Source organism: Quadrisphaera setariae, from assembly GCF_008041935.1.
Taxonomy (GTDB): domain Bacteria; phylum Actinomycetota; class Actinomycetes; order Actinomycetales; family Quadrisphaeraceae; genus Quadrisphaera; species Quadrisphaera setariae.
Genome location: NZ_VKAC01000002.1, coordinates 282,371 through 397,713, shown reverse-complemented (window position 1 = coordinate 397,713; position 115,343 = coordinate 282,371). Strand labels below are relative to the sequence as shown.

Annotated in this window: 102 protein-coding genes, 4 pseudogenes, 1 riboswitch and 1 other annotated feature (2 of these 108 running past the window's edge); of the genes and pseudogenes, 50 read left to right on the top strand and 56 right to left on the bottom strand. The window is 74.1% G+C overall.

Annotation, left to right across the window (positions count from 1 at the left end; genetic code table 11):
* From FMM08_RS05080 to FMM08_RS05070, 3 genes are all read right to left on the bottom strand, one after another.
* A protein-coding gene (locus FMM08_RS05080; RefSeq protein ID WP_222710414.1) for a PEP/pyruvate-binding domain-containing protein crosses the window boundary here: on the bottom strand, nt 1-984 show its start. It extends 1,746 nt beyond the left edge of the window; the window shows 984 of its 2,730 coding nt (coding positions 1-984); the start codon lies at nt 982-984; the stop codon falls past the left edge of the window.
* A gap of 10 nt (nt 985-994) precedes the next feature.
* Nucleotides 995-2,353 (bottom strand): MFS transporter, encoded by a 1,359-nt coding sequence (locus FMM08_RS05075; protein ID WP_187279546.1) that lies wholly within the window; start codon nt 2,351-2,353, stop codon nt 995-997.
* A 137-nt stretch (nt 2,354-2,490) separates the two neighbouring features.
* Entirely contained in the window at nt 2,491-2,961 is a 471-nt protein-coding gene (locus FMM08_RS05070) for a hypothetical protein (protein WP_147925230.1), read from the bottom strand.
* 779 nt (nt 2,962-3,740) lie between these two features.
* Here FMM08_RS05070 and FMM08_RS05065 point away from each other — a divergent pair.
* Complete coding sequence (locus tag FMM08_RS05065) at nt 3,741-4,058, top strand: chorismate mutase (protein WP_147925229.1); 318 nt, start codon at nt 3,741-3,743, stop codon at nt 4,056-4,058.
* On the opposite strand, the gene FMM08_RS05060 is transcribed toward FMM08_RS05065, so the two are convergent.
* Genes FMM08_RS05060 through FMM08_RS05050 form a run of 3 tightly spaced genes read right to left on the bottom strand, consistent with a single transcriptional unit; the run spans nt 4,021 to nt 6,612 of the window.
* Nucleotides 4,021-4,983: a PDR/VanB family oxidoreductase gene (locus FMM08_RS05060; protein WP_147925228.1), complete on the bottom strand. Its 963-nt coding sequence runs from the start codon at nt 4,981-4,983 to the stop codon at nt 4,021-4,023. The genes FMM08_RS05065 and FMM08_RS05060 overlap by 38 nt on opposite strands.
* Nucleotides 4,967-5,767, bottom strand: a complete 801-nt coding sequence (locus FMM08_RS05055) for an MOSC domain-containing protein (RefSeq protein WP_187279545.1) — start codon at nt 5,765-5,767, stop codon at nt 4,967-4,969. Before FMM08_RS05055 ends, FMM08_RS05060 begins: the two co-directional genes overlap by 17 nt.
* Nucleotides 5,764-6,612: a phosphatase PAP2 family protein gene (locus FMM08_RS05050; protein WP_147925226.1), complete on the bottom strand. Its 849-nt coding sequence runs from the start codon at nt 6,610-6,612 to the stop codon at nt 5,764-5,766. Before FMM08_RS05050 ends, FMM08_RS05055 begins: the two co-directional genes overlap by 4 nt.
* A 149-nt stretch (nt 6,613-6,761) precedes the next feature.
* Between FMM08_RS05050 and FMM08_RS05045 the strand changes: the two genes are divergently transcribed.
* From FMM08_RS05045 to FMM08_RS05035, 3 genes are all read left to right on the top strand, one after another.
* Nucleotides 6,762-7,109: a PadR family transcriptional regulator gene (locus tag FMM08_RS05045; protein WP_222710413.1), complete on the top strand. Its 348-nt coding sequence runs from the start codon at nt 6,762-6,764 to the stop codon at nt 7,107-7,109.
* Entirely contained in the window at nt 7,106-8,581 is a 1,476-nt protein-coding gene (locus tag FMM08_RS05040) for a hypothetical protein (protein WP_147925225.1), read from the top strand. The genes FMM08_RS05045 and FMM08_RS05040 overlap by 4 nt, the downstream gene beginning before the upstream one ends.
* A gap of 67 nt (nt 8,582-8,648) precedes the next feature.
* Nucleotides 8,649-9,104 (top strand): hypothetical protein, encoded by a 456-nt coding sequence (locus tag FMM08_RS05035; RefSeq protein WP_147925224.1) that lies wholly within the window; start codon nt 8,649-8,651, stop codon nt 9,102-9,104.
* A 24-nt stretch (nt 9,105-9,128) separates the two neighbouring features.
* Here FMM08_RS05035 and FMM08_RS05030 read toward each other — a convergent pair whose 3' ends face one another.
* On the bottom strand, nt 9,129-10,607 hold the full coding sequence (locus FMM08_RS05030) for an MFS transporter (RefSeq protein ID WP_147925223.1): 1,479 nt from the start codon (nt 10,605-10,607) through the stop codon (nt 9,129-9,131).
* Between the two features lie 232 nt (nt 10,608-10,839).
* On the opposite strand from FMM08_RS05030, the gene FMM08_RS05025 reads away from it, so the two are divergent.
* The 7 genes from FMM08_RS05025 to FMM08_RS04995 all read left to right on the top strand — a co-directional run bounded on the left by FMM08_RS05025 (nt 10,840) and on the right by FMM08_RS04995 (nt 17,423).
* Nucleotides 10,840-11,751, top strand: coding sequence for an NAD-dependent epimerase/dehydratase family protein (locus FMM08_RS05025; protein ID WP_147925222.1), 912 nt, complete (start codon nt 10,840-10,842; stop codon nt 11,749-11,751).
* Nucleotides 11,748-12,890 (top strand): adenosine deaminase, encoded by a 1,143-nt coding sequence (locus tag FMM08_RS05020; RefSeq protein ID WP_147925221.1) that lies wholly within the window; start codon nt 11,748-11,750, stop codon nt 12,888-12,890. Before FMM08_RS05025 ends, FMM08_RS05020 begins: the two co-directional genes overlap by 4 nt.
* A gap of 121 nt (nt 12,891-13,011) precedes the next feature.
* Complete coding sequence (locus FMM08_RS05015; RefSeq protein WP_147925220.1) at nt 13,012-13,839, top strand: TrmH family RNA methyltransferase; 828 nt, start codon at nt 13,012-13,014, stop codon at nt 13,837-13,839.
* A 482-nt stretch (nt 13,840-14,321) separates the two neighbouring features.
* A complete protein-coding gene (locus tag FMM08_RS05010; protein WP_147925219.1) occupies nt 14,322-14,612 on the top strand; it encodes a hypothetical protein in 291 nt (96 codons plus the stop codon).
* A protein-coding gene (locus FMM08_RS05005; RefSeq protein ID WP_147925218.1) for an IS3 family transposase occupies nt 14,584-15,842 on the top strand; the annotation gives its coding sequence in 2 pieces (ribosomal slippage) (nt 14,584-14,875 and nt 14,875-15,842; 1,260 coding nt in all). The genes FMM08_RS05010 and FMM08_RS05005 overlap by 29 nt, the downstream gene beginning before the upstream one ends.
* Nucleotides 14,862-14,993 (top strand) — a sequence feature (AL1L pseudoknot). (Overlaps the previous gene by 132 nt.)
* A gap of 137 nt (nt 15,843-15,979) precedes the next feature.
* Nucleotides 15,980-16,189 carry a hypothetical protein gene (locus tag FMM08_RS05000; RefSeq protein WP_147925217.1) on the top strand — a complete coding sequence of 70 codons (210 nt, stop codon included), beginning with the start codon at nt 15,980-15,982 and terminating at the stop codon, nt 16,187-16,189.
* A 553-nt stretch (nt 16,190-16,742) separates the two neighbouring features.
* On the top strand, nt 16,743-17,423 hold the full coding sequence (locus tag FMM08_RS04995) for a hypothetical protein (RefSeq protein WP_147925216.1): 681 nt from the start codon (nt 16,743-16,745) through the stop codon (nt 17,421-17,423).
* 375 nt (nt 17,424-17,798) lie between these two features.
* Here the strand turns inward: FMM08_RS04995 and FMM08_RS04990 are convergent, their stop codons facing one another.
* Nucleotides 17,799-18,239, bottom strand: a complete 441-nt coding sequence (locus FMM08_RS04990; protein WP_147925215.1) for a hypothetical protein — start codon at nt 18,237-18,239, stop codon at nt 17,799-17,801.
* Nucleotides 18,240-18,301: 62 nt separating this feature from the next.
* Nucleotides 18,302-19,576, bottom strand: coding sequence for a hypothetical protein (locus tag FMM08_RS04985; RefSeq protein WP_147925214.1), 1,275 nt, complete (start codon nt 19,574-19,576; stop codon nt 18,302-18,304).
* A 468-nt stretch (nt 19,577-20,044) separates the two neighbouring features.
* Between FMM08_RS04985 and FMM08_RS04980 the strand changes: the two are divergent.
* The 4 genes and pseudogenes from FMM08_RS04980 to FMM08_RS04965 form a co-directional block, all read left to right on the top strand.
* Nucleotides 20,045-20,269 (top strand): annotated as a pseudogene (locus tag FMM08_RS04980) (ISL3 family transposase); the annotation flags it as partial.
* A gap of 122 nt (nt 20,270-20,391) precedes the next feature.
* Nucleotides 20,392-21,200, top strand: a pseudogene (locus FMM08_RS04975) (IS5 family transposase); the annotation flags it as partial.
* A 435-nt stretch (nt 21,201-21,635) separates the two neighbouring features.
* The gene (locus FMM08_RS04970) at nt 21,636-23,675 is read left to right on the top strand and encodes a putative bifunctional diguanylate cyclase/phosphodiesterase (RefSeq protein ID WP_147925213.1); all 2,040 of its coding nucleotides are present in this window, start codon (nt 21,636-21,638) and stop codon (nt 23,673-23,675) included.
* A 324-nt stretch (nt 23,676-23,999) separates the two neighbouring features.
* Nucleotides 24,000-25,283: pseudogene (locus FMM08_RS04965) on the top strand (IS256 family transposase).
* Between the two features lie 106 nt (nt 25,284-25,389).
* Here FMM08_RS04965 and FMM08_RS04960 read toward each other — a convergent pair.
* Entirely contained in the window at nt 25,390-25,653 is a 264-nt protein-coding gene (locus FMM08_RS04960; protein ID WP_147925212.1) for a hypothetical protein, read from the bottom strand.
* A 341-nt stretch (nt 25,654-25,994) separates the two neighbouring features.
* A complete protein-coding gene (locus FMM08_RS04955; RefSeq protein ID WP_147925211.1) occupies nt 25,995-26,636 on the bottom strand; it encodes a DUF1345 domain-containing protein in 642 nt (213 codons plus the stop codon).
* Between the two features lie 181 nt (nt 26,637-26,817).
* Here FMM08_RS04955 and FMM08_RS04950 point away from each other — a divergent pair, with 181 nt between their 5' ends.
* The 5 genes from FMM08_RS04950 to FMM08_RS04930 all read left to right on the top strand — a co-directional run bounded on the left by FMM08_RS04950 (nt 26,818) and on the right by FMM08_RS04930 (nt 33,474).
* Nucleotides 26,818-27,966 carry a glutathione-independent formaldehyde dehydrogenase gene (locus FMM08_RS04950; RefSeq protein WP_147925210.1) on the top strand — a complete coding sequence of 383 codons (1,149 nt, stop codon included), beginning with the start codon at nt 26,818-26,820 and terminating at the stop codon, nt 27,964-27,966.
* Nucleotides 27,967-28,087: 121 nt separating this feature from the next.
* Nucleotides 28,088-28,435, top strand: coding sequence for a hypothetical protein (locus FMM08_RS04945; protein WP_222710412.1), 348 nt, complete (start codon nt 28,088-28,090; stop codon nt 28,433-28,435).
* Nucleotides 28,432-29,607, top strand: coding sequence for a zinc-dependent alcohol dehydrogenase (locus FMM08_RS04940; protein ID WP_147925208.1), 1,176 nt, complete (start codon nt 28,432-28,434; stop codon nt 29,605-29,607). The genes FMM08_RS04945 and FMM08_RS04940 overlap by 4 nt, the downstream gene beginning before the upstream one ends.
* 187 nt (nt 29,608-29,794) lie before the next feature.
* Nucleotides 29,795-30,799, top strand: a complete 1,005-nt coding sequence (locus tag FMM08_RS04935; RefSeq protein WP_147925207.1) for a helix-turn-helix transcriptional regulator — start codon at nt 29,795-29,797, stop codon at nt 30,797-30,799.
* Nucleotides 30,800-30,960: 161 nt separating this feature from the next.
* Complete coding sequence (locus tag FMM08_RS04930) at nt 30,961-33,474, top strand: SpoIIE family protein phosphatase (protein WP_147925206.1); 2,514 nt, start codon at nt 30,961-30,963, stop codon at nt 33,472-33,474.
* Nucleotides 33,475-33,616: 142 nt separating this feature from the next.
* Here the strand turns inward: FMM08_RS04930 and FMM08_RS04925 are convergent, their stop codons facing one another.
* The 3 genes from FMM08_RS04925 to FMM08_RS04915 form a co-directional block, all read right to left on the bottom strand.
* Nucleotides 33,617-34,900, bottom strand: a complete 1,284-nt coding sequence (locus FMM08_RS04925) for a cation:proton antiporter (protein WP_147925205.1) — start codon at nt 34,898-34,900, stop codon at nt 33,617-33,619.
* 244 nt (nt 34,901-35,144) lie between these two features.
* Nucleotides 35,145-35,573, bottom strand: coding sequence for a GNAT family N-acetyltransferase (locus FMM08_RS04920; RefSeq protein ID WP_147925204.1), 429 nt, complete (start codon nt 35,571-35,573; stop codon nt 35,145-35,147).
* Between the two features lie 64 nt (nt 35,574-35,637).
* Entirely contained in the window at nt 35,638-36,465 is an 828-nt protein-coding gene (locus FMM08_RS04915; RefSeq protein ID WP_147925203.1) for a sulfite exporter TauE/SafE family protein, read from the bottom strand.
* Between the two features lie 64 nt (nt 36,466-36,529).
* Here FMM08_RS04915 and FMM08_RS04910 point away from each other — a divergent pair, with 64 nt between their 5' ends.
* Entirely contained in the window at nt 36,530-38,257 is a 1,728-nt protein-coding gene (locus tag FMM08_RS04910; protein ID WP_187279544.1) for a SpoIIE family protein phosphatase, read from the top strand.
* Between the two features lie 9 nt (nt 38,258-38,266).
* Here FMM08_RS04910 and map read toward each other — a convergent pair whose 3' ends face one another.
* Complete coding sequence (gene map / locus FMM08_RS04905; protein WP_439653549.1) at nt 38,267-39,028, bottom strand: type I methionyl aminopeptidase; 762 nt, start codon at nt 39,026-39,028, stop codon at nt 38,267-38,269.
* A gap of 63 nt (nt 39,029-39,091) precedes the next feature.
* On the opposite strand from map, the gene FMM08_RS04900 reads away from it, so the two are divergent.
* Nucleotides 39,092-39,391, top strand: a complete 300-nt coding sequence (locus tag FMM08_RS04900; RefSeq protein WP_147925200.1) for a helix-turn-helix domain-containing protein — start codon at nt 39,092-39,094, stop codon at nt 39,389-39,391.
* Between the two features lie 10 nt (nt 39,392-39,401).
* Here the strand turns inward: FMM08_RS04900 and FMM08_RS04895 are convergent, their stop codons facing one another.
* The 5 genes from FMM08_RS04895 to FMM08_RS04875 all read right to left on the bottom strand — a co-directional run bounded on the left by FMM08_RS04895 (nt 39,402) and on the right by FMM08_RS04875 (nt 43,931).
* The gene (locus FMM08_RS04895) at nt 39,402-41,000 is read right to left on the bottom strand and encodes a cryptochrome/photolyase family protein (protein WP_147925199.1); all 1,599 of its coding nucleotides are present in this window, start codon (nt 40,998-41,000) and stop codon (nt 39,402-39,404) included.
* Between the two features lie 12 nt (nt 41,001-41,012).
* Entirely contained in the window at nt 41,013-41,228 is a 216-nt protein-coding gene (locus FMM08_RS04890; protein ID WP_187279543.1) for a hypothetical protein, read from the bottom strand.
* 150 nt (nt 41,229-41,378) lie between these two features.
* On the bottom strand, nt 41,379-42,539 hold the full coding sequence (locus FMM08_RS04885) for an SPFH domain-containing protein (protein WP_147925197.1): 1,161 nt from the start codon (nt 42,537-42,539) through the stop codon (nt 41,379-41,381).
* 3 nt (nt 42,540-42,542) lie between these two features.
* The gene (locus tag FMM08_RS04880; RefSeq protein WP_147925196.1) at nt 42,543-43,040 is read right to left on the bottom strand and encodes an NfeD family protein; all 498 of its coding nucleotides are present in this window, start codon (nt 43,038-43,040) and stop codon (nt 42,543-42,545) included.
* 105 nt (nt 43,041-43,145) lie between these two features.
* A complete protein-coding gene (locus FMM08_RS04875) occupies nt 43,146-43,931 on the bottom strand; it encodes an ABC transporter ATP-binding protein (RefSeq protein ID WP_147925195.1) in 786 nt (261 codons plus the stop codon).
* Between the two features lie 34 nt (nt 43,932-43,965).
* Between FMM08_RS04875 and FMM08_RS04870 the strand changes: the two genes are divergently transcribed.
* Nucleotides 43,966-44,829 (top strand): Rv1486c family protein, encoded by an 864-nt coding sequence (locus FMM08_RS04870; RefSeq protein WP_147925194.1) that lies wholly within the window; start codon nt 43,966-43,968, stop codon nt 44,827-44,829.
* Between the two features lie 53 nt (nt 44,830-44,882).
* Here the strand turns inward: FMM08_RS04870 and glgA are convergent, their stop codons facing one another.
* The gene (gene glgA, locus FMM08_RS04865; protein WP_147925193.1) at nt 44,883-46,142 is read right to left on the bottom strand and encodes a glycogen synthase; all 1,260 of its coding nucleotides are present in this window, start codon (nt 46,140-46,142) and stop codon (nt 44,883-44,885) included.
* Between glgA and glgC the strand changes: the two genes are divergently transcribed.
* From glgC to FMM08_RS04850, 3 genes are all read left to right on the top strand, one after another.
* On the top strand, nt 46,044-47,546 hold the full coding sequence (glgC, locus tag FMM08_RS04860) for a glucose-1-phosphate adenylyltransferase (protein ID WP_439653545.1): 1,503 nt from the start codon (nt 46,044-46,046) through the stop codon (nt 47,544-47,546). The two genes, glgA and glgC, sit on opposite strands and share 99 nt — an antisense overlap.
* A 107-nt stretch (nt 47,547-47,653) precedes the next feature.
* Entirely contained in the window at nt 47,654-48,838 is a 1,185-nt protein-coding gene (locus FMM08_RS04855) for an NAD(P)/FAD-dependent oxidoreductase (RefSeq protein ID WP_222710410.1), read from the top strand.
* Nucleotides 48,828-49,499: a pentapeptide repeat-containing protein gene (locus FMM08_RS04850; RefSeq protein ID WP_187279542.1), complete on the top strand. Its 672-nt coding sequence runs from the start codon at nt 48,828-48,830 to the stop codon at nt 49,497-49,499. The genes FMM08_RS04855 and FMM08_RS04850 overlap by 11 nt, the downstream gene beginning before the upstream one ends.
* A 139-nt stretch (nt 49,500-49,638) precedes the next feature.
* Here the strand turns inward: FMM08_RS04850 and FMM08_RS04845 are convergent, their stop codons facing one another.
* The gene (locus FMM08_RS04845; RefSeq protein ID WP_255472075.1) at nt 49,639-50,382 is read right to left on the bottom strand and encodes a maleylpyruvate isomerase N-terminal domain-containing protein; all 744 of its coding nucleotides are present in this window, start codon (nt 50,380-50,382) and stop codon (nt 49,639-49,641) included.
* A gap of 135 nt (nt 50,383-50,517) precedes the next feature.
* A riboswitch (SAM riboswitch) is annotated at nt 50,518-50,629 on the top strand.
* A 306-nt stretch (nt 50,630-50,935) separates the two neighbouring features.
* Here FMM08_RS04845 and FMM08_RS04840 point away from each other — a divergent pair.
* From FMM08_RS04840 to FMM08_RS23560, 8 genes and pseudogenes are all read left to right on the top strand, one after another.
* On the top strand, nt 50,936-51,979 hold the full coding sequence (locus FMM08_RS04840) for a methionine ABC transporter ATP-binding protein (RefSeq protein ID WP_147925189.1): 1,044 nt from the start codon (nt 50,936-50,938) through the stop codon (nt 51,977-51,979).
* Complete coding sequence (locus FMM08_RS04835; protein ID WP_147925188.1) at nt 51,976-52,803, top strand: methionine ABC transporter permease; 828 nt, start codon at nt 51,976-51,978, stop codon at nt 52,801-52,803. The genes FMM08_RS04840 and FMM08_RS04835 overlap by 4 nt, the downstream gene beginning before the upstream one ends.
* The gene (locus tag FMM08_RS04830) at nt 52,790-53,707 is read left to right on the top strand and encodes a MetQ/NlpA family ABC transporter substrate-binding protein (RefSeq protein WP_147925187.1); all 918 of its coding nucleotides are present in this window, start codon (nt 52,790-52,792) and stop codon (nt 53,705-53,707) included. The genes FMM08_RS04835 and FMM08_RS04830 overlap by 14 nt, the downstream gene beginning before the upstream one ends.
* Before the next feature lie 190 nt (nt 53,708-53,897).
* Nucleotides 53,898-54,698, top strand: coding sequence for an LLM class F420-dependent oxidoreductase (locus FMM08_RS04825; RefSeq protein WP_147925331.1), 801 nt, complete (start codon nt 53,898-53,900; stop codon nt 54,696-54,698).
* Between the two features lie 90 nt (nt 54,699-54,788).
* Nucleotides 54,789-56,672: a phosphoserine phosphatase SerB gene (gene serB, locus FMM08_RS04820; protein ID WP_147925186.1), complete on the top strand. Its 1,884-nt coding sequence runs from the start codon at nt 54,789-54,791 to the stop codon at nt 56,670-56,672.
* Nucleotides 56,669-57,274: a sulfite oxidase-like oxidoreductase gene (locus tag FMM08_RS04815; protein ID WP_147925185.1), complete on the top strand. Its 606-nt coding sequence runs from the start codon at nt 56,669-56,671 to the stop codon at nt 57,272-57,274. The genes serB and FMM08_RS04815 overlap by 4 nt, the downstream gene beginning before the upstream one ends.
* Entirely contained in the window at nt 57,267-58,076 is an 810-nt protein-coding gene (locus FMM08_RS04810; RefSeq protein WP_222710409.1) for an FAD-binding oxidoreductase, read from the top strand. Before FMM08_RS04815 ends, FMM08_RS04810 begins: the two co-directional genes overlap by 8 nt.
* Nucleotides 58,077-58,110: 34 nt before the next feature.
* A pseudogene (locus FMM08_RS23560) lies at nt 58,111-59,205 on the top strand (MFS transporter); the annotation flags it as partial.
* Nucleotides 59,206-59,219: 14 nt separating this feature from the next.
* Here FMM08_RS23560 and FMM08_RS04800 read toward each other — a convergent pair.
* The 5 genes from FMM08_RS04800 to FMM08_RS04780 form a co-directional block, all read right to left on the bottom strand.
* Nucleotides 59,220-61,169, bottom strand: coding sequence for an ABC transporter permease subunit (locus FMM08_RS04800; RefSeq protein WP_222710408.1), 1,950 nt, complete (start codon nt 61,167-61,169; stop codon nt 59,220-59,222).
* A complete protein-coding gene (locus tag FMM08_RS04795; protein WP_369431669.1) occupies nt 61,166-62,518 on the bottom strand; it encodes an ABC transporter substrate-binding protein in 1,353 nt (450 codons plus the stop codon). Before FMM08_RS04795 ends, FMM08_RS04800 begins: the two co-directional genes overlap by 4 nt.
* Before the next feature lie 330 nt (nt 62,519-62,848).
* Nucleotides 62,849-63,742 (bottom strand): ABC transporter ATP-binding protein, encoded by an 894-nt coding sequence (locus FMM08_RS04790; protein ID WP_187279541.1) that lies wholly within the window; start codon nt 63,740-63,742, stop codon nt 62,849-62,851.
* A gap of 44 nt (nt 63,743-63,786) precedes the next feature.
* Nucleotides 63,787-64,599, bottom strand: a complete 813-nt coding sequence (locus FMM08_RS04785; protein WP_147925182.1) for an ATP-binding cassette domain-containing protein — start codon at nt 64,597-64,599, stop codon at nt 63,787-63,789.
* An 85-nt stretch (nt 64,600-64,684) separates the two neighbouring features.
* The gene (locus FMM08_RS04780) at nt 64,685-65,443 is read right to left on the bottom strand and encodes a hypothetical protein (protein WP_147925181.1); all 759 of its coding nucleotides are present in this window, start codon (nt 65,441-65,443) and stop codon (nt 64,685-64,687) included.
* A gap of 132 nt (nt 65,444-65,575) precedes the next feature.
* Between FMM08_RS04780 and FMM08_RS04775 the strand changes: the two genes are divergently transcribed.
* Complete coding sequence (locus tag FMM08_RS04775) at nt 65,576-66,691, top strand: glutathione S-transferase family protein (protein ID WP_439653548.1); 1,116 nt, start codon at nt 65,576-65,578, stop codon at nt 66,689-66,691.
* A gap of 1 nt (nt 66,692) precedes the next feature.
* Nucleotides 66,693-67,064, top strand: coding sequence for an ATP-binding protein (locus FMM08_RS04770; RefSeq protein WP_147925179.1), 372 nt, complete (start codon nt 66,693-66,695; stop codon nt 67,062-67,064).
* Between the two features lie 35 nt (nt 67,065-67,099).
* Here FMM08_RS04770 and FMM08_RS04765 read toward each other — a convergent pair whose 3' ends face one another.
* From FMM08_RS04765 to fabG, 3 genes are read right to left on the bottom strand one after another with little or no spacing between them, the layout of a single operon-like run.
* The gene (locus FMM08_RS04765; RefSeq protein WP_147925178.1) at nt 67,100-67,645 is read right to left on the bottom strand and encodes a SixA phosphatase family protein; all 546 of its coding nucleotides are present in this window, start codon (nt 67,643-67,645) and stop codon (nt 67,100-67,102) included.
* A 19-nt stretch (nt 67,646-67,664) separates the two neighbouring features.
* A complete protein-coding gene (fabI, locus tag FMM08_RS04760; RefSeq protein WP_147925177.1) occupies nt 67,665-68,444 on the bottom strand; it encodes an enoyl-ACP reductase FabI in 780 nt (259 codons plus the stop codon).
* Nucleotides 68,444-69,163: a 3-oxoacyl-ACP reductase FabG gene (gene fabG / locus FMM08_RS04755; protein ID WP_147925176.1), complete on the bottom strand. Its 720-nt coding sequence runs from the start codon at nt 69,161-69,163 to the stop codon at nt 68,444-68,446. The genes fabI and fabG overlap by 1 nt, the downstream gene beginning before the upstream one ends.
* Before the next feature lie 137 nt (nt 69,164-69,300).
* On the opposite strand from fabG, the gene FMM08_RS04750 reads away from it, so the two are divergent.
* The 3 genes from FMM08_RS04750 to FMM08_RS04740 all read left to right on the top strand — a co-directional run bounded on the left by FMM08_RS04750 (nt 69,301) and on the right by FMM08_RS04740 (nt 71,439).
* Nucleotides 69,301-69,807, top strand: a complete 507-nt coding sequence (locus FMM08_RS04750; protein ID WP_222710406.1) for a DUF3099 domain-containing protein — start codon at nt 69,301-69,303, stop codon at nt 69,805-69,807.
* Between the two features lie 364 nt (nt 69,808-70,171).
* Nucleotides 70,172-70,417 (top strand): acetone carboxylase, encoded by a 246-nt coding sequence (locus FMM08_RS04745; protein WP_147925175.1) that lies wholly within the window; start codon nt 70,172-70,174, stop codon nt 70,415-70,417.
* 62 nt (nt 70,418-70,479) lie between these two features.
* Nucleotides 70,480-71,439, top strand: coding sequence for an SURF1 family cytochrome oxidase biogenesis protein (locus FMM08_RS04740; protein ID WP_187279540.1), 960 nt, complete (start codon nt 70,480-70,482; stop codon nt 71,437-71,439).
* On the opposite strand, the gene FMM08_RS04735 is transcribed toward FMM08_RS04740, so the two are convergent.
* The 3 genes from FMM08_RS04735 to FMM08_RS04725 form a co-directional block, all read right to left on the bottom strand.
* Complete coding sequence (locus tag FMM08_RS04735) at nt 71,414-73,342, bottom strand: ABC transporter ATP-binding protein (protein WP_147925173.1); 1,929 nt, start codon at nt 73,340-73,342, stop codon at nt 71,414-71,416. The two genes, FMM08_RS04740 and FMM08_RS04735, sit on opposite strands and share 26 nt — an antisense overlap.
* A 106-nt stretch (nt 73,343-73,448) precedes the next feature.
* On the bottom strand, nt 73,449-73,673 hold the full coding sequence (locus FMM08_RS04730) for a helix-turn-helix domain-containing protein (protein WP_222710405.1): 225 nt from the start codon (nt 73,671-73,673) through the stop codon (nt 73,449-73,451).
* A 272-nt stretch (nt 73,674-73,945) separates the two neighbouring features.
* The gene (locus FMM08_RS04725; RefSeq protein ID WP_147925172.1) at nt 73,946-75,544 is read right to left on the bottom strand and encodes an ABC-F family ATP-binding cassette domain-containing protein; all 1,599 of its coding nucleotides are present in this window, start codon (nt 75,542-75,544) and stop codon (nt 73,946-73,948) included.
* Between the two features lie 76 nt (nt 75,545-75,620).
* Between FMM08_RS04725 and FMM08_RS04720 the strand changes: the two genes are divergently transcribed.
* The gene (locus tag FMM08_RS04720) at nt 75,621-76,229 is read left to right on the top strand and encodes a biotin transporter BioY (RefSeq protein WP_439653547.1); all 609 of its coding nucleotides are present in this window, start codon (nt 75,621-75,623) and stop codon (nt 76,227-76,229) included.
* 109 nt (nt 76,230-76,338) lie between these two features.
* Here FMM08_RS04720 and FMM08_RS04715 read toward each other — a convergent pair whose 3' ends face one another.
* The 8 genes from FMM08_RS04715 to FMM08_RS04680 form a co-directional block, all read right to left on the bottom strand.
* Nucleotides 76,339-76,710, bottom strand: a complete 372-nt coding sequence (locus tag FMM08_RS04715; RefSeq protein ID WP_147925171.1) for a hypothetical protein — start codon at nt 76,708-76,710, stop codon at nt 76,339-76,341.
* 4 nt (nt 76,711-76,714) lie between these two features.
* Nucleotides 76,715-77,476: an acVLRF1 family peptidyl-tRNA hydrolase gene (locus tag FMM08_RS22850; protein WP_222710403.1), complete on the bottom strand. Its 762-nt coding sequence runs from the start codon at nt 77,474-77,476 to the stop codon at nt 76,715-76,717.
* Nucleotides 77,477-77,572: 96 nt separating this feature from the next.
* Complete coding sequence (locus tag FMM08_RS04705) at nt 77,573-77,887, bottom strand: metal-sulfur cluster assembly factor (RefSeq protein WP_109775562.1); 315 nt, start codon at nt 77,885-77,887, stop codon at nt 77,573-77,575.
* A complete protein-coding gene (sufC, locus tag FMM08_RS04700) occupies nt 77,887-78,660 on the bottom strand; it encodes a Fe-S cluster assembly ATPase SufC (protein WP_147925170.1) in 774 nt (257 codons plus the stop codon). The genes FMM08_RS04705 and sufC overlap by 1 nt, the downstream gene beginning before the upstream one ends.
* Nucleotides 78,661-78,690: 30 nt before the next feature.
* Entirely contained in the window at nt 78,691-79,062 is a 372-nt protein-coding gene (locus FMM08_RS04695; RefSeq protein WP_147925169.1) for a non-heme iron oxygenase ferredoxin subunit, read from the bottom strand.
* A gap of 19 nt (nt 79,063-79,081) precedes the next feature.
* Complete coding sequence (gene sufD, locus FMM08_RS04690) at nt 79,082-80,536, bottom strand: Fe-S cluster assembly protein SufD (protein ID WP_147925168.1); 1,455 nt, start codon at nt 80,534-80,536, stop codon at nt 79,082-79,084.
* Between the two features lie 2 nt (nt 80,537-80,538).
* Complete coding sequence (gene sufB / locus FMM08_RS04685) at nt 80,539-81,981, bottom strand: Fe-S cluster assembly protein SufB (RefSeq protein WP_147925167.1); 1,443 nt, start codon at nt 81,979-81,981, stop codon at nt 80,539-80,541.
* The gene (locus FMM08_RS04680; RefSeq protein WP_147925166.1) at nt 81,978-82,802 is read right to left on the bottom strand and encodes a helix-turn-helix transcriptional regulator; all 825 of its coding nucleotides are present in this window, start codon (nt 82,800-82,802) and stop codon (nt 81,978-81,980) included. The genes sufB and FMM08_RS04680 overlap by 4 nt, the downstream gene beginning before the upstream one ends.
* 135 nt (nt 82,803-82,937) lie before the next feature.
* Between FMM08_RS04680 and FMM08_RS04675 the strand changes: the two genes are divergently transcribed.
* From FMM08_RS04675 to FMM08_RS04665, 3 genes are all read left to right on the top strand, one after another.
* A complete protein-coding gene (locus FMM08_RS04675; protein WP_147925165.1) occupies nt 82,938-83,894 on the top strand; it encodes an ABC transporter ATP-binding protein in 957 nt (318 codons plus the stop codon).
* Nucleotides 83,882-84,703 carry an ABC-2 transporter permease gene (locus tag FMM08_RS04670; protein WP_255472053.1) on the top strand — a complete coding sequence of 274 codons (822 nt, stop codon included), beginning with the start codon at nt 83,882-83,884 and terminating at the stop codon, nt 84,701-84,703. Before FMM08_RS04675 ends, FMM08_RS04670 begins: the two co-directional genes overlap by 13 nt.
* Nucleotides 84,704-84,806: 103 nt before the next feature.
* The gene (locus tag FMM08_RS04665; RefSeq protein WP_147925164.1) at nt 84,807-85,787 is read left to right on the top strand and encodes a COX15/CtaA family protein; all 981 of its coding nucleotides are present in this window, start codon (nt 84,807-84,809) and stop codon (nt 85,785-85,787) included.
* 392 nt (nt 85,788-86,179) lie between these two features.
* Here the strand turns inward: FMM08_RS04665 and FMM08_RS04660 are convergent, their stop codons facing one another.
* A complete protein-coding gene (locus FMM08_RS04660; RefSeq protein ID WP_147925163.1) occupies nt 86,180-87,124 on the bottom strand; it encodes a heme o synthase in 945 nt (314 codons plus the stop codon).
* 220 nt (nt 87,125-87,344) lie between these two features.
* Here FMM08_RS04660 and tkt point away from each other — a divergent pair, with 220 nt between their 5' ends.
* The 6 genes from tkt (at nt 87,345) to pgi (ending at nt 96,150) form a co-directional block, all read left to right on the top strand.
* The gene (gene tkt / locus FMM08_RS04655) at nt 87,345-89,573 is read left to right on the top strand and encodes a transketolase (RefSeq protein WP_147925162.1); all 2,229 of its coding nucleotides are present in this window, start codon (nt 87,345-87,347) and stop codon (nt 89,571-89,573) included.
* Between the two features lie 174 nt (nt 89,574-89,747).
* A complete protein-coding gene (tal, locus tag FMM08_RS04650) occupies nt 89,748-90,884 on the top strand; it encodes a transaldolase (RefSeq protein ID WP_147925161.1) in 1,137 nt (378 codons plus the stop codon).
* Between the two features lie 55 nt (nt 90,885-90,939).
* Nucleotides 90,940-92,493 (top strand): glucose-6-phosphate dehydrogenase, encoded by a 1,554-nt coding sequence (gene zwf / locus FMM08_RS04645; RefSeq protein WP_147925160.1) that lies wholly within the window; start codon nt 90,940-90,942, stop codon nt 92,491-92,493.
* Nucleotides 92,490-93,581 carry a glucose-6-phosphate dehydrogenase assembly protein OpcA gene (locus FMM08_RS04640; RefSeq protein WP_147925159.1) on the top strand — a complete coding sequence of 364 codons (1,092 nt, stop codon included), beginning with the start codon at nt 92,490-92,492 and terminating at the stop codon, nt 93,579-93,581. The genes zwf and FMM08_RS04640 overlap by 4 nt, the downstream gene beginning before the upstream one ends.
* On the top strand, nt 93,578-94,363 hold the full coding sequence (gene pgl, locus FMM08_RS04635; protein ID WP_147925158.1) for a 6-phosphogluconolactonase: 786 nt from the start codon (nt 93,578-93,580) through the stop codon (nt 94,361-94,363). Before FMM08_RS04640 ends, pgl begins: the two co-directional genes overlap by 4 nt.
* Nucleotides 94,364-94,464: 101 nt before the next feature.
* A complete protein-coding gene (pgi, locus tag FMM08_RS04630; RefSeq protein WP_147925157.1) occupies nt 94,465-96,150 on the top strand; it encodes a glucose-6-phosphate isomerase in 1,686 nt (561 codons plus the stop codon).
* An 81-nt stretch (nt 96,151-96,231) separates the two neighbouring features.
* Here the strand turns inward: pgi and FMM08_RS04625 are convergent, their stop codons facing one another.
* From FMM08_RS04625 to FMM08_RS04560, 14 genes are all read right to left on the bottom strand, one after another.
* Nucleotides 96,232-96,579 carry an RNA polymerase-binding protein RbpA gene (locus tag FMM08_RS04625; protein ID WP_147925156.1) on the bottom strand — a complete coding sequence of 116 codons (348 nt, stop codon included), beginning with the start codon at nt 96,577-96,579 and terminating at the stop codon, nt 96,232-96,234.
* Between the two features lie 29 nt (nt 96,580-96,608).
* Entirely contained in the window at nt 96,609-96,863 is a 255-nt protein-coding gene (gene secG / locus FMM08_RS04620) for a preprotein translocase subunit SecG (protein ID WP_139712889.1), read from the bottom strand.
* A 97-nt stretch (nt 96,864-96,960) separates the two neighbouring features.
* Nucleotides 96,961-97,725 carry a triose-phosphate isomerase gene (gene tpiA / locus FMM08_RS04615; protein WP_147925323.1) on the bottom strand — a complete coding sequence of 255 codons (765 nt, stop codon included), beginning with the start codon at nt 97,723-97,725 and terminating at the stop codon, nt 96,961-96,963.
* Between the two features lie 150 nt (nt 97,726-97,875).
* A complete protein-coding gene (locus FMM08_RS04610) occupies nt 97,876-99,108 on the bottom strand; it encodes a phosphoglycerate kinase (RefSeq protein WP_147925155.1) in 1,233 nt (410 codons plus the stop codon).
* A 3-nt stretch (nt 99,109-99,111) separates the two neighbouring features.
* On the bottom strand, nt 99,112-100,107 hold the full coding sequence (gene gap / locus FMM08_RS04605; RefSeq protein WP_147925154.1) for a type I glyceraldehyde-3-phosphate dehydrogenase: 996 nt from the start codon (nt 100,105-100,107) through the stop codon (nt 99,112-99,114).
* 51 nt (nt 100,108-100,158) lie between these two features.
* Nucleotides 100,159-101,139: a DNA-binding protein WhiA gene (whiA, locus tag FMM08_RS04600; protein WP_147925153.1), complete on the bottom strand. Its 981-nt coding sequence runs from the start codon at nt 101,137-101,139 to the stop codon at nt 100,159-100,161.
* A 187-nt stretch (nt 101,140-101,326) separates the two neighbouring features.
* The gene (locus FMM08_RS04595) at nt 101,327-102,337 is read right to left on the bottom strand and encodes a gluconeogenesis factor YvcK family protein (RefSeq protein WP_255472049.1); all 1,011 of its coding nucleotides are present in this window, start codon (nt 102,335-102,337) and stop codon (nt 101,327-101,329) included.
* Nucleotides 102,338-102,344: 7 nt separating this feature from the next.
* Entirely contained in the window at nt 102,345-103,313 is a 969-nt protein-coding gene (gene rapZ / locus FMM08_RS04590; protein WP_255472048.1) for an RNase adapter RapZ, read from the bottom strand.
* Between the two features lie 22 nt (nt 103,314-103,335).
* Nucleotides 103,336-105,363 (bottom strand): excinuclease ABC subunit UvrC, encoded by a 2,028-nt coding sequence (gene uvrC, locus FMM08_RS04585; protein ID WP_147925151.1) that lies wholly within the window; start codon nt 105,361-105,363, stop codon nt 103,336-103,338.
* Nucleotides 105,364-105,404: 41 nt separating this feature from the next.
* Nucleotides 105,405-105,842 (bottom strand): hypothetical protein, encoded by a 438-nt coding sequence (locus FMM08_RS04580; RefSeq protein ID WP_147925150.1) that lies wholly within the window; start codon nt 105,840-105,842, stop codon nt 105,405-105,407.
* 51 nt (nt 105,843-105,893) lie between these two features.
* The gene (locus tag FMM08_RS04575; RefSeq protein ID WP_147925321.1) at nt 105,894-108,575 is read right to left on the bottom strand and encodes an MGH1-like glycoside hydrolase domain-containing protein; all 2,682 of its coding nucleotides are present in this window, start codon (nt 108,573-108,575) and stop codon (nt 105,894-105,896) included.
* Between the two features lie 731 nt (nt 108,576-109,306).
* Nucleotides 109,307-109,864 carry a Rieske (2Fe-2S) protein gene (locus FMM08_RS04570; protein ID WP_147925149.1) on the bottom strand — a complete coding sequence of 186 codons (558 nt, stop codon included), beginning with the start codon at nt 109,862-109,864 and terminating at the stop codon, nt 109,307-109,309.
* Nucleotides 109,861-112,821 carry an excinuclease ABC subunit UvrA gene (uvrA, locus tag FMM08_RS04565; protein WP_255472045.1) on the bottom strand — a complete coding sequence of 987 codons (2,961 nt, stop codon included), beginning with the start codon at nt 112,819-112,821 and terminating at the stop codon, nt 109,861-109,863. Before uvrA ends, FMM08_RS04570 begins: the two co-directional genes overlap by 4 nt.
* A gap of 88 nt (nt 112,822-112,909) precedes the next feature.
* Complete coding sequence (locus FMM08_RS04560) at nt 112,910-114,454, bottom strand: glucose-6-phosphate dehydrogenase (RefSeq protein WP_147925148.1); 1,545 nt, start codon at nt 114,452-114,454, stop codon at nt 112,910-112,912.
* A gap of 129 nt (nt 114,455-114,583) precedes the next feature.
* Here FMM08_RS04560 and FMM08_RS04555 point away from each other — a divergent pair, with 129 nt between their 5' ends.
* A protein-coding gene (locus FMM08_RS04555) for a glycoside hydrolase family 15 protein (RefSeq protein ID WP_222710441.1) crosses the window boundary here: on the top strand, nt 114,584-115,343 show its 5' end (the start). The gene runs 1,091 nt beyond the window's last position; 760 of the gene's 1,851 nt are visible here — the first part of the coding sequence; the start codon lies at nt 114,584-114,586; the stop codon falls past the right edge of the window.

Sequence of the window (115,343 nt, the reverse complement as noted above, 5' to 3'; positions counted from 1 at the left end):
CGCGGGCAGCGCCGTGATCGGGCGGGCCTGCAGCAGCACGAGCGCCCCAGCGGTGTCGCGCGCCCACTCGACGTCGACCGGGACGCCGACGTGCTCCTGCACCCGCCGGCCCAGCTCGGCCAGGGCCAGCGCCTCGGCGTCGGTCAGCACGGCGCGGTGGCGCAGGTGGTCGGGCACGGGGTCCTCGGTCGTCCCGCCGTCCCCGGAGCCGCGGGCGCGCGTGAGGACCTGCTTGTCCGCCGTCGTCCTGCTCACCACCGCTCTGCGGGCGGTGTCGACGACGACGACGTCAGTGCTCACCGTCCCCGACACCACGGCCTCGCCCAGCCCCCACGCCGCGCTGATGACCGCGCGGTGGCGCTGGCCGGTGCTCGGGTCCGCGGTGAAGAGGACGCCGGCGGCGTCGGCGCCGACCATGTGCTGCACCAGCACCGCGAGCGCGAGACGCCCGCTCTGCTGGTGGTGGGCGCGGTAGTCGATGGCGCGGGAGGTCCACAGCGACGCCCAGCAGTCGCGGACGGCCGCGAGCAGCGCCTCCTCCGTGCGGACGTCGAGGTAGGTGTCCTGCTGACCCGCGGAGCTGGCAGCGGCGAGGTCCTCCGAGGTCGCCGAGGAGCGCACGGCGACCGGTGGCGAGCCCAGGTCGCGCCAGGCGCCCACGACGGCGTAGGCCAGGTCGGCGGGAACGGGCGCGGTGGTGAAGAGGGCGCGGACGTCGTCGGAGGCTGCTGGACCGCGCGCTGCGACGAGCCGGCTGATCTGCGCCTCGATGCCCGCTCCGGCCACGAGCTCCTCGTAGGCGTCGGTCAGCACCACGAAGCCGGGCGGCACGGGGAAGCCCGCCGCGAGCAGGTCGCCGAGCGTGGCCGCCTTGCCACCAGCAGCGGCGGTGTCGACGCCCGTGCGACGCAGGTCGCGCAGCGGCACCACCCGGGCCGCCGCCGCTGCTGCTGCCGAGCGCGCCGACGAGGAGGACCCGTTCACGGGAACCGGTCTACTCCTGCGGTGGCGCCTCGACGAGTCCCCCCGGACGGACCGCGTGCTGCGGCAGCCGGCGCCCCACGAGCGGGATGACCGCGGCGCCCAGCGCTGCGGCCGCACCGACCACCAGCCACGGCAGCCACAGGCCGACCGCCATCGCCGAGACCAGCAGCGGCGCGAGCAGCCCCGCCGCCGTGAAGGCGTACTGGAACGCCGCCAGGTGCCGCCCGCGGGAGGCCTGCGGGGCCGCGGCCTCCGCGAGCGCGTTGACGCGCGAGCCGAACAGCAGGCTCCCGCCGGCCAGCAGCACCATCGACGCCAGCACCCACGGGCCCACCCAGCTGGCGGGCAGCCAGATCGACACTGCGGAGAGAGCCGCCCAGGCCGTCAGGCAGGAGCCGCCGAGGGCCATGGAGGTGGTGCGCGGCCAGTGCCCGGTGAGGCGGACCACCGTGACCGTGAGCAGCGACGTGGCGGTGAGCGCGGTGATGCCGGCGCCGGCCGCCCACTCCGAGCCGGGGGCGAGCTCGCGCAGGTACACGGCCATGCCCACCAGCAGGAAGTCGCTGGGCAGTGCCAGCAGGGCGGTCACCGCGATGAGCGCGAGGTAGGGCCGGTTGGTCAGCACCGAGGGCGGTGTCCGCGAGACCGGAGCGCTGTCGGACAGGGCTCCGGTCTCCGGCCCCGCTCCCGGCTGGGCGTCGTCGGTGGCGGCGGTCGTGGCGGCGGTCGTGGCGGCGGCCGTGGCGGCAGCGTGGTGACGGACCGGGTGCACGAACGCCAGCAGGAGCCCCGCGCAGAGCACGAACGAGGCGGCGTCCAGCGCGAGCGCCCCGCGCAGCACGGGCGCGTCGGCCCCGTCGAACCGCGAGAGGAGCACCGCGGCGACGAGCGCCCCGACCCCGAACGCCGTCGACCTCACCACCTCCACCCCCGCGAAGGTCCGGTCCTTGGGCCCCTCGGGCGCGACGTCGGCGATGAGGGCGAAGACCGAGGAGTAGAAGGTCTGCGTCCCTGCGGCCACGAGCGCGGCGGCCAGCAGCACGGCGCCGGGGCCGTCGGCCAGCAGGTACACCAGCACGCCCGCGGCCTGCAGGGCCTGGCTGGCGACGACGACGACCTTCGGCCCGACGCGGTCCACGAGGCCTCCGGCCAGAGGTGGCGCGAGCAGCCCCACCACCGTGCCGGCGGTGACGAGCAGGCCGGCTGTGCCCAGCGGCACACCGACGACGGTGGTGGTGTAGACGAGCACCAGTGGCAGCACCAGCCCCGAGCCGAGGTTGTCGACCCCGAGCGCCACGAGCAGCGCCCGCCGGCTCCGCGCCGCGCGTCGGGCGGCTGCGGTGGTCGAGGGTGCGGCGGCGTCGCTCACCTCAGCGACGCTACGGACCACCCCAGCCGGTCAAGCGCCCTTCGAGCAGACCTCCACAACTCCCGCACGATCATGCACGTCCGCGCCTCGTCCCGGCGCGGTGTCGCGACGCCGCGGGGGACGTGGGACGAGGGGTGTCAGGCAGCGGCGGCAGGACGAGCCGCGAGGGTGGCGAAGAGCTGGTCCGTCTTCGAGGCGACCAGCGCCATCTCGAGGCCGGCCCCCGTCGTCGTCGTCAGCGGCACCAGGCGCGTGCCCGGCTTCACCCCGAGCACGTCCTTGAAACCGGCCTCCCGCTCACCGGCGAGGTCGACGTCGGCGATGGTCACCGTCACCGGTCGCCCCGGCAGGAACCGCAGTCCGACGAGGCAGGGGCGCAGCGTGAGCTGGCCGGGCTCGACCACGAGGCGGCCGAAGCGCCACCGTCGCGTGACACCGGGCGCCTCGCCCGACACCAGGCGCAGCCCGCCGTCGAGGGCCCACCGCTCCGCGCCAGCCGTGCCTCGGCGCCGACCCGCCTGGTTCATGCGGTAGCGGAAGACCCAGACGGAGATGCAGAAGGCCGGCAGTCCGACCAGGACCAGCACGAAGAAGAGGGAATCGCTCACGCCGACCTCCGAAGACAGCGGCGCAGGAGATCCACACCGAGGCCCCCGGATCGTGGAGGGTGCGCCCGTGGCTCGACAAGGCTGGACGGCTGGAGTGCTCGCCCGTCCCGGCGCCGGGTGGTCCAGGCGGGTGAAGCGCGGCCGGTCGCGTCACCAGGCGACACCGTCGCAGGCAGGCGATCTGCTGGGCCCGGACCCCGTCACGGTGGCCCAGCTGGTGTCCGTGCCCGCCGCGTCGCGAGGTGTGAGCCACCCGTGGGAACTGCTGGCACGGTCACGCGCGGACGTCGAGGCCGTCGTCGTCAGCGCCCGAGGACCGGCTGCGCGCCGCCGCACCGACGTCGAAGCGCGTGACCGCCTCTCGCGAGTGGCGCCCGGCGGCGGTGCCGTCCACCGCCTGCTGGCCACCGGCGTCCGCCAGCTCCTGGCCAGCTGGTAGGCGGCGTACGCGTCGTGGAGAGCCAGAGAGGCGGGAGCTGCGACCTCGCGCCGAGCGCGCCCGTCGCGGTCGGCATCCGCAGGTTGGCCCTCCTCCGCTGGCACAGCGGAGACCGCCGCGCCCTGGCCGGGCACACCCGGGACGTCCGTCGGGCCCGGCCCGTCCCTCTTCCCGCCGCCGTGGTCGCCTGCGGGGTGGAGCGGGCGTCCGGGCCCGCCGGTCGCTGACACGGACGTGGTCGCCTCCGAGGGAGAGGGCGCGGAGGCAGGTGCGGCAGGATGCCGTGCCGAGGCCCCGCTCCCCCGCCCTCCGCCGACCCACCCGTGATCGAGGCAGCCCCATGACCAGCTCCCCCGTGCCGCCCGAGCTGGCGGACCTGCGCCGCAGCATCGACAACCTCGACGCGGCGCTCGTGCACACCCTCGCTGAGAGGTTCCGGTGCACCAAGGCCGTCGGTGAGCTCAAGGCGCGCCTGGAGCTGCCCGCGGCCGACCCCGCCCGCGAGAAGCGGCAGGTCGCCAGGCTGCGCGAGCTCGCCACCGAGTCGGGGCTCGACGCCGACTTCGCGGAGAAGTTCCTCACCCTGGTCATCGAGGAGGTCATCCACCACCACGAGCGGATCAGCCAGTCGGAGGGGCGAGCACCAGCTCCTCGCTGACCGCCCGCGACACGCAGGGCATGAACCCACCGGCGCACTCGTCGTCGTCGAGCACGAGGTCGCGGTGGTGGGCCCGTCCGGCCACGAGCCGCAGCCTGCACGTGCCGCAGGTCCCGGCCTCGCAGTCGCCGTCGACGGGCAGGCCAGCCCGTCGCAGCGCCGTCAGCGCCGACGTGCCCGCCGGCACCTCGACGCGCTCGCCCGTCGGCTGCCACACCGCGGTGAACGGGGCACCGCCGACGTCGTCGGCGGAGACCCCGGCGAAGTCCTCGGTGTGCACGCGGCTCGGGCGCCAGTGCACCGTGAGCGCGCGGACCTCCTCCAGCAGGGAGGTGGGGCCGCAGCAGTAGACGCGGGCGTCGTCGTCGGGCTCGGCCAGCCACGGCCAGAGGTCGAGCCGTCCGCGCTCGGCGCTGTGGTGCACCACCGCCCCCTGCTCGCGCAGCTCCTCCAGCCACGGCGTCAGCTCGGGGCTCCGCGTCAGGAACAGCACGGTCACCTCGGCGTCCCCGCGAGCGCGCAGCTCGGCCGCCATGGCCCGCACCGGGGTGATGCCGATGCCGCCGGCGATGAGCACGTAGCGGCGTGCGGGCAGCAGCGGGAAGGCGTTGCGGGGCGGTGCGACGTCCAGCTCGTCGCCCACGCGCACGTCGTCGTGCAGGCTCACCGACCCGCCGCGTCCACCCTCCTCGCGCAGCACCCCGATGACGTACCGCGTCGGCGCGGGACCTCCTGCCTCGGCGAGGCTGTAGCTGCGACGGTGCCCGTTCGGCGCGGTGACGGTGACGTGCGCCCCCGCCGCGTAGCCCGGCAGGGCCGAGCCGTCCGGTGCCACGAGGGTGAGCAGGACGACGACGGGGGTCAGCTCCTCGCGGGCTGCCACCCGCAGGCGCAGCGGGGCGCGGACGTCAGGCAGCGATCTCACCCACCTCGAGCGCGTCGCCGGGCTGCAGGTGCCCGCCGTCGAGGACCTCGGCGTAGACGCCCATGAAGGTGTGGCCGTAGTGGGTGGCGAGCAGCCTCGGCACCGGGAGGTCCCGGGCGCCCGTGCCGGGCCGCACCTCGGTGGCGGCGCACCTGTCGGTGACGGACGTGCCGCGCAGCCGCACGCCGCCCAGGGTGAACTCGCGCCCGACCAGGACCAGCTCCTCCCAGGGCGACAGGCCCGCGAGGTGGACGTTGCCGCGGAAGCGCAGCGGGTCGACGTCGGTCCCGGCGCGGCGGGCCAGGTCCCCGACGGAGGCCAGGTTGATGAGGGAGACGAACTCCATGGCCCGGTCGGAGTCGGGCGCCATGTCGGTGAAGCGGCGACCCTCCTCGCGGGCGACCACGGGGGCGACTCCGTCGGGCAGGTCGAGCACGCGGGCGAAGAAGGCGGCGGCGTCACCGCGGCCGGCGTCGGTGGTGAGGTCCGCACTGAGCACCCGGCGGCCGCGCACGGACGCGGCGAGCACGCCGCTCTCGCCGTCGAGGTGGGTCTCCAACCCGGCGAGGCGTGCCTGGTCGACCAGCACGTAGTAGTTCGTCTTGGCGATGCCGTGGCCCAGGCCGGGCTCGTAGGCGCCGTCGGGCCGGGCGAGCGCGAACAGCCTGTCGAAGGGGAACGCCCGCCGCGGCTTCAGCTCCACGCCGCTCAGCGGCTGCGGGCTGAGCCCCTTCACCGGGTAGACGAACAACCCGTCGACCCGTCCACCGCTGCCTCCGCTCACCCGGCCATCCTCTCCCTCCCCCCAGGCTGGCGACGCAGGGTCAGGTACAACCGGTGGCCGGTCACCACCACCGCCACCCACAGCGCTCCGAGCAGGTACGCGACGAGCACGTCGGTGAGCCAGTGGTGGCCCAGGTAGACCCGGCTGGCACCCACCACCAGAGCGATCGCCACCGCGGCCACCACCACGAGCACCCGTGCCCACCGCGCGGCGAGCTGGCGGAGCAGCACGTAGGCGACCACGCCCGCGAAGGCCGTCGCGTTGAGGGTGTGTCCGCTCGGGAAGGAGGGGCTGTGCTCGTACGGGGGCACGGCGTCCACCAGGGGCGGACGGCTCCGGCCCACCACCAGCTTCCCGACCACGGTGAGCGCCAACGACCCGAGCATCGCGGACACCACCAGGCCCAGCGGCGTCCAGCGGCGCCTCACGAGTGCGAAGACCACCGCCGTGACGGCGGCCACGACCGTCATGCCCACCACGCCGGCGACGTCGCTGACCACCTGGGCGGTGGTGGTGAGGTCGGCGGTGCGGTGCTCGACGGTGAGCTGCAGCACGGGGTGGTCGACCGCGTCGACGCCGTCCCCGTCCACCACCGCCCGGTAGAGCCCGGCGCCGAGGACGACGACGAGCCCGTCGAGCAGCAGCCCGACCCCCAGCACGAGCGCCCACAGCTGGTGCGGCGCCAGCCGGTGAGCGGCGTGCTGAGCGATCCCGAGGAGGAGCCGCCCGCCGGCGCTGGGCCAGAGCGTGAGGTCACGTCCACCGATGCTGTCGGTGGGACGGCCCTCGTCGAGCAGCGCGGCGGCGGCGCGGTCGGTGGGGGGTGGCGCGTCAGGGGTGCTCATGGTCCTCTTCCGGCGCCCCCGGTCCGAGGGACGCGGGTGTCAGCGGGGCGGGTCCGCGCGCCACCGTGTCACGGACCGCCACGGCTCGCAGGGCGACCACCGGCGCGCCGATCTTGCCTGAATATTCCCACCACGGGAATACTCCGACTGTGCCGTCACTGACCGAACCCGCGTTCTGGGTCCTCACCGCGCTCGCCGAGGGACCCCACCACGGCTACGCCGTGCTCAAGCGGGTCGGAGACCTCTCCGGCGGCGAGACCAGCCTCCGCGTGACCACGCTGTACGCCACCCTCGAACGCCTCGAGCAGCAGCAGCTCATCGGGGTCGTGTCCGAGGAGGTGGTCGACGGGCGCGCCCGTCGCACCTACGAGATCACCCCCGAGGGGCGCGGCCTGCTCACCGCCGAGGCCGAGCGCCTCCTCGCGAGGGCCCGCGCAGCCCAGCGCCAGCTGCAGCCGGGGCCGCAGCTCGGACGCGCCCTGGGCACCACCTCGTGACCTCGTCCCGCCGCCCGTACGAGCGGCTGCTGCGCTGGTACCCGCGCGACTGGCGCGAGACCCACGGCGAGGTCTTCCTCGCCCTGCTGCAGGACGACGACGACGCCGCCGGTCGCACCCGACCCTCTCGGGCCGACGCGTGGTCGGCCCGTGTGCACGGCACCGCCGAGCACCTCACGCCCACCGCCGGGTGGGTGCTGGCCACCGCCGGTGCCGCCGCCTCACTGGTCTCCCTGGTCCTCGTCTTCGCCCAGCTCGGCGGTGATGGCGGCGGTGAGCCGCCGTCGACGGGGTGGGAGGTGCTGACCACGCCCACCGCACTGGCCCAGCTGCTCGCGACCGCGGCAGCGCCGGCCCTCATCAGCCTCGCCGCCGTGGCCCTCCTGCGGAGCGTGCACCTCCTGGGAGACCACAGCGCCGTGCTCGCAGGCGCCAGCGCCGTTGCGGCCTGGTGCCTCGCGGCACTGACCTCGGCGTCGTGGGGCGTGGGCTTCGAACGGGCCGACGCGGGACTGGCCCAGACCGCCTTCGGGGACGCCACGTGGCCGCTGTTCCTGGCCGCCACCGCGGTGGGGACCGTCACGGCCGCTGCGGTGTGGGACGGCGTGCTGTCGGTGGTCCCGACCCTGCGCGACGCCCGGAGGCGCCGCGGCCCTCGCGTGCTGGCGCGGCGCGCGCTCGCCGTCGTGCTCGCCGCGCCGACCGCCCTGTTCCTGGGGCTCGGGGCGGTCGCGCCCGGGTCCGCGTTCGTGGCGGGCGCCGCCCTCGCCGCTGCCTGCCTGGTGCGACGGCGAGACCCAGCACCTCGTTCGGTGCAACCGGCGCCACCTCAGCCGCCGCTCCCCCGCCGTCGTCGTCCACCTCTCGTGGCCGACGGACGCCGAGCCGCCGCGGCCGGCCAGCTCGCGGTGGCGGCGCTGGTGGTCGGGTCGGCGGCCACCGCTCACGCCCTGGGGGGCTTCGTCTGGCAGGACGCCCTGCTCGACGCGGGGCTCCCGCTCGCCGGGATGCGGCCCATGAACCTCGGCCTGGCGGTGGGCAGCGGCGCGACGGCGCTCGTGGTGGTCGCGGTGGCGCTGCTGCTCGCCCGTCAGCGCAGCCGTGCGGCGCGGTGGGTGACCGCGGGCGTCGTCGTCGCCGTCCTGCTGAGAGGCGTCGACGCGCTCCGAGGGCCGGAGTCGGGGGCCGAGCTCCTGTTCGCCGGCGGGGCGCTGCTCGGGCTGGTGGGCGCTGTGGTGCTGGCGCGCGTGCTGCCGGGGCGACCGGCGCTGCGGTGGACGACCGCAGGTGCGCTCGGGGTGGGGGTCGGTGTGGGCGCCGGCACGGGTGCGCTGGCCGTGGGCCCGCTGCTGGCACCGCTCGGGGCGGCCGTCGTGCTCGGGGCTCTGTTCGTGTCGGCGGCCCGCGCGCGCCGGTCGGTCCAGAGTGCCGACACCGGGCCGGCGCCCTCCAGGAGGTCCGCTTCCGCCTGAGCTCGCCGGTCCCCTGAGCCACCCCGTGCCCCTGGTCGCGGGGGCCGCTCCCGTGCTGTGATCAGCCGTGCCTCGTGCCGCAGTCCGTCGCGGGCCCGTCCGCGCCGTCGTCGTCCTCGTGGCCCTCGCCGCCGTCACCGGGCTGGCGGGCTGCCGTTCCGGCGGCACGGTGGTGGACCGGGTGGTGGTGTGCGCCGGGCCGACCGAGCAGCACCCCTCAGGCTCGCCGGTGGTCATCAGCCTTCGCCAGGGCGGGCGCGAGGTGGCGAGCGCCAGCACCTCCTACGGCGCGCTGGTGGCCGTGCTCGTGCCGTCAGCACCGACCGCCGTGTTCGTGGACGAGGTGCCGAGCGGGCAGGTCTCCTTCGGGGGGCCGGACGCGTCGGCGGACCCCGCCGCGCTGCCGCCGCCCGGCGACGCAGCGGTAGCCGCGGCGCGGGCGACGGACCCCGCGACGGTCCACGGGTACATCGGCATCACCGGTGTCGGCTGCCCGCCGGCGTCTGACCTCGGGCTCGGCTGACACCACGAGCCCCGGGCTCCCCTGTCAGACGTGGACGACGGGCGCGTCAGCGCCGGAGACCCTCGTGCCCTTCGGCACGGCGACCGCTGCGGCGACCGCCGCCAGCACGAGCAGGCCCGCCCCGCCCCAGAACACCACGGCGTAGCCGTCCACGAGGCGCTCCGGGGCCCCGGTGGTCCCGGCGACCGCTACGTAGACGGTGGTGAGCACAGCCAGCCCCACCGAACCCCCGAGCTGGTTGGCCGCCGTGACCGCCGCTGAGGCGGCGCCGGAGTCGCGGGCGTCCACACCGAGCAGGGCCACGTTCTGCAGCGGCACGAGCGTGAGGCCCATGCCCACGCCGAAGACGAGCAGGCCGGGCAGAACCTGCGTCCAGTAGCTGCCGCCGACGCTGACCTGGGTGAGCAGCCCGACGCCGAGCGCGCCGACGAGGGGACCCACGACGAGCTGCCGGCGGGGGCCGAGCCGGTCGAGCATGCGGGCGGCCTGCGGGACGGTCGCGGAGATGGCGATGGTGATGGGCAGGGTGCCCAGGCCCGCCAGCAGCGGGCTGAGCTGGAGCACCACCTGCAGGTGGAAGGTGAGGTACAGCAGCGCGCCGACCATCACGGCCCCCACGAGCGCCTGGACGGTGAGGGCTCCTGCGCGCACCCGGTCGGTGACCACGCGCAGCGGCAGCAGCGGGTTGGTGCTGCGGTGCTCGACCAGGACGAACAGCGCCAGGAGCGCCGTCCCCGCGACCACCAGGACCACGGCGAGCGCGGTCCGGGAGGAGTCCTCGAACGCCGTCAGCCCGTAGACGAGCAGCCCGAAGCCGGCGGTGACGGTCACCGCGCCGGGGACGTCGTAGCGGCGCTCCCCCGCGGCGCGGCTCTCCTGCAGCAGCAGCGCTCCGGCCACGACCCCGGCGATGACGAACGGCACGTTGACCAGCAGGCACCACCGCCAGGACAGCAGGTCGGTGAGCACACCGCCGCCGACCAGGCCCACCGCGGCACCCGCTCCCGAGACGGCGCCGAAGACGGCGAAGGCGCGGGTGCGCTCGGGGCCGCTGGGGAAGGTGACGGTGAGGATGGCCAGCGCCGCGGGCGCCATGAGCGCGGCGAAGACGCCCTGCCCGGCGCGGGCGAGGACCAGCTCGACGCCGGTGCCGGCGAGGCCGCCCCACACCGAGGCCGCACCGAACCCGACGAGCCCCGCGAGGAAGGTGCGCTTGCGCCCGGCGTAGTCCGCGATGCGGCCGCCGAGCAGCAGCAGCGCGCCGAACGCGAGGGCGTACGCCGTCACCACCCACTGGCGCGCGGAGTCCGACAGGCCCAGGTCGGCCTGGGCGTGCGGCAGCGCCACCCCGACGATCGTGCCGTCGAGGACCACGAGCAGCTGGGTGACGGAGGTGATGACGAGCACCCACGTCGCGTGGCCGCGGGCGGGGCCCCGACGGCCGCCCGCGGGCGGCGCGGGGTGAGCGGGAGGTTCGACCCGAGGGTCGGCGGAGGTGGGCACAGCGGCGCTCCTTCGAAGATCGAGGGTGCCGTCGGCGGGGTTTCCAGCCCGGACCGCCCCGGAGGGCGACCACTCCGGCACGACGCGGCCGGACGATCAACGGAGGGGGTGCGGCCCGCCAGCTCTCCGCGAGCCGGGTCCGCACGCCGGTGCCCATGCTAACGGTCGATCTCCGCCGAGAGCGGCAGCCGCTCGCGAGGCGCTGGCGGGGGCGCGGTGGTTGGCTCGACGGATGCGCATCTTCTTCACCGGCGGCAGCGGCAAGGCCGGGCACCACGTGGCGCCCTACCTGGCCTCGCAGGGCCACCGGGTCACCAACGCCGACCTCGCCCCCCTGCGCCACGCGGACGTCCAGGACCTGCGGGTCGACCTCACCGACGCCGGCCAGGTCTACTCGGCGATGGCGGGCACCCCCACCGGCGCTGACCTCGACGGTCCTCGCCGCGACGCCGGGACCGCATCGGCCTACGACGCCGTCGTCCACTACGCCGCCATCCCCAGCGAGTTCCTCGCCCCGGACGCGACGACCTTCTCCACCAACATCGTCAGCACCTACAACGTGCTCGAGGCGGCGACGCGGCTCGGCATCCGCAAGGTGGTCTTCGCCTCCTCGGAGACCACCTACGGCATCTGCTTCGCCCAGGGCGAGCGCAAGCCGTTGTACGTGCCGGTGGACGAGGAGCACCCGGTGGTCCCGGAGGACTCCTACGCGATGTCCAAGGTGGCCGGCGAGGTGACGGCCCGGTCCTTCCAGGCCCGCTCCGGCGCCGACGTGTACGGCCTGCGGATCAACAACGTCATCGAGCCGCACGAGTACGAGGAGGAGTTCCCCGCGTTCCTGGCCGACCCGTCGCTGCGGCGGCGCAACGTCTTCGCCTACATCGACACCCGCGACCTGGGCCAGCTGACGCTGCGGGCGCTGCAGACCGACGGCCTGGGCTTCCAGGTGTTCAACGTCGCCAACGCCGACACCTCCGTGGCCGTCACCACGCAGGAGCTCGTCGAGCGCTTCTACGACGGCGTCGAGGTGCGCCGCGAGCTGGGCGCTCACGAGACGCTCTACAGCATCGACAAGGCCCGCGAGCTGCTCGGGTACTCCCCGGAGCACTCCTGGCGCGACGTGCTGGCGGACCCCCGCCGATGAGGACGACGACGCCGGCCGCGGCTGGTGCTGCGGCCCCGGCGGTGGCCGCGCCCCCGAGCCTCGACGTGCTGCGCGCCCTGCCGAAGGTCAGCCTCCACGACCACCTGGACGGCGCCCTGAGGCCCCAGACGATCATCGACCTCGCGCCGGGCGCGGGCCTGGACCTGCCGACCACCGACGCGGACGATCTCGCCGCCTGGTTCCTCGCGCAGTCCACCACCGGCTCCCTGGTGGACTACCTGCGCTCCTTCGACGTCAGCACCGCGGTGCTGCACACCGCGGAGAACCTCGAGCGGGTCGCCCGCGAGTACGTCCTCGACGTGGCAGCGGACGGCGTCGTCCACGGCGAGGTCCGCTGGGCGCCGGAGCTCATGGCGACCGCCGACCTCAGCCTCGACGAGGCGGTCGAGGCCGTCCACGCCGGGCTGCGGGCGGGTGCCGAGGAAGTGCGTCGCGCTGGCGGGCGCACCACGGTGACCCAGCTGCTGTGCGCGATGCGCCAGAACACCCGCTCGGTGGAGATCGCGCAGCTGGCGCTGCGCCACCGCGACCACGGGGTGGTCGGGTTCGACATCGCCGGTCCGGAGGCGGGCTTCCCGCCGAGCGACCACCGCGAGGCCTTCGAGCTGCTCGCGGCCCACCACCTGCCGGTGACCGTGCACGCCGGAGAGGCCGACGACCTGGCCAGCATCGACTCGGCGCTGCTGGACGGCCGGGCGCTGCGGCTGGGCCACGGCGTGCGCCTCGCGCTGGACGTCACGGACTCCCCCGATGGTCCGGTGCTCGGACCGACGGCGGCGTGGGTGCGCGACCGCGGGATCGCCCTGGAGACCAGCCCCACCTCGAACCTGCACACCGGAGCCGTGGCCGGGTGGGGCACCGAGATGGCCCACCACCCCTTCGACCTGCTCCGGCGCGCCGGCCTGGCCGTGACGGTCAACACCGACAACCGGCTCATGAGCGCCACCACGCTCACGGCGGACCTGGCCGCGCTGGTGGACGCCTTCGGCTACGACCTGTCCGACCTCGAGGCGTTCCAGGTCACGGCGGCTCGTGCGGTGTTCGCGCCCCAGGCGGAGCGGGAGGCGCTCGTCGGCGCCGTCCGAGACGGGTTCGCGGCGCTGCGGGAGGCGGCCTGACAGTGGCGGCCTGAGGGCGGCGGGGTGGGTCAGCAGCACGGGCTGGGTAGCGTCGCGGTGACCGCCCGCCCCGGCGAGCCCCACCCCGTCGCACCGCGTCCAGCGGCCAGGAGCCCCTCCCGTGATCCACCTCGACAGCCCCGACGACCCGCGCCTGGTCGACTACACCGGACTCACCGACGTCGCCCTCCGCCGCGTCCGCGAGCCCGCCGAGGGCCTGTTCATCGCCGAGTCGAGCCAGGTCATCCGCCGCGCTCTGCGCGCCGGGCACCGCCCGCGCTCCCTGCTCACGGCCCCGCGCTGGCTGCCCGACCTCACCGACGTCCTCACCGCCTGCGAGGAGGCCGGCGCTCAGGTGTTCGTGGCGGAGGAGCCCGTCCTGGAGGCCATCACCGGCTTCCACGTGCACCGCGGCGCCATCGCCTCCATGCACCGCCCGGCACTCGTGGCCGTGGCTGACCTCCTGCGCGACGCGCGAACCGTCGTCGTCCTGGAGGACATCGTCGACCACACGAACACCGGAGCGATCTTCAGGTCAGCGGCCGGTCTCGGCGTGGACGCTGTCCTCGTGACACCGCGGTGCGCCGACCCCCTCTACCGCCGCAGCGTCAGGGTGAGCATGGGCACCGTCTTCCAGGTGCCCTGGACCCGCATCGAGCCGTGGCCAGCCGGCATCGACCAGCTCAAGGACGCCGGCTTCTACGTGGCGGCCCTCGCCCTGTCCGACGACTCCGTGCCCCTGCAGGACTTCGCCGCGCGTCGCCCGGACAAGCTGGCGCTGATGCTCGGCACCGAGGGAGACGGGCTGACCCCTGCCAGCGTCGCCGCCGCCGACACCGTGGTGCGCATCCCCATGCACGGCGGTGTCGACTCCCTCAACGTCGCCGCCGCCAGCGCCGTCGCCTTCTGGGCCCTCGGCACTGACGCCACCACTCCCCCACCGGCATAGGCCGGCACCGCCGGGCTCGACCGGGCGCGAGGACGGGTCGAGCCACGCCCACGAGCCGGTGACCTCGAGTCGCGGCAGCACGGCGACGACCTGCCGCGGCGACGGCAGTGGACGCGACGGCTGGCCGACCTGCACGAGCCGTCGCCACGCTGGCCAGACCCAGCTGAGGATCCAGCTGTTCGGGGCCGAGTCGCCTCGCACTGGACCGCGCGCCGAAGCCATGGCCCATCGGGAGCCAGCATCGGATCTTCGTAGGGCGCCCGCTGGGTGAGACGGACCACCGGGCGGGGTATCCGTGCACCCGCAGGTCGGAGGTCCGAGTCTCGTGACGCACCGTCACAGGGTGCCCGGTGGACGGTCGTCAGCGAGACGCTGACCGCAAAGCGGTCCTCCAAGGCGCATCCATTGTTCTCAGGCTTTCAACAGCATCGAGTAGCCCCGGCTGCGCTGACGATGTGCCAAGACAACGACACACTTCCCACGTGGATCCCACCACCGTCGCCGACACCTTCGGGACGTACCGCCCCACCCAACAGACCACCCCCACCCAGCGACGCGTCCTGCGCTGGTGGAACAGGACCGTGCTGGCAGCTGCGACCATCTGGCTACTCGTACTCGTGCTGCGCAACGACCTCGGTGCCGCACTCCCAATCTTGGTTTGGATCGTGGTCGCCGCAGCAGTCAGCACCACCTGTCTCGCCCCGACTCTGACGGAGGCTCTCAACCCACTGGAGGATGAGAGTCATGGCGGCACCGAGGAAGTACCCCGATGAGCTGCGCGAGCGAGCGATCCGGATGGCGGTCGAAGCCCGCCGTGACCCAGCCACCCGCCCAGGCGCCCTGGCTCGCATCGGTGGACAGCTGGGCATCAACGCCGAGACGCTGAGGAACTGGGTCTCCCAGGCCGAGGTCGACGAGGGCCTGCGTTCGGGCACCACCACCGACGAAGCCCGCCGGATCGCTGAGCTGGAGCGGGAGAACCGCGAGCTGCGCCGGGCCAACGAGATCCTCAAGACCGCCTCAGCGTTTTTCGCCGCGGCGGAGCTCGACCGCCGACTGAAGTGATCGTCGCCTACATCGACGCCCACAAGGACCGCTTCGGGGTCGAGCCGATCTGCACGGTGCTCAGCGCTGCTGGCACGCAGGTCGCCCCGAGCACCTACTACGCCGCCCGTTCCCGGCGCCCCTCGATGAGGTCGGTCATCGATGCCGCTCGCACCGCGGCGATCCGCGCGGTGCACGAGGAGAACTACGGCGTGTACGGCTCCCGCAAGGTTCACGCCGAACTCCTCCGGCGCGGGCAGCCGATGGCCCGCTGCAGCGTGGAACGCTTGATGCGCGCCGCGGGGCTTCGGGGTGTGAGCAGGGCCAAGGGCCCCCGCACCACGATCCCGGGCACGGGGCCTGAGACCCGCGCGGACCTGGTGGAGCGGAAGTTCACAGCGCCGGCCCCGGACCGGCTGTGGGTCGCTGACATCACCTACTGCCGGACGTTCACCGGGTGGGTGTACGCGGCGTTCGTCATCGACGTCTTCAGCCGGCGAGTCGTCGGGTGGCAGGTGTCCACGAGCCTGCGCACCGACCTGGCCCTGGACGCCCTGGAGATGGGTCTGTGGACCCGCCAGCACGCCGGCCGCGACGTCGCCGGCGTCGTGGCGCACTCGGACAAGGGCGTGCAGTACGTCGCGATTCGCTACACCCAGCGTCTGGCCGAGGCCGGCGCTGTCGCGTCGGTGGGGAGCACCGGCGACTCGTATGACAACGCTCTGGCCGAGGCGTTCAACTCCCTGTTCAAGGCCGAGCTGGTCCGTCACCGGGGCCTGTGGAAGGGCATCGAGGATCTGGAGATCGCGGTGGCGGAGTACGTGGACTGGTTCAACCACCGGCGCCTGCACGGCGAGCTGGGCCTGGTCCCGCCGGTGGAGTTCGAGGCCGGCTACTACGCCAGCACCGCTGGCATCAGCGTCCCAGCTACCGTCGAGGCGTTAGTTCCGAGTCTCTGACAGACACGGGGCGAGACAGACTGTTGCCTCGTCCGGCTGACCATCCTGAGTGAGTCATGGCGCTAGCCGGCGACCGGATCGCGAAGCAGCAGCGCGTCTCCGCCAAGCCAACATCAACAAGCGCATACGGTCGTGGGATGCCGAGCATCAGCGCCGATGGATGGGTCCTGCTCATCCGCGAGGCGGTCGCTTTCCTCGTACCGCTCGCCATCGTCCTCCTCGGCCTCTACGCCGCGGTGCGGTTCGGAGTCAAGCACGGGATGCGAGACAGTCGGCGCGAAAGCAGGACGGGCAACGCTGGTCGGACCGCTGCTGAAGCGCTTGAGTTGCCCGATCCACGTATGTGAGCCGCCCATTCCCAAACTCCCGACGGCCACGGCGTTCGCTGAGCGATCCCTTCTGCGACGGACGGCGGCCCGAGCATCGGGGCGTCGTGACGTGCTTCGAGGCGGACGGTCAGCGGTCCTCGTCCGACATGAATCCTGCTCCAGCGTCTGGGCGACATGACGACAGGCTCGTCGCCGCCACGGGCCTCGCACGCCACGATGAGCCGTGCGCCAGCCGTCCGAGCGCACCATCTGCGCGCCGGCTCGCCAGGCCAGGCCCGAGCCATCCGCGGACGGATCGGCGCGGGTCCTGATCGCCGAGGAGCATGGCGTGGCGTGGACGCAGCAACGGTGATGACCGCTGGCGTGCGCGGAGGCGACCACGACGGCTGGGAAGCCAGCTTCTGAGACGTCACGAAGCAGTTGCCACCAGTTCGCACAGCACCGGCTCACCGCATCACGTGATCGGCCCAGCGGTACCTACCCGGACGACCTCCTCCACGGGCATGGTCATCCCCTGATCGACGCCCACGAGACGGAACGGCAGACTGCTTCCGAAGAACAGGAACCGCTGGTGAGACTCGAAGTCGGATACCGGTACGAGCTGCACACCGTAGATGAACCCATCCACGGACGAGTCCAGGAGTACTGCGGCCGAATTCTCAGCTCCTGGGGGGCTGTGGCGTGGTACTTGGATTCCCCTATCAAGAAGATCAACGTGTCTCTGTGGCGGACGCAGCACACGACGTTCGACCACGTGAGCATGCGGCGGGTGACTGAGTGCGACGGCTTCGTGCACGTGCGGCTGTTCACCGACCGGGAGGACTTCCCGCTGGCCTCCGATGATGAGCTGATCCAGTTCCTGGGGGACCAGTTCATCGACGCCCATGAGATGGCGGAGCAGCACCTGTCACTGGAGCCAGGTACGTGGACATCGCTCCTGAGAGATCTGCAGAGCGCCGGGTGGCCCGCTACCTACGCTCTTGCGCCGAAGCAGTCCCGCAACCGGCGGTGGATCGCCGAAGCCGGCGGCACGGTGGAATGGCGTGGAAGCACCGTGTGGCTCCAGGTGAAGGATGCAAAGTCCGGGGAGGTGGCAGCAGAAAAGCGCTACAAGATCGGGGGCGACTGGCACTACCTTCGCGCTGCCGTGCGGAAACTCCAGTGGGTTGACGGCGTCGCGCGCCTTGAGCCCTTGCGGCGGCTGGGTCTGATGATGGGTCGAGTCCTGGAGATCGACATGCGCTCCAAGTGACCGAAGGACACCCCCGCAGGAGAAGTGGGACCAGCTGTGCGGCGTCGTGTTCGCTGCCATGACGATGTCATGGGCTGGCTCATCGCGTTTCAGGGAGCGGGAGCGGCCTGAACCTGCCCACCTCCTGCAGGGAGTGGGCGATGGAGTTCTCCAGGTTTCGAAATCCGTATGCTGAGTTCCACGGAAGTCCAGCCAGCCGTCGACCGCCTCGATCGGCCCGCTGCTCGTGCCAGGCCGGTAGAGAGTCTCCTTCGCCGTCGGGCCAGACAAGACGCCGCCTTGTCGACGGCCATCTGGGACGAGCGGCATCTCTAGGAGCTCGCACCGTTGCGACCTTGGCTGCCTCTGCCTTGACCCGGGCGTGCCACAATTTCGTCACGGTCGACTGGAGGCGTCCTGAATTTTAGGTCGATCAATACTCGACCGATACACAGCCATCAGGCCACCAGATTGACTCAAGAAGGCAATCAGTGCTGACAGCGTTACCCAAAGCGGCGACGGCACAAAGCGGCTCACGACGAAAAGGGTTTCTAGGGCGGCTAAAGCTCCGGGCAGCAGAACGAACCACACAAGTCTCCGACGTCCCTGAAACAATCTGGCAGATCCTCGAGTTATCAGTAAGCACGCGACAATGTTGACCAAGCCACCGACAGCGCCAAGACCAGCGGCAAAGAATAGAATCCAGCCGGTATACGCTTGATTAGTCGGAGAACCCGAAACCAGGACACCAGCGAGCATGAGGCCACCCAAGCATCCAATGGCAGGGCCCGCAGCGAGGAGCCGGGCGATGGCGCGGAAATCGACGATTCGCTGCATGTTTCCATCCTATCGGAGGTGGCCTGGCTCACTCGCATTGAGTGAGCCAGCCCTCACGCCGGTCAGTACTTTCCGTAAATCCCGGTCATGTTGGCGCTTTCACAGGCCGAGGCAACCAAGCAAGCGAGGGAAGCATAACGCCGCTGGTAGACTGTCGCCCACGAAGATCCCCTTGAGATGTACACCTCATGATCGGGCATCTGACGGTGACTTCCGGTCTGGATCGACCAGGTCCCAGAATTAGTCACATGAATGACGAAAGAAGAATTGATCCCGTTCGGGATCCCCGTGCAAAACGGATCGGTGGCGCGCGCGATGAAGCGGATGTCCACTGCACTCGCGGTACTCGCCGTCAGCCTCTCAACCGACATGCCACTCGCAGAGGCGGTCTTCTCAGCGAGCAGCTTCCCTGCCGAGTCGTAGACGTGCGTCGTTCCCATGCTGATGTTCTTTGAGACAGATCCGCCCGAGTTCCAGTTAATCACCGCCCCCTCTCGAGTCCGATACGGGTAAGCGCTGGGACCAAAACCACGATTGTCTCCACCGAAGTAGTACTTGGCGGGCCCGGTCAGAGGAACGGGATTATTGTACTGGCCGCACCCTGCGGGCGGACCAGGAATCTTATCTTGTTCAATGAAGGTCTGATACTGGATATTGGTCGTTGAGATTGCGGCGAGTGCCGATGCCCGTGCACTAGCATCCGCCTGCAAGCTTGACGTGGAGGTGCCGCTCTTGCCGGGCACAGCAACGGACGCGCCCCAAGTGCGCGCATCGATGGTGCTGTCCGCAGAGGGTAGAATGGATTCGACCCGGTACTCGTGCACCTCCCCCGGCTTGACGGCGACGTCTTTGTAGCTCGTGGAAGAGGTAATTCCAATCTGCTTGTCATCCCGAACAACTCGATATTGCGTAATGCCGACTACGGAAGCCCAAGACAGATTCACCGCGGTCGGAGTGGCAGCAGTCAAGAACTGCGAGCTGGCATCGCCTCCTGTTGCGGTCAAGTCAGCGACCGCCTTCTGTCCAGCTGAATTTTCAATCAGTCTCACATCAACTTTCGGCGCCGAAGTGCGGGCCGAAGTATCTAGCGTTGAAGCATTCGGGGCCGGCTGTGCGTATTTGCCGGCCGCGAGATCAGCGAGTGTAAAATCGGCGGCTGTGGACGAGCTCTGAGGGGCCGCAGCAACTGCTTGCATCGGAATGCTCAGCGCTGCACATGTCGCCAGAACAACTGCAATCGTCGAGCTGCGAGCGACCCTTCGCCTTGGCCGAGATGGAAGTGTCGCAACCAGCGTATTTCCCTTCGCGTTTCGCATGGGCGAGCGCGCATCCGTCACAATTCCTCCAGTTTAGACAAGGGATGCCAAGTAAACCGGGGGAGAACGTGCTTGCGCACCGAAAAGCTCCCGGCTGTCCGCAAGCCTCACCGTGGAGGCTCGCTAAGACCAGCGGCTTTACTATGCCATTACTGAAGATCATCCTTAGGACTGCAGGTGATCACTCTTGGAACTGGGCATCGCCCCGCGCCGTCATACTGTGGATGGATGTGGAGGACGTCAGCAATACCGTACGGAGCCCTGCAGACTGCCCTTGCTGCCTCAGCGCACCCGAGAATGCATGTCGAGGCCCTCAAGGGATGGCAATTTTCATGCCAGCCATCTAAAGGACCTCGACCTGCTTGACGCTAGCTTCGACGACCCCAACTTGACCACGTTCACCGGTAGCGACGCCTCCGGCCTGCGCATCACCGTCCAGCGCCTCGAACCGGGTCGGGACGTCCTGGCCTGCTGCCTCGCGCATGACGACGCCACACCCGCCGCGGTGACCGCGACGTCATAGTTGTTATCGACCTGACCCCCGTTCGCGACGGAACCGGCCCCGTACGCCTGCTCGACATGGGCGAAGGCCGATCTAGGGCGGCGTCTACCGCGTGGCTAGCAGCGCGCCTCCAGCCATGGTGCGACGGCACCGAGATCGTGGCCATGAACGGGTTCATTGACTTCGCGAGCCTCACCACCGAGCTACCCGAGCCGACCCCGTGATGGACTCCTTCTAGCTTGTCCTGGCGATCTTCCCCGGGTGTAGTTCACCCTGGAGTGATGTCCGACGCCATGAAGTCACCGACCAGGCCTGAGCAGCCATCGAACCCCTCATGCCCGCCGCCGGACGACGCAACGGACGCTGGAGAGACCACCGCCAGGTCCTGAACGCCATCATCTGGAAGCTGACCACCGGCGCCCCCTGGCGCGACATCCCCGAGCGCTACGGCCCCTGGAAGACCGCCCACGAACGCCTGCGCCGCTGGGAAGCCGACGGCACCTGGGACAAGATCTTCTCCCACGTGCAGACCCACAACGACGGCGAACCCGTCGAGCTGGTCGTCCACGTGGACTCCACCAGCGTCCGCGCCCACCAGCACTCCGCCGGAGCGCGAAAAAGGGGGCGGCCGCGGTGCCCTACTGGCGTGCAGGGCAGCGCGCCTGCGCGGTCACGCTCGTTGAGGGTGAAGCCCTCGGGCGCTCCCGCGGCGGGCTGACCAGCAAGGTCCACCTCGCTGTGGACAACAAGGGCCGACCGCTGTCACTGACGATCACCGAGGGACAGGCCGGGGACAACCCCCAGCTGATGCCGCTGCTGGACGCGATCGCCCTCAAGACCGGCCGCCCCGGACGGCCCCGCAAGAGACCCGAGCACGTCGTCGCCGACCGCGCCTACGCCCACCCCGTCACCCGCAGGGCGCTGCGCCGGCGGGGCATCGCCCACACCATCCCGGAGAAGTCCGACCAGACCGCCCGCCGGGCCGCCAAGGGCAGCCGCGGTGGGCGCCCGCCGAACTTCGACCCGGCCAGGTACCGCGACCGCAACGTGGTAGAGCGCTGCTTCAACCGCCTCAACCAGCGCCGGGCACTGGCCACCCGCTACGCCAAGCGCGCCAGCCTCTACCGAGCCCTCGCGGTGATGCGGCTCGGGTGCCCGTCGCCGCCGCATGGCTTTGACCTGGTGCACCCCGGGTACAGCCCCGTAGGTGTTCGGGGTGCACCACTACGAAGAATCTCAGGCGCCGAGGCCGACGAGGCCAACGAGGCTTGGAGCCGACCGCGCTCGCTCACTGCACTTCACGGTCTTCTCCATAGAGATGGCGGCCTGGTTGCTGGCATACGCGGGGAGTTCCCGCGGGCGGACAGCGATGGTCAGCGTGCTGCTGACCGGTCGGGGATCCCCGAGTGCGGCGGGTCGCTGGGGCTCGACTGGGCCCCTCAGGACGGCTCCAACCGCCCGGTCGATGGTCCCTTCGTGCGACTGCTTGCCTTGGCGTGCCGGTGCACCCGAGCGCCGTCTGGGAGCAGCGCCTGATGCGGGACTCAAGTGCCGGTGCACGCCCGCCGATGATCGGGCGTGTCATCCACCGGCCGGGGCACCGGCCATCAGAGCTGGCGGCTCCCGGGTCTGCTGTCGCTGCCTGAGGACGTCTGGCGCACCCGCCACCGCTGGGTCACCACCGTCCTGCTCGCCCACCTGCCCCTGCTCGCGGGCTGGACCCTCTACCGGCACACCCCGCTGCTGGCCGCCGCGCCGCTGGCGATCCCCGCCGCGCTGTACCTGCTCGCCACCGCCGAGCAGCTCACCCGGGGCCGCCTCCGCGTGCATCGAGCGCTGGCCTCCTGCGCCGCCGCTGCCGGGCTCATGGCCTGCTCCTCCTACCTGGTCTCGGTCTCCGGGGGGTACATCGAGGCCCACTTCCACTTCTTCGTCATGGTCCCCGTCGTCGCTCTGTACGAGGCCTGGGCACCGTTCAGCATCGCCATCGCCTGGGTGCTGCTCGAGCACGGCCTGGTCGGGACCCTGTGGCCACACCACGTCTACGGGCACAACCACGAGCACATGGCCCACCCCTGGCGCTTCGCTGGGGTGCACGCCGCCTTCTTCGCCGCCGCCTGCACCGGGTCCCTGACCGCCTGGACACTGGCGGAGCGCGCCCGCGCCGTCCAAGCCGACCTGGTCGAGCAGCTGCGCCACCAGACGCTGCACGACGACCTCACCGGCCTGGCCAACCGCGCCCACCTGGCCCAGACCATGGACTCCGTTCTGGCCAGCGGCGCCTCGGTGGCCGTCCTGGCCCTGGATCTGGACCGCTTCAAGGAGGTCAACGACACCCTGGGCCACTCCGCCGGCGATGAGCTGCTGCGCGCGGTCTCCGCGCGCGCCGCCACCGGGGTTGAGCGGCCCGGGCTGCTGGTGCGCCTGGGCGGGGATGAGTTCGCGGTGCTGCTGCCGGGCCTGGACGCCCAAGAGGCCCTGGCCGTCGCCCAGCGGCTCCGGATGACCATCGCGCGGACCACCTCGCTGCAGAACGTGGAGCGGAACAGCTCGGCTGGCACCTCACCTGGAGAGGCGTCCCTTCCGGCCCGCACGATTGCGGTCAGCATCGACGTCAGCATCGGCATCGCCCACCGCCCCGCCCTCCCTACCGGTGCCAGCGGAGCCCTGGGCCCTGCTCAGCGGGCTCAAGTCGCCGATGAGCTGCTGCGCGAAGCCGATGTAGCCATGTACACCGCCAAGCGCTCCGGGTCGGGCACCGCGCTGTACGAGGCCGCCACCGACTCCTACACCGCCTGCCACCTGGCGACGCTGACCGACTTCCGCCGCGCCCTGGACGCCGACGACCAGATCGTGGTGCACCTGCAGCCCAAGGTCGCCATCACCAACGGCCAGCTGCTGGGAGTGGAGGCTCTGGCGAGGTGGAACCACCCCGTGCGCGGACTGCTGGCGCCGTCGGAGTTCATCGCGATGGCCACCAGCGCGGAGCTGTCCGCGCCGTTCACGACCAAGGTGCTCACCGAGGCGCTCTTCGCCTGCCGGTCGTGGCTGCGCCGCGGCTACCGGGTACCGGTCTCAGTCAACATCACCGCGCACTGCCTGGTGCGTCCGTCGTTCGCCTTCGAGGTCGCTGACCTGCTGGCCCGCCAGCGCGTCCCGGCAGACCTGCTGTGCCTGGAGATCACTGAAGACACCCTGGTGGCTGACCCGACAGCAGCAGCGCAGGTGCTGGCCGCTCTCAGGGCGACCGGGGTCCGCACCTCGATCGACGACTTCGGGACGGGCTACTCCTCGCTGTCCTACCTGCGCCAGCTGCCTGTGGACGAGCTCAAGATCGACCGCTCGTTCGTGCTAGCACTCTTCCCCCACGGTTCGGACGAGCCAGCTGATGACGCGCTGGTGGCCACGATCGTGGACATGGGCCATCGACTGGGGATGCACGTGGTCGCCGAGGGTGTCGAGCGCCGCGACGAGCTCGCTGTCCTGGCGGGACTGGGCTGCGACAGCGTGCAGGGCTACCTCTACTCCCCGCCCGTCCCAGCCGACCGCTTCCCCGTGGAGCTGCTACGCACCGCAGCACGCACCACCCCGTCGGCTGGCTACCAGGTCCTCACCTGACAGCAACCACCTGCCGCGTCGAACACCCCAACTACGGCGGGTGACGGCGCGCCATCAGCACCCGCAAGGAGCTTCGCGGCGTCCTGTGACCGTTCCGCTCCGAGACGAGACGGAACGCCGCGGTCGGTGCTGTGGGACGCCTCGAGACGTTTGGTGAAGCGGTGAAGTCATGTCCCGTGAAGTGGTGTAGATCCCGGAGCCGCTCCCGGTGATCCACACGTGGTCGTCTTCGTTGACGACGACGTAGCGATCAAGTTGAGCGGTCACCGCGCGATGGTCAGTGAGACCGGACTAGGGAACTCACGGATAGGACACAAGCGCGCGATGACCGAGGACCACTCTGCCCTGCTCGCGGAACTGCACGACACGAGCGAGAACGACCGGATCTGGCGCATCACCGAAGACGCCCTGCAAGAGCTCGTGGACCCCGAGGCCGCTCACGCCATCGGCGCCGCCCGCTACGAGCGCACCGAGGACCGCCTGGGCCACCGCAACGGCACCCGCCCCAAGACCTTGGCCACGACCGCCGGGGACCTGAACCTGCGCATCCCCAAGCTGCGCACCGGCTCCTTCTACCCGAGCCTGCTCGAGCGTCGGCGCCGCATCGACGTCGCGCTGTTCGCGGTGGTGGCCGAGGCCTACGTGCACGGCGTCAGCACTAGGAAGGTCGACGACCTCGTCGCGGCGCTGGGCGTGGCATCCGGGATCGGCAAGTCCGAGGTCTCCCGGATTTGAACCGACCTGGACACCGAGGTCGCCGCCTTCCGGGACCGGCCCCTGGGCGAGCAGACCTACCGGTACGTCTTCTTGGACGCCACCTACTGCAAGGCCCGGGTGAACCACCGCGTGGTGTCCCGGGCGGTGGCTATCGCCACCGGGGTGACCGCCGCAGGTCATCGTGAGGTCCTCGGTGTCGATGTCGGTGACAGTGAGGACGAGACGTTCTGGAAGGCGTTCCTGACGGGTCTGGAGCGCCGCGGGCCGGGCGGGGTGCAGCTGGTCATCAGTGACGCCCACAAGGGGCTGAAGAAGGCGATCGCGAAGTCGATGTCCGGCGCGAGCTGGCAAAGGTGCCGGGTGCACTTCGCGCGCGACCTGCTGGCCCATGTGGCCAAGGCCGACGGTGAAGTCGTCACCGCCTGGGGGCACCTCCCGCTTGCGGGGGACTACCGCACGGTGTTCGCCCAGCCGTCCGCTGCGGGCGTGATGAGCCAGTGGGACTCCGTCGCGAGCACGTTCCAGGCCACCCACCCCAAGGTCGCCGCGGTCATGGACGGCGCCCGCGAGGACGTGCTGGCCTTCACCGGCTTCCCGACCAGCCACTGGCAGAAGATCTGGTCGACCAACCCGTTGGAGCGGCTGAACAAGGAGGTCAAGCGGCGTACCGACGTGGTGGGGGTCTTCCCCAACGACGCCGCCCTGCTGCGGCTGACCAGCTGTGTGCTGATGGAGGCCCACGATGAGTGGGCCGCCGGTGAGCGGCGCTACCTGTCCGAGGCGTCGATGGCGGCGTTGACCGGGGAGAACGTCACGTCCTTGCCGGCCATCCCCAGCACCGTCACGGACAGCGTCAGCGGGATCGACACCGGAGCCGCTATGACGGCATGATCCCCACCGGCTGACCCCGCACGGTGAGAACGATCTGCACCACTGCAGGGGACGTGACCGGCATCCGGGCGTGCTCGGCCTGGCTGACGTCAGCCAGTGCGGCGGCTCAGCGTTCGACGATCGAGGTCTTGACCGTGACACCACCGGCCGACTGAGTGCGCAGCCAGGTACAAGCCCGATCCACTCCCTCAGCACTACCCGTCACCTCGAACGAGTCACCGTCTTGGACAGGCAGTGCGCGCGGGTCAGCAACATCGCCGGCGCTGTCCACGTCGAACTGCTGCATCGCGGCGTTCTCACAGGCCTCCACCGCCGCTGCGGCAGGCGCCTGAGACTCGCCCTGTGAGCAAGCGGTCAGCATCGTGGTCATCGCGGCGACAGCAACAGCGACCGCGACTGTCGCTCGTCGATCGCGCCGCAGACCGAGAGCAGGACTCTCACGGCCAGGCGCGGTAGTCGTGTCGTCAGCGCCCCGCGGCCTTCCGCTCTTCACGGCCTCATCATCTGAGCTGGGCTGGCAGTGAACTCCTCTCATGCGGCGACACGCCGCGCGGAGGTATGCCCGCTGAGCGGTCTGTCTGCGAGACATGACGTCCCTCCAGGCGGGGTGGTGCTGACTCGGGCGGCGGCTCGTCCTGGGCGGTGCGACCGGCCCTGGCGCCCGGCGAAGCCCACGACGGACGACGGGGCATGTCTGGGGACCTGTCCGGGTCAGCCGAGGTCGGTGATGAGGCTGACCGCGACGGCCACCAGGACGGTGCCGAACAGGTAGGACAGCAGGGCGTGGCCCAGGGCCACCTTGCGCATCGAGGTGTCGGTGATCTGGACGTCCGGCACCGCGTAGCTCATGCCGACGCCGAGCGCCGCATAGGCGAAGTCGCTGTACGCCGGCGGCTCCTGCTGGCCGAAGTCGATGCCGCCGTCACCACCGGTGTAGTACCAGCGCGCGTACTTGAAGGCGAACACCGTGCACACCAGTCCCCAGGACAGGACCACCACGACGACGCTGAGCACGACGGTGACGGCCCCGACGGCGTCGGAGGAGCCCGACCGCACGAGCCCCTCGACGACGGCCCCGAGGCTGATGACCGTGGCCCACAGCACGGTGGCGTCCGTCGACCGTGTCCGGCCCTCCTCCTCGGCCACCTGCTTGGTCCCCCGGGCGTCGCGCGGCCAGCACGTGCGCCACACCCACACCAGCAGGCCCCCTGCGGCGACGCACCACCCGAGCAGGAACGCCAGGCCGGGTGCTCCGACGACCGTGCTGAGGCCACCCACCACCGCGCCCGCACCCAGGCAGGTCACCAGGCGCCGCCACGACAGGACCTGCTGTCCGCGGACCGAGTCCGTCATGTCTGCTCCTCGCGCGCACCGGGGCCGCCGCGCTGGACCTCGCCTCCCCCACCGAAGCATCCGGCGGGTGCCGCAGACATCGGCAGACCTGCCGATGCGCCCACCCCCGCTGCGGGCGTGACATGGAGGAGCGCGACGTCGAGCACGGGCGCCGGCGCAGCAGGTGGAGAGGAGCCAGGCCATGAAGGCAGTCGTCTACGAGGGCCCGCGCCAGGTGAGCGTGAAGGAGGTCCCCGACGCGCGCATCGAGCGCCCCACCGACGTCTTGGTCCGCATCACGACGACGAACATCTGCGGCTCGGACCTGCACATGTACGAGGGCCGCACGGACTTCGAGACCGGGCGGTGGTTCGGGCACGAGAACATGGGCGAGGTGGTCGAGGTCGGCGCCGGCGTCGACAAGGTCAGGGTCGGTGACCGCGTCGTCCTGCCGTTCAACGTCGCCTGCGGCCACTGCAAGAACTGCGAGCACGGGCTGACCAACTACTGCCTGACCGCCCAGCCGGAGCCGAGCATGGCGGGTGCCGCGTACGGCTTCGCTGACATGGGCCCCTGGGCGGGCGGCCAGGCCGAGCTGCTGCGGGTGCCCTGGGGCGACTTCAACTGCCTGCGGCTGGGGGAGGACGCCGACGAGAAGGCCTCCGACTACGTGATGCTCGCCGACATCTGGCCCACCGGGTACCACGCGACCGAACTGGCTGGTGTCTCCCCGGGCGACCAGACGGTCATCTACGGCGCCGGCCCGGTCGGGCTGATGGCGGCGCTCTCGGCCACGGTCCGCGGCGCGAGCAAGGTCATGGTCGTCGACCGGCACCCGGACCGGCTGCGGCTGGCCGAGTCGATCGGTGCGATCGCCATCGACGACTCGACGGTGGACCCGGTGCAGGCGGTCCTGGAGCAGACGATGGGCCTGGGGGCCGACAACGGCTGCGAGTGCGTGGGCTACCAGGCGCACGACCCCTCCGGTGAGGAGCGCCCGAACGACACCATGAACAAGCTGGTCGCCTCGGTGCGCTTCACCGGGAAGATCGGCTCGATCGGCGTCTTCGTCCCGCAGGACCCCGGTGGTCCCGACGAGCTGGCCAAGAACGGGCAGATCGCCTTCGACTACGGCCAGTTCTGGTTCCGGGGCCAGCACATCGGCAGCGGCCAGGCGCCCGTCAAGAAGTACAACCGCCAGCTGCGCGACCTCATCGCCGCGGGCAAGGCCTCGCCGTCGTTCATCGTCAGCCACGAGCTGCCGCTGGACCAGGCCCCCGAGGCCTACCGGCACTTCGACGCCCGCGACGACGGCTGGACCAAGGTCGTCCTCAAGCCGGCGGGGGCCTGACGTGGCGGTCCAGGCCCCCCTCACCCGCTCTCTGCACGCGGTGCGATCGGTCCGGTCAGCCGCCGGCGGGTCGACGGGTCGCGCGAGCGGGAGGTCACGGGGGCTCGCCGGCTGGCTGGCCGTGACCGTGCTCCGCCCACCGGGTGAGATCGACGTCGAGCATCTCCCCGCACCGCTGGCCTCCCTGCGCGGCAGGATCGAGGTCTCCGTCCGCCCGGCCAGCCACGGCCGGGGCACCGAGCTCTCCGCCCGGCTCCTCGACGCACCTCCGGCCAGCAGGCTCGCCCGGCTGGGCGGGAGGGACGCCGAAGCGGACCTGCGCCGGGCGCTGCGCGAGACCAAGCAGCTCCTCGAGGTCGGGGAGGTGCTCGCCGTCGACCCCGCCCCGCACGGCGAGCGCAGCCGCACACCCGGGGGCTCGCTCATCGAGCGCTGGACGACAGCGGCTCCCAGGGCGGGTGTGCGGTGAAGGCCCTCACGTGGCGCGGCGTCAACGAGGTGGCGGTCGAAGACGTCCCCGAGCCGACCATCCTCAACGACCACGACGCGATCATCGAGGTGACCCTCAGCGCCACCTGCGGCTCGGACCTGCACCTGCTCGGTGGGTACATCCCGGCGATGCGCTCTGGTGACGTGCTCGGGCACGAGTTCATGGGCACGGTCGTCGAGGTCTGGCCCGGGGTCCGCGAGCGCCGGGTCGGGAAGCGCGTGGTGGTGGTCTCCTTCACCAGCTGCGGTCGCTGCTGGTACTGCCAGCAGGGGCTCTTCTCGCTGTGCGACAACGGCAACCCGAACCCGGGCATCACCGAGGCGCTGTGGGGGCAGGCGATCGGCGGCTGCTACGGCTACTCGCACGCCATGGGCGGCTACGCCGGCAGCCATGCGCGCTACATCCGGGTGCCCTACGCCGACCAGGGGGCCTTCCCGGTCCCCGACGGAGTCTCCGACGAGCGGGCGCTGTTCGCGTCGGACGCGGCACCGACCGGGTGGACCGGTGCCGACCAGGCCGGCGTCAAGGCCGGTGACACCGTCGCCGTGTGGGGTGCGGGCGGCGTGGGGCAGATGGCGGCGCGCGCGGCGGCGCTGATGGGCGCGGAGCGCGTCGTCGTCGTCGACAGGTACGCCAACCGCCTCGAGCAGGTCCGCACCCACATCGGCGCGGAGACCCTGGACTACTCGCAGGTGGACGTGCCCGCAGCGCTGCGCGAGATGACCGGGGGGCGCGGGCCGGACGTCTGCATCGAGGCGGTGGGCATGGAGGCGCACGCGAACGGGGTGGTGCACCTGGTCGACCAGGTCAAGCAGCAGCTGCGCCTGCAGACCGACCGTCCCGGGGCCGTGCGCGAGGCGATCTACGCGTGCCGCAAGGGCGGCACGGTCTTCACCCTCGGCGTCTTCGGCGGGTTCGTGGACTCCTTCCCCCTGGGGGCGGTGATGAACAAGGCGCTGACCCTGCGCGGCGCCCAGCAGCACGGGCACCGCTACATCCCCGAGATCCTGGAGCGGATGAGCCGGGACGAGGTGAGGACCGAGCACCTCGCCCCGCACGTGATGCCCCTGGAGGAGGGGCCGGCCGGCTACCGGATGTTCAAGGAGAAGGAGGACGGCTGCGTGCGCTCGGTGTTCCGCCTCGACGCATGAGCCGTCGCTGAGGGGCCAGTGGTGGGTGGTCGACGGGGACGTCTCGCCGACCACCCACCCCTGGCTCCTGCACCTCGTCAGACTGGCAGACGACGCGCCCGAGGGGTAGGAACGTCCGGGGGACGCGCCGGCCGGTCCAGCACGGGCGGAGACCCGGCGCTGCACGCCCTGTGCCCGGAGGAGCCTCGTGCTCGAGACGGCCACCCCGGAGCTGGCGGAAGCGGGCTCCTCCACCACGACGGTGCAGGAGCGCGCGCAGAACGTGCTCGACGCGCTGGCGCACCACGTGCCGCACGACGCTGCGTGGGTCGCCCCCGAGCACCCCACCAGGCAGCCGTGCGTCTCGCAGGCGAGCACCCACGACGACCGCAGCACCGCGGCCCCCCTGCCCGGGCCGACGGCGGCCCACGACGTCGACCTCACCCAGACCGACCGTCCCCGGCCGCCCCTGAGCCCGTCAGACCTGCCCCACCTGGCCGCCGAGCTGCTCGCCGTGGCCCTGGTCGACCACCACCACCACCGCCACACCGGGTTCGTCGCGCTGCTGCGCAGCTCCCGCCGACCACCCGAGGAGGCGGCACGGCGCGCCCTGCACCACCTCGTCCCCGTGCCAGCAGCTGGAGTCGACCCCCTGCGCCAGCTCGCCGCAGCGGCCCGCCTCCTCAGCGGCGCTCGGGCCGGGGCAGTGCTCTACCCGGGGGAGCAGCTCGGCGACCTCCCGGGCCTGCCGGCTGACGCGCTCCTCGCCCCCGGTTCGCCGCTGCTGCCGGTCACCCGCTCCTTCCTGACCGTCGGCCGCGCCTCCAGCTCCTTCCTGTGGCCGTGCGGGGGGCGGCACGCACCCGACGGGCACTCCCGCGTGACGGTCCTGGTGGACGAGCAGCAGTCCTCTGCGTCGGCGCTCGGGGCGGTGGTCCTCTCCCCCGCGACCGGGGACTGCCGAGGACTGACCGCCCGCGAGCTGGAGGTCGTCGGGCTGCTGGTGGAGGGCCTGTCGAACGCGCAGATCGCCCGCCGGCTCGTGCTGGCACCTGGGACGGTCGCCACGCACGTCGAGCACGTGCTGCACAAGCTCGACGCACCGAGCCGGACCCTGGCCGCCGTGCGGGCAGACCGCCAAGGGCTCTACGTGCCGGCGCCGCTGAGCGCACGACGCGACGCGGGCGACGGGCACCCGGGCGTGCTGCGGTGACTGCTGTGGCCGCGGGGGACCCCCCGCCGGCCGGCGCGATCACCGCACGGCGCACGGCGATCGACTACCTTCGGCGAGATCGCGGTGGCCGCTGTGGTGGCCGTGGCCCTCGCGGACGCGAGCTGCGCTCGGCCGAGGCGCGGGACAGGAGGGACAGCGCTGTGGAACCTCGCCCTGGGTCCGCGACCGCGCAGGCTGCTCCGCCGCTGTCGTCCCAGGAACGTGCAGCACCCGCCCCGGAGCTGCCGGCGGCTCCGCCCGCCGAGGTCCCAGACCCGACAGCGGGGGACGAGGTCTTCGACCGCTACGCCCGCCTGGTCACCGCTGTGCTCGGTGTGCCGGTGGGCCTGGTCAGCCTGGTCAGCACCACCGGCCAGGTCTTCCCGGGCGCCGTCGGCCTCCCCGAGCCCTGGCAGCAGACGCGCTGCACCGACCTGTCGCACTCCTTCTGCCAGCACGTGGTGGCCACCGACACCCCGCTCGTCGTCAGCGACGCCCGACAGGACCAGCGGCTGTCCGGCAACCTCGCCATCACCGACATCGGCGTCATCGCCTACGCCGGGTTCCCCCTGCACGACGCGGACGGGGTCGCGGTGGGCTCGCTGTGCGCCATCGACACCACCCCGCGCACGTGGAGCGCCCACGACCTGGCGGTGCTGTCCGACCTCGCCGCCACCGCGTCCAGCGAGCTGGTGCTGCGCCGCACCGTCACCGAGGCCGCCGCCGCCCGAGACTCCGAGCTGGCCGCCCTCGCGAAGGTCAGCGCCACCATCGAGTCGGTGGGCGCCCTGGGCCGCATCGCGCTGTCCCTCAGCGACGCGGAGAGCGTCGAGGAGCTGTCGGTCATCATGGCCGAGCAGGGCCAGGCGGCCCTGGGAGCTGACGGCGGCGCGGTCGCCGTCCCCGCCTCCGGCGATCCGGGGACGCTGGTGTCCTACATCTCCACGAGCCTGGGTGAGGACACCCGCGCGCAGTACAGCCACCTGCCCCTGGACGTCCAGCTGCCGGTCACCCGCGCCGCCCGGACCGCCACGCGGGTGCTCGTCCCCGACCTGGCCACCGCGAGGGCCTGCTCCTCGGCGATGGAGGAGGTGGTTCGCACCACCGGGTGCCAGGCGTGGGCCTCACTGCCGCTCCTCGCCCGCGGGCAGCTGCTGGGCGTGCTCAGCGTCGGGTGGCGCGAGGCCCAGGACTTCGGGACCGACCAGCTGGAGCTGCTGGAGACGTACGCCGGGCAGTGCGCCCAGGCCCTGCAGCGCCTCGCCGCCCGCGAGGCCGAGCGGGCCTCGACGCAGCAGGCCCGTGCGGCCGCTGCCGCCGAGAGGCTCAGCGCCCAGCGCCAGGCATCGCTGGTGGCCATCGCCCAGGCACTGGCCGGCGCCGAGCGGCACGAGGACGTCCTCGCGGTGCTCGACGCCCAGGGCAGCGCTCTGCTGGGGGCGTCAGGCTCCGGCTTGTGCCTGACCGAGCCCGGGGGCACGCACGTGCGCACCCTGGCGACCGCCAGCTTCGACGCCGACCTGCGCGCCCACGTCCAGCGGGTGCCGGCGGACTTCCCGATGCCGATCGTCCACACCGCGACCACCGGTACCGCCCACTACCTGGAGGACCTCGCCACCACGGTGGCCGCCTTCCCCGGCGCGCGTGACCTGTACACCGCCGCGGGGGTCCAGGCCTCGGTGTGCGTGCCGCTCACCGACCGGAGCGGGCTCCTGGGGTCGATGTCGATGGCCTTCCTCGAAGCCCGCACCTGGGACGTCCAGGAGCGAGAGCTGCTAGAGGCCTTCGCCGCGATGACGGGCCAGGCACTGGCCCGCATCGCCTCGCACGCCGCCGAGCAGACCGCGCTGGCCGCTGCCGCTGGCATCGCCGAGACGCTGCAGCGCTCGATGCTCACCCCTCCGCCGGAGCCCGACCACCTCGAGGTGGCGGTGCGCTACGCCGCCGCGGCGGACCACGCCGAGGTCGGCGGGGACTGGTACGACGCCTTCGTCACCGCCGAGGGTCTGACCAGCCTGGTCATCGGTGACGTCACCGGCCACGACATGGCCGCCGCCGCGGTGATGGGCCAGCTGCGCAACCTGGTCCGCGGGATCGCGTTCACGCTGGACCACTCCCCGGCACGGGTGCTGGCCGCCGTCGACCGCGCCGCTGCCGGCCTGGGCATCGACACGGTGGCCACCGCCGTCCTGGCCCAGGTCGAGCAGAGCCCCGAGCACCGGGCCGCGGGCACGCGGCTGCTGCGCTGGTCCAACGCCGGGCACGTGCCACCGCTGCTCATCGAGGCCGACGGCACCACCCGCTACCTGGAGCCGCCCTCGGACCTCGTGCTCGGCTGGGACCCGATGACCCAGCGCCACGACCACGAGGTGGTGCTGGCCCCGGGGATGACGGTGCTGCTCTACACCGACGGGCTCATCGAGCGCCGCGGGGTCAGCCTGGACCGCGGCATGGCGTGGTTGGCCCAGGCCGCCGCGGAGCTGGCCGGCGGGTCCACGGAGGAGCTGTGCGAGTCGCTGGTGGCGCTCGTGGGCGACCACCTGGACGACGACGTGGCGCTGCTGGCGCTGCGCGCCCACCGCGAGGACGCCCCCCGGCCTCGCGCAGCGGGGCCAGCTCGTGTCCCCGACGGGTTGGAGCGAGCACGGCGCGCCGCCCGCAGAGACCGCCTCTGAGGGCAGGGGGCGCAGACGCGTCCGAGAGCTCCACCAGGTGCTCTTCCACGACGCCGACGCCGTCACCGCCGGCGTCGTCGCGCGACCGCCGCGTCCTGGACGACGAGGACGGAGACCACCCGCCGCACGCTCGTGCAGCCCCTCACAGGTGCACGTCGACCGCCGGGTCTCCCTCGGCCCGTCCGTGGGTGCGGTGGGCGTGCTCGCTGCGGCGGCGGTCGAGCCGTCCGACCACCGGCGTGGCCAGCACCCCGTGAACCACCACCGACGTCGCCACCGCGAGCGCCACGACCGCCCACAGCGACTCGCCGGGGAAGTCACCGTGGCCCAGGGCGTACGCCAGGTAGTACAGCGAGCCGATGCCGCGCACGCCGAAGAACGCGATCACCGCCCGCTCGCGCCACCCGCCGTCGGTGCCGATCGTCGAGACCATCCCCACCAGGGGCCGGACCACGACGACCAGCAGCACCGCGACCAGCGCCAGCCGCCACGTCAGACCACCCAGGAGGCCGTCGCTCATCGCCGCCCCCAGGAGCAGCAGCAGCCACGCGGTGAGCATCCGCTCGGTCTGCTCCACGAAGCTGTGGGCCACCTGGTGCGCCCCGTGAGAGCGCTCGGCCGCGCGCAGCGTGACGGCGGCGACGAACACCGCCACGAAGCCGTAGCCGTGCAGCAGCTGCGCCGCCCCGTACGCGAGGAAGGTCACCGCCAGGGCGGTGAAGCCCTCCACCTGCTCGGACAGGCGCAGCGCCTCGACGCGGGAGCGGAAGAAGACCCGACCGAGCACCCACCCGGTGGCGATCCCCACCGCGACGCCGACGGCGAGGCGCAGCAGCAGGTCACCGAGCGCCCAGCCCCAGAGCCAGCTGCCCAGCGCGCCGCCGTGGGCGGCCAGAGCGACCGCGAGGTACACCCCCGGGAACGCCGCGCCGTCGTTCAGGCCGGCCTCGCTGGTGAGGGCGAACCTCACCTCGTCCTCGTCGGAGTCCTCGCTCGGCTCGGCCACCTGGACGTCGCCGGCGAGCACGGGGTCGGTGGGCGCCAGCGCCGACCCCAGCAGGACGGCGGCTGCCAGGGGCAGCCCGCCCAGAGCGCTGCCGGTGACGGCCACCAGGACGATCGTCAGCGGCATCGCCACCGCCAGGAGCCGCCACGTGGTCCGCCACCGGCGCCACCCGACGGGTCTGTCGATCGCCAGGCCCGCCCCCATCAGCGAGATGATCACGACGACCTCGGTGAGGTGCTCGGTCACCGCCTCGTGCTCGACCGGGTCGACCCGCGGCAGCCCGGGCAGGAACCCGATGAGCACCCCCAGGCCCAGGAAGGCCATCGGCAGGCTGAACGCCCGGCCCTGCAGCACACGGGGCAGCACCGCGGCCAGCAGGGCGCTGGCCCCGGCGAGGAGGAAGACGACGAAGGCGGTCACCGCGGGCCGGCCAGGGCCGGAGAGTGCGCAGCTGGAGGGGTCACGGGTGCGCTTTCGCAGGGAGCGGCCCGGACCGGCCGGTGCTTCTGCAGCCCTCGGGAGCCTCCTGACGCTAAGCGCGCTCGGCAGGTGGCGCGCGCTGGAGGGAGGACCTGTGACACCCGCCGAGGGGGTCTCGACCTCCTCGCGACTGCGCTCAACAGGGCGTTGCAGCGCTGGGCTGCCCGGATCGGGCACGGGCGCCTCAGGAGGAGGCGGCCTTCACCCAGCGGCGCCACTCGTCCTGCGGCACGTAGCCCCGGGAGGCCCAGAACTCACGTCCCACTCCGTTGTCCTCGAGCACCATGGCGCAGAAGCGCTGAGCTCCCAGGGCGCGCAGGCGCTGCTCCGCTCGGGCCAGGAGCAGGCCCCCGATGCCGCGTCCGCGGACGTCGGGGTCGACCGCCAACCGGTACAGGTTCGCGCGCCAGCCGTCCCACCCGGCGATGACGGTGCCGACGACCCGCCCGTCGAGCTCGGCGACGACCAGCGCCTCGGGGTCGCGCTCGACCAGACGGACGACGGCGTCCAGCTCGTCCGACGGTCGGGCGGCGTTCTCTCCCGCACGCGCCCAGAAGTCCAGCAGGACCCCGGCCTCGTCCGTGCGAGCGGCTCGCACCACGACGTCAGTCATGGCGTGATCCTCGCGGCCGGTCGTGCCGAGGTCCTCGGCGCACGAGCGCTCGTCGTCGTCCTCGTCACCACCAGCCGACCTGCGTGCCGAGGATGCGCAGCAGCGCCACCACCCCGAGCACCACGATGGCGCCGCGCAGGGCGTTCGGGGGGAGGCGCCGCCCGTAGCGCGCGCCGATGGCCCCTCCCACCAGTGACGACGCGGCGATGAGCGCCACCACGAGCCAGTCGATCGTCTCGGAGCCGAAGATGATGTAGAAGGCCGCCGAGACGACGTTGACCACCAGCGTGAGCACGTTCTTGAGGCCGTTGATGCGCTGCAGGGACTCGTCGAGGAGGCTGCCGAGCACCGCGATGAGCATGACGCCCTGCGCGGCGGTGAAGTAGCCGCCGTAGACGCCGATGAGGAGCGTGGCCAGCAGCGTCACCGCGACGAGCCAGCGGGAGGAGCGCACGGGGCCGGCGTCGGGACCGTGCTCCGCGGCGATCTGCGCGGCGCGGGCCTCGGTCCGGCGCCGCAGCCGGGCCTGCAGCCGCGGCTGCAGCACCACCAGCACGAGCGCCAGCACGATGAGCGCGGGCACCACGGTCTCGAAGGACGACTCCGGCAGCTGGAGCAGCAGCACCGCGCCGACCGCTCCGCCGACCGCTGAGGCCGGCAGCAGCAGCGCCAGCCGGCGCCCCTGCCCGCGCAGCTCGCGGCGGTAGCCCCACGCCCCGGAGACGCCCCCGGCCACGAGGCCGATGCCGTTGCTCACCGTGGCGACCAGCGGCGAGTACCCCAGCGCCACGAGCACGGGGAACGTCACGAGGGTGCCGGAGCCGACGACGGCGTTGATGGTCCCCGCCCACAGCCCGGCGAGCAGCACCAGGGAGATCTCGAGCCACGTCACGGGCGGCGACACTACGTGCCGCCTGAGGTGGTGGGCCGTCGGTGCCGGGCCCCACACTGTGCGCGTGGTGGGGGACCGCGTCGAGGACGTCGCTGCTGCGCCCGGGCTGCTCTCCCCCGAGCGCGCTGAAGCGCTGCTCGAGGCCCTGCCGAACGGGTTCGCCCTGCTCGACGCCGACTGGCGCTTCACCTGGGTCAACGCCGCGTCGGCGCGGCTGGCCGGCTCGACCCGCGAGGCGATGGTCGGGTCCGTCGTGTGGGACGTGCTGCCGGGGTCGCGCGGGTCCGCCGTCGAGGGCGCCTGGCGCACGGCGATGGCCCAGCAGCGCGAGACGGTGGTCGAGGTCCACGCGTCGGTCGACCCTCCCCTGTGGCTGGAGGTGAGGGCCTGGCCCGACGGCGACGGGCTGGCCACGAGCACCACCGACGTCACCGCGCGCCACCTCGACCGCGAGGCCGCCGAGCGCAGCTCGCGCCGCAACGGCCTGCTGACCCGGTCCGGCGCGGAGCTCGGGGGCGCCGTGGGCGTGCGGGAGGCCAGTGAGCGCCTCGCGCACCTCGTCGTGCCGGCGCTGGCCGACTGGTGCGTCGTCAGCGAGGTCGAGGGAGACGACCAGCTGCTGCGGGGCGCGGTCCGCACCGCCGGCTGGTGGCACCGCGACTCCCGCCGGCTCCCGCTGGTGGCCCGGCTGGCCCTGGAGACGTCTGCGGTCGTCGACCAGCCCCGGGCCAGCACCCCTGACGGCGCGCAGGCCGCCGCGCGCGAGGTGTTCCAGCCGCTGCTGCAGGGCCGCCCGGTGGTGCTCACCCGGGGAGCCGCCGACGTCATGGCCGCCGCGGTCACCGACCCCGGCGCGCGCGCCGCCATCGCCCAGCTCGACCCCTCGTCGCTGGTCGTCGTGCCGCTGCGCGGCCGGTACGGGCTCGTCGGGCTGCTCTCGTGCTACACCGACCAGGGCCGTCCAGCCCCGGACGCCGAGGACGTCGCGCTCATCACCGACCTCGCCCGCCGCGGCGGGCTGGCCGTGGAGTCGGCCCGGCTGCGCGACGAGCAGCAGCGCCTCGGAGAGGCGCTGCAGCGCTCCCTGCTCACCGCTCCCCCGCTGCTGCCGGGCTGCGAGGTGGCGGTGCGGTACGTGCCGGCCGCGCACAGCGCGCACGTGGGTGGCGACTGGTACGACGCCTTCGCCCAGCCCGCCGGCCCCGTGCTCGTCGTCGGCGACGTCGTGGGTCACGACAGCCGCGCGGCCGCCGACATGGGGCAGGTCCGCGGCATCCTGCGGGGCCTCGGCGTGGCCGACGACACCCCGCCCGCGGAGCTGCTGGCCCGCGTCGACACCGCCATGGCCAGCCTGGGCGTGGAGACCACGGCGACGGCGGTCGTGGCCCGGCTCGAGCGCGAGGCACAGCACCTGACCACCGGCGGAGCCGTCCTGCGCTGGTGCAGCGCCGGGCACCTGCCGCCCCTGGCGGTGGAGCCCGGGGGGCCGGCGCGGGTGCTGCCCGGCCGGTCAGGGCTGCTGCTGGGCATGGAGCAGCTCACCGGCGGGTCGGTGCGCAACGAGCACGTGGCCGAGCTGGCTCCGGGGTCGACGGTGCTCCTGTGCACCGACGGCCTCGTGGAGCGCCGCGGCACCGCTCTGGACGCCGGGCTGGAGCAGCTGCGCGCTGCGCTGGAGGCCTTCCGCGACCTCCCGCTCCAGCAGCTGTGCGACGCCGTGGTGCGCCGGCTGCTGCCGGCCCACCCCGAGGACGACGTCGCGCTGCTCGCCGTCCGGCTGCGCCCCGCGTGAGCGGGCGGCTCAGGCGGGGGGCGTCGTGAGCACCTCTGCGCCACCGGGCGTGATGAGGACGGTGTGCTCGCTGTGCGCTGTGCGGCAGCCGGTGGCGCTGCGCAGCGTCCAGCCGTCGTCGTCGGTGACCAGCTCGGCGGTGTCGACCATGGCCCACGGCTCCAGCGCCAGCAGCAGCCCCGGCCGGAGCTTGTAGCCCCGCCCGGGCTCACCGTGGTTGGCGACGTGCGGGTCCTGGTGCATGGTCGAGCCGACGCCGTGGCCGCCGAAGTCGAGGTTCACCGGGTAGCCCGCCGCGGTGAGGACGGTGCCGATGGCGTGGGAGACGTCCCCGACGCGAGCACCCGGTCGTGCGGCCTCGACGGCGGCCGCGAGCGCCCGCTGGGTGGCGTCGATGAGGGCGGTGTCCTCGGGGGTGGGCCGCTCCCCCACCACGAAGCTGATGGCGGCGTCGGCCACCACGCCGCGCAGCGAGAGCGCGAGGTCGAGGGAGACCAGGTCGCCGTCGACGAGGGCGCGGTCGTGCGGGAGGCCGTGCAGCACGGCGTCGTTGACGGAGGTGCACAGGTGGTGGCCGAACGGCCCGCGGCCGAAGGAGGGGGCGTAGTCGACGTAGCAGGAGACCGCGCCGGCCTCGCGCTGCATCTCACGGGTCCAGGCGTCCAGCTCGAGGAGGTTGGTGCCGGCGCGGGTGCGGGCGCGCAGCTCCGCGAGGATCCTCCCGACCAGCGCCCCGGCGGCCCGCGCGTGCGGCACCTGGGTGGCGTCCATGACCTCGATCACCGGTTCACGCTCATCACGAACGGGATACTAATACCGGTATAGCATTCACGCATGGTCCGGGTGCCCCTCACTCCTGACGAGCTGGAGCGCGGCCAGCGCCTGGGCGCGCTGCTGCGCGAGGCCCGCGGTGACCGCACGGTGCTCACCACCGCCCTCGACGCCGGCATCTCCCCCGAGACGCTGCGCAAGATCGAGACGGGGCGCATCGCCACCCCGGCCTTCCCCACCGTCGCCGCGGTCGCCGGTGTCCTGGGACTCTCCCTCGACGCGCTGTGGGCGCAGCTGTGCGACCACCCCGCACACCCCGCCCAGACCACCCAAGACGACGACGGCGAGCGCCTCGTCTCCTGACCGCCGCGCGCTACGGGGCGTGGGACCCGCGGTCGGCCTCCTGGGCCACCACGGCGTCGGCGTCCTTGAGCCGGTGCAGGCCGCTCACCGCTCGCGACGTGCGGGGGTTCTTCGCCAGCACCCCCTCGTGGCGAGCGGTGAACGCCCAGTACCCGCCGGTGAAGGGGCAGGCGTCCTCGCCGAGCCGCTTCTTCGGGTCGTAGGGGCACCGACCGCAGTAGTCCGACATCTTGTCGATGTACGCGCCGCCCGACCAGTACGGCTTGGTGGCCATCACCCCGCCGTCGGCGTGCTGGCTCATGCCCACCACGTTGGCGGCCATCACCCACGCGTAGCCGTCCACGAACCGCGTCTGGAACCAGTCGGTCATCTCCTGCGGGCTCCACCCGCGGGCCAGGGCGTACCCGCCGAGCACCATGAGGCGCGGGATGTGGTGCGCCCAGCCCTCCTCGCGCACGGTGCCGAGCACGTCGGACAGGCACGCGGCGCGCACCTCGCCCCTCGCGTCCAGGTCGGCGAACCACTCCGGCAGCGGCTCGGTGGCGCCGAGCTCGTTGCGCTGCCCGTAGTCCTCGCCGAGGTGCCAGTACAGGTGCCACACGTACTCGCGCCAGCCCACCACCTGGCGCACGAAGCCCTCCGTGCTCGCCAGGCGCGTCCCATGCTCGCGGTGGTGCGCCTCCGCGCGCTGGACCACCTCCACGGGGTGCACCAGGCCCAGGTTGAGCGGCACGGACAGGAAGGAGTGCGCCATCCACCGGTCGTCGGCCAGCATCGCGTCCTCGTAGGTGCCGAACGCCTCCAGCCGGTGCTCGAGGAAGTCGCGCAGCACGTGCAGCGCCTCCCGCTGCGTCACCGCGAAGCGGCGAGGGCCGTCCTCGCCGACGAACCGCACGCCCTCGTCGCGCGCCATCCGGTCCAGGTCCTCGCGGACCTGCGCGTCGACGTCGTCCTCGCGCGGCCACCACGGCTCGGGGACCCCGGCCACCTCGCGCAGGGTGCCCGTCCGCGGGGCCGGCTCGCGGTTGTCGTGGTCGTAGTTCCACTGGCCGCCCAGCGGCTCCCCGTCGCCCTCGAGCAGCAGGTGGTGGTAGCGCCTGACCTCGCGGTAGAAGTCCTCCATGAGCAGGCGCTTCTGGCCGGGCTCGCCGCGCCGTCCCGCCCAGTGGGCGAACTCGCCCTGGGTCACGGCCCACCCCCGGGCCGGGAGCACCCGCAGGGGCAGCAGGTCGGAGCTCCCAGCGCGCTCGACGTCGTCGTCGTGGCGACCGGACAGCGACCGCACGAAGCGGCGCGCGGCGTACGACGTCGGGTCGCTCACCGAGAGGCCGGCAGCGCGCTCCTCATCGGTGAGCTGCTCGGCGGCCTGCGCCAGGCCCTGGCGGTAGGTGGCCGCACGCACGTGCACCGCCTGCTCCCCGAGCTCGGCGGCGCGGTGGCGCATCGCGGACAGCACCAGGTGCGCCTTGCGGCGGTGGACGGTGCGGCGCGCGAAGACCCGCGTCGACTCCACGAGGACGGCCCGCTGGTGCGGGTCGTCGAGGAAGTGCGGGCCGAGCTGGTCGGCGAAGAGCCACCGGACGGTCTGGGGGGCGCGGTCCTCCGACACCCCCACAGCCGATCAGAGGAACAGGACCGCCGCCAGCCCGAGCGCGCAGCAGGCGACGACGACGCCCAGCAGGGCCGCGAACGCCGCGGCGCCCACCAGGCCCGCAGCGAGGGCTCCGGAAGCGAGGGCGGGCACCTGCTGGTCCGCGCCACCGGTCGCGGCGGCTGCGGCGGAGCGCCCGGCGCGCAGACCGGTCACGAGGAGCACCAGGGAGACCAGGGGGTTCACGTCGACCATCCCGTCGAGGAGGCGGAGGACCGAGGGGAAGGCGGCCCGTCCACCAGGGAGCCGACGACGAGCGGCTGGCGCAAGACGTGCGGGGCCGAGCGGGTGACCACGAGGTCGCCCGCTCGGCCCTGGGACCGGCGTGTCCTCCGGTCAGTGCTCGCCGCTCGGAGGCGCCGGCGGCGAAGGCGCCTCAGGGGCGGCCGGCGGCTGGGGAGCCTGGTGGGCGGTGCGCGGCGCAGCGGTGCCGCGGGTCTCCGGGGTGCTGCGCTCGGCCTCGCGCGTGGCCCCCTCAGCCTCCTGGCGGGCGGCGCGCAGCGCGATGGTGGGGTCCTCGAGCTGGGTGTCGCCGAACACGTCAGCTGCCGGCTCGGCGGCAGGACGCTCGCGCTTCGGGCGGACCTGGGCGGCCCATCCGGCGTCGGGGGCGCCGTCACGGCCGCCGAGCGCCGACCCGATGCCGCGCAGCGCCTCGGTGAGCTCGGCGGGGATGACCCAGGTGGTGTTGCCCTGGCCCTCGGCCAGCTTGGGCAGCGTCTGCAGGTACATGTAGGCGAGCAGGCCCGGGTCGGGCTCGCCGCGGTGGATCGCGTCGAAGACCTGCTGGATGGCGCGGGCCTCGCCCTGCGCCTTGAGGATCGCGGCCTGGGCCGCGCCCTCGGCACGCAGCACGGCGGACTGCTTCTCGCCCTCGGCGGTGAGGATCTGGCTCTGCTTGGAGCCCTCTGCGGTGAGGATGGCCGCGCGGCGGTTCCGCTCGGCGCGCATCTGCTGCTCCATGGAGTCCTGCACGGACGCCGGCGGGTCGATCGCCTTGAGCTCGACGCGGTTGACGCGGATGCCCCAGCGGCCGGTGGCTTCGTCGAGCACGCCGCGCAGCTGGCCGTTGATCTGGTCGCGGCTGGTGAGCGTCTGCTCGAGGTCGAGCGAGCCGATGACGTTGCGCAGCGTGGTGACGGTGAGCTGCTCGATGCCCTGGATGTAGTTGGCGATCTCGTAGACCGCCGCCCGCGGGTCGGTGGGCTGGAAGTAGATGACGGTGTCGATGTTCACCACGAGGTTGTCGGAGGTGATCACCGGCTGCGGCGGGAACGTCACCACCTGCTCGCGCAGGTCGACGCGGGCGCGCACCCTGTCGATGAAGGGGACCAGCACGTGCAGGCCCGCCTCGAGCGTGCGCGAGTACCGACCCAGGCGCTCCACGATGAGCGAGGACGCCTGGGGCACGATCCTCACCGCCCTGACCACCGTGATGACCACGAAGACCAGCAGCAGGACGAGGACGACGGTCAGCAGGAAGCCTGTGGGGTCCACGGGTCAGCCCTCCGGGGTGCGGGGTGCCGACGGCGCGGAGCCGGCGGCGGGGTCGCTGGGTGTCTGGGACGCGGAGGCGGCCGCCACGACAGCGGTGGCGCCGTCGATGGCGACGACGCGGACGGTGGTCCCCGCGGGGAAGCTGGCGCCGGGGACGTCGGTGCGCGCCGACCACTCCTCGCCGGCCAGCTTCACGCGGCCGCCCAGCTCGGTCACCTCTGCGACGACGCGGGCGGCGCGGCCCACGTTCGCCGCGGTGCCGGTGGCAGTGAAGCGGCCCTCCACCTTGAAGCGCTTGACGAGCACCGGCCGCACCACGGCGAGGCCGACGAGCGAGACGACGCTGGCGGTGATGGCCTGCACGGTGAAGTCACCGCCGAGCAGAGCCGCGAGCGCACCGGCGAGAGCACCGACCACGAGGGTGCCGAAGACGAGGTTGAGCGCGAACACCTCGAGGCCGGCCAGGACGAAGGCCCCGATCACCCACCACAGCGCCGCCATGGACCGACCCTAGGCGGAGGGGGTGACACCCGGCGAGGGGGCGTCACCCGTGAGGGACCTGGGAGCGGCGGGGGTCGCCCGACCGGGCTCGTCCGCGTCCCGCCGTCAGCCGATGGCGCGAGCGGTGAACCGCTGGCCGACGCGCTCCACCGCGAGCGGCAGGCCGAACGCGGTGGACAGCGGCCCGTCGCGCAGCACCTCGCCCACAGGGCCGGCCGCCACCACCTTGCCGCCGCGCAGCAGCAGCGCGTGGGTGGTGCCCACCGGCACCTCCTCCACGTGGTGGGTGACGAGCACGCTCGTGGGGGCGGTCGGGTCGGCCGCGAAGCGGGACAGGCGGCGGAGCAGGTCCTCGCGGGCGCCCAGGTCCAGGCCGGCGGCGGGCTCGTCCAGGAGCAGCAGCTCGGGGTCGGTCATGAGGGCGCGGGCGATGAGCACCCGGCCGCGCTCACCGCTGGAGAGCGTGCCGAACCTGCGGTCGCGCAGGCCGTGCACGCCCATCACGGACAGCAGCGCGGAGGCGCGGGCGTGGTCGGCGGCGTCGTACTGCTCCCGCCAGCGGCCGACCATCCCGTAGGCGGCGGTGACGACGACGTCGCGGACCCGCTCCTGGCGGGAGACCTGCTCGGACAGGTTGCCGCTGGCCAGGCCGATGCGGGGCCTCAGCTCGAAGACGTCGACCCGCCCCAGCTGCTCGCCCAGCACGCTGACCGTGCCGCGGGTGGGGTGCATGCGGGTCGCCGCGATCTGCAGGAGCGTGGTCTTGCCGGCGCCGTTGGGGCCGAGCACCACCCAGCGCTCCCCCTCGCCGATGCGCCAGTCGACCCCCGAGACGAGCTCCGAGCCTCCTCGGACAACCGTCACCTGCTCCATCGCGAGGACCTCGACCACGGCGACGACCCTAGTCGGCGCCTACGGTGTCTCGGTGCTGCACCTCCCTCGCTCGGCGCGCCTCGCTGCCTGGGGCACCGCCGTCCTCAACGGCCGGGCCGCGCCGGGCACCGGCATCGCGGCGGTCACCGGCTCCGACGAGCCCCACGACGTCACCGGGGGCGACCCGCTGCCGGGATGGGGGGACGCCGGCCGGACCAGCTCGGGGAGCGCCCCCGGTGACGTCGGGGCCGTGGCCCTGGCGCAGCTGTTCGCGGGGCTCGCGACCGCCGGCGCCCGCAGCCTGCGCGTGGCGCTGCCGGCCCCGGGGGACCCAGCGGGGCTGCCCGGCCCGGCCGGGTTCTCCGCCGAGGCCGTCGAGGCCGGCGAGGCGGTGCTCGTCGACGACGAGCTGCTCCTGGTCGACGGCGTCGGGCGCGTCGGGCTGGTGCCGGAGGTGAGCTGGTTCGGGTCCGCGTGGGAGCCGGGCGCCGACGTCACCTGGCGGGTCTTCCCCACGTGGTCGCCGAAGGCGCCCGACGGCACCACCCTCGCCGACGCCGACAGGTCGCTGCGCGCGGGCCTGACCGAGGCCACGCGGGTGCTCGCCGGGCTCGACGTGGCCCGCTGGCGCGACGACGCCGCCGACAGGATCACCGCCGTCCGGGAGGGGGCGCTGGCCACGTCGGAGCTGCCGCCGGGCTGCCCCGACCGGGCCGTGCGCGTGGTCGCCTCGGCGGCGCGCGTGCGCGCCATCGTGGAGCTGGCCACCGAGGACGACGGCGCCGCCGTCTCCAGCAGCGAGGCCCTCGCGCGGGCGCGCTCGCTGCGCGAGGTCGACGGCGTGGCCCGCCGGGCGCTCGCCGTCGCCGTCAACGCGGCCGCCGCCGAGCTCTCGGGGACGGCCCCCCGCCCGTAGCACCAGCCCGACCACCGGCACCGGGACCGCCCGGTGCCGGTGGACCGGAGCCGTCAGCCCGCGAGGGCGGCGCGGTAGACGGCGAGCGTGCGCTCGCCGATGGCGTCCCAGCCGAACTCGGCCACGGCGCGGCGGCGCCCCGCCTCGCCGCGGCGGCGGGCCTCGGCGGGGTCGGAGGTGGCAGCCGTGAGCGCGGCGGCGAGGTCGGCCTCGTACTTCGCCGGGTCGATGGGTCGGCCGGTGCCGTCCTGCACCTGCTCGATGGGCACGAGCCAGCCGGTCTCGCCGTCGGCGACGACCTCCGGGATGCCGCCGGTGGCGCTGGCGACCACGGCCGCGCCGCAGGCCATCGCCTCGAGGTTGACGATGCCGAGCGGCTCGTAGACGGACGGGCACACGAACACCGTGGCCGCCGAGAGCAGTCGGACGACGTCGGTGCGCGGCAGCATCCTGTCGATGAGGACGACGCCGGAGCGGGTGGCCTTGAGGTCGGCGACGAGGCCGGCGACCTCGGCGGCGATCTCGGGGGTGTCGGGGGCGCCGGCGGCGAGCACGAGCTGCACCTCGGGCGGCAGCTGGGCGGCGGCGCGCAGCAGGTGCGGCAGCCCCTTCTGGCGCGTGGTGCGCCCGACGAAGACCACGCTCGGCTGGTCGGGGTCGACCCCGAGGGCGCGCACGGCGTCGTGGGCCTCGGGCGAGTCGTCGCGGCTCCAGGCGTCGGCGTCGATGCCGTTGTGCACCACGTGCACGCGCGCGGGGTCGAGGGTGGGGTAGCAGCGCAGGATGTCGGCGCGCATCCCGGCGGAGACGGCGATGACGGCGGCGGCGCCCTCGTAGGCGGTCTTCTCCGCCCAGCTGCTCAGCGCGTACCCGCCTCCGAGCTGCTCGGCCTTCCAGGGGCGCAGCGGCTCGAGGGAGTGGGCGGTCACCACGTGGGGGACCCCGGCCAGCAGGCCGGAGACGTGGCCGGCGAGGTTGGCGTACCAGGTGTGCGAGTGCACCAGGTCGGTGCCGCCGGCGCTGTCCGCACCACCCGCGTCGGCGGTCACGGCCGCCGCCATCGACAGGTCCACGCCCAGCACCCGCAGGGCCGCGTTGGCGCCGTCCAGCTCGGCCAGCTCGGGGTGGCTCGTCGTCCCCGCCTCGTGGCGGTCCGCGGCGGTGCCCCAGGCGCGCACGCGCACGTCGAGCGGCGCACCCCCGGGGCCGTCGGGGTGCAGCTGGCGGAGCACGCGCACCAGCTCGGCGACGTGCACCCCCGCGCCGCCGTAGATGTCCGGCGGGTACTCGCGGGTGAGGACGTCGACGCGCATGGGCGGAACCTAGACCCTGGCGACCTCCCGGGGCACGCGGCAGGTGTCCCGCAGGCGTCCCGCCCCCCTCGCGCGGACGGCCGTCCGGGGGACCCCGCACGACGCGGCGCGCCATCGCGCACACCGGGGTGCCCGCGCCGTGACCAGCGCACTAGGGTCTGCCGCATGGCAACGAAGGTGATGGCCATCGTCCTGGCCGGCGGCGAGGGGAAGCGGCTCATGCCGCTGACCGCAGACCGCGCGAAGCCGGCCGTCCCCTTCGGCGGGACGTACCGGCTGGTGGACTTCGCCCTGTCCAACCTCGTGAACTCGCGCTACCTCAAGTCGGTGGTGCTCACGCAGTACAAGAGCCACAGCCTCGACCGCCACATCACCATGACGTGGCGCATGTCGACGATGCTCGGCAACTACGTGACGCCGGTGCCCGCGCAGCAGCGCCGCGGTCCGCACTGGTACCTCGGCAGCGCCGACGCGATCTACCAGAACCTCAACCTCATCAACGACGAGCGTCCCGACATCGTCGTGGTGGTCGGCGCCGACAACATCTACCGGATGGACTTCTCGGCCATGGTCGAGAGCCACATCGCCTCCGGGGCGGCCGCCACGGTCGCGGCCATCCGCCAGCCCATCGCCCTGGCCGACCAGTTCGGCGTCATCGACGTCGACCCGTCCGACCGGCGCAAGATCCGAGCGTTCCTGGAGAAGCCGAAGGACCCGCAGGGCCTGCCGGACTCCCCCGGCGAGGTGCTCGCGTCGATGGGCAACTACGTCTTCGACGCGAAGGCGCTCACCGAGGCCGTCACGAAGGACGCCACCCGCGAGGGCTCGCGCCACGACATGGGCGGCGACATCGTCCCGTGGTTCGTGGAGCAGGGCCGCGCCGGCGTGTACGACTTCAAGGACAACGACGTCCCCGGCTCCACCCCGCGCGACAAGGACTACTGGCGCGACGTGGGGACGCTGGACAGCTACTACGAGGCCCACATGGACCTCATCTCGGTGCACCCGGTGTTCAACCTCTACAACTACGAGTGGCCGATCTACAGCCAGCAGCCGCCGCTGCCGCCGGCCAAGTTCGTCCACGGCTGGCAGGGCCGCATCGGGCACGCCATCAACTCGGTGGTGGGTCCGGGATCGGTGGTCTCCGGTGCGCTCGTGGAGGACTCGGTGCTGGCCGCCGGGGTGAACGTGCACTCGTGGGCGTCGGTCGACAGGTCGGTGCTCATGGACGGCGCGAAGGTCGGCCGCCACGCGGTGGTCCGCCGGGCCATCCTCGACAAGAACGTCGAGGTGCCCGAGGGCGCCACCGTCGGTGTGGACCCCGAGCGCGACCGCGCCCGCGGCTTCACGGTGACCGAGTCGGGCATCACCATCGTCGGCAAGCACCAGACGGTGGAGCCCTGAGCCAGCTGACCGCAGCTCTCACGGTCCCCGGCTGGGACGCCGACCCCCGCGTCGCGTCCTGGCCGGGGCTGCCGCCGCTCGACGGTGACGCGGTCGCCGACGCCTGCGTGGTCGGGCTCGGCGGCTCCGGGCTGGCGGCCGTCGAGGAGCTCGTCGAGCGCGGCCTCAGCGTGGTGGGCGTCGACGCCGGCCGCGTGGCCGCCGGTGCCGCGGGCCGCAACGGCGGGCTGCTGCTGGGCGGCACCGCCCCGTCCTTCCACGACGCCGTCCGCGACTGGGGCTCCGAGCCGGCGGCCTGGCTGTACCACCAGACCCTCGCCGAGCTCGACCACCTCCTCGATGTGCTGCCCGACGGCGTGGTCCGCCGCGCCGGCTCGCTGCGGCTGGCCGGCGGGGTGCACGTCGACGACGGCGAACGCGCCCGCGAACTCGCCGACTGCGCCGCGCAGGCCGCTGCCCTGCGCGAGCACAGGATCGCCGTCGAGGAGGTCTCGGGGCCGTACGGCCAGGGCCTGTTCCTGCCTGATGACGCCCAGGCGAACCCCGTGGTCCGCCACCTCGGGGTGCTCGCGCACGTGCAGCGCGCAGCCGGCGAGCAGGGGACCCCGCTCCAGCTGCACGAGCGCACGCACGTGCGGCTGGTCGTGCCCGGCCGTGTCGAGACCGACGACGGCGCGGTGAGCGCTGGCGTGGTCCTGGTGGCCGTGGACGGGCGGCTCGACGTCGTCCTCCCCCAGCTGGGCGGCGACGTGCCCCGCGTGCGCACGGCGCGGCTGCAGATGCTCGCGACCACGCCGCTGGACGGCGACGACGCAGCGCGGGTCCGCGAGCGCGTCCCCTGCGGCGTGTACGAGCGGTGGGGGTACGACTACGCCCAGCTCGACGACGGCCCGGCCGGGCTCCGCCTGCTCGTCGGTGGCGGCCGCGACGCCGACCGGGAAGCGGAGTGGACCACCTCCACCGAGCCGACGCCGGCCGTGCAGGCGCACGTCGAGCGGGTCGCCGAGCGGCTGCTGGGCCGGCGTCTGCACGAGAGGGAGGTGGCGCACCGCTGGGGCGCGTCCGTCGGGTACACCGCGCCGGAGGCCCAGGGGCGGGCGCTGTGCGGACTCGTCGACGACGGTGCTGCCGGTCAGGTGGCCGCGGTCGGCGGCTACTGCGGCACGGGCAACCTCGTGGGCGCCGTCGCGGGGCGCGCCGCCGTGCGGCTGCTCCTTGACGGCGATGAGCCGCCGCCCTGCTTCACCTCCCCCGCCAGCACCTCCGGCGCAGTCGGTGAGCATGGCCAGTAGGCCACCTCGGCGCCGCGCGGGGCCGACGCCGCCGCGCGCGCCCGACGTCGTCCTGCCCGACCTCGACGTCGCCGACCGCTCCGTGCTGCTGTCGGGCCGGTGGGACTGCGCCCTGGTCGACGGCGCGGAGCTGGCGCAGGCGCGGCTGGAGGGGCTGGTCGTGCTGGAGTCGTCCGTGGAGGACGCCGTGCTCGACGGGGCGCTGCTCGCCGGGGCGCGGGTCACGGGCAGCGGGTGGGAGCGCGTGTCGGCGGTCGCGGCCGACGCCGCGCGCACCCAGTGGGCCGATGTGGAGGTGACCGACGCTCGGCTGTCGGCGCTGCGGCTGGTGGGGGCGCGGCTGGACCGGGTGGTGCTGCGGCGCTGCCGGCTCGACGGAGCGGTGCTGCGCGATGCACAGCTCACCGACGTGCTGCTCGACGGGTGCGACCTGCGCGGCGCGGACCTCACGGGTGCCCAGCTGCGGCGCGTCTCGTTCGCGGGCAGCGACCTCACCGATGCCGACCTGGCGGGAGCGCGCTGCGACGACGTCGACCTGCGCGGCGCGACGCTGGAGGACCTGCGCGGGGCCGACGGGCTGCGCGGGTGCACCGTCGACGCGGTGCAGCTGGTGGCCCTGGCCCCGTCGCTGGCCGCTCACGTGGGCCTGCTCACCCTCTGACCTCCTCTCACCACCGGCACTCTCCCGCCGCAGTGCCGGTCAGGCAGCCCCACCACCGGCACTCTCCCGCGCCAGTGCCGGTCTGACGGCCCCACCACTGGCACTCCCCCGCGCCAGTGCCGGTCGACATGTGGGGCGCTCAGGGGGTGAGGGCGCCGGAGAGCAGGTGGTCAGCCGCCTCGCGGCTGCCCGCCAGCGCCAGCCGGCCGGACGCCAGCTCGGCGTCGAGGGTGGTGCGCCCCCACAGCAGGAGCAGCAGCGTGGGCGCGGATCCGGTCAGCTCCGCCACCGGCTCGGCTCCCCTGCCGATCACCGAGCACCCCGAGGCGCTCTCCAGCGCGAGCGCCCCCGGGAGCGCCGGGGTGCGCCCGAGCCGCACCTGCCGCGGGAGCATGACGTCGGCGACCTCCGCCACGCCGTCCGCGGCGACGTCGTCCTCCACCCACGCGGCCGGGTCGGGCGCAGCGCTCAGGCCAGCGGCCGAGAGCGCCGACTCGGCGTCCCAGCGGTGCAGCGCGGTCTCGTGCACCTGGCGCCGCGCCCAGAAGGCCGCGGTCGCGGGCGCCTCCGCGGCGGCGAACGTCCAGCAGGGCGCCGCCGGCGACGTCGAGGCCAGCGCCACCACGAGCTCGTCGGCGCCCTCGGCGAACCACGCGGGAACGGCGTCGTCGTCCTGCGGCCCCGGGAGCTCCTCACCGGGGGCGCCGTCCGGGGCGGTGGCCAGCGCCGCCCGCGCCCACCGGTGCACCCCGCCGGTGTGGCGGGCCAGGTCGGCCACCGTCCACCCCGGACAGCCGGGGACGACGACGGCGAGGGCCTCCGGCCGGAGGGCTGCGGCGAGCCGCCCGGCCTCCCGCTCGACCAGGGCCGCGGCGCGCGTCATCTCCACGCGCGGACGCTAGCGGCCGCAGCGGCGCCCGCGGCAGGCCCTGCCCTGCCAGCGGACGTGGAGATCCCGCCACGCTGCTCGTGACAGAGCGTTGACTCGTGAGCGATCGATCCGCTACGGTCCTGCCCAGGTCATGAGCGCCAGCGCCAAGCCCCGGCTCGCTGGCCGGCAACCCTGCTCGTCATGGGGTGCTCCGGGTGAAGACCAGGCGCGTGCCCACCGGCACGCGCAAGGACGACGACTTCGAGGAGCCGACGTGCACACGCACGCCCGACTGATGTGTCTGACCAGCGACGACTGTCGCTGGCGGCGCGCCTGACCGCAGGTCGCTGACCGCCGGGTCCTCCGGCAGCAGCACCCGCGGCCCCCGCTCGCCCCGACGCCGGGCGTGAGTGCGGGGCCCCTGCACCCGCGCGTCGCACCTCCGCGCGCCGCACCCGCGGCACATCCCTGCTCCCGCTCGCCGTCACTGTGAGTGACCGCCAGTGGGCGATGCCCCCTGCCCTGACCATCCCCCCACCACCCCGGAGGCCACGGTGATCGAGCCGTGATCGAGCTCAGGTCGCTCACGAAGACCTACGGCGAGGGCCAGCACGCCACCACCGTGCTGGACTCCCTCGACCTCACGGTCTCCCCCGGCGAGATCACCGCCGTCGTCGGTCCGTCCGGCGCCGGCAAGTCGACGCTCGCCGCCTGCACCACCCTGCTGGAGCGCCCGACGTCGGGCGCGGTCGTCGTGGGCGGCCGCGACCTCACCGCGCTGTCCGAGAAGGACCTGCGCGAGGCGCGCCGCGGCATCGGCACCGTGTTCCAGGCCGACGGCCTGCTCACCCGCCGCACCGCCGCGCAGAACGTCGAGCTGCCGCTCAAGCACCTCGGCGTGGTCCCCGCGCAGCGCAGGGCGCGCGTCGCCGAGCTGCTCGAGCGCGTGGGCCTGGCGGACAAGGCCCACCGCTACCCGCACGAGCTCTCCGGCGGGCAGCGCCAGCGCGTGGGCATCGCCCGCGCCCTCGCGCTGCGGCCGGGCGTGCTGCTGTCGGACGAGGCGACCTCGGGCCTGGACCCGCAGGCCACCGCGAGCATCGTGGCGCTGCTCAAGGAGCTCCGCGACGACCTGCAGCTGGCCGTCCTGTTCATCACGCACGAGATGGACACCGTCGTGGCGGTGGCCGACACCGTCGCCCGGCTCGACCACGGCCGCATCGTCGAGCACGGCGCCCTCGTCGACCTGCTGCACACCCCGGCGTCCCCGCTCGGCCGGGCGCTGCTGCCGCGCCGCGCCCACGCCGGCACCACCGAGCAGGGCGAACAGCGGTCGGTGTGGGTGGTCAGCCACGCCGGCAACCGCGTCCCCGCCGACTGGCTGGTCCGCGCCTCCCGCACGCTGGGCACCGACCTCGAGCTGCTGGGCGCGTCGCTGAGCACCGTCGCCGGGGTGGCCGTGGGCCACGCCGTCGTCGGGGCACCAGCGCACCTGGACGACGACGACGTCGAGGCCGCCCTCATCGGCCTCGGGCTGCACGCGCAGCGCGAGGAGTCCGACGCCGCAGAGCAGCGCGTCGCCGCGCAGACCCTGGAGGTCGTGGCATGAGCACCGTCCTGCTCTCCCCGGTGCTGGCCGCCACCAGCACCGACCTGACCTGGGCGGAGATCCCCGCCCTCGTGCTGCCGGCCCTCGGCGACACCCTCGTCATGGTCGGGGTGACGATGGCGGTCGTCGTCGTCCTCGGTGTGCCCCTGGGCGTGGCCCTGGACGCCCTCGGCCCCGGCGGCCTGACGCCGCGGCCCGTGCTGCACCGGGTGCTCTCCGCCGTGGTGAGCGTGGGCCGGTCGCTGCCGTTCCTCATCCTCATGGCCGCGCTCGTGCCGTTCACGCGGTTCGTCACCGGCACCAACATCGGCATCCCCGCCGCGGTGGTGCCGATGGCCCTGGCCGGCACGGCGTTCTTCAGCCGCATCGTGGAGAACTCCCTGCGGTCGGTGCCGCCGTCACTGGTCCGGGTGGCCCGCGCCTCCGGCGCCTCACCGCTGCAGGTGCTCACCAGCGTCAAGCTGGCCGAGGCCGTCCCGTCGATCCTCGGCGGCCTGACCATCAACACCATCGCGATGATCGAGTACTCGGCCATCGCAGGCACCATCGGCGCCGGCGGCATCGGCTACGTGGCCGTCACCTACGGGTACCAGCGCTTCGACCACAACGTGATGATCACCACGATCGTCGTGCTGGTCGCCCTCGTCGCCGCCGTCCAGGCGCTCGGCGACGCCGCCGTGCGCGCCACCACCCCCCACTCGCGCCGCCGCCTCCCGCGCCAGCGCCGCGCCGGCACGTCCGGCGCGACGTCCTCGTCGTCGTCCTCCACCGCCCAGACCAGCGCCAGCGCTTCTCCGAAGGAGCTCACCGATGTCCACCACTGAGACCCGTCCCTCCACCGGCGGCACCGAGAGCCACGGCTTCGAGGTCAAGCAGCGCAAGCGGTGGCCGTGGGTCGCCGGTGGGGCGGTGGCCGTGCTGGCCGTCGCGGCCGCCGTGGTGGTCCCCCGCCTCGGCGGCACCGAGACCGCCAACACCACCCCCGGCGCCACGCTCTACGTGGCCACCGCCGAGGGCAACGCCCGCGAGCAGGCGCTCATCGAGTACATCGCGAAGGACGTCGCCCCGGAGCACGGCATCACGATCGCGTTCAAGGCCCTGGCGGACTCGAACACCATCAACCGCGCCGTCAGCGACGGCGAGGTGGCCGGCACCGTCTACCAGCACAAGCTGTGGCTGGGGCAGGTGCTGCAGGCCAACCCCGACTTCAAGGAGGAGGCGGCCACCCCGGTCTTCCGGTGGGGCTTCGGGCTGTGGTCGGACAAGTACAAGACGCCCCAGGAGATCCCCCAGGGCGGCACGGTGTCGCTGTACTCCGACCCCGCCAACGAGGCGCAGGGCCTGTATGTGCTGCAGCAGGCCGGGCTCATCACCCTCAAGGACGGCGTGGACGTCGGCTCCGCGACCGTGGACGACATCGCGTCCAACCCGAAGGACCTGAAGTTCACGCTGCTCGACTTCGGCGCGCAGAGCAGGGCCCTGCCCGACCTCGACGCCGCCGTCGGCTACACCGAGTACTACCTCGCCGCCAAGATCCCGCTGGAGCAGCAGATCTTCGCGCCGACCCCGCCGGACGAGTTCGCGGGGCAGCTGACCATCGGCTCCACCTGGAAGGACTCCGACAACATCAAGAAGCTCGTCGCGACCTTCCAGGACCCGAAGGTGCAGGAGTTCCTCGCGAACGACCCGTCCGTGAAGGGCGTGCTGCTGCCGCTGGACGCCAGCTGACCCCTTCCCTCCTCCCAGCCGGGCGCCCGGTTGCGGTTCCTGGACCCTCCGGAACCGCAACCGGCCGCCCGGCCGCAGTTCCGGAGGGGACCTCCGGGGGCTGCGCCGCGCGGGACTCGTGCCTAGGGTCACGGGTGTGAGCGAGCAGACTCCCGAGCCCACCCCCGTCGACACCGAGGTCGTCAGCGCTCTGCGCGAGCGCTACCCCGTCCGCATCGGCGTCCAGGTCCAGCCGCAGCACTCCGACTACGCCGGCATCCGCCGCACCGTGGCCGCCGTCGAGGAGCTCGGCGTGGACGTCGCGTTCAACTGGGACCACTTCTACCCGCTGTACGGCGAGCCCGACGGCCTGCACTTCGAGTGCTGGAGCCTGCTCGCCGCCTGGGCGGAGGCCACCGAGCGGGTCGAGATCGGCGCGCTGGTGACCTGCAACAGCTATCGCAACCCCGAGCTCCTGGCCGACATGGCCCGCACGGTCGACCACATCTCCGCCAAGGGCGGCGAGGGCCGCCTCATCCTCGGCATCGGCTCCGGCTGGTTCGAGAAGGACTACGACGAGTACGGCTACGAGTTCGGCACCGCCGGCGGCCGCCTGGACCAGCTCGGTGAGGCGCTCCCCCGCATCGAGAGCCGTCTGAGCAAGCTCAACCCGGCGCCCACCCGCCACATCCCCGTGCTCATCGGCGGTGGCGGCGAGAAGAAGACGCTGCGCATGGTCGGCAAGCACGCCGACGCGTGGCACTCCTTCGGCGACGCCGAGACGTTCACCCGCAAGAGCGGGATCCTCGACAGGTGGGCACGCGAGGCCGGCCGCGAGCCGGTGGCCGTCGAGCGCAGCATCGGCGTGGAGGGCACCTCCGACCCGGCCGAGGCCGGCGAGGACCTGCTGGGCCGCGGGGCCACGCTGTTCACCATCGGCGCCGGCGGACCCGACTACGACTTCGGCCGCCTGCGCGACTGGCTCGCCTGGCGCGACGAGAAGAACGCCTGAGCCTCCCCCGTCCGTGATCATGGGCAGTCGGCCGCTGACCAGCGAGGTGGCCGATCGCCCATGACCACGGTGGGTCGGTAGCGTTCAGCCGTGCCGAAGAGCCCCAGCACCCTGCTCGCGACCCTCACCGGCACCGACAGGCCCGGCGTCACCGCTGCGGTGCTGGGGGCGCTGGCCGGCCGCGGCCTGGAGGTGCTCGACGTCGAGCAGCACGTGGTCCGCGGCCACCTCACGCTCGCGCTGCTCACCACGCGCGGACCGTCCAGCACCGGTGACGACGACCGCGCGGCCGAGCTGGAGCGGGCGCTGCGCGCCGCCGCCGCCCCCTTCGACCTCGAGGTCACCACCACCCCCGGCGGCAGCAGCGACGACCCGGCCGCCGGCGTCGTCGTCCCGAGCGGTCCCCGCTCGCACGTCACGGTGCTGGCTGCGCCCCTGCGACCCGAGCAGCTGGCGCTGGTGGCCGGCACCGTCGCCGACGCGGGCGCGTCGATCGACGCCGTCCGCAGCCTCGCCACCGCCACCCCCGACCACCCCGTCACCTGCCTGGAGCTCGACGTGCGGGGCGCCGAGCCGGCCGCGCTGCGCCGCGACCTCGCCGCCGTCGCCGCGAGCGCCGGGGTGGACGTGGCCGTCTCACCGGCGGGGCTGGTGCGGCACGGGCGGCGGCTGGTGGTGCTCGACGTCGACTCGACGCTCATCCAGGACGAGGTGATCGAGCTCATCGCGGCGCACGCCGGCCCGGAGGCGCAGCGCGCGGTGGCGGAGGTCACCGAGCGGGCGATGCGCGGCGAGCTCGACTTCGCGGAGTCGCTGCACGAGCGCGTCAAGGCCCTCGCGGGGCTCGACGCCCGCATCCTCGCCGAGGTGCGCGCCGCGGTGCGGCTGACGCCGGGCGCGGAGGTGCTGTGCTCGGTGCTGCAGCGGCTCGGGTTCGTCATGGCGCTGGTCTCGGGCGGGTTCGCCGAGGTGGTGGAGCCGCTGGCGGCGAGCCTGGGCATCGCCCGGGTGCGCGCCAACCGCCTGGAGGTCGTCGACGGCCGGCTCACGGGCCGGGTCCTGGGTGACGTGGTCGACCGGGCCGGCAAGGCGACGGCGCTCCGCGAGTTCGCCCGCGCCGAGGGGCTCGACCTGGACCGCACGGTGGCCGTCGGCGACGGCGCCAACGACCTCGACATGATCGCCGCCGCGGGGCTGGGCGTGGCGTTCAACGCCAAGCCGCTCGTGCGCGAGCAGGCGGACGCGTCGCTCAACAACCCCTACCTCGACAGCGTGCTGCACCTGCTGGGCATCAGCCGCGAGGAGGCCGACGAGGTGCGGCGTCCCGTCAGCGGCGGCGCGGGGGCCGGCGAGCACGCTGCTGACCTGCAGGGCGCGGTGGCGCTGCGCCCGCTGCGCCGGGAGGACCTCCCCCTGCTGGGCCGCTGGCTCGACGAGCCGCGCGTCGCCCGGTGGTGGCCGGACGAGCACACGCCCGAGGCCCTCGAGCGCGACTACGGGCCCGGCATCGACGGCACCGACCCCATCTCCCTGGCGCTGGCGCTGACGGCCGGGGGCCGCGCGTTCGGCTTCGTGCAGACCTACCGCTACGACGACGAGCCCGCCAGCCGCGCGGCGCTGGAGGCCCTGCTGCCCGTGCCGGCCGGGGCGCTGGGGATCGACTACCTCATCGGCGAGCCCGACCTGCAGGGACGGGGCCTGGGCGTCGCCGTCATCGCGGCGGCCGCGGCGGAGGGCCTCGTGCGCCACCCCGACGCGCCCGAGGTCCTGGTCTCCGTGCCGCTGGGCAACCGCGCCTCCTGGCGGGCGCTGGAGAAGGCCGGCTTCGAGCGGGCCGCCGCAGGTGAGATGACTCCTGACAACCCCCTCGACCCGCGCGACCACGTGGTCTACCGGCTGGCCCGGGTCGGCGACGGCTCGACGGCCACCTCCGCCTCGACGTGCCGCTCAGGGGCTGCTGGGATGGGCGCGTGAGCACCTCCAGCACAGGCTTCACCGGGCGGCGCGGCCGCGACCCCCGGCTGCCTCCCGGCCAGTACGACGTGGGCAGCTCCTGGCCGGTGCTGACCGCCGAGGCGACGCCGAACGTCAGCACCGGCACGTGGACCTTCCGGGTGGACGGCGAGGTCACCGCACCCCGCACGTGGACCTGGGACGACGTGCACGCGCTGCCGTCGTCGTCCTACGAGGGCGACATCCACTGCGTCACCACCTGGAGCAAGCTGGGGACCAGCTTCACCGGGGTCAGCCTCGACGCGCTGCTGGACCAGGTCGAGGTGCTGCCCAGCGCCACGCACGTGCTGGCGTGGAGCAGCAGCGGCTACACCACCAACCTGCCCCTGGCGGACGTGACCGGCGGGAAGGCGTGGCTCGTGTGGGAGCACGAGGGGGCGCCGCTGACCGCCGAGCACGGCGGACCGGTGCGGATGCTCGTGCCGCACCTGTACTTCTGGAAGTCCACCAAGTGGGTCGCCGGGCTGCGCCTGCTCGACCACGACGAGCCGGGCTTCTGGGAGCGCAACGGGTACCACGACCGCGGCGAGCCGTGGGCCGAGCAGCGGTACGCCGGTGACTGATGCGCTCCCCGAGCTGCCGCAGCTCGACTCCCCGCGGCGCCGCGTGCCCCCGACCGGCGCCAAGCGCCCGTGGCAGACCGGCACCGTCACCGAGGTCCGCCAGGAGACGCCGCACGCGAAGACGTTCCGCGTGCAGCTGGAGCAGTGGCAGCCCCACCTGCCCGGGCAGAACTACCTCGTGCGCCTCACCGCGCCCGACGGCTACCGCGCGCAGCGCTCGTACAGCGTCGCGAGCCCCCCGGAGGACCCGGGCGTGGTGGAGCTGACGGTCGACAGGCTCCCGGACGGCGAGGTGTCGGGCTACCTGCACGAGCACGTCGCGGTCGGTGATCCGCTGGAGGTCCGCGGACCGTTCGGCGGCTGGTTCGTGTGGCGCGGTGACCGACCGGCGCTGCTCGTGGGTGGCGGCTCGGGTCTGGTTCCGCTGGTGTGCGTGCTGCGGTCTCGCGCGGCTCGCCTGGTCGCAGGTCGCGACAGCGCGCCCGTGCACCTGGTCGCTGCGGCGCGCACGCGCGAGGAGCTCTTCTACTCCGGCGAGCTCACCGGCGCCTTCGCCGACCTCACCACCGCGGTGCTGTCCCGCGAGGACGACGACGCCAGCGGTCGCCCCGCCGGCCGCCTGCGCGCCGACGACCTGCTGCCGGCCGCCGACCGCCTCGGTGCGCTGCGCGCCAGTGGTGGCCCGGGTGCCGACGTGTTCCTGTGCGGGTCCACGCCCTTCACGACGGCGGCCGAGCAGCTGCTGGTGGAGGTCGGCGTGCCCGCGGAGTCCATCCGCGTGGAGCGCTTCGGCCCCTCCTGACCCGCCCCCTCCTCACCCTCGCTCGTAGGTGAGGATGGTTCTCATGTCGAGCGTCCAGCTGCTGCGCCGCGCCAGCCCGCTGGTGCGCCTGCTGGTGCTCAGCCAGCTCGCCTTCAACACCGGCTTCTACCTCGTGCTCCCCTTCCTCGCCGTGCACCTCGCGAGCGACCTGGCCCTCGCCGCCGGCACGGTGGCCCTCGTGCTGGGGCTGCGGACCGCCAGCCAGCAGGGGCTGTTCGTGGTGGGCGGGGTCCTGGCGGACAGGTTCGGCCCCCGTCCCCTCGTGCTCACCGGCTGCGCCGTGCGCGTGGTCGGCTTCGTGCTCCTGGGGACGACGACGAGCGCCACCGGCGTCATCGCCGGTGCCCTGCTCACCGGCGTCGCCGCGGCGATGTTCTCCCCCGCCGTCGAGTCCGAGCTGGCGCGCGCCGCCGGGACGCCCGGGGCGGGCCTCGACCGGCGCGAGGCGTTCGGCCTGTTCTCGGTGGCCGGCCAGGTCGGCGCGCTGGCCGGGCCGGTGCTCGGGTCGGCTCTGCTCCTCGTCGGCTTCCGGGTCACCTGCCTCGTCGCGGCCGCGGTGTTCGTCGTCGTCCTGGTGGGTCACTGGCGGCTGCTGCCCCGCCGCGCCGGAGCTTCCGACAGAGGGACCGGCAGGGCCGGCGGGGCCGGCGGGGCCGACGACGAGCAGCGTCCGCCGCTGGTGGCGGGGGTGGCAGCGGCGCTGCGCGAGCCGGTCTTCCTCGCCGTGGCGCTGGCGCAGGCCGGCTACCTCGTGGTCTACAACCAGCTCTACCTCACGCTGCCGCTGGAGCTGGACCGCGCGGGCGTGCCGCGGGACACCGCCGACGTGGCCGTCGGCGTGCTCTTCGCGGCCTCCGCGGCGCTCGTCGTGGTCGGGCAGATGCCCGTGCTGCGGTGGACCTCCCACCGCTGGACAGCACCGACCGCACTACTGGTCGGCCACGGCCTGCTGGTGGCCGCGGTCCTGGCGGGTGCCGCCTCCCGCCAGGTGGGCGGGGCCACCGCGGCGCTGGCCGGAGCCGCCGCCCTGGTGGTGCTCGTGACGGCCGGGCAGGTGCTGCTCATGCCGGTCGGCCGGGACGTGGTCGCGGCGCTCTCCCCCGCCCGCGACCTCGGCGCGCGCTACGGCCTGGTCTCGACCTGCGGCGGCGTGGCCGTGCTGCTGGGCAGCTGGCTGGTGGGCTCCGTGGTGGACGCCTCCGACCCGACCGGCCCGGCCAGAGCGCTCCCCTGGCTGCTGCTGGCGTCGTTCCCGCTGCTCAGCGCCGGGCTCGTGGCGGGCGTGCGACGCCACCTGCGGAGCGAGCCCGCCGAGGCGCCGCCCGTCGACGAGCCGCCCAGGGACGACAGGGTCACGGCCAGGACGGACAGCGCGACGAGGGAGGCGGCCGGGGCGAGCACGGCCCAGGGCGCCCGCTCCACGTAGGGCATCCCCTCCGCCAGCACGAGGCCCCAGCCGGGGGCCGGCGGCTGCGGCCCGAGGCCCAGGAACCCCAGCGACGCCAGCGCCAGCGCGACGCCCGGCAGGCGCAGCGCCGCGTGGCGCAGCACGGGGGGCAGCACGTCCGGCAGCACGTGGACGAGGAGGAGGCGGGCCCGACCCACCCCCAGCAGCGGCATCACGCGCACGTGCGGCTGGGCGCGGGCCTCGGTGACCAGCGCGGCGGTGTGCGCTGCCAGCGGGGCCCAGGAGACGGCCAGCACGGCGACCGCCGCCCCGAGCGAGCTCGGCCCGAGGACCGCGGCGGTGACGAGACCGGCGAGCACCGGCGGGGCGGCGTTGGCCACCTCGACGGGGCCGGTGGACAGGCGTGGCAGCAGCCCGGCGGCGATGCCGACGGCCGCGGCGAGCGCGCAGACGAGCACCGCGGTGCCGATGGTCGAGGCGGCTCCGTGCCCGACGCGGGCCAGGAGGTCCCTCCCGGAGGCGTCAGCGCCCAGCGGCAGCGCGAGGCTCGGCGGTGCCAGCCGGGAGTGCTCGGGGGCGTAGGGGTCGCGCAGCAGCCCGGCCACCGTGGTGCCGACGAGCAGCACGGCGCAGACCACGGGGACCGTGCGGGCGCCCCAGCCGTGTGCGGCCTCGGGCTCGGCCACGGACAGCCCCGCGGTCCGCAGCGCCCGTCCCAGCACCAGGCGGCGCAGCAGTGCCGCGCCGGCGCCGCAGGCGACACCCACCACGAGCAGCGCCAGGACGCACCCCTGCAGCAGCGGCGCGTCCTGCGCGCCGGCGGCCCCCAGGCTGGTGCGGCCGATGCCGGGGACGGCGAAGATCCGCTCGACGGCCACGGCGCCACCGGCCAGTCCCACGAGCACCATGCCGACCTGCGGGGCGACGCCCGGCACGGCGCGCAGCAGGAGGCCGCCCGCCAGGCGGGCCCGGGTGGTGCCCGCGGTCGCCCACGTCGCCGCCCAGGGCTCGGCGGCGGCGGAGCTGACGGCGTCGGAGAGGAGGCGGCCGAGCAGGCCGCCCGCGGGCAGGCCGAGGGCCAGCGCCGGCAGCACCGCGTGCTGGGGTCCCTCCCAGCCGTAGGGCGGCAGCCAGCGCAGCTGCACGGCGAGCACCACCAGCAGGGCCGTGGCCAGCAGGAACTCCGGCAGGGAGGTCAGCAGCGCGGCAGCAGCACCGCCGCTGCGGCGCGAGTCCCCGCGCACGGCTGCCCGCAGCGCCGGGGCCACCAGGGCGGCAGCGACCACCGCGGCCACCGCGATCGCGAAGCCCATGAGCGTCAGGGACACCGCGAGCCCGCTGATCACGTCGGGCAGCACGGGCCGGCCGCTGACCCAGGAGTCACCCAGGTCTCCGCGGGCCACCCCGGACGCCCACCGCAGGAGCTGGCCCCCGGCGGTGGGGGCCAGGCCGAGGTCCTCCCGCACGGACGCGAGCGCCTCGGGAGTGGCCACCTGCTCCTCGGACCGGGCCCGCAGCACGGTCAGCGCGGGGTCGCGCCCCGACAGCCACGGGAGGGCGCCGACGACGACGAGCGCCGCCGCCAGCGCCCCCAGGCGCGAGACGCCGACCAGCGCACCGGAGGCCAGCGCGCCGGAGGACAGAGCGCCCTGGACACGCCTCACGACGCGGTGGCCCCGACCGTCGTGCGGGTGGTGACCAGGGCGCGCTCGCGCGGGTCGCGCGCGGCGTCCGCCACCCCCGGCTGCTCGCCCTGGAGCACGCGCTCGTGGAGCATCGGCACCGCGGCGTCGGCGTCGAGGATGAGCTTCTCGGCGGCCAGCACGGCCGCGCGGCGCTCGGGGCCGGCGGGCGTGGCCGAGGCCTCGGCGATGGCGGCGTCGACGCCGGGGTCGCAGAACTGCGAGATGTTGAAGGAGCCCTCGCAGCTGAAGTCGCTGGCCAGGTAGGCCACCGGGTCACCGGAGTCGAGCACCGTGGCCCGCGACAGGATGAAGGCGTCGAACGTCCCCGCCAGGGCGTCGGCCTCGATCTGGGCGTACTCGCGCACGTCCTGCCGCACCGTGAACCCGGCGGCCTCGAGCTGGGCCTGCAGCTGCACCGCCACCTCGGGGAGCTCGGCGCGGTCGGTGAAGGTGCCGATGGTGATGGTCCTCCCGGTCGCGGCGCCGGCCGGCGCGGCCACGGGGGTGCGCTGCGGGCGGTCCGCCGTCCACGGCAGCGCCGGGCCGAGCAGGCCCTGCGCGGCGTCGGCGCGGCCCTCGTAGACGGTGTCGACGATCTTCTGCGGGTCGATCGCCGCGCGCGCCGCGGCGCGCACCGCCGGGTCGGCGAAGGCGCCGCGGGAGGTGTTCAGGTACAGGGTGTTGGTGCGGGGCATCTTCACCTCGTGCAGCAGGGCCGGGTCGAGCAGGGAGGCCTGGCCCGCGGGGACGGCCTCGACGAGGTCCGCGGTGCCCGTGCGCAGCGCGGCGGCGCGCGCGGTGCCGTCCGGCACGAACGCCGCGTCGATGCCCGCGGCGGCCGCCTTCTGGCCCCAGTAGCCGTCGAAGCGGTCCAGGGTGGCGCTCGAGGTGCCGTTGACGGCGGTCAGCACGAACGGCCCGGTGGCGTGGCGGACCGGGTCGACCACCGTGGTCCCGGAGCCGTCGGTGGAGTAGGCGGCCGGGGACATGATCGCCAGCTGGGGGCTGGAGAGGCGCTGCGGCAGGAGCGGGTCGGCACCGGTGGTCCGCACGAGCACGGCCTCGTCGGGGGCGGCCGGGTCCACCTCGGCGGTCAGCCCCACGCCGTCGAGGATGCGCGGGGGAGGGGACGCGGAGGCCGCCGCGGTCAGGGAACCGACGACGGCGGCGGCGGTGAGCGCCTGCCCGTCGTGGAACTGCACGCCCTGGCGGACGGTGAAGCGCCAGGTGGTGTCGTCCACCTGCTGCCAGGCGGTGGCGAGCAGGGGCTGCGCGTCGCCGTCCTCGTCGAGGGTGACCAGCGTCTCGACGTTCGACCAGCGCGCCATCTTGAAGGCGTCGTCGGTGATCGTGGAGAAGCCGGAGCGGGGCGGCTGCAGGTGGGCGATGCGGATGCGGGCGTCGCCGGGGGCCGCGGTGCTGCCCGCGGCGCCCGCCCCGTCGTCGGAGCTGCCGGCCGAGCCGGCGAAGCACCCCGTGAGCAGCAGCACCCCGGCCGCGGGGACGGCCAGGCGCAGGGCCAGCCGGCGCGGGGCGCGCAGCGGGCGCCGGTGTCCGGGCAGCTCGGAGGGGGCGCGAGAGGGCAGGGGGGAGCGTGGCACGGGGTCCTCCAGGGTGGGTGGTGCTGGTCGGCGGCACCGGCGGCGGGAGCGCCGGGCTCAGGTGAGGTGCGGGCTGTCCTCGCGGGACGACGGGAGCGGCGCGGACGACGGGAGCGGCGCGGACGACGACGGCAGGCGCGGCAGCGCGTCGACGAGCTCGCGAGCGGCCTCGTGGCGCGGGTCGGTGAGGACGTCGCGCGTGAGGCGGTCCTCCACGAGGCGACCGGCGTGGACGACGGCGGTGCGCTCGCACAGGGCCGCGACGGCGGCGAGGTCGTGGCTGACCACCACGAGGGTGGTGGTGCGCCGGGCCCGCGCGAGCGCGTCGAGGACGTGCGCCCGCAGGGGGGCGTCGAGTCCGCTGACGGGTTCATCGGCCAGGACGAGCGCGGGCCGGGGGGCCAGGGCCCGGGCGATCGCGACGCGCTGGGCCTGGCCCCCGGAGAGCTGGCGGGGCCGGTGGCCGTGGAGCACGGCGCCCACTCCGACGTCCTCGAGGCACTCCGCGGCGCGCTCACGGGCCGCTGAGCTGCCAGCCCGGTGCAGGCCCAGCCTCACCAGCGGCTGCTCGACGGCCTGCAGCGCGGTCAGCCGGGGGTCGAGGCTGGCGGCGCTGTCCTGCGGGACGTGCTGGACCAGCCGCCGGTACCAGCGCAGGGCGCCGCTGCGCCAGTGGGGCCTGACCGGCCTCAGCGCCGCACCCTCCACCGCGTCGTGCACCGGGTCGACGGCGCCGTCGGGGCTGAGCGCGCTGACGGTGCCGGCGTCGGGGGCCTCCAGTGCGAGCAGCACCCGCAGGAGGGTCGACTTGCCCGCACCGGAGCGCCCGAGGAGCGCGAGCGACTCCCCCTCCCGGACGTCCAGGTCGACCCCGTCCAGCACGGTCCGCAGGCCGGCAGGGGTGCGGTACCGGTGCACCAGCCCGCGCGCGCTGAGCACGAGACCAGGCACCCGGCCGTTCGTGGGCCCGGCCTCCGTCCCAGTCATCGCACCGGTCATCGGGAGCCGCCCGCCAGCGCGAGCGGCGGCAGCGCCCGCTCCGCGCGCCGCGCCGCGGCCACCAGGCCTCGTCCCGCAGCGCTGCTGGCTCCGGAGAGCAGCTGCGCGGCCCCGGTGGTCTCGGCAGCGCGTCCGTCCTGGAGCACCACCACGCGGTCGCACAGCGCGGCGGCGACGGCGAGGTCGTGGGTGATGAAGAGGAGCGCGGGCTGCCCCGGGCCGCCCGTGCGCTCGCGCAGGAGCTCCACCACACCGGTCTGCGTGACGACGTCGAGGGCGGTGGTGGGCTCGTCCGCCACGAGCAGCGGCCCGGGGCGGGCGAGCGCCACGGCGAGGCAGACCCGCTGGCGCTGGCCGCCGGAGAGCTCAGCGGGCCGGGCGGCGGCGGTGCGGGCTCCGGGCAGGCCCACGGCGGCGAGCAGCTCGAGGGCCTCGCGGTGGGCGGCGCGTCGACCGCGCCCCAGCGCCCGCAGGGGCGCGGCGACCTGGGCTCCCACGGCGACCAGCGGGTGCAGGGCGCGCGAGGGGTCCTGTCCGACGCTGCTCGGTCGGCTCCCGCCGTCGCGGCGCTGGGGCGGGACGGCGAGGACCTCCTGTCCGCAGACCCGCACCGACCCGCGGACGCGCACGCCTCGGGGGACCCTCCCCAGCACGGCGGACGCGGTGAGGGACTTGCCGGATCCGGACGCGCCGACCACCGCGGTGCGGGCACCCGGCGAGCCCGCTGCGAGCACGTCCAGGTCGACGCCGCGCAGCAGCGCGCGACCGTCGGAAGAGGCCGTCAGTCCACGGACCCGCAGCACCTCCACAGGGAAACAGTAACGGTTCTCATTCCGTGCTGATCACCGGGGTGGCGGTCCCCCGCCGGCCCGCCGACCCGCCGGCCCGCCCGCGTCAGCGGACCCCCGTGAGCGCCAGGGCCGCTGCCCAGCGCTGCGCCGCCTCGGGCCCGGCCAGCCGGCCGCCGCCGTCCACGCCGTCGGCGTGCTGGCGGGCCACGGCCACCAGGTCGACGAGCATCGCGTGGAGGCGGTCGTCGACGTCGGCGCGGCGGGTGTCCGCCAGCGCCCCCACCGCGAGCGCCAGCAGCTGCGGCGCCGTGCGCCGGGCGAACTCGCGCGACCGGGCCCCGGGGCGCCCCCGGCGGCGCGGGCGGTTCTCCTCCACGAAGCGGCGTGCCCAGCTCTCGGCGCCGGGGGCGCGGCGCAGCGCTGCCTCGGTGGCCGGGTCCAGGCGCCCCTCGTCGCGACCGTCGAGCTGGGCTAGCACGCCGTCGCAGGTCAGCACGGCCACGGCGAGCACCCGCTGGCGAGGCTCAGCGGCCACCGGCAGCGCGTGGGCCGCGGCGACGCGCACGAGCCGCGGCGGCAGGTGCGGGTCGGCGCTGGTCAGGCCGACGACGTCGGGGACCAGCGCGCCCAGGCGGGGCCGGGCGGCGTCGCTGGTGCGGTCGTTGATGCAGCGCGCGGCCGTCGCGAGCAGGGGGTCGGTGCAGGAGGGGTGGTCGCTCCACCGCTCCCCCGCCAGGAACGAGGCCATCTCCATGAAGCAGGCACCGCCCCTCGGGCTGCGGTGCCGCCCCGCCGACAGGACCGGCAGGACGTCGGGCGCCGCGGCGTGCGGCGCGGGACCTGGCAGCGAACCCGTGCTCACGGGCCACCTCCGCGCTCGAGGTCTGGGGCTTGCTCGTCTGACGTGCTCGTCCATGGTGCACCCGCGCGGGGGCCGGCGGCAGTCCGAGCGGGCGACTCCCTGGAGGCGCACCGCCGGCGCCCCGCCTAGGGTCTGGCCGTGAGCAGCAGCCCCGCCGACGACAGCGCCGAGAACTCCGAGCACTCCGAGCACTCGACGCCAGGGGTCTACTCGAAGCCCGGCCAGGGGTTCACGCGCGACACCCGCTACATCACCGACCGGGTGGTGCGCGACACCGGCGGCGCGGGGTCGGACCCCGTGGAGGGTCGCGCGGGGGCGCAGCTGTGGCCCGTGGAGGCGGGCCGCTACCGGCTCGTGGCGGCACGCGCCTGCCCGTGGGCCAACCGCGCCATCATCGTGCGCCGCCTGCTCGGCCTGGAGGACGCGATCTCCCTGGGGCTGTGCGGCCCCACCCACGACGAGCGCAGCTGGACCTTCGACCTCGACGAGGGCGGGCGGGACCCGGTGCTCGGGTACGAGCGCCTCCAGGAGGCCTACTTCGCGCGCTTCCCGGACTACCCGCGCGGCATCACGGTGCCGGCGCTGGTCGACGTGCCCACCAGGGCGGTCGTCACCAACGACTTCGCGCAGATGACGCTCGACCTGTCGACCGAGTGGACCGAGCACCACCGCGACGGCGCGCCGGACCTCTACCCCGAGCACCTGCGCGACGAGCTGGACTCCGTCATGCGCCACGTCTACACGGAGGTCAACAACGGCGTGTACCGCGCGGGCTTCGCGGGCTCGCAGGACGCCTACGACGCCGCGCACGACCGGCTCTTCGCGGCCCTGGACACCCTGGAGGAGCGCCTGACCACCCAGCGCTACCTCGTCGGCGACACCATCACCGAGGCCGACGTGCGCCTGTTCACCACGCTGGCCCGCTTCGACGCCGTCTACCACGGCCACTTCAAGTGCAACCGGAACAAGCTCTCGGAGCTGCCGGCGCTGTGGGCCTACGCGCGGGACCTGTTCACCACCCCCGGCTTCGGGGACACCACCGACTTCGAGCAGATCAAGGCGCACTACTACCGGGTGCACCGCGACATCAACCCCTCGGGCATCGTGCCGAAGGGCCCCGACCTGTCCGGCTGGCTCGAGCCGCACCACCGCGAGCAGCTGGGCGGGCGGCCCTTCGGCGACGGGACGCCCCCGCCGCCGGTGCGCCCCGCCGAGCGCGTGCCGTCCTCGGCGACGCCGCTGGGCTGACGTGGGGCTGCGCCGCACCCTCGTGCTGGCGCCCGAACCGGCGTCGGCGCGGCTCGGGCGCTTCGCCGCCGTGGAGCACCTCGCACGGGCGGGGACCGGGCCCGCGCTGACCGAGTCCGTGGTGCTGGTCGTCTCCGAGCTGGTCACCAACGCGGTGCGGCACGCGCCCGGTCCGCTGGAGCTGCTGCTGGAGGCCGACGCGACGTCGGCGTCCGTGGGGGTGCGTGACACCTCCCCCGTGGACCCCGAGCTGGTCGACCCCTACGACGGCGGCGGCCGGGGCATGCTCGTGGTGGCCACCCTCGCCGTGCGCTGGCACGTGGAGCGGGTGCCCGGCGGCAAGGTGGTCTGGGCGCACCTGCGCGACGGCTGAGCGACCGCGTCCGCGGCCGCCGCGCCAGGGGGTCGTCAAGGGGTGTGGAGCGCCACCAGGCGCGCGGACCCCTGCTGCAGGTCGGCCCACTCGTGGTCCACCTCGAGGACGACGGCGGAGCCGGTGCTCACCCCGGCCCGCACCTGTGCGACCAGCCGGCCGTCGGAGCCCTCGCCGGCCAGCGCGGAGGCAGCGCCCGAGACCACGGGCTCGTGCCCGACGAGGACCAGCACACCCACCTCCTCGGGCGTGGCGGCCACGAGGTGGACCAGCGCCCGGGACGAGGTGTCGTACAGGTCCGGCTCCTCGCGGACCGTCCCCGGGTGCAGCGCCGGCGCCATCGCCTCCCACGTCTGCGCGGTGCGCTGGGCGGAGGAGACGAGCACGAGGTCGGGAGAGCCCAGCCCGTGCTCGGCCAGCCAGGCGGCCGTGGAGGCCGCCTGGCTGGCGCCTCGCGGTGCGAGGGCCCGGGAGTGGTCAGTGCCGTCAGGGGCGTCGACGACGGCCTTGCCGTGCCGCACGAGCACCAGCCGGTGCAGCGGGACGTCCGGCTCGGTCGGACGTGCTCCCAGCCCGCTCACGCCAGACCGCTCGGAGCCGTCAGGCGCCGACGGCGTGCACGCCGCCGTCCACGTGGACGATCTCGCCGGTGGTCTTGGGGAACCAGTCCGACAGCAGCGCCACGCAGGCCTGCGCCGGGGGCACCGGGTCCTTGACGTCCCACGCCAGCGGCGCGCGCTCGCTCCAGACGCTCTCGAACGCCTCGAAGCCGGGGATCGCCTTGGCGGCGGTGGTGCGGACCGGGCCGGCGGCCACGAGGTTGCAGCGCACGCCCTCGCCGCCCAGCTCACGGGCCAGGTAGCGGCTGACGGACTCGAAGGCGGCCTTGGCCACGCCCATCCAGCCGTACACCGGCCACGCCAGCGAGGCGTCGAAGGTCAGGCCGACCACGCCGGCGCCGGGGGCCAGCAGCGGGCGGCAGGCCACCACGAGCGACTGCAGGCTGAACGCTGAGACCTGCAGCGCGGTGGAGACGTCGTTCCACTCGGCGGACAGGAACCCGTCGCCCATGACGGCCTGGGGGGCGAAGCCGATGGAGTGCACGACCCCGTCCAGCTTCGCGCCCTCGCCGAGGTGCTCGGTGGTGCGACCGGCCAGCGCGGCCAGGTCGTCGGCGCTGGAGACGTCCAGCTGCACCACCGGCGCGGGCTGCGGCAGGCGGCGCGCGATGACCTCGGTGATGCGCATCTGGCGCCCGAAGCTGCTGAGCACCACGGTGGCGCCCTGCTCCTGCGCGAGGCGCGCGACGTGGAAGGCCATCGAGGTGTCCGTGAGGACCCCCGTGACGAGCAGGCGCTTGCCCTCGAGAAGTCCAGCCATCAGTGACCCATCCCCAATCCTCCGTCGACGGGGACGACCGCCCCGCTGATGTACCCCGCCGCGTCGGAGGCCAGGAAGGCCACGACGCCGGCGACCTCGTCGGCCGCGCCGAAGCGGCCGGCCGGGATCGCCTTCTGGTAGGCCTGCTGCTGCGCCTCGGGCAGCGCGTCGGTCATGGCCGTGCTGATGTAGCCCGGCGCCACGACGTTCGCCGTGATGCCGCGCCCGCCGAGCTCGCGCGTCAGCGAGCGCGCCAGGCCCACGAGCGCGGCCTTGCTGGCCGCGTAGCTGGCCTGGCCGGGCGAGCCGTACAGGCCGACCACGCTGCCGATGAGCACGATGCGGCCGCGCTTGAGGCGGACCATGCCCTTGGCGGCGCGCCGCGCGCACCGGTGGGCGCCACCGAGGTTGGTGTCGAGGACGGCGGCGAAGTCGTCGTCGGTGGCGCGCATGAGGAGGGCGTCGCGGGTGACGCCGGCGTTGGCGACCAGCACCTCGACGGGCCCGTGGGCCTCCTCGGCGCGGGAGAAGGCGGCGTCGACGGACGTGGTGTCGGTCACATCCGCCTGCACGGCGAGCGCACCCTCGGCGACGTCCTCGGGGCGCCCGGTGCGGTACGTGCCCACCACGCGGTCCCCCTGGGCGACGAACGCGGCCGCGATCGCGCGGCCGATCCCCCGGTCAGCCCCCGTCACCAGCACGCTGCGGCCGTCCGGCACGCGCCACCCCCTGCTCCTGGGCCCGTGCGGCCCTCGTCGAGTCCCGTCGACCGGTGCGGCGCTGGCTCGGTGTGAGCAGCGCGACGTCCGGCTCTCGCCGGCGCACGCTACCGGCACGCCGGACGTACGGTTGACCCGTGGCTCGCACGCAGACCCCGAGGTCGGACCGGCGGAGCACCTCCACCACCCCGTCGATCACGTCCGTCGGGCGCTCCCACCAGCAGGACATCAACTCCCGGATGCTCAAGTACAGCATCACGATGGGCATCCGGGTGCTGTGCTTCGGGCTCATCTTCGTGCTCCCGAGCCCCTGGCGGTGGGTGGCGGCGGTCGGCGCGATCTTCCTCCCCTACGTCGCGGTGCTCATCGCCAACGCCGGGCGCGAGCGCCTGCCGGTGAGCTGGGGCTCGGGCAGGTCCCTGCGCGACGTTCCGTCCCCGCACCGCGATCAGCCGGTGGCCGAGCCCTCGGCGCTGCGTCCGGTGCAGGTGGTGCGCGGCGAGACGGTGGACGGCGCCCGCGAGGGCGCGGCCGGGGACGCTCCGGGCGCTGGCGCAGCGGCTCCTGCGCAGCGGGCGGGCGCCGAGCCCCCCACGCCGGGGACCGCCACCGACGACGACCCGCCGCAGGCCCGCGCCAGCTGACGGGCTCACTGACCCGGCCGGCCGAGCTGCCCGGGGCGGACCACGCAGAGCGACGGCACTGCTCCGACCAGCGAGGCGCCGTCACCCCGGGTCCACCAAGAGGGTGACACCGCGCCGGTCCTGCACCGCCACAGCAGATCTGTCGTGCACGATCCTCTCGGCGCGAGACGTCCCCCCGTCGGCTCGCGCTGGCGCCGGGCGGCCCCCCACCGCCCGGCGCCCGCCCGACCACCCCCGGGTCCCCCAGTGCTCCCTCTCGCGACGCTCGCGCCCCCCGGAGAGCAGCCGGGAGCCGTTCATCCCCAGGCAACCCGCAGGACGTCCGGGGTTCCCCGGGGGCCCCGGCGGGTGCGACCATGGGGCCATGGCCTTCGAGCTGCACGAGCCCGCGCCCGACCTGGTCTGCAGCGCACGGGGGTGTCGGGCCGTCGCGGCCCACGCCCTCCTGTGGAACAACCCGCGGCTGCACACCCCCGAGCGGCGCAAGACCTGGCTCGCCTGCGCCGAGCACCTCGACCACCTGTCCGCGCACCTGCAGGTCCGCGGCTTCCTGCGCGAGGTGGAGGCCGTCTCGGCCCCCGCCCCGCTCGCCGGGTCGCGCACGGCCTGACCCCACCGGGGAGGGTCCTGCACGCGCAGGGTCCACCCAGCCGGGCGCCGTACCGTGGAGGGGTGCACCGGCTGCTGCTGCAGCGGCGATGGCTGAGGGCGATCGCCCTCGCCCTGCTGTTCACCCTCGCGTGCCTGGCGCTGGCGCGGTGGCAGTGGGACCGGCGCGTCGAGCGCCTGGCGGCCATCGAGCTGGTGCAGGCCAACTACCACCGCCCTCCGGTGGCCCTGTCCGCCGTCGTGCCTCCTGGCGCGAACGCCCTGCCCGCGGGGAGCACCTGGACCCCGGTGGCCGTCAGCGGCACCTACCTCCCCGGCTCCACCCTCCTCGTGCGGCACCGCCAGCACGCCGACAGCGGGTACGGCTACGAGGTCCTCGTCCCCCTGCAGCTCGACGACGGCCGCGTGCTCGTCGTCGACCGGGGGTGGCTGCCGCCCGACCCGGCCACGGCCGACGCCCCCTCCGCCGTCCCGGCCCCTCCGGCGGGCCGGGTGAGCGCGGTGGTGCGCCTGCGGCCCTCGGAGCCGGTCGACGGGCGCAGTGCGCCGCCCGGACAGGTGCAGGCCGTGGACCTGCCCGGCACCGTCGCCGCCGGGGTCCGCGCGTCCGCGGGGAACGGCACGGCTGCGCAGCTCGTCACCGCCTCCTACGGCGAGCTCGAGGCGCGCAGCGAGCAGCCGGCCCCCTCGGCAACCCCGCCGGCAGCGCCCGACGAGCCCAGCCTCGACGAGGGCCCCCACCTCGGGTACACCGTGCAGTGGCTGCTGTTCGCCGTCGGCGCGTGGGTCTTCCTGGTCGTCCACATGCGTCGCGCCGCCTACGAGGCCGACGTCGCCGCGGGTCGCCGCGAGCGCCGTGCGGAGCTGGTGGTGCGCGACCCGAACCGGCCGCCGACCGACGAGGAGGTCGAGGACGCCGCCGTGGAGGCGATGCTCGCCCACGCGCGCGCCGCCAGCGAGCGGCAGCTGGGTGTCTCCGAGAGCGTCAGGCGGTCCGTCACGCAGCCAGAGGACCGTCGCTGAACTGCGTGCGGTGCAGCTCGGCGTACAGGCCCCCGCGGGCGACCAGCTCGGCGTGGCGCCCGCGCTCCACGACGCGGCCCTCGTCGACCACGCAGATGAGGTCGGCGCTGCGGACCGTGGACAGGCGGTGGGCGATGACGATGCTCGTGCGGCCGACCAGCGCCGCGTCGAGCGCCTCCTGCACCGCGCGCTCGGAGGAGCTGTCGAGGTGCGCGGTGGCCTCGTCGAGGACGACGACGCTGGGCGCCCGCAGCAGCAGCCGCGCCAGCGCCACGCGCTGCTTCTCGCCGCCGGAGAGGCGGTGGCCCCGCTCGCCGACCACGGTGTCCAGCCCCTGCGGCAGCGCGCGCACCACGCCGTCGGCGCGGGCCGCGGCCAGGGCGTCCCACAGGTCCGCCTCGGCGGCGTCGGCGCGGGCGTAGAGGAGGTTGGCGCGGACGGTGTCGTGGAAGAGGTGGGCGTCCTGGCTGACCACGCCCACGCGGCGGCGCAGCTCGGCCTGGGTGGTCTCCCGCACGTCGACGCCGCCGACCCGCACGCTGCCGGAGTCGACGTCGTGCAGGCGCGCCACCAAGGAGGCCAGCGTCGTCTTCCCCGCGCCGCTGCGGCCCACCAGCGCCACGACCTGCCCGGCGGCCGCCGTGATGCTCACGCCGCGCACCACGGGCTCCTCCGGGTCCGCAGCGGCAGGGCCAGCACCGTCTCCGCCACCACCGTCCGCGCCACCGGCAGCACCGGGAGCACCGGGAGCACTGGGAGCCTGCAGCGACGCCAGCGTCGAGACGGCGGGGTAGGTGAAGACGACGTCGCACAGCTCCACGTCGAGCGGGCCCTCCGGCAGGTGCCGCGGGCGCTCGGGGTCGCGCACGGCGGGCGCGAGGTCGAGCACCTCGAAGACCCGCTCGAAGGAGACCAGCGCGGTCATGACGTCCACCTGCACGTTCGCCAGGCCGGTGATGGGGCCGTACAGGCGCGCCAGCAGCGCCGCCAGCGCGACGAGCGAGCCCGTGGTGACCGATCCGCTGATGGCGAGCCACCCGCCCACGCCGTAGACCATCGCCGTCGCCAGCGCGGCGAGCGCGGTCAGGCCCGCGAAGAAGACGCGGCTGCTGAGCGCGGTGCGCACGCCCACGTCGCGGACGGCGGCGGCCTTGGCGCGGAACTGGGCGGACTCGTCGTCGTCGTCGCCGTAGGTCTTCACGAGCAGCGCCCCGGCCACGCCGAAGCGCTCCGTCATGCGCTCGCCCAGGTCGGCGTTGCGCTGCATGGCCTCGCGGCGCAGCGCCGCCAGCCGGCGGCCCACCCTGCGCGCAGGCAGGAGGAACGCCGGCACCACCACCAGCGCCAGCAGCGTGATCTGCCAGCTGAGCACGAGCATCGCGGCCAGCACGGCCACGAGCGTCACCGCGTTGGACAGGACCCCCGCCGCCGTGGAGGTGAAGGCCTGCTGCGCGCCGACGACGTCGCTGTTGAGGCGCGAGACCAGCGCACCCGTCTGGCTGCGGGTGAAGAAGCCGACGGACTGACGCTGGACGTGCTCGAAGACCGCGCTGCGCAGCTCGTAGATGAGGCCCTCGCCGATGCGGGCCGACAGCCACCGCTGCACCAGGGACAGGCCGGCCTCGGCCAGGGCCACGGCGGCCACGAGCAGGGCCAGGACGACGACGACGGAGCGGTCGCCGGTGCGCACGCCGTCGTCGATGAGGTGGCGCAGCAGCAGGGGCGGCACGGCGACGAGAGCGCCGTCCAGCACGACGAGCGCGGTGAAGACCGCCAGCGGCCTGCGGTGGGGCCTCGCCAGGCCCGCGACGCGGCGGAGGGTCCCGGGCGCGAGGCGGTGCTCGCGCACCGACCCGTCGCGGCTGAAGGACCGCATGGCGGCCCAGCCGCTGGTGCTGCTCATCGCAGGGGGTCAACAGGCCGGGAGCGCCGGTGCTTCCCGTCCGCCCCCTGCGTCTCCCGGACGCGGGCCGCCACGCTGTTCGAGCGGACCCGCCTCCGGAGTCGGCTCAGCTCGCCTTGCGCGCACCTCGCGTCGCCCCACCGCGACTGCGGAGTGAGACGTCGCTCTCGGTGAGGATGCGGTGCACGAAGCCGTACGAGCGGCCCGTCTCCGCAGCCAGAGCACGGATGCTGGCGCCCTGGGCGTACTTCGCCTTGAGGTCGTCGGCGAGCGTGGTGCGCTCCCCTCCGGTGATGCGTGCGCCCTTCTTGATCACTGGGTTGTCGCTCACTGTGTTGCCCTCCTGAGTGGTGCTCGACCAGTCCCCTGCTGGCCGCGCCCGTCCACCGCAGTGCTTCGGCGGTGTCCGGAACGACCATGGTGCCCTCCATGGTGCGACCTCGTCACACCTGGTGCCACCGGCATCGATCTTCTCGCGCCGAGGCGCCTGCGCGAACCCCCCGCGCCGCGGCGCCACCAGCTTCGCCCGGACGGCCCCCAGCCGTCCCCCAGCGACCGCCCCGGAGGCGTCCAGCCGACGCACCGGCGAGGTGCCGGGGGATGTCAGGCCAGCGAGACCAGCTCGGCGTACTCCGGGCTCCAGAGGTCTTCCTGGCCGTCGGGGAGGAGCACGACGCGCTCAGGCTCCAGGGCGTGCACGGCGCCCTCGTCGTGGGTGACCAGGACCACCGCTCCCTCGTAGCGGCGCAGCGCGTCGAGGACCTCCTCGCGGCTGGCCGGGTCGAGGTTGTTGGTCGGCTCGTCGAGCAGGAGCACGTTGGCGGCGCTCACCACGAGCATCGCCAGCGCCAACCGCGTCTTCTCCCCGCCGGACAGCACGCCCGCCGGCTTGTGGACGTCGTCACCGATGAAGAGGAACGAGCCCAGCACGCTGCGCACACCGGTGTCGTCGAGGTCGGGTGCCGCCGAGCGCATGTTCTCCAGCACGCTGCGGGAGACGTCGATGGTCTCGTGCTCCTGGGCGTAGTAGCCCAGCCGCAGGCCGTGGCCGGGGAGCACGGCGCCGGTGTCCGGCGTCTCCACACCCCCGAGCAGGCGCAGCAGCGTGGTCTTGCCGGCGCCGTTGAGGCCCAGCACCACCACCTTGCTGCCCTTGTCGATGGCGAGGTCGACCCCGGTGAAGATCTCCAGCGACCCGTAGGACTTGGACAGGTGCTCCGCCGTCAGGGGCGTGCGTCCGCAGGGCGCCGGGGAGGGGAAGCGCAGCTTGGCCACCCGGTCGGCCTGGCGGACGTCCTCCAGGCCCGCGACCAGCTTCTCGGCGCGCTTGGCCATGTTCTGGGCCGCCACGGCCTTGGTCGCCTTGGCGCGCATCTTGTCGGCCTGGGCCATGAGCGTGCCCGCCTTCTTCTCGGCGTTGGCGCGCTCGCGCTTGCGGCGCTCCTCGTCGATGCGGCGCTGGTCGAGGTAGAGCTTCCAGCCGACGTTGTAGAGGTCGAGCTGGGAGCGGTTGGCGTCGAGGTGGAAGACCTTGGTGCAGACCGCCTCGAGCAGGCCGACGTCGTGGCTGATGACCACCAGGCCGCCGGAGTACGTCTTGAGGTGGTCGCGCAGCCAGACGATCGAGTCGGCGTCGAGGTGGTTGGTGGGCTCGTCCAGGAGCAGCACCTCGGCGTCCGAGAAGAGGATCCGCGCCAGCTCCACGCGGCGGCGCTGGCCGCCGGACAGCGTCCCCAGCGGCTGGGCCAGCACCCGCTCGGGCAGGTTCAGGTTCGCGGCGATCCGGTGCGCCTCGGACTCCGCCGCGTACCCGCCGGCGGCGGTGAAGCGCGCCTCGAGCTTGGCGTACCGGTCCATCGCCTTCGTCCGGGCGGCGGGGTCGTCACCGGCCATCTCGGCCTCGGCAGCGCGCATCTTGGCGACCACCGAGTCCAGGTTGCGCGCCGAGAGCACGCGGGCGATGGCCGACTGCTCGAGGTCGCCCGTGCGGGGGTCCTGCGGGAGGTAGCCCACGGGCCCGTCCGAGGTCACCGAGCCGCCGGCCGGCTGGGTCTCCCCGGACAGGACGCGGGTCAGGGTCGTCTTGCCGGCGCCGTTGCGGCCCACCAGGCCCACCCGGTCGCCGCGTCCGACGCGGAAGGTGGCCCCCGAGACCAGCAGGCGGGCGCCGGCGCGGAGCTCTACGTCAGTCGCTGTGATCATGTCCTGCCCATTCTAGGCGCCGCCGGGCTCCCCCTTGGGCGCCTCGGCCCGCTTCTGCCAGGGTGTCCCCGTGGCCATCACCGCTGACCTGCCCGGACGGCTGCCCCGGCGCGCCGTCCTCGCCGACCTCGTCCCCGCCGTCGGCGCGTCCACCCGGGTGCGCGACGCGCTGCTCGTGACCGGGGGCGCCCTGTTCACGGCCCTGCTCGCCCAGGTGGTCGTGCCGCTGCCCGGCACCCCGGTGCCGATCACCGGCCAGACCCTGGCGCTCGTCCTCGTCGCCGCCTCGCTCGGACCGGTGCGGGGTCTGTCGTCGATGGGTCTGTACGCCGTCCTGGGCGCCGTCGGGCTGCCCTTCTACTCCGAGGCGTCCGGCGGCTGGCACGTCGTGGCCGGCGCCACCGGCGGCTACATCGTCGGGTTCCTGCCCGCCGCCTTCCTCATCGGGCTGGCCGCCCGCCACGGCGCCGACCGCCGCTGGTGGCGCGCGGTGCCCCTGTTCGCCGCCGGCCAGCTGGTCGTCTTCGCCGTCGGCGTGCCGTGGCTGGCGCTGGCGACGGGCATGAGCGCCGGCCAGGCCGTGGCCGCCGGCTTCACGCCGTTCCTGCTCGGTGGGCTCGTCAAGGCCGTCATCGCCGGTGTGGCCCTGCCCGGCGCCTGGAAGCTCAGCCGCCGCGCCCGCTGACCGCTCTCGTGATCGTGCAGGAGACCCGCACCCGAGACCTCCGGGGGCGGGTCTCCTGCATCATCGAGCAGGTGGTGGTCGCAGTGGTCAGGCCGCACCGGGCCCGTCGTCAGGAACTGCTCGGCCCGCCCTGACCCGCCTGGGCGCACGCCGCCTGCAGCTGGGCCACCTGCCCCTCGTCTGGGCCGCCGTCCCCCAGCAGCTGGTCGGCCTGGGCGACGACGTCGCCGTCCACACCCGCCGCCTCCGCCGCCCGGACCGCCGCGCGCAGCTGCGCCAGGTCCTGCTCGCTGAGCTGCCCGTCCTCCACGGCGCCGCACACCTGCTGCAGCGCCGCGGCGCGGGCGGCCCCGACCGCCGCGGAGCTGGCGCCCTCCCCCGCCGCGGAGGCGATGTCGCCGGCCGCCGCGCACCCGGCCAGGGCGAGCGCTGCGCCCGCTCCGGCGACGACGGTCATCACGCTGCGTCGTGTGGTGATCACGGGACTAGGGTCGCACGCGCCCGGGCCCGCTGGGTCCCGGACGAAGCGCCCCTGCGGGTGCCGGCTCGGCGCCGACGCGGACCCGGACGCAGCGGGCCCGTCGCGCGACCTCGACGAGGACGGCGCGCCGCGGGTCCGGGACGTCCAGCAGCGGGCCCCGCGGCAGGGCGTGCAGACGTGGCGCCCCGGGGTCGGGAACGCTATCGACCACGGCCGCGACGAGCTGGCGGTCCCCGCCGAGCACCAGCACCTCCGGCGCGAGGCCCCCTGCTCCGGCCGTCGCGCGGCCGAGCACGCCGCCCAGGCCGTCGCGCGCCGCCGCGACGAGGCCGTCGGCCTGGTTGGCGCGCCGGCGGGCGTACCGCTGCTGGCTCCAGCCCCCGGCGGCGGTGCGGGACTGCACGTAGCGCGTGCCATGGGTGCCGTCGAGCAGCTCACCGCCGCGCGCCAGGCCCACGGCCCACCCGCCCCGCCGCGCGAGCACCAGCAGCGCCGTCCGCTCGAGCGCGGCATGAGCGGCCAGCGCTGCGACGCGCTCGCCGACGTCGTCGTCCTCAGGAGCTTCCGCGGAGCACGTCGGGAGCGCCAGGGGCACAGGCAGGGGCGGCCAGGGCACCTCGAGGTCGGCCACCTCGCCGTCGGCGGCCCGCAGCAGCAGGTGCTCCGGCGTCGCCAGCTCATGACGCACGGGACCGTGGGAGGCGGTGAAGCGCGCGACCCAGCCGGCGAGGCGCTCCGGGGCCACCTCGACCAGCCGGCTGGTCACCGGCGGCCCTCCCCCGTGACGCCGGACGCGCAGAACCCCGCCGGGAGGCCCTGGACGGACCCCCTGGCGGGGCTCTGCACGTCGGCGGTCACCGGCTCAGACGTTGAATCCGAGCGCCCGCAGCTGGTCGCGGCCGTCCGGGGTGATCTTCTGCATGTCCCACGGCGGCATCCACACCCAGTTGATGCGGTGGTCGTCGACGACGCCCGAGAGGACGTCGGCCACCTGCGCCTCGATCTCCTCGGTCAGCGGGCACGCCGCCGACGTGAGGGTCATGTCGATGACGGCGGTGCGCGGCTCCTCCACGGTCAGGCCGTAGACGAGGCCGAGGTCCACCACGTTGATGCCGAGCTCGGGGTCGACGACGTCCTTGAGGGCCTCCTCGACGTCGGCGACGTCGACGTCGGACATCAGGCGCTCACCGGCGCCGAGCTGTCGAGGAAGCGGTCGTAGCCGTTCTCCTCGAGGTCGTCGGCGAGCTCGGGGCCACCCTCCTCGGCCACGCGGCCGGCCACGAAGACGTGGACGAAGTCGGGCTTCACGTAGCGCAGGATGCGCGTGTAGTGCGTGATGAGCAGCAGGCCGGTCTCGCCGGTGGCGCCGACGCGGTTGACGCCCTCGGACACGACGCGCAGGGCGTCGACGTCGAGGCCGGAGTCGGTCTCGTCCAGGACGGCGATCTTCGGCTTCAGGAGCTCCATCTGCAGGATCTCGTGGCGCTTCTTCTCACCGCCGGAGAAGCCCTCGTTGACGTTGCGCTCGGCGAACGCCGGGTCCATGCGCAGCTGGTCCATGGCCGTGCGCACGTCCTTGGTCCAGTGGCGCAGCGACGGGGCCTCACCGGAGACGGCGGTCTTGGCGGTGCGCAGGAAGTTCGACACCGTCACGCCCGGCACCTCGACGGGGTACTGCATCGCGAGGAAGAGCCCGGCGCGGGCGCGCTCGTCGACGCTCATCGCGAGGACGTCCTCGCCGTCGAGGGTCACCGAGCCGCTGGTGACCTCGTAGCGGGGGTGGCCGGCGATGGAGTACGCCAGCGTCGACTTGCCGGACCCGTTCGGGCCCATGATCGCGTGGGTCTCGCCGGCGCGGACGGTCAGGTCGACGCCGCGCAGGATCTGCTTGTCACCGGCGTCGGGGGTCTTGACGCTGACGTGCAGGTCGCGGATCTCCAGGGTGGCCATGCTCGGGTGTTCTCCTCGGTCGAGGGTGCTTCAGGACTGTGGCTGCGACTCGGCGCGGGCGCCGACGTCGGTGGTGGCGTCGACGAGGACGTCGTCGCCGTCGAGGGTGAGGGCGTACACGGGCACGGGGTGCACCGCGGGCAGGGCGCTCGGCCGGCCGGTGCGCAGGTCGAAGGCCGACCCGTGCAGCCAGCACTCGATCCTGCAGTCCTCGACGTCACCCTCGGACAGGGAGACCGCCTGGTGGCTGCAGGTGTCGGAGATGGCGTGGAGCTGTCCGTCGGAGTCACGGACCACCGCGACGGGCACGAGGTCGCCGCGGGGCCCCGGGGCCTCGACGCGCAGGGCGCCGAGCTCCGGGACGTCCGCGGCGGAGCACACCCGCACCGCACCGCTGCTCATCGCCGACCCGCCCGGCGGCTCACGCGCGAGCGCCGAGGAGCTCCGCCTCGACGCCGTCGGCCACCGCCGGGACGTCGGCGCTGGAGGCCGCACCCGTCGCGCCGACCTCGGCGGCGAGCTCGAGCTCGGCGTCGATCGCGGCCATCAGCTGCTCGGAGACCGAGGCGACGCCGATCTGCTGGATGACGTCGGCGAAGAACGCGCGGACCACCATGCGGCGGGCCTGGTCCTCCGGGATGCCGCGGCTCTGCAGGTAGAAGAGCTGCTCGTCGTCGAAGCGGCCGGTGGCGCTGGCGTGGCCGGCCCCGACGATCTCGCCGGTCTCGATCTCGAGGTTCGGCACCGAGTCGGCGCGGGCGCCGTCGGTGAGCACGAGGTTGCGGTTCAGCTCGTAGGTGTCGGTGCCCAGCGCACTGGCGCGGATGAGCACGTCACCGACCCACACGGCGCGGGCGGTCTCGCCCTGCAGCGCGCCCTTGTAGACCACGTTGGACCGGCAGTTGGCCGCCTCGTGGTCGACGAAGGAGCGGTGCTCCAGGTGCTGGCCGGCGTCGGAGAAGTACACGCCGAGCAGGGTCGCGTCACCGCCGGGGCCGGCGTAGCGGACCGTCGAGCCCACGCGGACGAGCGACCCGCCGAGGGTCACCACGACGTGCTTGACGGTGGCGTCGCGCCCGACCTGCAGGTCGTGCTGGGCGAGGTGGACGGCGTCGTCGTCCCACTGGTGGACGCTGACGACGACGAGGTGCGCGCCCTCGGCCGCCACGACCTCGACGCCGCTGGCGACCAGGCCGCCACCGGAGTGGTCCAGGACCACGGTGGACCGGCTGTGGGGACCGGCCTGCACCACGAGGTGCCCGGCAGCGCGCTCGGCCCCGGCGGGGGTGGAGACCCTCACCAGCACCGGCTCCGCCAGCTCGGCCTCGGCCGCCACGGCGACGACGTCGACGGCGCCCGCGGCGGTCGCGTCGCCCCAGGCCACGGCGGCCGCTCGGTCACCGGGCACGTAGCCCTTCCCGGCGCCGTCCGACGAGCCGCTGGCGGAGCGGCGGTGCGTCACGCCGTCCGTGGAGCCGACCTCCACCTGCAGGCCGGTGGGCGAGCCCGCGGGCTCGAACAGGGCCCGGGCGCGGTCGAGGGGCGTGAAGCGCCACTCCTCCTCGCGCCCGCTGGGCACGGGGAAGTCGGCGGCGTCGAACGACGTGCGTCGCTCGGCGCGGTTGGTCGCGGGGACCCCCGCACCGTGGCTGTGCGCGTTCAGGCCGTGCTGCGCAGGCGCCGAGGCGACCGCGTCGCCCCCGTCGGGGACGGCGGTGGCGGGGACCTCGGTGCTCAGCGCGGCCGGGGCCCCGCCGGGCAGGTCGAGCGCCAGGTCCTCACGGCCGGCGTCGAGGTCGTCGAGCCCGAGGGCGGCGTCGGTGCCGACGCCGCCCTGGACCGCTGACGTGGTGGGGCTGTTGGACGTGTCAGCCATGCTCAGCCGACCGCTCCTTCCATCTGCAGCTCGATGAGCCGGTTGAGCTCGAGGGCGTACTCCATGGGCAGCTCACGGGCGATCGGCTCGATGAAGCCGCGCACGATCATCGCCATCGCCTCGTCCTCGGCCATGCCGCGGCTCATGAGGTAGAAGAGCTGGTCCTCGGAGACCTTCGAGACGGTCGCCTCGTGCCCCATCGACACGTCGTCCTCGCGGACGTCGACGTAGGGGTAGGTGTCGGAGCGGCTGATCGAGTCGACCAGCAGCGCGTCGCAGCGCACCGTCGACGCCGAGCCACCGGCGCCCTCGAGCACCTGGACCAGCCCGCGGTAGGACGAGCGGCCACCGCCGCGCGCCACGGACTTGGAGATGATCGAGCTGGAGGTGTTGGGCGCGGCGTGCACCATCTTGGCGCCCGCGTCCTGGTGCTGGCCCTCGCCCGCGAAGGCGATCGACAGCGTCTCGCCCTTGGCGTGCTCGCCCATCAGGAAGATCGCCGGGTACTTCATCGTCACCTTGGAGCCGATGTTGCCGTCGATCCACTCCATGGTGGCGCCCTCGGCGGCGGTCGCCCGCTTGGTGACGAGGTTGTAGACGTTGTTCGACCAGTTCTGGATGGTCGTGTAGCGCACGCGGGCGTTCTTCTTCACCACGATCTCGACCACCGCGGAGTGCAGCGAGTCGGACTTGTAGATCGGCGCGGTGCAGCCCTCGACGTAGTGCACGTACGAGCCCTCGTCGGCGATGATCAGCGTGCGCTCGAACTGGCCCATGTTCTCGGTGTTGATCCGGAAGTAGGCCTGCAGCGGGATCTCCACGTGCACGCCCGGCGGCACGTAGATGAAGGACCCGCCCGACCACACGGCCGTGTTGAGCGCGGCGAACTTGTTGTCGCCCGGGGGGATGACGGAGCCGAAGTACTCCTGGAACAGCTCCGGGTGCTCGCGCATGCCGGAGTCGGTGTCCAGGAAGATGACGCCCTGGCGCTCGAGCTCCTCGTTGATCTGGTGGTAGACCACCTCGGACTCGTACTGCGCGGCGACGCCGGCGACCAGGCGCTGCTTCTCCGCCTCGGGGATGCCGAGCCGATCGTACGTGTTCTTGATGTCGGCGGGCAGGTCGTCCCAGCTGGTCGCCTGCTTCTCGGTCGACTTCACGAAGTACTTGATGTTCTCGAAGTCGATCTCGGACAGGTCGCTGCCCCAGTCGGGCATCGGCTTGCGGCCGAACATCTTCAGCGCCTTCAGGCGGGTGCGGAGCATCCACTCCGGCTCGTCCTTGCGGGCCGAGATGTCGCGGACGACGTCCTCGGACAGCCCGCGACGCGCGGTCTCGCCGGCGGAGTCGGAGTCGGCCCACCCGTACTGGTAGGTGCCGAGACCGGCGAGCTCGGGGTTGCGAGCCTCGATGTCGTTGAGCTCGGGGCTGGTGTCTGTGCTCATGCGCTCCGTCCCTGGGTGGGGTGCGACGTCTTGGGGGTCTGCGGGGTCGGGCTGGTGGGCTGGCGGTCGGTCGGGCTGGCGGGCGTGCTGGTCGTGGTCACGTGCGTGGTGCACGCGTGGTGTCCGGCCGCCAGGGTGGCCAGCCGGCGGACCGGCGCGCCGATGAGCCGGGCGAAGGCGGCGGTCTCCGCCTCGCACAGCTCGGGGTGGCGGCCGGCGACGGCCTGCACGGGGCAGTGGCCCTGCACCAGCTGGACCGAGGTCGGCACCGCCGGCTGCCCCTGTCCCGACGGCGCTGCAGTGCTGCGCGGGGTGCCGAGGACGGCGGTGCGGGCAGCGTAGCCGTCAGCCGTGAGGGCCTCGGCCAGCGCACCGGCCCTGGCCGCGGGCGCGGCGCCGGCGGCGTCGACGCTGTCGCGGTGGCGCGCCACCAGCTCGTCGGCGCGCTGGCGGGCGAACCGCTCGAGCGCCTCGTGGCCCGCCTCGCGCTCGAGGGCGCTCAGGGCGGCGGCAGCGAGGTCGTCGTAGGCGCCGGGAGCGGCGGCGTGCCCGGCCTCGGTGGCCACCCACCCGCGGGCCGGACGGCCGGGGCCGCGGTTCCCGGCGACGAGGGGGGCCTGGCGCACGAGGCCGTCGGCGGCGAGCGCGTCCAGGTGGCGGCGCACGGCGGCGGGGGTGACGCCCAGGTCGCTCGCGAGCTGGGCCGCCGTCACCGGTCCGCGCGCCAGCACGGTGCGCGAGACGCGCTCCCGGGTGCCCGCTGCGGACAGCTCCGGCGCCGCCGAGGCGTGCGCGTCGCCCGGGGTCTCGGAGGTGGCCATGCTTTGCACAACACCATGGTGCCCTAATCCCCTTCCCCCGCCGAGCGGCTGATCGCCCGTGAGGAGCGTCACGCCGCGCGAGACCCCCCACCGCACGCCGCCGGAGGCCGGAGCGGGCCGACCTAGACTCCCGACGTGCTCCCACCCCGCGGCGACGCCGCCGCCGCCCTGGTGGTGCGCGGCCTGGTCAAGCGGTACGGGCGGCGCACGGCGCTCGACGGCCTCGACCTGGAGGCGCGGCGCGGCGAGGTCACCGCGGTGCTCGGTCCCAACGGGGCCGGCAAGACCACGCTCGTCGAGTGCTGCACGGGGCTGCGCCGTCCCGACGGCGGCTCGCTGTCGGTGCTCGGGCTCGACCCGCGCGCCGACGGCCGACCCCTGGCGGCGCGCACCGGCGTGCTCCTGCAGGACGGCGGCCTGCCCGGCGGCGCACCCGCCGAGGCCGTGCTGCGCCTGGTCGCCGCCCAGCACTCCGACCCCATGGACGTCCCCGAGCTCGCCCGCCTGCTCGGCGTCGACGGGTTCGGGCGGACGAACGTCCGCCGCCTGTCCGGCGGCCAGAAGCAGCGCCTGGCGCTGGCGTGCGCCGTGGTCGGCCGGCCGGAGCTCGCCTTCCTCGACGAGCCCAGCACCGGGCTGGACCCGCACGCCCGCGCCGTCGTGTGGGACCTGCTGGAGCAGCTGCGGGCCGCCGGCACGGCCGTCCTGCTGACCACGCACTCCATGGCCGAGGCCGAGCGCCTGGCCGACGCCGTCGTCGTCGTCCGCGACGGCCGGGCCGTGGCGAGCGGCACGGTGGAGGAGCTGACCTCCTCCGGGCCGGAGGTGCTGCGCTTCGGTGCGCCCGCCGGCCTGCCCCTGGACGCGCTGCGCGCGGCACTGCCCACCTCGGTGGCCACCGACGAGGCGGAGCCGGGCCGCTACGAGGTGACGGCGCTGCGGCCGGGCGCCGTCGACCCGCAGGTCGTCGCGACCGCGGCGTCCTGGTGCGCCGCGCAGGGCGTGCTGCCGCAGGGCCTGGCGGTGGGGCGGCGCTCGCTGGAGGACGTGGTGCTGGAGCTCACAGGAGGTCCCTCGCGGTGGGCGGCGTGAACGACCGGGGCAGGACGCCGACGGACGGGCTCGTCCTCGCCCCGGGCGGTGGCGCGGCCCCGGCCGCGGCGCGGGTGCTGGCCCAGGCCCGCTTCGAGGTGGGCGTGCTCCTGCGCAACGGCGAGCAGCTGCTGGTCAGCCTCGTCCTGCCCGCGCTGGCGCTGCTCGTGCTCGCGCGGACGCCCGTCGGGGCCGTCGTCGTGCCGGCGTCGCTGGCCGGGGTCGCGCGCATCGACGTCGTCGCGCCGGGGGTGCTCGGCCTGGCGGTCCTGTCCACGGCCTTCACCGGTCAGGCGATCGCCCTCGGCTTCGACCGCCGCTACGGGGTGCTGCGGCTGCTGGCCACCACCCCGCTGGGCCGGTCGGGGCTGCTGCTGGGACGGGGCCTGGCGGTGCTGGCGGTCGAGGCGCTGCAGGTGGTGGTGCTCGGCGGGCTGGCGCTGGCACTGGGGTGGCAGCCGCTGGCGGCCGGCCCTGCGGCGCTCCCGCTCCTGCTGCTGGCGCTGCTGCTCGGCACCGCGGCCTTCGCCGCGCTGGCGCTCCTGCTGGCGGGGTCCCTGCGCGCCGAGGCGGTGCTGGCCGTGGCCAACCTCGCCTGGGTGCTGCTCGCCGGCGCGGGCCTGCTCGTGCCGCGGGAGGCGGCCGGGGCGGCCGGGCCGCTGCTGGCGGCGCTGCCGTCGGCGGCCCTCGGCGACGCGGTGCGCGCGGCCTCGCTCGACGGCGTGCTCGCGCTCGGTCCGTGCGCGGTGCTGCTGGCGTGGGCCGCCGCGGCCGGGGCGCTCGTGGTGCGCACCTTCCGCTGGAGCTGACCCGGGGAGCGCAGGCCCGCTCACGGGGCGCTGTGGCGCACCCGACAGGCCGCGGCACGCCCGACGTGCAGGACTCCCCCTCCGGCCCACCTACCCTGCTGGGGTGACCAGCACGACCGCCCGCTACGGTCCCGCGACCCCCTCGCCGCAGGACCCGACCCCGGCCGCTGGCCGCCTCGGCCGCGGCACCCGCGCCGTGCTCCTCGCCAACCTCGTCGCCGAGGTCGGCATCGTGGTCACCGGTGGCCTCGTGCGCCTCACCGGCTCGGGGCTCGGGTGCCCGACGTGGCCCCAGTGCGCGCCCGGCTCGTACGTGCCGACCGTCCACCAGGCCGAGGGTTTCCACAAGTACATCGAGTTCGGCAACCGCACGCTCACCTTCCTCGTGCTCGTGCTCGCCGTGGCCGCGCTCGTGGCCGTGTGGCGGCTGCGGGGCCCTGACGGGGCACCGCGACGCCGGCTGCGCGCGCTCGCCGTCGTCCCCGTCGTGGGGGTGCTGCTGCAGGCCGTCATCGGCGGGATCACCGTGCTGACCCGCCTGTCACCGTTCACGGTGTCCGTCCACTTCCTCGTGTCCATGGTGCTCGTCGCCGCATCCACGCTGCTCCTGCTGCGGGCGCTCGAGGGGGACGGTCCCCCGCGGCTGCTCGTGCACCCCGCCGTGAGGCTGCTCGCCGTGGGCCTCGCCGCCGTCACGGCGCTGGTGCTCGCCGTCGGCACCGTGGTCACCGGCGCCGGCCCCCACTCCGGGGACGCCGAGGAGCCCGCCCGGTACGCCCTCGACCCGCGCACCGTCAGCTGGCTCCACGCCGACCTCGTGCTGCTGCTCGTGGGCCTGCTCATCGGCCTGCTCGTCGCCCTGCACGTCTCCCCCGCCCCGGCGGTGGCGAAGCGCCGCGGCTGGTGGGTGCTCGGCGTGGTCCTGCTGCAGGGCCTCATCGGCTACGTCCAGTACGCCACCGCGCTGCCCGTGCCGCTGGTCGCGCTGCACATGCTCGGCGCCTGCCTGCTCGTGGTGGCCGTGACGGCGCAGTGGACGTCGCTGCGCGAGCGCACCGGCGCCGCCCCCGCCCGCCGCGCCTGACGCCGCCTCTGGGACGTCTCGGGCGGCCTCGAGCACGGGGCGCTGCGGGGCCCGTGCCGGACCGCGCCGACCGGTCGCACCGCTCGCGAGGGCTGGCAGCGCGCTGGCGGGGTCCGGGGTCACGCCGGGGCAGTTCCTGGCCCTGGACTCCGCCAGCGCGGCGACACCTGCTCCCGTGGACGTCGCCGTCGTCGTCCTGGTGGGCCGCTCGGACGGCCGTGGGGTGCTCCGCGCCACTCCTCTGCTGGCACGGGGTGGCCCTGTGCCAGCCCCACGAGCACAGGGCCACCCCGTGCCAGACCAGACGGGCAGGCGCAGGGGTGAGGACGACGACGGGCGCAGCCGGCCCGGGCGGGGCCGGCTGCGCCCGTCAGGGGCAGCGCGTCAGCGGGTCAGGAGAACAGCGGCTGCAGCGGCACGACCGCGTCGACGGCGAGCGCCAGGAACAGCAGCGTCAGGTAGCTGATCGAGGTGTGGAACAGGCGCATGGCGCCGACCTCGTCAGCGGAGGTCACGCGCTTGGCGCGGCGGAGCAGGCCGTGGGACTCCGCGAGGAACCAGGCGCCCAGCAGGACGGCGGCCACGGCGTAGACCGGACCGGTCGGTGCGACCGGCACGAGCACCAGCGTGGCGGCGACCATCGCCCAGGCGTAGCCGACCACCTGGCGCCCGACGGTCAGGGGGGAGGCGACCACCGGCAGCATCGGCACGCCGACCTCGGCGTAGTCGGCGCGGTACTTGATGGACAGCGGCCAGTAGTGCGGCGGGGTCCACAGGAAGATCACCGCGAAGAGCACCCACGGCGCCCAGGAGAGGCTGCCGGTGACGGCCGACCAGCCGATGAGCACCGGCATGCACCCGGCGGCGCCGCCCCAGACGATGTTCTGGCTGGTCCGGCGCTTGAGGCCGAGGGTGTAGACGACCACGTAGAAGGCGATCGCGAGGGCCGCCAGCAGCGCGGAGAGCGGGTTCACGACCAGCCCGAGCCACACCACCGACAGCAGCCCCAGCACGAACCCGAAGACCAGCGCCTCGCGCGGCGCCACCACGCCGGTGACCAGCGGGCGCTTGCCCGTGCGGTGCATCCGCATGTCGATGTCGCGGTCGATGTAGCAGTTCAGGGCGTTGGCGCTGCCCGCGGCCAGGGTGCCGCCGACGAGGGTCGCCCCCAGCAGCCACAGCGGCGGCAGGCCGCGCTGCGCGAGCATCATCGTCGGCACCGTCGTCATGAGGAGCAGCTCGATGATGCGGGGCTTGGTGAGTGCGACGAAACCGGCCACCCGCTGGCGCCGGGTCCAGCGGGAGCGGGCGCCACGGGCGTCCTCGACGGCGGTCACGGGCGGTCGCGGTCCTCGCTGGAGCAGGGGCCTGGGGACGTGCCCCCAGACGGGGCGCGGCGGTCCTCAGGGCACGGACGGGGCCACTGTACGGCCCGCGGGCCGTCCGGGTGCCATGCCGCCGCGCGGGTGAACCCCGGGCGGTGAGTAGGCTCACAGCGACAGCGAGCCGCACCACGGGACGACACCACAGCGACAGAGCCGCACCACTGGACGACACATGCGCGCGGCGGCCGCCTCCGCGCCGCGCGGAGGAAAGGGACAGCACACCGTGACCCAGACGCAGACCAGCGCCCCGAGCAAGCTCGAGTGGGACGAGGTCGACCAGCGCGCCGTGGACACCGTCCGCGCGCTCGCCGCCGACGCCGTGCAGAAGGTCGGCAACGGCCACCCCGGCACCGCCATCAGCCTCGCGCCGCTGGCGTACCTGCTCTACCAGAAGCTGCTCACGCACGACCCGGCCGACACCACCTGGGACGGCCGCGACCGCTTCGTCCTGTCCGCGGGCCACTCCGCGCTGACGCAGTACATCCAGCTGTACCTGGGCGGTTTCGGGCTCGAGCTGGACGACCTCAAGGCGCTGCGCACCTGGGGCTCCAAGACCCCCGGCCACCCCGAGTACAAGCACACCAAGGGCGTCGAGGTCACGACCGGCCCGCTGGGCCAGGGCGTCGCCAACGCCGTGGGCATGGCGATGGCCGCCCGCCGCGAGCGGGGCCTGCTCGACCCGGACGCCGCCCCGGGCGAGTCCGTCTTCGACCACCAGGTCGTGGCGATCGCCTCCGACGGCGACCTGCAGGAGGGCGTCTCCGGCGAGGCCTCCTCCCTGGCGGGCACGCAGGAGCTGGGCAACCTCACCGTCATCTACGACGCGAACTCGATCTCCATCGAGGACGTCACCGACGTCGCCTTCACCGAGGACGTCGCTGCGCGGTACGAGGCGTACGGCTGGCACGTCCAGACCGTCGACTGGACCCGCGGCGGTGACCACACCGACGGCGAGGGCTACCACGAGGACGTCCAGGCCCTGTGGGACGCGCTGCAGGCCGCGAAGGCGGAGACCACCCGCCCGAGCTTCATCCGGCTGCGCACGATCATCGCCTGGCCGGTGCCGAAGCTGCAGAACACCGGCAAGTCGCACGGCTCCGCGCTCGGCGAGGAGGCCATCAAGGGCCTCAAGGCCGCCACCGGGCTCGACCCGGAGAAGACCTTCGCCGTGGACGACGAGGTGCTCGAGCGCACCCGGGGCCTCGCCGCCCGCGCCGCCGAGGTCCGCAAGGACTGGGACGCCCGCTTCGCCGCGTGGCAGGAGGCGAACCCGGAGCGCGCCGCGCTGCTGGCCCGCCTCAAGACCCGCACGCTCCCCGAGGGCTGGACGGACTCGCTGAAGTCCTTCCCCGCGGGCAAGGCCGTCTCCACCCGCAAGGCGAGCGGTGAGGTCCTCACCGGTCTGGCCGGCGTGCTGCCGGAGCTGTGGGGCGGCTCGGCCGACCTGGCGGAGTCGAACAACACCACGATGGAGGGCGAGCCCTCCTTCCTGCCGCCGTCGCGCCAGACCCGCTCGTGGAGCGGTGGCCCCTACGGGCGCACCCTCCACTTCGGCATCCGCGAGCACGCCATGGGCGCCGCGATCAACGGCATCGTCCTCCACGGCGGCACCCGCGCCTACGGCGGCACCTTCCTGCAGTTCAGCGACTACATGCGCGCCTCGGTGCGCCTGGCGGCGCTGATGGAGATCCCGTCGATCTTCGTGTGGACGCACGACTCCATCGGCCTGGGCGAAGACGGCCCGACCCACCAGCCGGTCGAGCACGTGGCCGCGCTGCGCCTCATCCCGGGCCTGGCCGTGGTCCGCCCGGCCGACGCGAACGAGACGGCGTACGCCTGGCGCGGAGCGCTGGAGCACACCGAGAGCCCGACGGGCCTGGTGCTCTCGCGCCAGAACCTGCCGGTCTACGACCGCGAGGTCTTCGGGAGCGCCGAGGGCACCCTCAAGGGCGGCTACGTGCTGGTGGACGCCGAGGGTGACCTCCAGGTCATCATCGTGGCCACGGGCTCCGAGGTCGAGGTGGCCGTGGCGGCCCGCGAGCAGCTGCAGGCCGCCGGCGTCGGCACCCGCGTGGTGTCCATGCCGTGCCGCGAGTGGTTCGCCGAGCAGGACGACGCCTACCGCGCGTCCGTGCTGCCGCCGTCCGTCAAGGCGCGCGTGTCCGTCGAGGCCGGCGTGGCCGCCGGGTGGCGCGACATCGTCGGCGACGCCGGGCGCACGGTCTCCCTGGAGCACTTCGGCGCCTCCGCCGACGGCGCACGCCTGATGCAGGAGTTCGGCTTCACCGCCGAGAACGTCGTCGCCAAGGCCCACGAGTCGCTGCAGGCGGCCGCCGGCGGCGACAGCCCCGGCTCGGTCGCCGGCTCGTCGTCCCCGACCGGCGGCACCGGCGACCGCTGACCCACCCTCGTGCGCCGGCGGCGGGCCGGTGGCCCGCCGCCGGCGCACGAGCTCCACGTCGATCGGCCTCTCACCTGCGAGATCGCTCATCTTCCGGTCCGCCCAGCCGATCGGCACCCAGAGACGTCAGACGTCCCCGCCCGACTGACCAGTCACCCACCTGGAGCGATCACCATGACCAACGCCAACCTCGCCGCCCTCTCCCAGGCCGGCGTCGCCGTCTGGCTCGACGACCTCTCGCGCGAGCTCGTGCAGACCGGCCGCCTGGCCGACCACGTCGAGCAGCAGAGCGTCGTCGGTGTGACGAGCAACCCCACGATCTTCGCCACCGCCCTCAAGAAGGGCGACCGCTACGAGGACCAGGTCCGCGAGCTGGCGGCCTCCGGCGTCGACGTCGACGAGGCGGTCTTCCAGATCACCACGCGCGACGTGCGCGAGGCCTGTGACGTGCTCCGCCCCGTGCACGACCGCACGGGCGGCAAGGGCGACGGCCGCGTCTCGCTCGAGGTGGACCCGCGCCTGGCGCGCGACACCCAGGCGACGTCCGAGTCGGCCCGGACCCTGTGGTCCGCCGTGGACCGCGAGAACCTGTACATCAAGATCCCCGCGACGGTGGAGGGTCTGCCCGCCATCACCACGGCGATCTCCGAGGGCATCAGCGTCAACGTCACGCTGATCTTCTCCCTCGACCGCTACCGCGCGGTCATGAACGCCTTCCTCACCGGCCTGGAGCAGGCCCGTGAGAAGGGCCTCGACCTGGCCCCCATCGCCTCGGTGGCGAGCTTCTTCGTCTCCCGCGTCGACACCGCGATCGACCCGCAGCTCGACGCGATCGGCACCGACGAGGCGAAGGCGCTGCGCGGCAAGGCCGCCCTCGCCAACGCGCGCCTGGCGTTCCAGGCCTACGAGGAGGTGTTCTCCTCCCCGCGCTGGCAGGTGCTGGCCGAGGCCGGCGCCCAGGTGCAGCGTCCGCTGTGGGCCTCCACCGGTGTCAAGGACCCGGCCTACCCGGACACCCTCTACGTCAGCGAGCTCGTGACCGACGGCGTCGTGAACACCATGCCCGGCACCACGCTGGAGGCCTTCGCCGACCACGGCCAGGTCACCGGCGACACCATCAAGGGCTCCTACGCCGAGGCCGAGCAGGTCATGGACGGGCTCGAGCGCCTGGGCATCTCCTACACGAAGGTCGTCGAGGACCTCGAGACCGAGGCCGTCGACAAGTTCGAGAAGTCCTGGACCGAGCTGGGCGACTCCGTGCGCGACGAGCTCGAGCGCGCCGCCGCCCAGTCCGGTGGCAGCGACGCGTGACGCGCTCCCCCCGGCACGTCACAGCTCACCGCCCCGCCGGTCCGGTGGTGCGCTGATGTCCACGCTCCTCCCAGACCCCGGCGCGGGGGCCGCGCACAACCCGTTGCGCGACCCCCGTGACAAGCGGCTCTCCCGGATCGCCGGCCCCTGCGGCATGGTGATGTTCGGGGTCACCGGTGACCTGGCCCGCAAGAAGCTCATGCCGGCGATCTACGACCTCGCGAACCGCGGGCTGCTCCCTCCGGGCTTCTCGCTGGTGGGCTTCGCCCGACGGGACTGGGAGGAGCAGGACTTCGGCCGGATCGTCTACGACTCGGTCCGGCAGCACTCCCGCACGCCGTTCCGCGAGGAGGTGTGGGCGCACCTGGCGGAGGGCTTCCGCTTCGTGCCCGGCGAGTTCGGCGACGCCGCGGCGTTCACGCAGCTCGCCCAGGTGGTCCGAGACCTCGACGCCCAGCGCGGGACGGGCGGGAACCACGCCTTCTACCTGTCGATCCCGCCGGGCGCCTTCCCGCTGGTGTGCCAGCAGCTGGCGGCCTCGGGCCTGACCGACCCCGTCGAGGGGTCGTGGCGGCGCGTGGTCATCGAGAAGCCGTTCGGACGGGACCTGGCCTCGGCCCGCGAGCTCAACGCCGTCGTCGGCAGCGTCTTCCCCCAGGACTCGGTGTTCCGCATCGACCACTACCTGGGCAAGGAGACGGTGCAGAACCTGCTGGCGCTGCGCTTCGCCAACCAGATGTTCGAGCCCCTGTGGAACTCCAACCACGTCGACCACGTGCAGATCACCATGGCCGAGGACATCGGCATCGGCGGCCGCGCCGGGTACTACGACGGCATCGGCGCGGCGCGCGACGTCATCCAGAACCACCTGCTCCAGCTGCTGGCGCTCACGGCCATGGAGGAGCCGGTCTCCTTCGACGCCCGCGACCTGCGCGCCGAGAAGGAGAAGGTCCTCTCGGCCGTCCGCCTCCCCGCCGACCTCGACGCCCACACCGCCCGCGGGCAGTACGCGCCGGGCTGGCAGGGCAGCGAGCCGGTGAAGGGCTACCTGGAGGAGGACGGCATCTCGCCGGACTCCACCACGGAGACCTACGCCGCCGTCACCCTGGAGATCGACACCCGCCGCTGGGCAGGGGTGCCGTTCTACCTGCGCGCCGGCAAGCGCCTGGGCCGGCGCGTCACGGAGATCGCGGTGGTCTTCAAGAAGGCGCCGCACCTGCCGTTCGAGTCCACGGCCACCGAGGAGCTCGGCCAGAACGCCCTCGTGGTGCGCGTGCAGCCCGACGAGGGCGTCACGCTGCGCTTCGGCTCCAAGGTCCCGGGCACGCAGATGGAGGTCCGGGACGTCACCATGGACTTCGGGTACGGGCACTCCTTCACGGAGTCCTCCCCCGAGGCCTACGAGCGGCTCATCCTCGACGTGCTGCTGGGCGACCCGCCGCTGTTCCCGCGGCACGAGGAGGTCGAGCTCAGCTGGCGCATCCTCGACCCCGTCATCGAGCACTGGGCCTCGCAGGGCCAGCCGGCGCCGTACGCGTCGGGCTCGTGGGGCCCTGAGCAGGCGACGGAGATGCTCGCCCGCACCGGACGCACCTGGAGGCGCCCGTGATCGTCGACATGCCGCGCACCTCGACGGCGGCCATCGCCAAGAAGCTCGTCGACCTGCGCGACTCCGGCGGGGCCGTGGCCCTGGGCCGGGTGCTCACGCTGGTGGTGCCCACCGACGACGAGCACGCCGAGACGGCCATCGAGGCCGCGAACGACGCCAGCCGCGAGCACCCGTGCCGCATCGTGGTGCTCGCCGCGGCGGACGAGCGGGGCACCTCCCGCCTGGACGGGCAGATCCGCGTGGGCGGTGACGCCGGCGCCAGCGAGGTCATCGTCCTGCGCAGCTACGGGCCGCTCACGGCCCACGGCGCCTCGATGGTCATCCCCCTGCTCCTGCCGGACGCGCCGGTCGTGGTCTGGTGGCCGGGCGAGGCCCCTGAGCATCCCGCCACGGACCCCATCGGGGCGATGGCGCAGCGGCGGATCACCGACGCCGCGGCCTGCGGCGACCCGGTGGAGGTGCTGCACCGCCTCGCGGCTCGCCACGTGCCCGGTGACACCGACTTCGCCTGGTCGCGGCTGACGCTGTGGCGGGGCCTGCTCGCCGCGGCGCTGGACCAGGTCCCCGCGGACCGCGTGACGGCGGCCACGGTGACCGGCGCCAGCGACAGCCCCAGCACCGAGCTGCTGGCCGCCTGGCTCGCGCTGACCCTCGGGTGCCCGGTGACCCGGGTCAGCGGCCGCTCCGGCGGCGGCATCGTCGGCGTGCGCCTGGAGCGCCCCTCCGGCGCTGTCGAGCTGGCCCGCCCGGACGGGCAGGTGGCCACGCTGACCCAGCCCGGGCAGCCCGAGCGCCGCCTGGCGCTGCCGCGCCGATCCAACCGCGACTGCCTCGCGGAGGAGTTGCGGCGCCTGGACCCCGACGACATCTACGGCGAGGTCCTCACCACCGGTCTGGCGGCGCTGGACGCGGAGGAGGGCGGCCACGTGGCGATGGCCGAGGCGCGGTCCGCCGGGCGCGGTCCCGACGTGGCCGAGCAGCTGCGCCGCGGCGCCGAGCTCGACGCCGCCGCGCACGCCCGCGCCGCGGCGATCGCGGCGGCCGATCCGCCGGCCGAGAAGCAGACCGTGGGAGAGGACGCCTCATGAGCAGCTACGGGTCCCGGTCGGCCGCCGAGGTGGTCGTCCACCCCGACAAGGGCTCCCTGGCCGCGGCGGTGGCCGCGCGCCTCGTGGTGCGCGTGCTCGACGCGCAGGTGCGCCGCGGCCGGGCGTCCGTGGTCCTCACGGGAGGCACCGTGGGCACGCAGGTGCTGCGCGACGTCGCCTCCTCCCCCGCCTCCCGCGCCGTCGACTGGTCGCGGGTGGACCTGTGGTGGGGCGACGAGCGGTTCGTGACCGCCGACGACGGCGACCGCAACGCCGTCCAGGCGCGCGAGGCGGTGCTCGACGCCCTCGCCCGGCAGGGCCTGCGCGAGGAGGCGGTCCACGTCATGCCCGCCAGCGACGGGCCTGACGGTGACGACCCCGACGCGGCCGCGGCCCGCTACGCCGCCGAGCTGGCCACCGCGGCCCGCGAGGAGGGCGTCGGGGGGGCGGTGCCGGTCTTCGACGTGCTCATGCTCGGCGTGGGCCCCGACGGGCACGTCGCGAGCCTGTTCCCCGGCCACCCGTCCCTGGAGCAGGGCCAGGAGGTCGGCCACGAGGTGATCGCGGTGAGGGACTCCCCCAAGCCGCCGCCCACGCGCCTGTCGCTGACGCTGCCGGTCATCGCCTCCGCCGAGGAGGTCTGGCTCGTGGTGGGGGGCGCGGACAAGGCCGAGGCCGTCGCCGAGGCCCTCGCCGGGCCGGGGCGCCTGCCGGCGAGCCTGGTCAGCGGGACGCAGCGCACGCTGTGGCTGCTCGACCGGGAGGCCGCCAGCCGGCTGTGACGCCGTGCTCCGAGCCCGCTCCGAGCGGGCTCGGAGCCGGGTCGCTGCCGGGTCGGAGGCTGGGTGTCACGAGGTCACCCGTCTGCCCTAGCGTCTCCTGCGTGAGCACCCCTCCCGTGGACCCGACCACCACGTCCGCCTGGACCCGCCTCCGGGCCCACCACGCCGAGCTGGTCCCCGACCTGCGCGGGTGGTTCGCCGAGGACCCTGACCGAGCCCGCCGGCTGACCCTCGACGCCGCGGACCTCCACGTGGACCTGTCCAAGAACCTCGTCACGGACACCACGCTGTCCCTGCTGGTGCAGCTGGCCGAGGAGGTGCGGCTGCCGGAGCGGCTGCAGGCGATGTTCGCCGGCGAGCACATCAACGTCACTGAGGACCGCGCCGTCCTGCACACCGCGCTGCGCCGCCCGCCGCACGCGGACCCCCCGCTGGTGGTCGACGGCCAGGACGTCGACGCCGACGTCCAGGCGGTCCTGGAGAAGGTGTCCGCCTTCGCGGACGACGTGCGCTCCGGCACCTGGACGGGCGTCACCGGCCAGCGGATCCGCACGGTCGTCAACATCGGCATCGGCGGGTCCGACCTCGGCCCGGTGATGGCCTACGAGGCGCTCAAGGCCTACAAGCACCCTGACGTCGAGGTCCGGTTCGTCTCGAACATCGACCCGACCGACCTGGCCGAGACCGTCGCCGACCTCGACGCGGCCTCGACGCTGTTCATCGTCGCCTCCAAGACCTTCGGGACCCTGGAGACGCTGACCAACGCGCGTCTGGCCCGGGCCTGGCTGTGGGAGCAGCTCAGCGCCGCCGGCGCGCTGGAGGACGACGACGACGCGCGCCGCGCGGCCGTCGCGAAGCACTTCGTGGCCGTCTCCACCGCCCTGGACAAGGTCGCCGACTTCGGCATCGACCCGGAGAACGCGTTCGGCTTCTGGGACTGGGTCGGCGGGCGCTACTCCGTCGACTCCGCCATCGGCACCTCGCTGGCGGTGGCGATCGGGCCGGAGGGGTTCCGGGAGTTCCTCGCCGGGTTCCACGCGGTCGACGAGCACGTGCGCACCGAGCCGCTCGCCACCAACGTCCCCGTGCTCCTGGGCCTGCTCAACGTCTGGTACGTCAACTTCCTGGACGCCCACACCCACGCCGTCCTGCCGTACAGCCAGTACCTGCACCGCTTCCCCGCGTACCTGCAGCAGCTGACGATGGAGTCCAACGGCAAGTCGGTGCGCTGGGACGGCTCCCCCGTCACCACCGCCACCGGCGAGGTGTTCTGGGGAGAGCCCGGCACCAACGGCCAGCACGCCTTCTACCAGCTGATCCACCAGGGCACGCGGGTCATCCCGGCGGACTTCATCGCGTTCGCCAACCCCGCGCACCCGCTGCGGGACGGCGACGTCGACGTGCACGCCCTCTTCATGGCCAACTACTTCGCGCAGACCAAGGCGCTGGCGTTCGGCAAGACCGCCGAGGAGGTCCGCGCCGAGGGGACCGCGGAGGACGTCGTGTCGGCGCGGGTCTTCAGCGGCAACCGGCCCACCACCTCGATCCTCGCTGCGTCGCTGACCCCGTCGGTGCTCGGCCAGCTGATCGCGCTGTACGAGCACATCACGTTCGTCGAGGGCGTCGTGTGGGGCATCGACAGCTTCGACCAGTGGGGCGTCGAGCTGGGCAAGAAGCTCGCCCTGGAGATCGCGCCCGCCCTCACGGGCGACTCCGCGGCGCTCGAGGCCCAGGACCCGTCGACGCGGGAGCTGATCGAGCACTACCTGGCGCAGCGCACCGTCTGAGCTGGCCGCTCCGGCGCGGAGAGCGCGAAGGGCCCCCGGGACGTGCGTCCCGGGGGCCCTTCGCGTGTGGTCGGACCGCCGTCAGAGACCGCGCTTGGCGCGGTGCTTGGCGAGGGCCGCCTCGAGGATGGCCTTGCCGTCGCTCTCGGACCGGCGCTCCTTCACGTACGCGAGGTGCGTCTTGTACGGCTCGGTCTTGGGCGGCTGGGGCGGGTTGGCCCGGTCCTGGCCGGCGGGGAGCCCGCAGCGCGGGCAGTCCCAGGTCTCGGGGACCTCGGAGCCGGGGTCGAAGGCGAAGCTCGGCTGCGTCTCGTGCGCGTTGGCGCACCAGTAGGAGACGCGCCGCCGGGGCGCGGCGTCGCCGCGCTCCGCCTCGCCCATGGGACCGGCGCCGACACGGCTGCCCCGGATCGCGTTGCCACCTGCCACGGTGATCCCTTCGTCTGCAGGAGTGGGGGTCAGGAACCGCTGGGGTCGAAGCGCTCGACGAGGCCGAGCGCCACGACCACGGCCGCCCAGAGGACGGCGTTCGCCACGGTGATGCGGTTGAGGTTGCGCTCGGCCACCCCGGAGCTGCCCACGCTGGCGGACATCCCGCCGCCGAACATGTCCGACAGACCGCCGCCCTTGCCCTTGTGGAGCAGGATCAGCAGGGTCAGGAAGAGGCTCGTCAGCGCCAGCAGCACCTGGAGCACGATCCGCAGGACGGTCACAGCCGACCAGAGTACTTGCTGGTGGGCGCCGCGGTGACCGCCATCACGCAGCCGGCCGTGTCGCGCCGCGCGCCCAGACCACCCGGCCGCGGAGCGGTCAGGACGCCGCCCCGCCCGTGACGATGCCGGCGAACTCACCGGCGTCGAGGCTCGCGCCACCGACGAGGGCGCCGTCGACGTCCTCACCGGCCATGATCGCGGCGACGTTGGAGGACTTCACCGAGCCGCCGTACAGCACGCGCACGGCGTCGGCCACCTCGGCGCCGTGGGCGTCGGCCAGGCGCGCGCGCAGGGCCGCGCAGACCTCCTGGGCGTCCTCGGGGGTGGCGACCTTGCCGGTGCCGATGGCCCAGACGGGCTCGTAGGCGACGACGACCTTCGGCAGGTCCTCCGCGGAGATGCCCGCGAGGGAGCCGTCGAGCTGGCCGATGCAGTCGGCGACGTGCTCGCCGGCCTCGCGGACCTCCAGCTGCTCGCCGAGGCAGACGATCGGGGTCATGCCGTGCTCGAGGACCTTGGCGGCCTTCGCGGCCACCAGCGCGTCGTCCTCGCCGTGGTACTGGCGGCGCTCGCTGTGGCCGACGACCACGTACTGCACGCCGAGGCGCGCCAGCATGGAGGCGGCGACCTCACCGGTGCGGGCGCCGGGCTCGTGGGCGGAGACGTCCTGGGCGCCCAGGCCGAGCTCCAGCTTGTCGCCCTCGATGAGGGTCTGCACCGAGCGGAGGTCGGTGAAGGGGGGGATGACGACGGCCTCGACGGAGGCCGGGTCGTGCTTGGCGTCGCGCAGCGTCCACGCGAGGCGCTGGACCAGGGCCGTGGCCTGCACGTGGTCGACGTTCATCTTCCAGTTGCCGGCCATGAGCGGGGTGCGTGCCACGGGGAGTCCTCCTGGGGTTCGGTCAGGGCGGTGAGAAGGGAGTGCGTGCGGAAGGCTCCCCGCCCGCGGTGCCGCGGGCGGGGAGCCGGTGCGCCGACGGGGTGCGTCGGCCGCTGCTGGTGGAGCTGCCGGTCAGGCGAGGACGGAGAGCCCGGGGAGGGTCTTGCCCTCGAGGTACTCCAGGCTCGCGCCGCCGCCGGTGGAGATGTGGCCGAAGTCGCTGTCGGCGAAGCCGAGCGAGCGGACCGCGGCGGCGGAGTCGCCGCCTCCGACCACGGTGAGGCCGCCGGCGCGGGTGACCTCGGCGAGGGCCTTCGCGAGCTCGCGGGTGCCCTCGGCGTACGGCGCCATCTCGAACGCGCCCATCGGGCCGTTCCAGAAGACCGTGCGGGTGTCGGCCAGCTTCGAGGCGAAGAGCTCTGCGCTCCTCGGGCCGATGTCCAGGCCCATGCGGTCGGCCGGGATGGCGTCGGCCGCGACGACCTCGTGCTCGGCGTCGGCGGAGAACGCCGTCGCCGCGACGACGTCGACCGGCAGGACGACCTCCACGCCGCGCTCGGCGGCGGTGGCGAGGTAGCCCTTGACGGTCTCGACCTGGTCGGCCTCGAGCAGGGACGTGCCGACCTCGTGGCCCTGGGCCGCGAGGAAGGTGAAGACCATGCCGCCGCCGACGAGGAGCCGGTCGGCCGTGCCCAGCAGGTTCTCAATGACGGCGAGCTTGTCCGAGACCTTCGCGCCGCCCAGCACCACGGCGTAGGGCCGGGCGGGGTCGGTGGTGAGGCGCTGCAGCACCGCGGTCTCGGCCTCGACGAGGCCGCCGGCGGCGTGCGGGAGCAGCTGGGCGACGTCGTAGACGCTGGCCTGCTTGCGGTGCACCACGCCGAAGCCGTCCGAGACGAACAGGCCCTGCTCGGGCCCGCCCACCAGGGCAGCCAGCTCACCGGCGAAGGCGGCGCGCTCGGCGTCGTCCTTGCTGGTCTCGCCGGCGTTGAAGCGGAGGTTCTCCACGAGCAGCAGCTCGCCGTCGCCGAGGGCGTCGGCAGCCTCCTGCGCGCTCCCGCCGACCGTCACGTCCGCGAAGCGGACCGCGGTGGACGGCAGCAGCTCGCGCACCCGCTCGGCCACGGGGGCCAGAGAGTACTTCGCCTCCGGCGCGCCCTTGGGGCGTCCCAGATGGGCGACGACGACGACGCGAGCGCCTGCGTCGAGCAGGCGCTGCCACGTCGGCACGGAGGCGCGCACGCGGCCGTCGTCGGTGATGGTCGTGCCGTCGAGCGGCACGTTGAGGTCGGAGCGGACCAGCACCCGGCGGCCGCGCAGGTCACCCTGCGCGGCCACCAGGTCGTCGAGGGACGAGAGCGCCAAGGCTCAGGCCCCGACGAGCTTCACCAGGTCGACGAGGCGGTTGGAGTAGCCCCACTCGTTGTCGTACCAGCCGACCACCTTCACCTGGTCGCCGATGACCTTGGTCAGGCCGGCGTCGAAGATGCAGGAGGACGGGTCGGTGACGATGTCCGAGGAGACGATCGGGTCCGTCGTGTACTTGAGGTAGCCCTTGAGCGGGCCCTCGGCAGCGGCCTTCACCACGGCGTTGACCTCGTCGACCGTGGTCTCGCGACCGACGGTGACGGTGAGGTCGGTGGCGGAGCCGGTCGGGACCGGGACGCGCAGCGCGTAGCCGTCGAGCTTGCCCTTGAGCTGCGGGAGCACCAGGCCGATCGCCTTCGCCGCACCGGTGGAGGTGGGGACGATGTTGATGGCGGCGGCGCGGGCGCGGCGCAGGTCGGAGTGCGGGCCGTCCTGCAGGTTCTGGTCCTGCGTGTAGGCGTGCACCGTGGTCATGAGGCCGCGCAGGATGCCGAACTCGTCGTCGATGGCCTTGGCCATCGGGGCGAGGCAGTTCGTGGTGCACGACGCGTTGGAGATGATGTTGTGGGCGGCGGCGTCGTAGTCGCCGTCGTTCACGCCCATGACGACCGTGATGTCCTCGTTCTTCGCCGGGGCGGAGATGATGACCTTCTTGGCGCCGCCGTCGAGGTGGGCCTTCGCCTTGGTGGCGTCGGTGAAGATGCCGGTCGACTCCACGACGACGTCCGCACCCAGCTCGCCCCAGGGGAGCTCAGCGGGGTTGCGCACGGCGAGGGCCTTGAAGCTCTTGCCGTTGACGGAGATCTCGTCGCCGGAGGTGGACACGCCCTCGAGACGGCCGAGGACCGAGTCGTAGGCGAGCAGGTGGGCGAGGGTCGCGTTGTCCGTGAGGTCGTTGACGCCGACGATCTCGACGTCAGCGCCCGACGCCTGGACGGCGCGGAAGAAGTTGCGGCCGATGCGGCCGAAGCCGTTGATGCCCACGCGGATGGTCACAGAGCGCCTCCATGAAGGGGTGGCAGGGGTCGCCACAGACCCTAGGGCACCTCAGGCGTCCAACATGTCAGGGGTCAGGTTGGCCTCGGTGCCCGGCATCCCGAGCTCCTGGGCGCGGCGGTCGGCCATGGCCAGCAGGCGGCGGATGCGGCCCGCCACGGCGTCCTTGCTCATCGGGGGGTCGGCGAGCGCACCGAGCTCCTCCAGGGAGGCCTGCTTGTGCTCCAGGCGCAGCGCGCCGGCCACCCGCAGGTGCTCGGGCACCTCCTCCCCGAGGATCTCCAGGGCGCGCTCCACGCGGGAGCCGGCGGCCACCGCGGCGCGCGCCGAGCGGCGCAGGTTGGCGTCGTCGAAGTTGGCCAGGCGGTTGGCGGTGGCGCGCACCTCCCGGCGCATCCGCCGCTCCTCCCACACGAGCTTCGCGCCGTGGGCGCCCAGGTGGGTGAGCAGGTCGCCGATGGCCTCGCCGTCACGGATGACCACGCGGTCGGTGCCGCGGACGTCGCGGGCCTTGGCCTGGATGTCGAGGCGGCGAGCGGCCCCCACCAGCGCCAGCGCGGCCTCGGGGCCGGGACAGGTGATCTCCAGGGCCGAGGAGCGGCCGGGCTCGGTGAGCGAGCCGTGCGCGAGGAACGCGCCGCGCCAGGCGGACTCGGCGTCGCAGACCGCACCGGCCACCACCTGGGGCGGCAGGCCGCGCACGGGACGGCCGCGCTGGTCGAGCAGCCCCGTCTGGTGGGCCAGCGACTCGGCGTTGTGCACCACCCTGACGACGTAGCGCGAGCCGCGCCGCAGCCCGCCGCCGGCCACCACGAGCACCTCGCTGGCCGCGCGGTACACGTCGGCCAGGTCGCGCCGCAGCCGGCGCGCGGCGGCGCCGGTGTCGAGCTCCGCCTCCACCACCACGCGGCCGGCGATGATGTGCAGGCCCCCCGCGAAGCGCAGCAGGGCCGACACCTCGGCCTTGCGGCAGCAGGAGCGCTGGATGGGAAGACGGCTGAGCTCGTCCTTCACCTGTGCCGTCAGTGCCATGCCAGCCATGGTGCCACCGCGACACGCCCGGGGGGACGACTCGCCGAATTCCACCGGTGTGACTAGGTCGGCCTGATCAGTCCGGGGCCAGGAGGGGGCTGGTCAGACCCTCTTCACCGCCCTCCGCCGGACCTCGACCGGAACGGCGCCTGCGCGACCACCACGCGGGGCCCGGCCTCCCCGGAGGTCAGGACACGTCGCCCCAGGAGCCCTCCAGCACGTCCCGCAGGGCGGCGGCCAGGCGCAGCGGGTCGTGCTCGGCGGTGCGCCCGCGGCGGACCTGGCGCAGCACGAGCCGCGCGCCGGCGTCCTCGGCGGCGGCCACCAGGGCCTCGACGTCCTCCACGGCGCTCGGGTCGGCCAGCACCACGTCGAACCGCAGCCCGCGGGCGTGGGCGGTGAGCGCCCGCACGTGCGCCGCGGGACTCAGGCCACTGGTCTCCCCCCTCTCGCTGACGAGGTTGAGCACCAGGCAGCGGCGGGCTCGGGTCTCGCGCAGGGCGGCGGCCAGGTCCGGCACCAGCAGGTGCGGCATGACGCTGGTGAACCAGCTGCCGGGACCCAGGACCACCCAGTCGGCGGCGCGGACCGCCTCGACCACCTCCGGGCGGGCCGGGGGGTCCACCGGCAGCAGGCGCACCTCCTCCACGGTGCCGCGCGTGGTGGCCACGGCCTTCTGGCCGCGCACCACCTCCCGGCGGGCGGGCGCCGAGCGCGTGGCGCTCACGCGCACGTCCGCCTCGATCTCCAGCGGCACGGACGACATCGGCAGCACCCGGCCGCGCGCGCCGAGCAGCCGGCCGACGAGGTCGAGCCCCTCGACGCTGTCACCCAGGCGCTGCCACAGGGCGGCGATGAGGAGGTTGCCGACGGCGTGGTCGGCCAGCGGCCCGTCCCCGGTGAAGCGGTGCTGCAGCACGTCGCGCCAGGTGCGGCCCCACTCGGTGTCGTCGCACAGCGCCGCGAGCGCCATCCGCAGGTCCCCCGGCGGCATGATGCCCAGCTCCGCGCGCAGGCGGCCGCTGGAGCCGCCGTCGTCGGCGACCGTGACGACGGCCGTGATCCTGTCCGACAGGTGCCGCAGCGCCTGCAGGGAGGCGGCCAGGCCGTGACCGCCGCCGCACGCGACGACGGCGGGGCCGGACCCCGGCTGCACACCGGGAGCGAGCCCGCTGCCGGGGCCGACGCCCGGTCTCACGCGGCCCTCACTCTCGCCCGAGGTCGCGGTGGGCGACCCGCAGCACGGGCGCCGGGTGCTCCTCGGCCCCCTCGGGCGGGGCCGACGACGAGGTGGCGGCGTCGGCGAGCGCCTGCAGCCGCGCGGCCAGCGCCTCCGTCATGGCCACGGAGCGGTGCTTGCCGCCCGTGCAGCCGATGGCGACGGTGGCGTACCGGCGGTGCTCTCGCTGGTAGCCCGCGATGACCGGCTGCAGGGCGGCGGCGTACCTGTCGAGGAACTCCTCCGCGCCGTCCTGCCCCAGCACGAAGCCGGCCACGGGCGCGTCCCGGCCGGTGAGGGGCCGCAGTTCGGGGATCCAGTGCGGGTTGGGCAGGAACCTCACGTCGACGACGTGGTCGGCGTCGGTGGGCAGGCCGTACTTGAAGCCGAACGACAGCAGCGTCAGCCGCAGCCGGGTGGCCTCGGCCTCGCCGAAGGCGCGGGTGATGGAGGCGGCGAGCTGGTGGACGTTGAGGTCGGAGGTGTCGATGACCACGTCGGCGGCCGCGCGCAGGTCGCGCAGGAGCTCGCGCTCGGTCTCGATGCCGTCGAGGATGCGCCCCTCCTCCTGCAGCGGGTGGGGCCGCCGCACGGACTCGAACCTGCGGACCAGCACCGCGTCGCTCGCCTCGAGGAAGAGGATGCTGCGCCGCACGCGGACCTCCGCCAGGGCCGCGGCGAGGTCGGCGGAGAACCCGCGGCCGCGCACGTCGAGCACCACGGCCACCTTGGGGACGGCGGTGGAGGTCTGCGCCGCGAGCTGCGCGAGCGGCCCGAGCATCTGCGGCGGCAGGTTGTCGACGACGTACCAGCCGAGGTCCTCCAGGACGTGGGCCACGGTCGACCGGCCCGCCCCGGACAGGCCGGTGATGACGAGCAGGTCGTGCTCGCCCTCCTGCTGGGGCGGCTGGGGAGGCTGCTGCTGGGGCTGAGGGTGCTCGGGCGGCGCGCTCACGCCGCCATCCTGGCCCATCGCGTCACTCCACGAGCTCCCCGGTGGCGGTGTCGACGGCCGGTGCGGGGGCGTCGGCGGCGAGCGCGGCGACCACGGCCGCCGCGGTCGCGGGGCCGACCCCTGGCACCTCGGCGACCTGCTCGGGGGTGGCGGCGCGCAGCGCCTTCAGCGTTCCGAACCTCGCCATGAGCGCCTGCTTGCGCGCCGGCCCGAGGCCGGGGACCCCGTCGAGGGCGCTCGTGGTCATCGTCTTGCTGCGCTTGGAGCGGTGGTGGCTGATGGCGAACCGGTGGGCCTCGTCGCGCAGGCGCTGCAGCAGGTAGAGGCCCTCGCTGGTGCGCGGCAGGACGACGGGGTGGTCCTCCCCCGGCAGCCACACCTCCTCCAGCCGCTTGGCCAGGCCGCACAGGGCGACGTCGGTGACGCCGACGTCCGCGAGCGCGGCCGCGGCGGCCTCGACCTGCGGCTGCCCGCCGTCGACGACGACGAGCTGCGGCGCGTAGGCGAAGCGGCGCGCGCGCCCGGTGGTGGGGTCGATGCCCGGCTGGACCTCTCCGCTGACAGGCCCGCTGACCTGCTCGACGAGCTCGCCGTCGCGGGCGCCGTCGGCGGCCTGCTGGTCGACGTGGCGGCGGAAGCGGCGGGTGAGCACCTCGTTCATCGACGCGAGGTCGTCCGTCCGGCCGTCGGGTCCGTCCCCGCGGACGTTGAACTTCCGGTACTCGCTCTTGCGCGGAAGGCCGTCCTCGAAGACGACCATGGACGCCACGACCTCGCTGCCCTGCAGGTGGGAGACGTCGTAGCACTCGATGCGCAGCGGGGCCTCGTCCAGCCCGAGCGCCTCCTGGAGCTCCTGCAGGGCCAGGGACCGGCTCGTGAGGTCCCCGCCGCGGCGGGTCTTGTGGAGGTTCAGGGCGCCGGTGGCGTTGCGCTCCACGGTCTCCAGCAGGGCCCGCTTGTCACCGCGCTGCGGGACGCGCACGTCCACCCGCGAACCCCGCAGGCGCGAGAGCCAGGCCGCGGTCTGCTCGGAGTCGGCCGGCTCGACGGGGACGAGCACCTCGCGCGGGACCTGCTCCCCCGGGCCACCGTCGTCGGCTCCTCCGTCGTCGGACGCTCCGCCGTAGACCTGCTGCAGCAGGTGCTGGACGAGGTCGGCGGTGGTGACGTCCTCGACCTTCTCCACCACCCACCCGCGCTGGCCGCGGACGCGGCCGCCGCGGACGTGGAAGACCTGGACGGCGGCCTCGAGCTCGTCCTCGGCGAGGGCGAAGACGTCGGCGTCGGTGGCGTCCGGGAGGACCACGGCGCTCTTCTCGAGGGCCTTGCGCAGCGCGCCGGCGTCGTCGCGCAGGCGCGCGGCCCGCTCGAAGTCCATCTCGGCGGCGGCCTCGCGCATCTGCGCCTCGACGCGCTTGACGTACTTGGCGGTGGAACCGCCCATGAAGTCGGCGAACTCCTGGGCCAGCGCGCGGTGCTCCTCGGGGCTGACCTTCCCGACGCAGGGCGCGGAGCACTTGTCGATGTACCCCAGCAGGCAGGGCCTGCCCACCTGGCCGGCGCGCTTGAAGACGCCCGTGGAGCAGGTGCGCACGGGGAAGACGCGCAGGAGCAGGTCGACGGTCTCGCGGATGGCCCAGGCGTGCGCGTAGGGCCCGAAGTAGCGGGTGCCCTTGCGCTTGGCGCCGCGCAGCACCTGGACCCGCGGGAACTCCTCGCCCATCGTCACCGCGAGGTAGGGGTAGGACTTGTCGTCGCGGTACTTGACGTTGAAGCGCGGGTCGTACTCCTTGATCCAGGAGTACTCCAGCTGGAGGGCCTCGACCTCGGTGCTCACCACCGTCCACTCGACGCTCGCAGCGGTGGTGACCATCGTGGCGGTGCGGGGGTGCAGCGCGTGCAGCGGCTGGAAGTAGTTGGCCAGCCGCTGCCGCAGGCTCTTGGCCTTGCCGACGTAGACCACGCGGCCCTGCGGGTCGCGGAACCGGTACACGCCCGGGGAGTCGGGCACCTCCCCCGGCTTCGGGCGGTAGGAGGCGGGGTTCGTCACCCGAGAAGCGTAAGCAGACCGTGCGACAGCCCGGCTCGGGCTCAGCCCGGCAGGACCTCGCGCCAGAGCTTCGCCTGGGCCCGACCCTCGACCACGTCGGCGAGGCCGGCCAAGGAGTGACCGCCGCCGTCCCACAGCGAGGAGTCGACCAGCGAGAGCAGGCCCCGGTCCGGGCCGGGCGCGCCGTTCGGCCGCACGAAGGTCAGCTTGTGGCGGGTGCCCCGCACGGTGGCCCGGAAGCCCCCGCCGAACCACCACCACGGCCACTGGACGTCGGTGAGCTCGGCCAGGCCCACGTCGAAGGCCGGCCCGTCGGCGTGCTCGGCCACCAGGACGAGGCGCCCCCCGGCGGCGACGAGGTAGCCGGGGTCGTTCATGATCCCGCGCAGCACCCACACCGGGCTGACGAGAACCTCGGCGGGGGCTGCACCGCTGGGCCGGCCGGGGGTGTGCTTGCTGGGGCTGTGCTGGCTGCTCATGGGACGACGGTGCCGCCGCGCCCTTGCGAGCCGCTTGCAGCCCGCTGGCGCTCAGCCCATGCGGCGGGGGTCGGCGGGCAGGCGCGGGTTGAGCAGGTGCGCGACCAGGGCCGTCCACCCCGTCTGGTGGGTGGCGCCGAGGCCCTCGCCGGTGTCGCCGTCGAAGAACTCGCTGAAGGTGACCTGCTCGCGCCACAGCGGGGAGTCGCTCGCCTCCACGCGGTCGCCGTCGGTGGGACGGCGGTCCCCGCGGGCGGGGTCGGGGCGGAACAGCGCGGTCAGCCCGCCGTCGATCAGGTCGGCGGCCTGGTCGAGGGTCACGACGTTGCCCGAGCCCGTGGGCACCTCGATCGTGAAGGTGTCGCCGTAGTGGCGGCCCATCGTGCGCAGCTTGTCGGCGAGGAGCACGTTGACCGGGAACCAGATCGGGCCGCGCCAGTTGGAGTTGCCGCCGAACAGGCCGGTGCGGCTCTCCCCCGGCTCGTACTCCAGGGACACGTCGCGCCCACCCACGTTGGCGTACACCTGGCCGGTGGAGCGCGAGAGGGACCGGATGCCGTAGGGCGTCCAGAACTCCTCGGTGTCGAACATCCGCTCCAGGATGCGGCGCAGCCGCTCCGGCCCCACGAGGGACAGCAGCATGCGCCGCCCGTCGGGGCCCGACCGCGAGCGCAGCGGGCCCATGACCTCCGGGCGGCGCCGCTGCAGCCACCGCAGGCGGGTGGTGACGTCGGGGCACTCGGTGGAGATCCACGCGGGCACCTCGGTGGCGCCGAGGATCGGCAGCAGGCCCACCATCGAGCGGACCCGCATCGGCTCGGCGTGGCCGGAGGGGTCGACGAGGACGTCGTAGAAGAAGCCGTCGTCGTCGTCCCAGAGCTTGGCGCCGCGGGTGCCGAAGCTGTTCATCGCCTGCGCGATGGACAGGAAGTGCTCGAGGAACTTGGTGGCGGTGTCGTCCCAGGCGCGGTCGTGCCGGCTCAGCTCGAGGGCGATCTTGAACATCTGCTGGCAGTAGAACGCCATCCAGCTGGTGGCGTCGGACTGCTCCAGGCGGTAGCCGGGCGGCAGCGGCGCGGACCTGTCGAACAGGGCGATGTTGTCCATCCCGAGGAAGCCGCCTTCGAAGAGGTTGGAGCCGGAGGCGTCCTTGCGGTTCACCCACCACGAGAAGTTCAGCAGCAGCTTGGTGAAGACGCGGATGAGGAAGTCGCGGTCGCGGTAGCCGTCGATCCGGTACACGTGCCAGGCGGCCCAGGCGTGCACGGGCGGGTTGACGTCGCCGAACTCCCACTCGTAGGCGGGCAGCTGGCCGTTGGGGTGCATGGCCCACTCGCGGCACATGAGCACCAGCTGCTCCTTGGCGAAGTCGGGGTCGACGTGCGCCAGGGGGATGGTGTGGAAGGCGGTGTCCCAGGCCGCGAACCAGGGGTACTCCCACTCGTCGGGCATGGAGATGACGTCGGCCAGGGCCACGTGGCGCCACGTGGTGTTGCGCCGTCCGGTCGCGTCGCGCTCGGCGGGGGACGGCGCACTGGGGTCGCCGTCGAGCCACTGCGCCACGTCGAACCTGTACAGCTGCTTGGTCCACAGCAGGCCCGCGTAGGCGCGGCGCGCCACGTGCCGGTCGGCCTCGGGCAGGGACGGGTCGATGACGGTCTCGTAGAACTCGTCGGCCTCGGCGCGGCGCGCGGCCACGACGTCGTCGAAGCCGGGGCCGAACGTGGCCTGCGTGGGGTCCGACGGCGTGAGGCGCAGGCGCACCGTGACCGTCTCCCCCGGCGCCACGCTCTTCCAGTGGTACCAGAACGCGGCCTTCGTGCCCGTGTCAGCGGGGTTCACGCCGCTGGAGTCGCCCTGGACGACGGCCCTGTCGACGCCGTCCTTGGGGAAGCGGGGGCTGCTGGAGCGCTGGTCGCCGAAGAGCAGCGCCGCGTTGGTCTCGTTGTCGCAGAACAGCACCGCCGGGGAGCCCTCGGCGGCCAGCACGTACCGGCCGAGGTACCCGTGCTCGGCCTCGACGGCCTCCAGGCCCGGCACGGTGAGGGTGGGGGCGAGCAGCTGGCTGAGCACGCCGCGGCGCAGGTCGCGCCCCCAGGACCAGGTGTTGCGGAACCACAGCTGCGGCAGCAGGTGCAGTGGCGCGGCCTCCGGGCCGTGGTTGGTCGCCTCGACGACCACGCAGACGTCATCGGGGGCTGCCTTGGCGTAGGTGACCTGCACGTCGAAGAAGCGGTCCTCGTCGAGGACGCCGGTGTCGGACAGCTCGAACTCGCGCTCGTCCCGGCTGCGGCGGGCGTTCTCCTCCCGCAGCCGCTGGTAGGGGAACTCCGCCTGCGGGTACCGGTACAGCCACTGGGCCCAGGAGTGCGTGGGCGTGCCGTCCACGGCCCACCAGTGCTCCTTGGCGTCCTCGCCGTGGTTGCCCTCCTCGTTGGTGAGGCCGAACAGGCGCTCCTTGAGGAAGGGGTCCTTGCCGTTCCACATCGCCACAGCCAGGTTGAGGAAGCCGAACCTGTCGCAGAACCCGCCCAGGCCGTCCTCGCCCCAGCGGTAGGCGCGGGAGCGGGCGTGGTCGAAGGGGAAGGAGCGCCACGCGTCGCCGTCGGCGGAGTAGTCCTCGCGGACGGTGCCCCACTGGCGCCCCGCCAGGTACGGGCCCCACAGGCGCCACGGGCCCGCGGAGCCGGTGCACTCGTCGAGCCGCGCGTGCTCGGCGGTCTGCGGCGGCACGACGGGCTCGGCGTGGTGGCCGACCGGGGCCGTCGTCGCGTCGGGGCCCGCAGGCGCAGCGGGCCCGGTGGCGCCGGCGGTGGTCGAGGCGTCGCGAGAGGCGCCGGCGGGAGAGCCGCCGGTGGGAGCGGAGGGCACGGCGACACCCTGCCACCTGACGGGCCCGCGCGTGCTGACGCCCCGCGACCCCGTGGCCCGGACCCGCCTCGGAACGCGCGTCTGCCCCTCGGCCGACGGGCAGGAGGCCCTCCAGGTGCCGCTCGGGCGACTCGCCGGTCCTCAGGTCGTCGGAGCATCTTCGAGGACGTCGAGGCGACCTCCGGCGGCGCCGGAGGCTCGGCGTCGGCACGCTGCACGTCTTCGTCGGGTGGGCGGGGCCGCGCACGACCGCCCTGCAGGTGGCCCCGGCACCGAGAGCCGTGAGAACGGCTCCCAGCCCGTGGTGGCTGTGGTCCTCCACGGCCGCGCCCGCAGCCGGCCGTCGGCCGTGGAGGACGGCGGGGTCGCCTTCGCCGTGCCGCGGCTGCAGGTGCCTGACGCGGCCCTCACCGGAGCCGCTGTGCGGGACGGCGCGGTACCGGCTCCGCCGTACGAGCGGTTCCGCGATCCCGCGCGCGCCGGGCGTCGTCCTGCTGGCAGGAGCCGTTGGGCTCCTCGTGGGGCCGCAGCCGCTGCGGGATGGCGGACCGCCTCTCTGGTCCGCGAGCGGACGGGAGGCGGCCCGCGCGAGCTCAGCTGACGAGGAGCTGGTCGCCCTCCTGCGTCACGGTCTTGGCGGGCAGCGGTGAGGTGGCCGGGCCCTGCAGCACCTCACCGTCCTTGCCGGCGTCGAAGACGCTGCCGTGCAGCGGACAGCGCACCTCGGTGCCCTGGTCGGCCTGGACCTTGCCACCGGCGTGGGTGCAGACCGCCGAGAACGCGACGTACTGGCCGGCCGTGGGCTGCGCCAGCACCACGTCCTCGCCCCCCACCTGCACGACCACCGCGGTGCCCTCGGGCACCTCGGAGGCCGCGACCCCGGCGCCCGAGCCGCTGCCACCGGCAGCGGAGCTGTCCGAGCCGGAGGCGGAGGCGGTGTCGCCACCTGCGGACCCGGCGGGCTCGCCGGTGCCGCCGCACGCGGCGAGCAGGCCGGCGGCGCCGAGCACGGCGCCGCCGGCCCCGGCGCGCGCGAGCAGGGCCCGGCGCGAGCACGGCAGCACGCGTGCAGAGATCTCTTCCGCGGGAGCGGCTGAGGAGGGGTCGGTCGTGGCGTGGCGGGACTCGGCTGTCTGCGGTTCCGTCGTCATGAGGTGAGGCTAGGCGCTGCGGCTGCGTCCTTCCTGACGTCGACGGCGCTGACCTCCGTGCCGCGCTGGCGCGCGGTCTCCAGCACGGGGCCGAGGAAGCGGCCGGTGTGGCTGCCGGTCTTCTCGTGCGCGGCGGCGAGCTGCTCGGGGGTGCCCGCGGCGATGAGCTTGCCACCGCCGGAGCCGCCCTCGGGACCCATGTCGAGCACCCAGTCCGCGCTCTTGATGACGTCGAGGTTGTGCTCGATGACCACCACCGTGTTGCCCTTGTCCGCCAGGCCCTGGAGCACCTCCAGGAGCTTGCGGACGTCTTCGAAGTGCAGACCCGTCGTGGGCTCGTCGAGCACGTAGACCGTGCGGCCCGTGGAGCGGCGCTGCAGCTCGCTGGCGAGCTTGACGCGCTGCGCCTCGCCACCCGACAGCGTGGGCGCCGGCTGGCCGAGGCGGACGTAGCCGAGCCCCACGTCGACCAGGGTCTTGAGGTAGCGGGCGATGCGCGGCACCGCGGCGAAGAACTCGGCGGCCTCCTCGATGGGCATGTCGAGCACGTCGGCCACGGTCTTGCCCTTGAAGTGGACCTCGAGGGTCTCGCGGTTGTACCGCGCCCCGTGGCAGACCTCGCACGGCACGTAGACGTCCGGGAGGAAGTTCATCTCGATCTTGATGGTGCCGTCGCCGCTGCAGTGCTCGCAGCGGCCGCCCTTGACGTTGAAGGAGAACCGCCCCGCCTGGTAGCCGCGCACCTTCGCCTCGGTGGTCTCCGCGAACAGCGAGCGCACCACGTCCCAGACGCCGGTGTAGGTGGCGGGGTTCGAGCGCGGGGTGCGGCCGATGGGGCTCTGGTCGACGTGGACCACCTTGTCGAGCTGGTCCACGCCCTCGACGCGGGTGTGGCGCCCGGGCACCTGGCGGGCGCCGTTGAGCCGGTTGGCCAGCACCTTGTAGAGGATGTCGTTCACCAGGCTGGACTTGCCCGAGCCCGACACGCCCGTCACGACCGTGAGCACGCCGAGCGGCAGCTCGACGTCGATGCCGCGCAGGTTGTTCTCGCGCGCCCCGACCACCTTCACCACCCGCTCGCGGTCCACCGGGCGGCGCTCCGCGGGCACGGGGACGGCGCGTCGCCCTGCGAGGTAGTCGCCGGTCATGGAGCCGGTGTTGGCCAGGAGCTCGGCGACGGGTCCGGAGTGGACCACCTGGCCCCCGTGCTCGCCGGCGCCCGGGCCGATGTCGACCACCCAGTCGGCCACGTGGATGGTGTCCTCGTCGTGCTCGACCACGATGAGGGTGTTGCCCAGGTCGCGCAGGCGCGTGAGGGTCTCGATGAGGCGGCGGTTGTCGCGCTGGTGCAGTCCGATGCTCGGCTCGTCGAGCACGTAGAGCACGCCCACCAGGCCCGACCCGATCTGCGTGGCCAGGCGGATGCGCTGCGCCTCACCGCCCGACAGCGTTCCGGAGGCCCTGTCGAGCGACAGGTAGGTGAGGCCGACGTCGACGAGGAACTGGACGCGCGCCAGCACCTCCTTGAGGACGGCGGCGGCGATCTGCGCCTCCCGGGCGGTGAGCTCGAGGGTGTCGAGCCACCCGCGCAGCTCGGCGACCGGCAGGGCGCAGGCCTGGGCGATGGACTTTCCGCCCACCGTGACGGCCAGCACCTCGGGGCGCAGGCGCGCGCCGCCGCAGACGCGGCACGGGACCTCGCGCATGTAGCCCTCGAGGCGCTCGCGCGAGCTGTCGGACTCGGTCTCGGAGTGGCGTCGCTTGATGAAGGGCAGGACGCCCTCGAAGCCGGTGGTGTACGAGCGCTCGCGCCCCCAGCGGTTCTTGTAGGTGACGTGCACCTCGTAGCCCTCGCCGTTCAGCAGCGCCTGCGTGGCGCGCTCCGGCAGGGCCCGCCACGGGACGTCGACGGAGAAGCCGAGCTGCTGGGCCAGGCCGCCGATGAGCCGCTGGTGGTACTCGCTGCTGCCGGCCCCGTTCCAGGGGGCGATCGCCCCCTCGGCGAGGGTCTGGTCGGGGTCGGGGACGACCAGCTCGGGGTCGACCTCGAGGCGCGTGCCGATGCCCGAGCACTCCGGGCAGGCGCCGTAGGGGGCGTTGAAGGAGAAGGTGCGCGGCTCGACCTCCTCCAGTGCGAGGGGGTGGTCGTTGGGGCAGGCGAGCTTCTCCGAGAAGCGCATCACCGTCGGGCCGTCGGACGACGCGCTGCTCTCCTCGCCGTCGGCCGGCTTCCGCTCGACCAGCTCCACGAGGAGCACGCCGTCCGCCAGGCCGAGGGCGGTCTCCACGGAGTCGGTGAGGCGTCGCTGCACGCCCTCGCGCATGACGAGGCGGTCGACCACCACCTCGATGGTGTGCTTCTTGCGCTTGTCGAGGGTCGGGCGGCTCGCGGCGTCGCTCAGCTGCAGCGTCTCGCCGTCCACCCGCACCCGGGCGTAGCCCTTGGCCTGCAGGTCGGTGAACAGGTCGACGAACTCGCCCTTGCGGCCGCGGACCACGGGCGCCAGCACCTGGAACCGCGTCGTCTCCGGGAGCTCCAGGAGCCTGTCGACGATCTGCTGCGGGGTCTGGCGCGCCACCGGCTCCCCGCAGGTCGGGCAGTGCGCGCGCCCCGCCCGCGCCCACAGCAGGCGCAGGTAGTCGTAGATCTCGGTGATCGTGCCGACGGTGGAGCGGGGGTTGCGGCTGGTCGACTTCTGATCGATCGAGACCGCGGGCGAGAGCCCCTCGATGAAGTCGACGTCGGGCTTGTCCATCTGGCCCAGGAACTGGCGGGCGTAGGCGGACAGCGACTCGACGTAGCGGCGCTGGCCCTCGGCGAAGATCGTGTCGAACGCCAGGCTGGACTTGCCCGAGCCCGACAGGCCCGTGAACACGATCATCGCGTCGCGGGGGAGGTCCAGGGAGACGTCCTTGAGGTTGTGCTCACGGGCGCCTTGCACGACGAGTCGATCCACGGACGTCAACTGTAGGTCGCACCACCGACAGCGCGACCGAGCGCGCGACGGCGGGCGACCTGGGTCACACCCGCCGCCGCACCAGGGGTCACACGGCGGGGAAGGTCTCGGTGGGCTCGGGGCCGCCGCTGCCGGCCGGGTAGGTCTCCAGCGGCACCTCGTCGGCCTCCCACGCGGCGATGACGGGGGCGAGGATCCGCCAGCAGTCCTCGGCGGTGTCGCCGCGCACCGACAGCAGCGGGTCGCCGTCGAGCACGCCGGCGAGGACCTCGCCGTAGGCCGGCAGCTGGGAGTCGCCCAGCTGCGCGCTCAGGGTGGCCTCCTCGAGGTCGAAGGGGTCGCCCTCGGCGTTCACCGTCAGGTCGAGGTTGATGGTCCCCGGCTTGAACGAGAGCCTCAGCCTCGTGGGGCGCGCCTCGCCGCGCAGGCCCTCCATGAGGTGGGGCACCGGCTTGAAGGTGATGACCGCCTCCTTGCGGGCCCGCCCCAGGCCCTTGCCCGATCGCAGCCGGAACGGCACGCCCGCCCAGCGCCAGGTGTCGACGTGCAGCACCACCTCGGCGAGGGTCTCGGTCTGGCGAGAGGGGTCGACGCCGTCCTCGGACTGGTAGTCGGGCAGGTCGCGCTCCCCCATGCGCCCGGCCGTGTAGACGGCTCGCCGGCTGGCCTCCTGCGGGGAGCCGGCCAGGCGCGTGGCCCGCAGCAGCTGGGCCTTGCGGTCCCGGAACTCGCGCTCGTCGAGGGCGGCGGGGGCGTCCATGGCGAGCACGGCGAGCACCTGCAGCAGGTGGCTCTGGATCATGTCCTTCAGCGCGCCGGCCCTGTCGTAGTACCGGGCCCTGCCCTCGAGGCCGAGGTCCTCGTCGTAGACGACGTCCACCCGCTCGACGTGGCTGGCGTTCCACGTCGGCTCGAAGAGCCGGTTGGCGAAGCGCACGCCGAAGACGTTGAGCACCGCGGAGGTGCCCAGGAAGTGGTCGACCCGGTGCACGTGCTCCTCGGGGACGAGCTGGGCGACCACCTCGTTGAGGTGGTGGGCCGAGGCCTCGTCGGAGCCGAACGGCTTCTCCATGACCAGCCGGGTGCTCTCCGGCAGCTGCTTGCCGACGAGGTTCTCGCAGGCCGTGGCCGTGATGGCGGGTGGGAGGGCGAAGTAGACCGCCACCGGGGCGGTGCAGGAGTGCAGGAGGTCGGTCAGCGCGTCCGGGTCGGTGACGTCCACCTGCCGGTAGCGGCTGGCGTCGCGGACGGCGCACACCGCCTCCCAGCCTCCGGGGCGGTCGGCGTCCTCGTGGTGCTCCGCGTCGGCGAAGGCCTTCGTGACGACCTCGCGCCAGCGGTCGTCGTCCCAGTCCTCCGAGCCCGCCCCCACCAGCTGCAGGGACGCCCCGTGGCCGTGGCCCGGGTCCTCGTTGCGGTCGGAGACGAGCAGGCGGGCCAACCCGGGCAGCAGGAGGCGGGAGGCGAGGTCACCGCTGGCGCCCAGCACCAGCAGGGTGGCGACGGGGTCGCCGCCGGAGTGGCCCCGCGCTCCGGAGGCCCCGTGGCCGCCGCCGCCGGGCTGCTCGGGTCCGCTGCTGCCGCCGCGACCGCTCTCGGTACCGCCGGTCGCCTGCTCCTCGCGCTCGCTCACGGCCCTCAGCCTGCCGAAGATCGGGGACGGGTGCACGATGACGCCGTGCCAGCGACCACCACCGACCAGCAGTCCGACCAGCAGTCCGACCAGCGAGCCGACCAGCGAGCCGACCAGCCGCGGCACTGGATCGAGGACTACGCCCTCGTGGGCGACTGCCACACCGCGGCCCTGGTGAGCGAGCGCGGGTCGATCGACTGGATGTGCCTGCCGCGGTTCGACTCTCCCGCGGCGTTCGCGGCGCTGCTGGGGACCCGCGAGCACGGCCACTGGACCATCGCGCCGCCCGAGGACGGGCCGGCGGTGGTGTCGGTGGAGCGCGCCTACGAGGGCGACTCCTTCCTGCTGCGCACCCGGTGGACGCTGGAGGACGGCGGCGTGGTGGACGTCGTCGACTGCATGCCCATGGGGGACCGGCGCGCCGACCTCGTGCGGCGGGTGGTCGGTGTGTCGGGTGACGTGGAGCTGCGCCAGGAGCTGGTGATCCGCTTCGGGTACGGCTCGGTGGTGCCGTGGGTCCGCCGGGTGGGCGGCAAGGGTGACGCGGCGAAGGGGCTGCTGGCCAGCGCCGGCCCGGACGCGGTGCTGCTGCGGACCACCGGCAAGCTGCCCAAGGCGAAGGGGCGCACCCACGTCGGCAAGGTCAAGGTGTCCGCGGGGCAGGTGGTCGACACCGTGCTCACCTGGTACCCGTCCCACCGCGAGCCGCCGGCGGCGATGTCCGTCTCCGACCGCCTCGAGGCCACCCGCCGGTGGTGGCACGAGTGGGCGGCGCGCGGCGACGGTCCGGCGGCGGAGGGTCCGTACGCCGCCGCCGTCGTCCGCTCCCTGCTGGTGCTGCGGGCCCTCACCCACGAGGACACCGGCGGCATCGTCGCGGCCGCCACGA

Coding starts and splice junctions, on each gene's coding strand:
- FMM08_RS05065 (WP_147925229.1), top strand. CDS start 3,741: ATGACCAGCTCCCCCGTGCCGCCCGAGCTGGCGGACCTGCGCCGCAGC.
- FMM08_RS05050 (WP_147925226.1), bottom strand. CDS start 6,612: ATGAGCACCCCTGACGCGCCACCCCCCACCGACCGCGCCGCCGCCGCG.
- FMM08_RS05025 (WP_147925222.1), top strand. CDS start 10,840: ATGCGCATCTTCTTCACCGGCGGCAGCGGCAAGGCCGGGCACCACGTG.
- FMM08_RS05020 (WP_147925221.1), top strand. CDS start 11,748: ATGAGGACGACGACGCCGGCCGCGGCTGGTGCTGCGGCCCCGGCGGTG.
- FMM08_RS05000 (WP_147925217.1), top strand. CDS start 15,980: ATGCCGAGCATCAGCGCCGATGGATGGGTCCTGCTCATCCGCGAGGCG.
- FMM08_RS04990 (WP_147925215.1), bottom strand. CDS start 18,239: ATGCAGCGAATCGTCGATTTCCGCGCCATCGCCCGGCTCCTCGCTGCG.
- FMM08_RS04960 (WP_147925212.1), bottom strand. CDS start 25,653: ATGACCACGATGCTGACCGCTTGCTCACAGGGCGAGTCTCAGGCGCCT.
- FMM08_RS04955 (WP_147925211.1), bottom strand. CDS start 26,636: ATGACGGACTCGGTCCGCGGACAGCAGGTCCTGTCGTGGCGGCGCCTG.
- FMM08_RS04950 (WP_147925210.1), top strand. CDS start 26,818: ATGAAGGCAGTCGTCTACGAGGGCCCGCGCCAGGTGAGCGTGAAGGAG.
- FMM08_RS04920 (WP_147925204.1), bottom strand. CDS start 35,573: ATGACTGACGTCGTGGTGCGAGCCGCTCGCACGGACGAGGCCGGGGTC.
- map (WP_439653549.1), bottom strand. CDS start 39,028: ATGGACGCCACCCAGGTGCCGCACGCGCGGGCCGCCGGGGCGCTGGTC.
- FMM08_RS04900 (WP_147925200.1), top strand. CDS start 39,092: ATGGTCCGGGTGCCCCTCACTCCTGACGAGCTGGAGCGCGGCCAGCGC.
- FMM08_RS04880 (WP_147925196.1), bottom strand. CDS start 43,040: ATGGCGGCGCTGTGGTGGGTGATCGGGGCCTTCGTCCTGGCCGGCCTC.
- glgA (WP_147925193.1), bottom strand. CDS start 46,142: ATGCGCGTCGACGTCCTCACCCGCGAGTACCCGCCGGACATCTACGGC.
- FMM08_RS04850 (WP_187279542.1), top strand. CDS start 48,828: ATGGCCAGTAGGCCACCTCGGCGCCGCGCGGGGCCGACGCCGCCGCGC.
- FMM08_RS04845 (WP_255472075.1), bottom strand. CDS start 50,382: ATGACGCGCGCCGCGGCCCTGGTCGAGCGGGAGGCCGGGCGGCTCGCC.
- FMM08_RS04835 (WP_147925188.1), top strand. CDS start 51,976: ATGAGCACCGTCCTGCTCTCCCCGGTGCTGGCCGCCACCAGCACCGAC.
- FMM08_RS04830 (WP_147925187.1), top strand. CDS start 52,790: ATGTCCACCACTGAGACCCGTCCCTCCACCGGCGGCACCGAGAGCCAC.
- FMM08_RS04795 (WP_369431669.1), bottom strand. CDS start 62,518: ATGGCGCGCTGGTCGAACGTCGAGACGCTGGTCACCCTCGACGAGGAC.
- fabI (WP_147925177.1), bottom strand. CDS start 68,444: ATGGCTGGACTTCTCGAGGGCAAGCGCCTGCTCGTCACGGGGGTCCTC.
- FMM08_RS04745 (WP_147925175.1), top strand. CDS start 70,172: ATGGCCTTCGAGCTGCACGAGCCCGCGCCCGACCTGGTCTGCAGCGCA.
- FMM08_RS04735 (WP_147925173.1), bottom strand. CDS start 73,342: ATGAGCAGCACCAGCGGCTGGGCCGCCATGCGGTCCTTCAGCCGCGAC.
- FMM08_RS04725 (WP_147925172.1), bottom strand. CDS start 75,544: ATGATCACAGCGACTGACGTAGAGCTCCGCGCCGGCGCCCGCCTGCTG.
- FMM08_RS04705 (WP_109775562.1), bottom strand. CDS start 77,887: ATGTCCGACGTCGACGTCGCCGACGTCGAGGAGGCCCTCAAGGACGTC.
- sufC (WP_147925170.1), bottom strand. CDS start 78,660: ATGGCCACCCTGGAGATCCGCGACCTGCACGTCAGCGTCAAGACCCCC.
- FMM08_RS04695 (WP_147925169.1), bottom strand. CDS start 79,062: ATGAGCAGCGGTGCGGTGCGGGTGTGCTCCGCCGCGGACGTCCCGGAG.
- sufD (WP_147925168.1), bottom strand. CDS start 80,536: ATGGCTGACACGTCCAACAGCCCCACCACGTCAGCGGTCCAGGGCGGC.
- sufB (WP_147925167.1), bottom strand. CDS start 81,981: ATGAGCACAGACACCAGCCCCGAGCTCAACGACATCGAGGCTCGCAAC.
- FMM08_RS04680 (WP_147925166.1), bottom strand. CDS start 82,802: ATGGCCACCTCCGAGACCCCGGGCGACGCGCACGCCTCGGCGGCGCCG.
- tkt (WP_147925162.1), top strand. CDS start 87,345: ATGCGCGCGGCGGCCGCCTCCGCGCCGCGCGGAGGAAAGGGACAGCAC.
- tal (WP_147925161.1), top strand. CDS start 89,748: ATGACCAACGCCAACCTCGCCGCCCTCTCCCAGGCCGGCGTCGCCGTC.
- zwf (WP_147925160.1), top strand. CDS start 90,940: ATGTCCACGCTCCTCCCAGACCCCGGCGCGGGGGCCGCGCACAACCCG.
- pgl (WP_147925158.1), top strand. CDS start 93,578: ATGAGCAGCTACGGGTCCCGGTCGGCCGCCGAGGTGGTCGTCCACCCC.
- tpiA (WP_147925323.1), bottom strand. CDS start 97,725: ATGGCCGGCAACTGGAAGATGAACGTCGACCACGTGCAGGCCACGGCC.
- whiA (WP_147925153.1), bottom strand. CDS start 101,139: ATGGCACTGACGGCACAGGTGAAGGACGAGCTCAGCCGTCTTCCCATC.
- FMM08_RS04580 (WP_147925150.1), bottom strand. CDS start 105,842: ATGAGCAGCCAGCACAGCCCCAGCAAGCACACCCCCGGCCGGCCCAGC.
- FMM08_RS04570 (WP_147925149.1), bottom strand. CDS start 109,864: ATGACGACGGAACCGCAGACAGCCGAGTCCCGCCACGCCACGACCGAC.